Origin of the sequence: Cognatishimia sp. F0-27 (genome assembly GCF_020667845.1) — a bacterium.
In the GTDB taxonomy this organism is placed as follows: Bacteria; Pseudomonadota; Alphaproteobacteria; order Rhodobacterales; family Rhodobacteraceae; genus JAFMPQ01.
Window position 1 is genome coordinate 1 of the sequence record NZ_JAFMPQ010000003.1, and the last position, 115,343, is coordinate 115,343.

At 63.2% G+C, this 115,343-nt stretch carries 87 protein-coding genes, 1 pseudogene and 2 riboswitches (1 of these 90 running past the window's edge); of the genes and pseudogenes, 44 read left to right on the forward strand and 44 right to left on the reverse strand.

What is annotated here, in order from left to right; genetic code table 11:
* The 8 genes from J1C49_RS02380 to J1C49_RS02415 form a co-directional block, all read right to left on the reverse strand.
* The coding region (locus tag J1C49_RS02380) for a Hint domain-containing protein (RefSeq protein ID WP_227444199.1) at positions 1–824 on the reverse strand (824 nt) is incomplete at its 3' end.
* A 485-nt stretch (positions 825–1,309) separates the two neighbouring features.
* Entirely contained in the window at positions 1,310–4,384 is a 3,075-nt protein-coding gene (locus J1C49_RS02385) for a glycoside hydrolase family 38 C-terminal domain-containing protein (RefSeq protein WP_227444200.1), read from the reverse strand.
* Positions 4,381–6,138, reverse strand: a complete 1,758-nt coding sequence (locus J1C49_RS02390; protein WP_227444201.1) for an ABC transporter ATP-binding protein — start codon at positions 6,136–6,138, stop codon at positions 4,381–4,383. Before J1C49_RS02390 ends, J1C49_RS02385 begins: the two co-directional genes overlap by 4 nt.
* Positions 6,138–7,061: an ABC transporter permease gene (locus J1C49_RS02395; protein WP_227444202.1), complete on the reverse strand. Its 924-nt coding sequence runs from the start codon at positions 7,059–7,061 to the stop codon at positions 6,138–6,140. Before J1C49_RS02395 ends, J1C49_RS02390 begins: the two co-directional genes overlap by 1 nt.
* Positions 7,058–8,071, reverse strand: a complete 1,014-nt coding sequence (locus J1C49_RS02400; RefSeq protein ID WP_227444203.1) for an ABC transporter permease — start codon at positions 8,069–8,071, stop codon at positions 7,058–7,060. The genes J1C49_RS02395 and J1C49_RS02400 overlap by 4 nt, the downstream gene beginning before the upstream one ends.
* A 155-nt stretch (positions 8,072–8,226) precedes the next feature.
* Positions 8,227–9,954: an ABC transporter substrate-binding protein gene (locus J1C49_RS02405; protein WP_227444204.1), complete on the reverse strand. Its 1,728-nt coding sequence runs from the start codon at positions 9,952–9,954 to the stop codon at positions 8,227–8,229.
* Positions 9,955–9,999: 45 nt separating this feature from the next.
* A complete protein-coding gene (locus tag J1C49_RS02410; protein WP_227444205.1) occupies positions 10,000–10,680 on the reverse strand; it encodes an MBL fold metallo-hydrolase in 681 nt (226 codons plus the stop codon).
* On the reverse strand, positions 10,680–11,507 hold the full coding sequence (locus J1C49_RS02415) for a phytanoyl-CoA dioxygenase family protein (RefSeq protein WP_227444206.1): 828 nt from the start codon (positions 11,505–11,507) through the stop codon (positions 10,680–10,682). The genes J1C49_RS02410 and J1C49_RS02415 overlap by 1 nt, the downstream gene beginning before the upstream one ends.
* Before the next feature lie 146 nt (positions 11,508–11,653).
* Between J1C49_RS02415 and J1C49_RS02420 the strand changes: the two genes are divergently transcribed.
* On the forward strand, positions 11,654–12,496 hold the full coding sequence (locus J1C49_RS02420) for an AraC family transcriptional regulator (RefSeq protein ID WP_227444207.1): 843 nt from the start codon (positions 11,654–11,656) through the stop codon (positions 12,494–12,496).
* On the opposite strand, the gene J1C49_RS02425 is transcribed toward J1C49_RS02420, so the two are convergent.
* The 5 genes from J1C49_RS02425 to ppk2 all read right to left on the reverse strand — a co-directional run bounded on the left by J1C49_RS02425 (position 12,475) and on the right by ppk2 (position 16,699).
* Complete coding sequence (locus tag J1C49_RS02425) at positions 12,475–12,696, reverse strand: hypothetical protein (protein ID WP_227444208.1); 222 nt, start codon at positions 12,694–12,696, stop codon at positions 12,475–12,477. The genes J1C49_RS02420 and J1C49_RS02425 overlap by 22 nt on opposite strands.
* A gap of 239 nt (positions 12,697–12,935) precedes the next feature.
* Complete coding sequence (locus J1C49_RS02430) at positions 12,936–14,159, reverse strand: cation:proton antiporter (RefSeq protein ID WP_227444209.1); 1,224 nt, start codon at positions 14,157–14,159, stop codon at positions 12,936–12,938.
* A gap of 355 nt (positions 14,160–14,514) precedes the next feature.
* A complete protein-coding gene (locus J1C49_RS02435; RefSeq protein WP_227444210.1) occupies positions 14,515–15,072 on the reverse strand; it encodes a helix-hairpin-helix domain-containing protein in 558 nt (185 codons plus the stop codon).
* A gap of 207 nt (positions 15,073–15,279) precedes the next feature.
* Positions 15,280–15,492, reverse strand: a complete 213-nt coding sequence (locus J1C49_RS02440) for a hypothetical protein (protein ID WP_227444211.1) — start codon at positions 15,490–15,492, stop codon at positions 15,280–15,282.
* Positions 15,493–15,877: 385 nt separating this feature from the next.
* Entirely contained in the window at positions 15,878–16,699 is an 822-nt protein-coding gene (gene ppk2, locus J1C49_RS02445; RefSeq protein WP_227444212.1) for a polyphosphate kinase 2, read from the reverse strand.
* A gap of 690 nt (positions 16,700–17,389) precedes the next feature.
* On the opposite strand from ppk2, the gene J1C49_RS02450 reads away from it, so the two are divergent.
* A complete protein-coding gene (locus tag J1C49_RS02450) occupies positions 17,390–20,434 on the forward strand; it encodes a calcium-binding protein (protein ID WP_227444213.1) in 3,045 nt (1,014 codons plus the stop codon).
* 457 nt (positions 20,435–20,891) lie between these two features.
* Here J1C49_RS02450 and J1C49_RS02455 read toward each other — a convergent pair whose 3' ends face one another.
* The 3 genes from J1C49_RS02455 to J1C49_RS02465 form a co-directional block, all read right to left on the reverse strand.
* Complete coding sequence (locus J1C49_RS02455) at positions 20,892–23,927, reverse strand: nidogen-like domain-containing protein (protein WP_227444214.1); 3,036 nt, start codon at positions 23,925–23,927, stop codon at positions 20,892–20,894.
* A gap of 946 nt (positions 23,928–24,873) precedes the next feature.
* Positions 24,874–25,560 (reverse strand): DUF6629 family protein, encoded by a 687-nt coding sequence (locus J1C49_RS02460; protein WP_227444215.1) that lies wholly within the window; start codon positions 25,558–25,560, stop codon positions 24,874–24,876.
* 117 nt (positions 25,561–25,677) lie between these two features.
* Positions 25,678–26,055 (reverse strand): nuclear transport factor 2 family protein, encoded by a 378-nt coding sequence (locus J1C49_RS02465; protein ID WP_227444216.1) that lies wholly within the window; start codon positions 26,053–26,055, stop codon positions 25,678–25,680.
* Positions 26,056–26,967: 912 nt separating this feature from the next.
* Here J1C49_RS02465 and J1C49_RS02470 point away from each other — a divergent pair.
* From J1C49_RS02470 to J1C49_RS02480, 3 genes are read left to right on the forward strand one after another with little or no spacing between them, the layout of a single operon-like run.
* Positions 26,968–28,026 carry a permease gene (locus tag J1C49_RS02470; protein ID WP_227444217.1) on the forward strand — a complete coding sequence of 353 codons (1,059 nt, stop codon included), beginning with the start codon at positions 26,968–26,970 and terminating at the stop codon, positions 28,024–28,026.
* A gap of 12 nt (positions 28,027–28,038) precedes the next feature.
* The gene (locus J1C49_RS02475; protein ID WP_227444218.1) at positions 28,039–28,275 is read left to right on the forward strand and encodes a thioredoxin family protein; all 237 of its coding nucleotides are present in this window, start codon (positions 28,039–28,041) and stop codon (positions 28,273–28,275) included.
* Complete coding sequence (locus tag J1C49_RS02480; RefSeq protein ID WP_227444219.1) at positions 28,272–29,183, forward strand: MBL fold metallo-hydrolase; 912 nt, start codon at positions 28,272–28,274, stop codon at positions 29,181–29,183. The genes J1C49_RS02475 and J1C49_RS02480 overlap by 4 nt, the downstream gene beginning before the upstream one ends.
* A gap of 841 nt (positions 29,184–30,024) precedes the next feature.
* Here the strand turns inward: J1C49_RS02480 and J1C49_RS02485 are convergent.
* Positions 30,025–30,384: a hypothetical protein gene (locus J1C49_RS02485; protein ID WP_227444220.1), complete on the reverse strand. Its 360-nt coding sequence runs from the start codon at positions 30,382–30,384 to the stop codon at positions 30,025–30,027.
* A gap of 216 nt (positions 30,385–30,600) precedes the next feature.
* On the opposite strand from J1C49_RS02485, the gene J1C49_RS02490 reads away from it, so the two are divergent.
* On the forward strand, positions 30,601–36,021 hold the full coding sequence (locus J1C49_RS02490) for a pre-peptidase C-terminal domain-containing protein (protein ID WP_227444221.1): 5,421 nt from the start codon (positions 30,601–30,603) through the stop codon (positions 36,019–36,021).
* A gap of 358 nt (positions 36,022–36,379) precedes the next feature.
* On the opposite strand, the gene J1C49_RS02495 is transcribed toward J1C49_RS02490, so the two are convergent.
* From J1C49_RS02495 to J1C49_RS02505, 3 genes are all read right to left on the reverse strand, one after another.
* Complete coding sequence (locus J1C49_RS02495; protein WP_227444222.1) at positions 36,380–39,370, reverse strand: hypothetical protein; 2,991 nt, start codon at positions 39,368–39,370, stop codon at positions 36,380–36,382.
* A 620-nt stretch (positions 39,371–39,990) separates the two neighbouring features.
* Positions 39,991–40,668 carry a hypothetical protein gene (locus tag J1C49_RS02500; protein WP_227444223.1) on the reverse strand — a complete coding sequence of 226 codons (678 nt, stop codon included), beginning with the start codon at positions 40,666–40,668 and terminating at the stop codon, positions 39,991–39,993.
* A gap of 156 nt (positions 40,669–40,824) precedes the next feature.
* Positions 40,825–41,031 carry a cold-shock protein gene (locus J1C49_RS02505; protein WP_227444224.1) on the reverse strand — a complete coding sequence of 69 codons (207 nt, stop codon included), beginning with the start codon at positions 41,029–41,031 and terminating at the stop codon, positions 40,825–40,827.
* 255 nt (positions 41,032–41,286) lie between these two features.
* On the opposite strand from J1C49_RS02505, the gene J1C49_RS21675 reads away from it, so the two are divergent.
* Positions 41,287–41,421 (forward strand): hypothetical protein, encoded by a 135-nt coding sequence (locus tag J1C49_RS21675; protein WP_255670569.1) that lies wholly within the window; start codon positions 41,287–41,289, stop codon positions 41,419–41,421.
* A 69-nt stretch (positions 41,422–41,490) separates the two neighbouring features.
* Here the strand turns inward: J1C49_RS21675 and J1C49_RS02510 are convergent, their stop codons facing one another.
* Positions 41,491–41,727, reverse strand: coding sequence for a hypothetical protein (locus J1C49_RS02510; protein WP_227444225.1), 237 nt, complete (start codon positions 41,725–41,727; stop codon positions 41,491–41,493).
* 151 nt (positions 41,728–41,878) lie between these two features.
* Here J1C49_RS02510 and J1C49_RS02515 point away from each other — a divergent pair, with 151 nt between their 5' ends.
* Positions 41,879–42,613, forward strand: coding sequence for a Crp/Fnr family transcriptional regulator (locus J1C49_RS02515; RefSeq protein WP_370639365.1), 735 nt, complete (start codon positions 41,879–41,881; stop codon positions 42,611–42,613).
* Positions 42,614–42,668: 55 nt separating this feature from the next.
* Here the strand turns inward: J1C49_RS02515 and J1C49_RS02520 are convergent, their stop codons facing one another.
* Positions 42,669–42,869, reverse strand: a complete 201-nt coding sequence (locus J1C49_RS02520; protein WP_227444227.1) for a hypothetical protein — start codon at positions 42,867–42,869, stop codon at positions 42,669–42,671.
* A 170-nt stretch (positions 42,870–43,039) separates the two neighbouring features.
* Positions 43,040–43,456 carry a hypothetical protein gene (locus tag J1C49_RS02525; RefSeq protein WP_227444228.1) on the reverse strand — a complete coding sequence of 139 codons (417 nt, stop codon included), beginning with the start codon at positions 43,454–43,456 and terminating at the stop codon, positions 43,040–43,042.
* Between the two features lie 242 nt (positions 43,457–43,698).
* On the opposite strand from J1C49_RS02525, the gene J1C49_RS02530 reads away from it, so the two are divergent.
* The 12 genes from J1C49_RS02530 (at position 43,699) to J1C49_RS02585 (ending at position 55,730) form a co-directional block, all read left to right on the forward strand.
* Positions 43,699–43,974 carry a hypothetical protein gene (locus tag J1C49_RS02530; protein WP_227444229.1) on the forward strand — a complete coding sequence of 92 codons (276 nt, stop codon included), beginning with the start codon at positions 43,699–43,701 and terminating at the stop codon, positions 43,972–43,974.
* Positions 43,975–44,010: 36 nt separating this feature from the next.
* A complete protein-coding gene (locus tag J1C49_RS02535; protein ID WP_227444230.1) occupies positions 44,011–44,364 on the forward strand; it encodes a hypothetical protein in 354 nt (117 codons plus the stop codon).
* A 169-nt stretch (positions 44,365–44,533) separates the two neighbouring features.
* Complete coding sequence (locus J1C49_RS02540; RefSeq protein ID WP_227444231.1) at positions 44,534–45,214, forward strand: hypothetical protein; 681 nt, start codon at positions 44,534–44,536, stop codon at positions 45,212–45,214.
* A 194-nt stretch (positions 45,215–45,408) separates the two neighbouring features.
* Entirely contained in the window at positions 45,409–46,503 is a 1,095-nt protein-coding gene (locus J1C49_RS02545; RefSeq protein ID WP_227444232.1) for a DUF1611 domain-containing protein, read from the forward strand.
* Positions 46,500–47,621, forward strand: coding sequence for an alanine/ornithine racemase family PLP-dependent enzyme (locus J1C49_RS02550; RefSeq protein ID WP_227444233.1), 1,122 nt, complete (start codon positions 46,500–46,502; stop codon positions 47,619–47,621). The genes J1C49_RS02545 and J1C49_RS02550 overlap by 4 nt, the downstream gene beginning before the upstream one ends.
* 380 nt (positions 47,622–48,001) lie before the next feature.
* Positions 48,002–48,523: a hypothetical protein gene (locus J1C49_RS02555; protein ID WP_227444234.1), complete on the forward strand. Its 522-nt coding sequence runs from the start codon at positions 48,002–48,004 to the stop codon at positions 48,521–48,523.
* Between the two features lie 927 nt (positions 48,524–49,450).
* On the forward strand, positions 49,451–49,993 hold the full coding sequence (locus J1C49_RS02560) for a sigma-70 family RNA polymerase sigma factor (protein ID WP_227444235.1): 543 nt from the start codon (positions 49,451–49,453) through the stop codon (positions 49,991–49,993).
* Positions 49,990–50,676, forward strand: coding sequence for an anti-sigma factor domain-containing protein (locus tag J1C49_RS02565; protein WP_227444236.1), 687 nt, complete (start codon positions 49,990–49,992; stop codon positions 50,674–50,676). Before J1C49_RS02560 ends, J1C49_RS02565 begins: the two co-directional genes overlap by 4 nt.
* A 144-nt stretch (positions 50,677–50,820) precedes the next feature.
* Positions 50,821–53,112 (forward strand): calcium-binding protein, encoded by a 2,292-nt coding sequence (locus J1C49_RS02570; protein WP_227444237.1) that lies wholly within the window; start codon positions 50,821–50,823, stop codon positions 53,110–53,112.
* A gap of 117 nt (positions 53,113–53,229) precedes the next feature.
* On the forward strand, positions 53,230–53,646 hold the full coding sequence (locus J1C49_RS02575; protein ID WP_227444238.1) for a universal stress protein: 417 nt from the start codon (positions 53,230–53,232) through the stop codon (positions 53,644–53,646).
* Between the two features lie 357 nt (positions 53,647–54,003).
* A complete protein-coding gene (locus J1C49_RS02580; RefSeq protein ID WP_227444239.1) occupies positions 54,004–54,666 on the forward strand; it encodes a gamma-glutamylcyclotransferase in 663 nt (220 codons plus the stop codon).
* On the forward strand, positions 54,663–55,730 hold the full coding sequence (locus tag J1C49_RS02585; RefSeq protein WP_227444240.1) for a dipeptidase: 1,068 nt from the start codon (positions 54,663–54,665) through the stop codon (positions 55,728–55,730). The genes J1C49_RS02580 and J1C49_RS02585 overlap by 4 nt, the downstream gene beginning before the upstream one ends.
* 543 nt (positions 55,731–56,273) lie before the next feature.
* On the opposite strand, the gene J1C49_RS02590 is transcribed toward J1C49_RS02585, so the two are convergent.
* On the reverse strand, positions 56,274–59,306 hold the full coding sequence (locus J1C49_RS02590; protein WP_227444241.1) for a hypothetical protein: 3,033 nt from the start codon (positions 59,304–59,306) through the stop codon (positions 56,274–56,276).
* A 299-nt stretch (positions 59,307–59,605) separates the two neighbouring features.
* On the opposite strand from J1C49_RS02590, the gene J1C49_RS02595 reads away from it, so the two are divergent.
* From J1C49_RS02595 to bchJ, 4 genes are all read left to right on the forward strand, one after another.
* A complete protein-coding gene (locus J1C49_RS02595; RefSeq protein WP_227444242.1) occupies positions 59,606–61,408 on the forward strand; it encodes a methyl-accepting chemotaxis protein in 1,803 nt (600 codons plus the stop codon).
* A 380-nt stretch (positions 61,409–61,788) separates the two neighbouring features.
* Positions 61,789–63,306 carry an SGNH/GDSL hydrolase family protein gene (locus tag J1C49_RS02600; protein WP_227444243.1) on the forward strand — a complete coding sequence of 506 codons (1,518 nt, stop codon included), beginning with the start codon at positions 61,789–61,791 and terminating at the stop codon, positions 63,304–63,306.
* Between the two features lie 199 nt (positions 63,307–63,505).
* A complete protein-coding gene (gene bchE, locus J1C49_RS02605; protein ID WP_227444244.1) occupies positions 63,506–65,170 on the forward strand; it encodes a magnesium-protoporphyrin IX monomethyl ester anaerobic oxidative cyclase in 1,665 nt (554 codons plus the stop codon).
* On the forward strand, positions 65,163–65,756 hold the full coding sequence (gene bchJ, locus J1C49_RS02610) for a bacteriochlorophyll 4-vinyl reductase (protein ID WP_227444245.1): 594 nt from the start codon (positions 65,163–65,165) through the stop codon (positions 65,754–65,756). Before bchE ends, bchJ begins: the two co-directional genes overlap by 8 nt.
* 27 nt (positions 65,757–65,783) lie before the next feature.
* On the opposite strand, the gene J1C49_RS02615 is transcribed toward bchJ, so the two are convergent.
* The 7 genes from J1C49_RS02615 to acs form a co-directional block, all read right to left on the reverse strand.
* Positions 65,784–67,193, reverse strand: coding sequence for a 3'-5' exonuclease (locus J1C49_RS02615; RefSeq protein WP_227444246.1), 1,410 nt, complete (start codon positions 67,191–67,193; stop codon positions 65,784–65,786).
* A gap of 1 nt (position 67,194) precedes the next feature.
* Positions 67,195–67,713 (reverse strand): hypothetical protein, encoded by a 519-nt coding sequence (locus J1C49_RS02620; RefSeq protein WP_227444247.1) that lies wholly within the window; start codon positions 67,711–67,713, stop codon positions 67,195–67,197.
* Between the two features lie 3 nt (positions 67,714–67,716).
* Positions 67,717–69,537: a DUF294 nucleotidyltransferase-like domain-containing protein gene (locus tag J1C49_RS02625; protein ID WP_227444248.1), complete on the reverse strand. Its 1,821-nt coding sequence runs from the start codon at positions 69,535–69,537 to the stop codon at positions 67,717–67,719.
* 108 nt (positions 69,538–69,645) lie between these two features.
* Positions 69,646–71,433, reverse strand: a complete 1,788-nt coding sequence (locus J1C49_RS02630; protein ID WP_227444249.1) for a sodium:solute symporter family protein — start codon at positions 71,431–71,433, stop codon at positions 69,646–69,648.
* A 5-nt stretch (positions 71,434–71,438) separates the two neighbouring features.
* Positions 71,439–71,726 (reverse strand): DUF4212 domain-containing protein, encoded by a 288-nt coding sequence (locus J1C49_RS02635; protein WP_227444250.1) that lies wholly within the window; start codon positions 71,724–71,726, stop codon positions 71,439–71,441.
* An 86-nt stretch (positions 71,727–71,812) separates the two neighbouring features.
* Complete coding sequence (locus J1C49_RS02640) at positions 71,813–72,493, reverse strand: adenylate kinase (protein ID WP_227444401.1); 681 nt, start codon at positions 72,491–72,493, stop codon at positions 71,813–71,815.
* A gap of 6 nt (positions 72,494–72,499) precedes the next feature.
* On the reverse strand, positions 72,500–74,479 hold the full coding sequence (gene acs / locus J1C49_RS02645; RefSeq protein WP_227444251.1) for an acetate--CoA ligase: 1,980 nt from the start codon (positions 74,477–74,479) through the stop codon (positions 72,500–72,502).
* A gap of 714 nt (positions 74,480–75,193) precedes the next feature.
* Here acs and J1C49_RS02650 point away from each other — a divergent pair.
* Complete coding sequence (locus J1C49_RS02650; protein WP_227444252.1) at positions 75,194–76,096, forward strand: UTP--glucose-1-phosphate uridylyltransferase; 903 nt, start codon at positions 75,194–75,196, stop codon at positions 76,094–76,096.
* 298 nt (positions 76,097–76,394) lie between these two features.
* Here the strand turns inward: J1C49_RS02650 and J1C49_RS02655 are convergent, their stop codons facing one another.
* The 6 genes from J1C49_RS02655 to J1C49_RS02680 form a co-directional block, all read right to left on the reverse strand.
* Positions 76,395–77,903: a fumarate hydratase gene (locus tag J1C49_RS02655; RefSeq protein ID WP_227444253.1), complete on the reverse strand. Its 1,509-nt coding sequence runs from the start codon at positions 77,901–77,903 to the stop codon at positions 76,395–76,397.
* 393 nt (positions 77,904–78,296) lie between these two features.
* Positions 78,297–79,544 (reverse strand): D-amino acid dehydrogenase, encoded by a 1,248-nt coding sequence (locus J1C49_RS02660; RefSeq protein WP_227444254.1) that lies wholly within the window; start codon positions 79,542–79,544, stop codon positions 78,297–78,299.
* A gap of 145 nt (positions 79,545–79,689) precedes the next feature.
* Positions 79,690–79,777: riboswitch (glycine riboswitch) on the reverse strand.
* Between the two features lie 102 nt (positions 79,778–79,879).
* Positions 79,880–80,743: a metal ABC transporter permease gene (locus J1C49_RS02665; RefSeq protein ID WP_227444255.1), complete on the reverse strand. Its 864-nt coding sequence runs from the start codon at positions 80,741–80,743 to the stop codon at positions 79,880–79,882.
* A 49-nt stretch (positions 80,744–80,792) separates the two neighbouring features.
* On the reverse strand, positions 80,793–81,743 hold the full coding sequence (locus J1C49_RS02670) for a metal ABC transporter permease (protein WP_304522411.1): 951 nt from the start codon (positions 81,741–81,743) through the stop codon (positions 80,793–80,795).
* Entirely contained in the window at positions 81,740–82,714 is a 975-nt protein-coding gene (locus J1C49_RS02675; protein WP_227444256.1) for a manganese/iron ABC transporter ATP-binding protein, read from the reverse strand. Before J1C49_RS02675 ends, J1C49_RS02670 begins: the two co-directional genes overlap by 4 nt.
* Position 82,715: 1 nt before the next feature.
* On the reverse strand, positions 82,716–83,564 hold the full coding sequence (locus J1C49_RS02680; protein WP_227444402.1) for a metal ABC transporter substrate-binding protein: 849 nt from the start codon (positions 83,562–83,564) through the stop codon (positions 82,716–82,718).
* A gap of 433 nt (positions 83,565–83,997) precedes the next feature.
* Positions 83,998–84,214, forward strand: a riboswitch (cobalamin riboswitch).
* A 128-nt stretch (positions 84,215–84,342) separates the two neighbouring features.
* Between J1C49_RS02680 and J1C49_RS02685 the strand changes: the two genes are divergently transcribed.
* Complete coding sequence (locus J1C49_RS02685; RefSeq protein WP_227444257.1) at positions 84,343–84,642, forward strand: hypothetical protein; 300 nt, start codon at positions 84,343–84,345, stop codon at positions 84,640–84,642.
* Positions 84,643–84,932: 290 nt separating this feature from the next.
* Here J1C49_RS02685 and J1C49_RS02690 read toward each other — a convergent pair whose 3' ends face one another.
* The 5 genes from J1C49_RS02690 to J1C49_RS02710 all read right to left on the reverse strand — a co-directional run bounded on the left by J1C49_RS02690 (position 84,933) and on the right by J1C49_RS02710 (position 90,278).
* On the reverse strand, positions 84,933–86,219 hold the full coding sequence (locus J1C49_RS02690) for a TRAP transporter large permease (protein ID WP_227444258.1): 1,287 nt from the start codon (positions 86,217–86,219) through the stop codon (positions 84,933–84,935).
* A gap of 76 nt (positions 86,220–86,295) precedes the next feature.
* On the reverse strand, positions 86,296–86,853 hold the full coding sequence (locus tag J1C49_RS02695) for a TRAP transporter small permease subunit (protein ID WP_227444259.1): 558 nt from the start codon (positions 86,851–86,853) through the stop codon (positions 86,296–86,298).
* Positions 86,854–86,864: 11 nt separating this feature from the next.
* Positions 86,865–87,899: a TRAP transporter substrate-binding protein gene (locus J1C49_RS02700; RefSeq protein WP_227444260.1), complete on the reverse strand. Its 1,035-nt coding sequence runs from the start codon at positions 87,897–87,899 to the stop codon at positions 86,865–86,867.
* 51 nt (positions 87,900–87,950) lie between these two features.
* Positions 87,951–88,769, reverse strand: coding sequence for a putative hydro-lyase (locus tag J1C49_RS02705; protein WP_227444261.1), 819 nt, complete (start codon positions 88,767–88,769; stop codon positions 87,951–87,953).
* A 618-nt stretch (positions 88,770–89,387) separates the two neighbouring features.
* A complete protein-coding gene (locus tag J1C49_RS02710) occupies positions 89,388–90,278 on the reverse strand; it encodes a LysR family transcriptional regulator (RefSeq protein ID WP_227444262.1) in 891 nt (296 codons plus the stop codon).
* A gap of 203 nt (positions 90,279–90,481) precedes the next feature.
* Here J1C49_RS02710 and J1C49_RS02715 point away from each other — a divergent pair, with 203 nt between their 5' ends.
* The 17 genes and pseudogenes from J1C49_RS02715 (at position 90,482) to murD (ending at position 111,984) form a co-directional block, all read left to right on the forward strand.
* Complete coding sequence (locus J1C49_RS02715) at positions 90,482–91,546, forward strand: TRAP transporter substrate-binding protein (RefSeq protein WP_227444263.1); 1,065 nt, start codon at positions 90,482–90,484, stop codon at positions 91,544–91,546.
* A gap of 442 nt (positions 91,547–91,988) precedes the next feature.
* The gene (locus tag J1C49_RS02720) at positions 91,989–92,570 is read left to right on the forward strand and encodes a TRAP transporter small permease (RefSeq protein ID WP_227444264.1); all 582 of its coding nucleotides are present in this window, start codon (positions 91,989–91,991) and stop codon (positions 92,568–92,570) included.
* Positions 92,567–93,877, forward strand: coding sequence for a TRAP transporter large permease (locus J1C49_RS02725; RefSeq protein WP_227444265.1), 1,311 nt, complete (start codon positions 92,567–92,569; stop codon positions 93,875–93,877). The genes J1C49_RS02720 and J1C49_RS02725 overlap by 4 nt, the downstream gene beginning before the upstream one ends.
* 461 nt (positions 93,878–94,338) lie before the next feature.
* Entirely contained in the window at positions 94,339–95,100 is a 762-nt protein-coding gene (locus J1C49_RS02730; protein WP_227444266.1) for an SDR family NAD(P)-dependent oxidoreductase, read from the forward strand.
* Positions 95,101–95,366: 266 nt separating this feature from the next.
* Entirely contained in the window at positions 95,367–96,383 is a 1,017-nt protein-coding gene (gene dctP, locus J1C49_RS02735) for a TRAP transporter substrate-binding protein DctP (protein WP_227444267.1), read from the forward strand.
* A 74-nt stretch (positions 96,384–96,457) separates the two neighbouring features.
* Entirely contained in the window at positions 96,458–97,090 is a 633-nt protein-coding gene (locus J1C49_RS02740) for a TRAP transporter small permease subunit (protein WP_227444268.1), read from the forward strand.
* Positions 97,091–97,146: 56 nt separating this feature from the next.
* Positions 97,147–98,547: pseudogene (locus J1C49_RS02745) on the forward strand (TRAP transporter large permease).
* A 333-nt stretch (positions 98,548–98,880) separates the two neighbouring features.
* On the forward strand, positions 98,881–100,005 hold the full coding sequence (locus tag J1C49_RS02750; RefSeq protein ID WP_227444269.1) for a DUF1036 domain-containing protein: 1,125 nt from the start codon (positions 98,881–98,883) through the stop codon (positions 100,003–100,005).
* A gap of 1,048 nt (positions 100,006–101,053) precedes the next feature.
* A complete protein-coding gene (locus J1C49_RS21895; protein WP_370639361.1) occupies positions 101,054–101,506 on the forward strand; it encodes a division/cell wall cluster transcriptional repressor MraZ in 453 nt (150 codons plus the stop codon).
* A complete protein-coding gene (rsmH, locus tag J1C49_RS02760; protein WP_227444271.1) occupies positions 101,507–102,538 on the forward strand; it encodes a 16S rRNA (cytosine(1402)-N(4))-methyltransferase RsmH in 1,032 nt (343 codons plus the stop codon). It abuts the gene before it with no gap.
* A 5-nt stretch (positions 102,539–102,543) separates the two neighbouring features.
* Positions 102,544–102,903: a cell division protein FtsL gene (locus J1C49_RS02765; RefSeq protein WP_227444272.1), complete on the forward strand. Its 360-nt coding sequence runs from the start codon at positions 102,544–102,546 to the stop codon at positions 102,901–102,903.
* Complete coding sequence (locus J1C49_RS02770; RefSeq protein ID WP_227444273.1) at positions 102,900–104,687, forward strand: penicillin-binding protein 2; 1,788 nt, start codon at positions 102,900–102,902, stop codon at positions 104,685–104,687. The genes J1C49_RS02765 and J1C49_RS02770 overlap by 4 nt, the downstream gene beginning before the upstream one ends.
* A 203-nt stretch (positions 104,688–104,890) precedes the next feature.
* Positions 104,891–106,387: a UDP-N-acetylmuramoyl-L-alanyl-D-glutamate--2,6-diaminopimelate ligase gene (locus J1C49_RS02775; RefSeq protein WP_227444274.1), complete on the forward strand. Its 1,497-nt coding sequence runs from the start codon at positions 104,891–104,893 to the stop codon at positions 106,385–106,387.
* Between the two features lies 1 nt (position 106,388).
* Positions 106,389–107,831: a UDP-N-acetylmuramoyl-tripeptide--D-alanyl-D-alanine ligase gene (gene murF / locus J1C49_RS02780; protein ID WP_227444275.1), complete on the forward strand. Its 1,443-nt coding sequence runs from the start codon at positions 106,389–106,391 to the stop codon at positions 107,829–107,831.
* A gap of 12 nt (positions 107,832–107,843) precedes the next feature.
* Positions 107,844–108,926 (forward strand): phospho-N-acetylmuramoyl-pentapeptide-transferase, encoded by a 1,083-nt coding sequence (gene mraY / locus J1C49_RS02785; protein ID WP_227444276.1) that lies wholly within the window; start codon positions 107,844–107,846, stop codon positions 108,924–108,926.
* A gap of 349 nt (positions 108,927–109,275) precedes the next feature.
* Entirely contained in the window at positions 109,276–110,532 is a 1,257-nt protein-coding gene (locus J1C49_RS02790) for a Coenzyme F420 hydrogenase/dehydrogenase, beta subunit C-terminal domain (protein WP_370639362.1), read from the forward strand.
* A gap of 57 nt (positions 110,533–110,589) precedes the next feature.
* Complete coding sequence (gene murD / locus J1C49_RS02795) at positions 110,590–111,984, forward strand: UDP-N-acetylmuramoyl-L-alanine--D-glutamate ligase (protein ID WP_227444277.1); 1,395 nt, start codon at positions 110,590–110,592, stop codon at positions 111,982–111,984.
* Positions 111,985–112,157: 173 nt separating this feature from the next.
* Here the strand turns inward: murD and J1C49_RS02800 are convergent, their stop codons facing one another.
* Together J1C49_RS02800 and J1C49_RS02805 are read right to left on the reverse strand one after the other, a co-directional pair.
* Positions 112,158–112,844: a hypothetical protein gene (locus J1C49_RS02800; RefSeq protein WP_227444278.1), complete on the reverse strand. Its 687-nt coding sequence runs from the start codon at positions 112,842–112,844 to the stop codon at positions 112,158–112,160.
* A gap of 54 nt (positions 112,845–112,898) precedes the next feature.
* On the reverse strand, positions 112,899–114,080 hold the full coding sequence (locus tag J1C49_RS02805) for an NAD(P)/FAD-dependent oxidoreductase (protein WP_227444279.1): 1,182 nt from the start codon (positions 114,078–114,080) through the stop codon (positions 112,899–112,901).
* 224 nt (positions 114,081–114,304) lie between these two features.
* Here J1C49_RS02805 and J1C49_RS02810 point away from each other — a divergent pair, with 224 nt between their 5' ends.
* On the forward strand, positions 114,305–115,343 hold the 5' portion of the coding sequence (locus J1C49_RS02810; RefSeq protein WP_227444280.1) for a putative peptidoglycan glycosyltransferase FtsW. Its footprint extends 164 nt past the window's final position; the window shows 1,039 of its 1,203 coding nt (coding positions 1–1,039); its start codon is at positions 114,305–114,307; its stop codon lies off the right edge, out of view.

The window sequence follows — 115,343 nt, forward strand, 5'->3', positions numbered from 1 at the left end:
CTCATCTCCGCAATGGTCCGCTCCTCGCCATAAAGATCGACGTATTCCTGGTAGTTGTCGAAGACCCGGCGCTGGACATAGTCCACATAGGTCTCCGCCGGCGCGCCGTTCGCCAGGATCACGTCGTGGTCCTCGGTCTCGACGTGGTAGTAGGTCACCCGGTCCGGCAAGCTGTCCATAGGGTCGTAAGTGATGGTTGTACCATTAACGAGAGCCCCGGCGTTGATCGCCAGACCATCGATGATGAGCGCGTGGTCCGCCGTCAGCACAAGATCGGTGTGCGGCAGGCCGTCCCCGAGCGCGCCCTGCGTTACGCGGACAGGCACAAAACGATCGGCGGGCGTGAAGATCTTGTGCAAGGTCTGGCGGCCGATCCATCGGACAGGCACCGTCCGTCCATCGGTCGCAAGGATCGGGTCGCCGATGGCCAGCGTTTCGACCGCGCGTTCACCATCGGGCGCGGCGATCAGCGTGCCGGCGGCGAAGCAGACCGGGAAAGGATCTATATCGATGTCGGTCGAAAAAAAGCTTGGCGGCAGGATGCTCGCATCACTGCCGCTTATGTAGATCACGAGTTCGCCGCCGCCGGGGTTGACGACAGGATATTCTACGCCGCCGATGTTTATAGAGCCGAAGAAGTTGCCTACTCCCACAGGCGCTCCACCCACGTCAAAGAACAGTGGCTCGTTCTGTTCGAAGTTCGAACTCCCCCCATCCTGGTCGGTCAGTGTGGATGAAATACTAGTCTGACTTTGGAGTAAGTATTGGTTCGATCCTGTATCGAAAATGTAGTTTCCGCCTTCTCCGAAATCATAGTCAGCCATATTTCCCTCTCCTGGGTGATTAGCCACTTCTGCTTTTGTCCGTGTGCGAGCTTTAGCAGACATTCCCCAAGTGGCCTACCATCTGACGGGAACTGACGCGAAGATCGCCTGATAAGGCCTGCGGATCAAGTATCTCTTTCCTCTGAGGGCCTCTGGAGTTGCAGAAGCGCCTGAAGGCGGGTGCCTCATGCTTCGAAGCGATTCTGTGCTGGCCCGGAGGCGACGATTTTCAACGCGTTGGACAGAGATGTCCTGCCGCGTTTGTTGAGTTTGAGTTGAGAACGCAGTCACGCGCATAGTGGTGGCGCTCGCAGTCGGTGGATGGTGGCAAGGATGGCGCACACCATCGGGCCTGCCGGGGACGAAACACCGCGCGTGAGAGCAATGGCAAACCGCGATGCTGTTGAAAACCACCGTGTTCCTGAACATCTGGGCGCATTTCCGCGCGACGGGTTTGGTGGCCTCGGCCGGTCCAGCGTCTTCGACTACAGGTGCTGTACTCTGACGGATTTGATCTGAAACGGCCCGAATCCAACCTCCGCCGCATGATCCGAATGCGCGATGCGGCCGGTTTCGACCTCGAAGATATCAACTTCGGTAGCGGAGGCGATGGCGCGGTCGAACCGAAGGGTCGCTTGCGTGGCTTGCCCTGCGGCTTCGAACAGCCGGACGACAAATCCGCGCCCATCCTCTGAGGGCTTAACGGTTTGGACGATCACGTTCGTTGCGTCACTTGTCACGAGAGGGCCGGGTGAGGCTTGGCGGCCTGATCCATCGGCGATGATACGCAGCGGTGCGTTCAGGTCATAGGCTTCGTGGTGCAGGACGTCAAAATTTGCCCCTGCAATCGGCAGCAGGCTATAGGTGAAACAATGCGCACCCTGATCGGCCTGCGGATCGGGTGAGGTCGACGACTTTATCAACGTGATCCGCAGGGTGGCATCGCGCACATCATAGCCGTATTTGCAGTCGTTGAGCAGCGCCACGGCATAGCTTTCCTCGCGCAACTGCGCCCATTTTTGTGCCGGCACCTCGAAACGGGCGGCATCGAATGGCGTGTCGCGGGTCGTGGCCCGTTCGACCATGCCCCATTGGCTGTCGAATTGGGCGACCGGCGCGTGAACGGTGACCGGGAAGGCCGCTTTCAGCAGCGTATGCTGTTCGTGCCAATCCACCCGTGTGACAAAGTCGATGCGGGAAGAATGGGCCGCCAGACGGATGTCCTGAACGATGGTGCTGGATCGCCATACCGTGGTCACGCGCAGGCTGACCCGCAGGGGGCCGGTCTCGGTCACTTCGATCGTGGTGTCGCCCGCCACGGCGTCCTGCCGGTCTTCAAAAGACGGGTCGATGTCCCATGCGTCCCAGCAAATCGGACGATCCTCAAACGCCTGAAGCTGGTTCCCGACCGTGCCTTGCTGGATGACGTCCTTGTCGGCGCCCTTGTCATAGACGCGCGACAGCCGCCCTGCGCCATCGACAAAAACCTGCAGGGTTTGGTTTTCCAGAACGACTCCGCCGTCAGCGGTTTGACGGCAGCCCGCCGGTGTATGCGGCATTGTCGCGGTCCGAACAGGTGTGATCGCATAGGAGGGCAGGGTGTCCAGCAAGGCCAGAACACCGTCACTGACGGGTTGGCCATTGGGCACGTGCGCTCCTCCTTCAACGAGGGCCAGTCGCGGACCATTGGTCGGGCATGTATTGGCCACCACCGGTTCTGCTGTGGCCAAAACCTTCGCGGCGGCCTGAGACGCGGCCTCGGCCAAATCCATGATCCGGGCGTAGTCCTTGCGCGCGTCGGCAAAGACCTGAGCGACAGAGGTGCCCGTCACGATATCATGAAACTGGTTGAGGCAGAGCAATTGCCACGCCTCGGTGAGATCAGGGGTCAACCCGGCCATCGCGGACAGGGACTCGGCCTCGTGCAGCGCCCATTCCGCCTTGCGGTTGGCGCGTTTGATCCACCCTTGCGAGGTCAGGACGCCGCGGTGGCCTTCCATGTAGTGCTCGCCGCGATGAACCGGCAGATCGTCAGCCGTCGCCTCAATCGCCTCAAAGGTCGCGCGCACGGTGCTCATTTTGAACCGGGGCATGCCTGGCATTTCGGCGTAGATATGCGCCTTGGCCAAGAGCGTTTCCGTTGGCCCGCCGCCGCCATCGCCATAGCCATAGCAAATGGGGAGGTCATGCACATGCTCCTGCGCGGTGGAGCGATCCCATGTGCCCAGCACCTCGGGCGCGCTGAGATCGCTTTTGTAATTCGTCGGGAATGGCAGGTATTGCACGCTGCGCGGGGTGGTCAGCACATGGGCCAGAACGCGGCTGCCATCGAGCCCTTCCCACTGATGGCTGGAAGAGGCAACGGGGTTGATCTGGTTCCAGTTCAGCTTGTTGGTCGCGAACCACTTCAGCCCCGCAAGGCGCATCAGCTGCGGGATCTGCGCGGGGAAACCGAAAGTGTCGGGCAACCACAAGACGGGTGTTTCGACATCGCCGAACGCCTCTCTGAAATAGCTGCGACCAAGGGTCAGTTGCCGCACGAGGGCCTCCGGGCCGGGGATATTCAGGTCCGGTTCGACCCACATGCCGCCCATGACCTCCCATCGGCCCTCGGCCACACGGGTTTTGATTTGCTCAAACAGGGCAGGGTAGTCCGCCTGCATCATCGCATAAAGCTGGGGCTGGGAATGGGAGAACCGGTAGTCCGGGTCATCCTCCATCAAGCGCAGCACGTTCGAACAGGTGCGCGCGTTCTTCAGGCGTGTCTGGGCGATTGGCCAGAGGTAGGCGATGTCGATATGGGCGTGACCGATGCCGTGCAGGGTCACGTCCAGCGGATCGCCCGCATCGGCCTTGCCCTGCTCCAACGTGGCCAATGCGGCCGCCGCGCTGTCATACAGCGCATCCCCGAGGGGCGCACGCGTGTCGAGCACTTTGAACGCCGCATCCAGAGCCGCCAGCAGGTTCTGGTGCACCGGATCATCGGGGGGCAGCACCGAGGTCGTGTCCAGCATCGTGTGGGCGAGAGTGTAGAATGCAAGCAGCGTTTCATCGCGTTCAACAAGTGCCGGGGTGCCCATGAACAGTTTGGCCTTGCTCGCAGGGTCAGGCGGCCAATCCGTATGCCCCGTCCAGCCTTGGAGCGACAGTTCATGGGGCTTGCCATCGGCAAGGGCCGCGTCAAGGCGAATGGTGTGATGATAGCGGTCGGCAGAGGCGATGGGCCGGGCATCCACATGTACCAGCGCTTCGGGATGGTTGAAGATATCGCCCAAGACCCCAAGCGGCAGGTGCAGTGCGATGCGATCTGCATTCCAACCTTGCGGCACTTGAAAGCGGCTCTTCAGGATGAAATTCAGATCGGTTTTCCCCCAGTAGCTTTCGTGGGGGATTTCGTCCCATCCGCTGGGATCCGCGCAGATTGGCGCTTGCACGGACGCGGCGGGCAGGCAGAGCAGCCGGAAGGGGGGCAGCGGCTGACGGCGGCGCGCGACAAAGGGCGCAATCAGCGACAGGCGTTGCGCGATCTTTTCACGTATGAAAGGCCAGCGACCGCTCATCCGTGGGGGGCTTCTTCGATCAGATCGAACCCCGGCACCGTGCCACGATAGATGGCCTCGGCCCGCGCGGCCTCTGCCTCAAGTTTCGTGGGATCCCAATCGGTCCGCCCGTCGCCCCAACTGCGGTCCAGATCGGGCCAGGGGATGCTGTCGATCAGAAGCTTTGTATAGGGATGCCGCGGCGCGCCGATCACTTCCTTGGGCGGGCCTGCTTCGACAACGTGCCCCTTGAACAGGACCATCACGAAGTCACTGACATGATAGGCGGTGGCAAGGTCATGGGTGATGTAGAGGATCGAGATGCCGTACTTGTCCTTCAGGTCATAGATGTTGGACAGGATCGAGGCCCGCAGGGACGCATCGACCATCGACACGGGTTCATCGGCAATCAGCAGTTTGGGCGACAACATCAGCGCGCGCGCCACGATCAGGCGTTGCCGCTGGCCGCCTGACAATTGGTGCGGATAGCGCGGCAAGACAAGATCGGGGTCCAGCCCGACGGCTTCGCAGGCCGCTTCCATCGCGCGTTGGGTGGCGGCCTCTGAGGTGGCGAGGCCAAATTGCTTATAGGGGAACTTCAGCGCGTGATTGACGCGGTAGAAGGGGTTGAAGCAGGCGTAGGGGTCTTGGAACACGGCCTGCACGTTCTTGCGAAAGTCCAGCGATTGCGCGGCGTTCATCCCCGCCACGTCCCGCCCTTCGAACAACACGCGGCCCTGACTGGGCGGATTGAACCCAAGCATGATCGACCCCATCGTCGATTTGCCCGACCCCGATTGCCCGACGATGGAAATGATCTGTGGCGTGTCGCCTTGCAGGGTAAACGACATCGGATGCAGCGCCGTGACAGAGCCGTAGTCCTTGCGCACGTTTTCGAAACGCAAGAGCGGCTCGGAGGAGGCCCGTTTGGGGGCGTCGGCCCGCGCGTCGGGGTTGAGGAAGCTTTCGCCCCCCACCAGAGGCACCGATGAAATCAGATCCTTGGTGTAGGGGTGCGCGGGGGCCTCAAGGATTTGTTGCACGGTGCCATGTTCGACCAACGCGCCATCCTTCAACACGGCCAGTTCATCGACGGTTTGCGCCATCAATCCCATGTCATGCCCGATCAGCATCAGACCGGAGCCGATCTGTGTCTGGATCGCCTTGAGGGTCTGCATCACTTGCCGCTGTGTCACGACATCCAGCGCCGAGGTCGGCTCGTCGGCGATGATCAACTCCGGGTTCAGAATGATGCCCATCGCGATGCAAACGCGCTGTTTCATGCCGCCGGACAATTCGTGCGGATACAGGCCAGCGGTGTGCAGTGGCAGGCCGACGCTTTGCAGGGCGGCGTCGCTGCGCCGTTTGAGTTCACCGCGTTCAAGATGGCCTTCATGGGCGATAATGCCGTCCCACATCTGCGGCTCGACCCGCATCACGGGGTTCAGCGAGTTCATCGCACCCTGCGGAATATAGGCCACGCGGCTCAGGCGGGCGCTGCGCATCTCTTCCTCGCTCAGCGCAAGGATATTGGTGCCGCCAAGGTCGATTGTGCCCCCTGAAACGCGCCCCGGTTCGGCCAGCATCTGCATCACCGCAAGCGCCGTCGTGGTCTTGCCTGACCCGCTTTCCCCGATGAAACCGACGCGGCGCCCTTTGTGGATATCGAGGCTGAGCGCCTTGACCGCCTGCACGACACCTGCCGGTGTGGGAAACTCGATCGAAAGGTCCTTCAGCGTCAGGACGGGTTTGTCTGTCGTCACATCATCCAACATCAGCTCAACCTTCTCAGACGGGGGTTGGAGACCTCATCGAGGCCGAGATTGATCAGCAGAAGGCCGATGAAGATCACGCCCAGCAGGAGCGTCGGGATACCCCACCACCACCACAGGTTCTGTATCAGCGCGCCTGCATTGATCGCCTCATAGATGGTGCGGCCCAATGTCGGGATCCGCTGCGGCCCAAGGCCGAGGACTTCGAGGCCGACGGCGGTAACGATGGAGGTCGTGACCGAGGCGATGAAGGAGCCAAAGAGGTAGGGCACGAGGTTCGGCATCATCTCGCGGAACATGATGTGCGACGTGGATGCGCCGGACAGCTGGGCCATCTGCACGTAGCCCGATTGCTTCATCGACAGCACTTGCGCACGGATGAGACGGGTGGGCGATTGCCAGACGAAACCGGCGATCAGCAGCGCCATCATCGTCAAGGTCACATCGCCAAAGGCCGATTGGAACACCACCAGGATCAGCAGCGGCGGGATCGTGATCATCACGTCCGCCCCGACGCGGATCGTGTCGTCGATCCGCCCGCCCAGAAACCCGGCCGAGAAGCCCAGAAAAATGCCGATCGACATGCCGATCAGTGAGGCCAGAAGCCCGACAAACAACGTGTTGGGCGCGCCGATGATGATCATCGCAAGCATGTCGCGCCCGCCGCCATCCGTTCCGATCGGATGGGCCATGACGCCCGGCTGTCCGCGCAGGTTCTCGAACCCCAGGGGCGGCAGTTTCAGCGGCGAGGAACCGGTGAAGACCAGCTCGAGATCCCACAACACGCGGCCGACAATGCCGATGAAGATGATGCTCAGAAGCAGCCCCGCGCCCCAGATCAGCTTGGGGTTCAGCCAGGGGTTGTCAAATCGGCGGATACGGCGGGCCTGACGGCGTTCCGCGCGGGTCATGTGTGCGCCGCTCATGTCTGGGCCTCATGCCGGATGCGCGGATCGATGAAGGGATAAAGCAGATCGACGAGGAAGACCGAGAGTGCGGTGATCAGGATGATCACGTAGCTGACACCCTGGATGACGGGGAAATCCTGATTGAGGATCGCGTCATAAAGCAACTTGCCCATACCGTTATAGGCAAAGATGCGCTCGACGAGCACTTGCCCTGCGATAAGCAGTCCGATTTTGAGCGCAAAGGCCGTGATCTGCGGCAGGATCGCGTTTCGGATCATGTAGCGGTAGAGGATGTAGCGGGGTCGCAACCCTTTGGCTTCCGCCAATTTTACATAGTCCTCGCCCTGAACGGTGATCATCAGCCCGCGCATGCCCAGGGCCCAGAAGCCGAAGGTCACGACAACGATGGACAGGGCGGGGAGGAAGCCATGGTGCAGAACGGATCTGACGAAATCCCACGTCCAGCCCGGTTCCACGAAGATCGAATAGGCGCCCGTCAGGGGAAACCATTGCAACTTGGCCGCGAAAATCCACATCAGCAGCAGGCCCGACAGGATGGGCGGGATCGAGGTGAAGACCATCGCTGCGGGAATGGCGACCTTCACCAGCTTGGGCGAGCGCTCCCAGACCATCAGCGCACCCAGCAGGTTCCCGATGAAGAACGTGATCAGAAGCGACAGGATCATCAGCCCCATCGTCCAGGGCAAGGCATTGAGAATCAACGTAGAAACCGGCGTCGGGAAGGCTGCCGTCGACAGGCCGAAGTCAAACACCAAAGCGCCGGAGATGTATTTCAGATACTGAACGATCAGCGGCTGGTCGATGCCCATGTTGGCGCGCAGCTGGGCGAGGATCTCTTCGGAATTGGCAACCGAACCGGCCCCGGCCGCCATCCGCCCCAGCGCGATTTCGGCGGGGTCCACGGGGGACAGACGCGGGATGATCCAGATAATCGTCGCGGCGATCAGCACGGTCAGAACGAGCGTCACAAGCCGGTTGATAAGGTAGTCGCGCGGGATGCGTCCCATGAGTCGATCCTTCGAAATTGGCGATACGGTTCGGATAGGGTCTTGAAATGGGTCGGGTAAGGCCCCGAAGCGGCACCGGGCCTTACCCCTTTGTTTTCATTTCCAGAAGAAGCGATTGGCACCATGCAGCCCCAACCGCCCCTCCGACAGGGAGATCAGTTACCGGCCGGTTCCAGATTGTGGATGATCTGGTGGGTGTGGTTCCACCAGAAGAACGGATGGTTGTAGTAGTTGTCCGCCGTGGGCCAACCCGTCCAGTAGGTCTCGTTCATAGGCAGCAGCTTGGCGGCCTGAACCAGCGGGATGAAGGGCATACCGGCATCGAGATGGCCATAGGCTTCGGCCACAAGTGCGGGAACCTCCGGATCGCCAAGCGGCCGCGTGGCGATTTCATCGACAACGGCTGAGTAGGCCTCGGCATGGCCACCGTCCCAGCGGGCGGTGTTGTTGAAACCGGGAGAGCGTTCGCCCACAGGCACCACGTCTTTGACCGTGTAGCGACCCATCGACGCCCAAGGCTCGTTCACCGAGCCACAGCTCAGCCAGCTGTAGGACATCTCGTAGGCGCCGAACGGCAGCACTTCACCCCAGAACACACCGTTTTCGACCGGCACCGCCTTGGCGTCGATACCAGCGCGTTGCAGCTGTTCGACGATCACGTCGATGGTGCGGGTGTATTCGGTTGAGGCGGAGTTGACGTGGATATCCACCGACAGGGTTTCACCGTCCTTGGTGTAGTAGTCGCCGTCGCGGGTCCAGCCCGCGGCCTCGATCAGGGCCTGACCCGCTGCAACGTCGGCCGCCGCCGGAAGGCCATAACCGGCCTCCTTGACGGCGTCGATGAAGGGGGCCATCGAGCCATATTGCGCGAACATCGTTTCCGACGCGGTTGTCGTGCCTTCATAGGCGACATTCACGATCTGGTTGCGGTCGATGATATGAGCAACCGCTTTGCGCATGCTGGCATCATCCCAGGGCGCGATGGTGGTGTTGATTTCCAGCTGGCGCGCACAGGGGTCCGCGGCGGCGTAGGGGTAGTCGGCATGCCACGCGATGACGTTCGGGTTCTGGGCCTGAATGGCCTCGAAAGTGCCGATGGTCACGTTCTGCGCGGCGTCCAGCTGGTTGGAGGCCATCAGCTGCGCGCGGCTCTCTTCGCCGCCGGATTCAAGGAAGATCACGCGTTCCGGCGCAGGCAGGTCCATGAAGCCGGTTTTGGCGCCCCACCAATCGTCGTTGCGATCCCAGATCGCACGGTTGGAGGCCGCAGACGTGAACGTATAGGGGCCGGTGCCGATGGGCGGGTTGAACGCGAAGGTCGCGGCGTCCTCACCGTTCCAGATGTGCTCGGGCATGATCAGGAACGACCCGAAGATCCGCACACCGAAGTTTTCGACGATAAAGCGCGGGTTGGGATTTTGCAGGGTAAAGCGCACGGTCAGGTCATCGACCTTTTCCACGCTTGCGACCTGCGCCTTGATGGTGCTGGCCTCACGGCTGGAAATTTCCTCGTTTGTCATGGCCAGATTGACGGTAAAGACAACATCGTCCGCGTTGAACGCCTCGCCATCGGACCATTCCACGCCCTCGCGCAGGGTGATCGTGAATTCGGTGCTGTCCTCGTTCTGTTCAAACCCGGTGGCCAGCCATGGGTCTATGTTGCCGGTGCCGTAGTTCAGGATGAAGAGCGGCTCCCACATGGTCTGGTGCGCGCCGTGCATCCGCTTGGTGCCCGGTGTCATCCAGTTGAAGTTCTCGGGGTCCTGAATGGTGCGATCAAGGTCGAAGATCACCGTGTTTTCGCGCGCAACAGCCTGCGCCAGACCCGCCGTGGCCAGCAGCGCCAGCGCAGATGACGCCAAAAGCGTTTTCGTGAGTGTCATTGTTTTCCTCCCAGAAAATGATGGGCTTTGCGCCCGTTCGTCGCCCTAGCGGGCATAGTCCATGACCAGAACGCGGGTGCGCTCCGGCAAGGTTTCCTTGGTGATGTCGACCTCATGCCCGAAGGCGAAATCGACGTCTTTTTCCTCGTCGAGATGGCTCAGGAATGTCTCGATCCAGTGCAGGTTGCGCGGTTTGTAGGTGAGCGTGCGGAAGTGCATGGGGATCACCAGTTTCGGTTTGGCCGCGTCGATCAGGCGTTTGACCTCGTCCAGCCGCGTGGTGAAGACGCCACCGGCCAGCGTCAGCAGGATGTCCACGCCCTCGAAGAAGGCGACCTGACGGTCGTTGAGGTCGTTGCCCACATCGCCCATATGGCCGATTTGCATGCCGTCCAGTTCAAACCGGTACATGGCGTTGGCACCGGGTTCGTGAAGCGGGTGGTCTTCGATCTCCATGGCTTCGATGGCGTGGACGGTGAGGCCAGCGACGTCTGCCGCGCCGCCTGCGCGCACGGCATCGAGCGTGTTGAGCCAGGTGTGATCGCCCGGCACGAGGTCGTGGCGGCAGTGGGCGTCGTCGTCATCCGATGAGGTCAGCACGATATCCGCCTCGTCGCGCATGGGGGCGTAGCCGAGGTTTTCGGGCGTGTAAGGATCGGTCACCACGCGAGGACCGGTTTCGGGCGTCAGCAGGAAGGCAGCCTGTCCATACCATTTGATCCGCATCAGTTGTTTCCCACCACGTGGGGGCTGCTGGTTTTGGTGATGTCGTTGTTGTCGGGGCGGGGGTGGGTATTCCACGCGCCTGCCGTGCCGCGACACAGGATCGCCTCGACCCCGGTGGCCCATTTCGGGTCAGTGATCTGCACGCTTGGAGGACAGTAGCGCAGGGTGAGGCCGCAGCGGCGGCGGTCCGAGGTGTTGGCCTTTGAGCCGTGGACCAGCATATCCGCGTGCATCGACATTTGGCCCGCCTTCAGGGTGTTGGTAAAGGGTGCGCCCATGGACTCGGCGTTGGCGGTGCCTTTGTGAAAGACGTTTGTGTCGCCATCGGTTGCAGCAACCGGCAACGCGCCTTTGTCATGGGTGGCGGGGATGAAGCGCATGGCGGAATTGGTCGCGTCTGCGTCATCGATCGCCAGCCAGACGGTGACCGTGCGCGCAGGGCTGAGCGCCCAGAAAGAGGCATCCTGATGCCAAGGCACGGTCTTGGGGTCGTGCGGTTTCTTGGACAGGATCGCGCTGGCCCAGCACAGGATATCGGGGCCGATCAGATCCTCGACGTGATCGAGAATGCGGGCATCGGTGGCGATGTCGTAAAGCCCTGACAGGCGCGCCTGATAGCAGTTGATCCCATAGGCCCCGTCGGGACCGAGATCGGCCATGAGACCGTCGATGTAGCTGCGGATCTTGCGTGTTTCGGCGCTGTCGAAGATGTCGAAGGGCTGCACGAAACCGGCAGTATTGTAGTGGTCGATCTGCGCCAGCGTCAGCCGTTTGGGCGCGCTGTTGGCGACAGGCGCGAAGCGCAAGTCCTGTGTGTGTCCGAGCATGGTCATCCTCCCAAGTGGTGACAGTCTATCCCCCGGGCAGCAGGTGTCAGCGGCGTAGATTGACAGAATCTTACACTATTTTGATATCTGCGCTCCCCAATGGGCTGTTTATTTGCTAATCTTGCTGCATGGAAAAGGTCCGCTTCTTGATCGACAATTACGTTCGCCCAGACGAGGCATTCCATTTCGCCCGCAAATCACTGGAAACCCGCTATCCGGCCCGCGCCCATGATCACGATTACTTTGAGGTTTTCCTGATCGAGAACGGGCGCACCGAACATTGGGTGAATGGGGTCACGCAGATGCTTGAGCCCGGCCAGCTGGTGTTCATGCGCCCCGGCGACGTGCATGCCTTCAACGCCAATCGCAAGACCGGGTGCCAGATCATCAACGTCATGTTTCGCACCGAAACCGCAACGCATCTGGCCAGCCGCTATCACAGTGCGATCGGGGGTCGGTTCTTTGATGCCAGATCGGAGCTGCCCGAGATGCACACGTTGGGACCGGCGCGATTTGCGCGGGCGGTGAACGTCTCGCTGCAATTGCAGACGGCGCAACGGGACCTCGCGCGGATCGAGGAATTTCTGCTGGTGCTGACCAACAGGGTCGCCCATGCGACCAGCGGCGTGACCAAGGCGGCCCCAAAGTGGTTTTCCGAAGCCTGCAGCGCCGCGCAATCCGCCGAAGTCTTCCGGCTCGGCACCAAGGGGTTCATTCGGGCCGCAGGCCGGAGCCAGGAACATGTGTGCCGAACCTGCAAGACCGTCCTTGGGGTCACTCCGACCGAGTTCATCAATCGCATCCGGATCGAACATGCCGCTCAGTTGCTGCGAAGCGACGAGGCGCCGATCAATGATATCATCGCCAGCTGCGGCTTCGAGAACACCGGATATTTCTACCGCTTGTTTCGGCGTTACTACGACACGACACCAAAAGGCTTTCGCAGTCGCTACCAGCGGGACCCGTTTCAATCCCGGGTCCAGAGATAAGTGTCGCCCAAACTCGATTGGACTTCAACGAAGGTCATTCGGGTGCGGGCGTCGGACCGTTTTGCGCCAAGATACGCCTCCACGGCCTGGGCAACAGTCATCACCGCGCGGGTCTTGCGTTTCTCGGCCAAAGGGTCGCCGCCCAGCAGGGCCTTGCCGCGGTTCTTGAGCGTGAGGTTTCGAGGCATCGTGCGGGCCATCTGGCGGGTCCGCCCATCCAGAAACACGGCCCATTTGTCACCTTTTCGGGTTGGTGGCTGCGGGACCTGCCCCTTGCTGGTCCCTCGGTCACAAGGCGAGCCTGCGGGTTGGGCTTCGCGGCGGCAGCTCGGTCGGAATGCCTGGACGATCGGGGTCCGGACAAACACGCCGTTCGGGGGCTTTCGTGTCGAAAGGAGGTTTGCGGGACATTGGATGCACGCGATTGGCGTCAGACGTGTTAACGGGGCGAGCGAAGGAGGACGCGCATAACCAATGGCGCAAGCACCGTGTTGGCGAGGGCCATCACGATAAGCGCCGAGAACAGGTGTTGGGCAACCGGATCTTTTGTCGTGCTGTCGATCAACCCTGCTGCAAGCGCGACCGATATCACGACGATCATGATTTCTCCGCGCGGGGCGAGACCGACACCGATGATCGCCGCTTCCTGCCGGTCATATCCAACGGCGACGGCGGCAATCCCACCGCCCAGCACTTTCGTGATGAAGGCAACAACGATCAGAACGATGAGAAAACCGGGGATCTCGACGAGCGCTGTCAGATTGGCCTGTAACCCGATCCACGCAAAAAAGAGCGGTCCCAACACGCCCGCGGTAAGCGCGTTGAGCATAAGGCGCATACTCTTGTGTGGTCGCTTTCCAATTCGTGACCGCTCCATGAACAGACCGGCCATGAATGCCCCCACCGCCCAATGCAGCCCGAGGAGTTCCGCAAGAAATCCATAGCAGAGGGCCATAACCACCAAAGCGCCGAATTCGATCTCCGCGGCCTGTCGTCGGTGTATCTCCTTGCTGATGCGGGGATACACGTGAACGCCGAGCAGCCCAGTGACAACGAAAAACGAAATGACCTTCGCCAGCAATAATCCAAAGGCGATTGCGCTGGGCAGCGCGCCCGACGCGATGATCGAACTCAGCAAGGCGAGGAGAAACAATCCGAAAATATCATCGAACAAGGCCGCGGTGATCAGCACACGACCGGCCTCCGACCTGAGCAAACCGAACTCCTGTAGGATTTTGGCGGACGCGGCAATTGCTGTGATCGATAGCGCAACCCCGACGAGAAGCGCCTGCGCCGTCCGCTGGGGTCCGTCTTCGAGAAACGCAAAGCCCAAGGCAATACCGGCAACAAGCGGCAGTGCGACGCCGCCGAAGGCCACGACAAACGACTTGCGCGCGTCATGGACCGTGTCGGAGAGCTGCATTTCAACTCCCGCCATGAGCAGTAGGAAGAAGATGCCGAGGTCCGCGACGTGGGCCAATGTCTCGTTTTCGGGCAACCCTGCAAGGATGGTCTGCTGGGGACCGGCAAACTGCGCGACGGTAACCAGTATCATGCCCGCAAGCATTTCGCCAACTGCGGATGGCAACGAGATCCGTTCCACGAGTGCGCCAAGCGCTCTGGCGGCAAGCAACAGGATCAGCAGCGCGCCAATGGCTTCCATAGTCCCTCATTTCCACTTGGATCGGGTGCCGACCTTGTCGCCGCCATTCGGCGCGCCGTGCTGGCGATCCAAGACCTGTGGTTTGACCCCGACCGGGTAAAGCCTTACGGCGGATCGGGTTGCGTCTTGTGCGGCGCCTGAACTGAGTAAGGCGTGGCCAATCAGACGGTGATCGCGCGATGTCTCTGGCCGGTTCGAGCGACATCAAGCAGAGCCAGCGTTCCAACGTTTTGACCGGTGCAGCATCGACTGCCAGACAGATACCGCCGGCGTCCAAGCCTTCAACGATTGCCGGGCCAATACGTGGACGTTGCCCGACCCGGCATGCCTGCGATGGCTCAGATCGGAGACAGCTTTATTTCTTTTTTGGTTTTCGGGACTTCTTGGTTTTCTTTTTTGGTTTTTCCTTCTTGGCCGCGTCCTTCTTTGCCTTTTTGTCGGTCGCCTTCATGGTCTCTGCGGCCTTTGCCTCGGACTTTTTCTTCGACGCCTTTTTCTTGTCTTTCGCTTTCTTCTTGTCTTTTGGCTTCTTTTTGTCTTTCGGTTTTTTCCCGGTCTTCGCGTTTTTCGGGTCTTTTTCGTCCGAAGCGTTCTTCCCTTCGGCTTTTTTGCGCGCCTTCTTTTTTGGAGCCGGCACAGCAGCCTCTGCGGTATTTGTTTCGGGCTCCGCCGGAGATGCTGGCGCCGCATCCTGCGGCGGCGTTTCTGGCGCGACTGCGGGCTCTTTCGGCTGCGCTAAGGTTTGGGAAGCCGCCTCGAGGAGCGTTTCAACGCGCCGCGCTCCAAGACCGGGAATGTCGACCAAGGTTTCGAACGGGGTCGCCACGAACTGTTCGGCAGAAGAAATGCCCACTTCAGCCAGCTTCGAAGTCAGGCGCGGCCCGATGCCGGGTACGTTCAGAATGGATGTCATGTATGGCCGTCCTCCGCAAATGAGATGACAGGATCCAAATGGCATCTGCCATTTGGATCGCCGAGCCTGTCAATTGGTTGAACTGGTCAAGCCGCTTTCTTCAGGGCTTTCTTCGCAGCTTTCAGTTTCTTGTTTTGACGCTCCACCTTCGCCTTGCGTGCTTTGACTTCTTTCTTGAGCGCCTTGATTTTCGCTTTCTTGGCCATTTTACTTCTCCGTTTTCTTGAGGGTTGCAGTCTTTTTCGACTTGGTTTGATGATCGTTGATGAAGCCAAGGATGAAGCTGCGGATCTCCTTGGCTGCGCTTGTTTCGAGCGACTTGCACAATGATACGAACCGGTCCCGATCCGACGCGTTGATTCTGATGATCAGCTGGCTGTCCTTCGGGTTGTCCTTTTTGGTTTTCTTCTTGCTCGACACCTTGCAGTCCCTTGCCAATCCCGCTTCAGTCTCGCATTTCGGGTGGATTTTGTATATACATTTCTCGGAAGCCGCTTTGCTGCGGAGGAAAACGGATCCGTGCAGCCCCAAGGAACGGAAGCGGAAAGCGACCCCCACGCCGGAGGGAAGGGCGCGGAGCCATCGCCCCGGAAATCAACGACGCCGGCTGCACGCTGTCCTTGGGCTTTGTCTTCCCGGAGCGGTTCTGTTGCGGGGCCTGCGTGCGATCAAGGCTTGCGGCTTAGGTCAGGGAGCCGGTGTGCCGGGATGCCACGCGCCGATCCCTTGACGTCCATTCTGACCGGGCCAAGCGGAAGCCACGCGATCCATCCCGTGCTGAAGAGCTATGCCGGGCGCGTCCCGTTCACGTCTTGTCGTGCACTTCCGGCACGAAGGTCTGCTCTTCTAAGGGCGGGCGGGCGTATCCCGTCTGGTCGGGCCTCTCGTCCAGTTCGATCGGTTCGGGCGTCATGTCCTCGTACGGAACCAAAGACAACAGGTGGCTGATGCAGTTGAGCCGGGCGTGCTTTTTCACGTCCGAACCGACCACATACCAAGGGGCCTGCTTGATGTCGGTGTAAGCGAACATTTCGTCCTTGGCCCGGCTGTATTCGATCCAGCGCTTTCGGCTCTCGAGGTCCATGGGACTCAGCTTCCATCGTTTGGTCGGATCGGTAAGCCGTCGCTGGAACCGGCGCTCCTGTTCTTCATCGCTCACCGAGAACCAGTACTTGATCAGCTGAATCCCCGAACGGACGAGCATGCGCTCGAATTCGGGGCAACTGCGCAGGAACTCGCGATATTCCTCGTCGGTACAAAAGCCCATGACGCGCTCGACGCCGGCGCGGTTGTACCAAGAGCGATCGAAGATCACCATTTCCCCTGCCGCGGGCAGATGGGCAACGTAGCGCTGGAAATACCATTGGGTCTTCTCGCGTTCCGTTGGTGCCGGAAGTGCGACGACCTGCACGGTTCTGGGGTTCAGTGGTTCGGTAATCCGCTTGATCGTGCCACCCTTTCCCGCGGCGTCGCGACCCTCGAAGATGACGACAACACGGTGTCCGGTGGCCTTGATCCATTCCTGCATCTTCACGAGTTCGATCTGAAGCCGGCCGAGCCGCTTCTCGTATTTCGCTCTGGAGATTTTCTTGGTCGCCTGTTGCATCGTCCCGGCGTCCTTCTTCATCTTGACCCTCGTGCTTCGCACGCAAAAGGAAGAGAATAGTGAGATGTCCGGCTGGAGCAGCCTGCGAACTGACGACCCGTTTTGACCGGCGATTTTCAAAAACGCGACTACAATGACTGTCTTGCAGACCCTGTTGAAAGTCAAGCGATGGGCGTCCGACAGGGCGGGTGCGAAGGCACTCTGTCCCTGCCGTTCAGAGACGACGCGGCGCGTGTCGCCATGCCTGAGGTGTTCCAAAGCTGTCCCGAGGCAGGGCTCAAGGCACGGTAGAGTTGGCAGCCTGGTCGTAACAGCCCGGTGCCAGCGCAACAGCGCGGATGCTGCACGCCTTGCCGCGCAAGCGATGCCCCCACAAGAACGAGCCGGCGCAGGGCGCTTCGGTCCGGGACTTGCCCGGGAGGTCCTCGGCTGCCGATCTGTCGAATCGGGAGTCGCATGGAGCACTGACATGAACGCGTTTTTCAGCGGGGCAGGACGCTCTGTCCCGCGCGGGACACGGTCGGATATCCGTATCGATCGGTTTACCCTCTGTTCAAAAAGAAAAATCTGCCTCTATCGCGCGGGTGGCTTGGCGAGGCGGGGCGCTTCTATTCGAGCCTTCAACCCGACCGGCAGACTCTTGGGCCGATTTTGTGTAAAATAACCCAAAAAAGTCTTTGTTCGCCCTGTCCCCGTATAGGAGTTGGTTGAATGGCATTGATCGAAGGCAACGAGGGACCGAACCCACTCGTCGATACGCTGGGTGACGACGAAATCCTGGCGCGCGGTGGAAACGATACGATCACCGTAACGGCCGGCAACGATACCGTGGACGCGGGTGACGGTGTCGATTTGGTCATTGTTCAGTGGGACGATGTCTCCGGCGATATCTTCATGTCCAACGCGTCCGGGGCCACCTATGGCCAGGTCGACCCGACGGTGGATTTCGATGACGCGGTGCGCAGCGTCGACTTCGGTACAGCCTTCGAAAACAATGTCGAGCATGTGGACTTCCGGGCCGGATCCGGAAACGACTTTTTTGCCGGTGGGGCAGGGGCCTGGGACCGGTTTGATGGGGGCGCCGGGACCGACACATGGTCGGATTCCTTTGCGGGAGCCTCATCCCCGGTTTCGGTCGATATGGCGATGATCGCCAGTTCCGCAGGACAGCTGTTCGCCGATACCACGCTGGTCCAAAACGTCGAGGTGGCGCAGCTGATCCTTACGTCCGGCGACGACCGGTTTGCGGATTTTGGCAATTTCGATGACAGCATCTCGGCGGGTGGCGGCGACGACACTCTGACGACCTCCGGCGGGCGAGACACGCTGAGCGGGGGCGCGGGCGACGATGTGGCCATTGTCGACTGGAGCGACGCGACGCAGGACATTCTGGTGGATAATGGCTTGTCGAGCTACGGTCAGGTCAACACCGCGGTGGACTTCGATCAGGCGACGCGCCGTGTCGATTTCGGAACGCGGTTCTCGCAGGATATCGAGCATGTCGATCTGCGGGCAGGCTCTGGCAACGATCGGTTCAATGCGGGCAGCGGCTGGGACAAGTTTGACGGTGGCGCTGGTATCGACACTTGGAGTGACAGCTTTGCCGGGCTGACGGAGCCCGTCAACATCGACATGGCACTGGCGGCGTCGAACGCAGGGATGATGCTGGATGACGGCACCGAGATCCGCAACGTCGAGGTTGCGCTGCTGACTCTCACGTCCGGCGACGATCGGTTTGCGGATTTTGGAAATTTCGATGACAGCATCTCGGCGGGCGGCGGCAACGACACACTGACGACATCCGGCGGCCGCGACACGCTAAGCGGGGGCGCGGGCGACGATGTGGCGATTGTCGACTGGAGCGACGCGACGCAGGACATTCTGGTGGACAATGGCTTGTCGAGCTACGGACAGGTCAACACCGCGGTGGACTTCGATCAGGCGACGCGCCGTGTCGATTTCGGAACGCGGTTCTCGCGGGATATCGAGCATGTCGATCTGCGGGCGGGCTCTGGCAACGACCGGTTCAATGGCAGCGGTGGCTGGGACAGGTTTGACGGTGGCGCTGGCATCGACACCTGGAGTGACAGCTTTGCCGGGCTGACGGAGTCTGTCAGCGTAGACATGTCACTCATTGGATCGGAGGCCGGTCAGGGCTTTGCCGACGGCACCGTGGTCATGAATGTGGAGATCGTGACCCTGACCCTGACGGCTGGCGACGACCGTTTCACCGACTTCGGGGCGTTTAATGACACGGTCCGCGCGGGGGCCGGTGATGACACGATCCGCGTGTCGGACGGGCAAGACGAAATCGCGGGCGGGGCAGGCTCGGATACGCTGATCCTCGATTGGGCCGATACGTCCACTGATGCGGTGGTTTTCAACACCAGTTCGACCTATGCGCAAGCCGATGCAGGAATCGCCTTTGACGACAACACGCGATGGCTCGACCAGTCTCGGGACATCGAGAACATGGACGTGCGACTGGGATCGGGCGACGATCGCGTGGTATTTTCCTCGGGCCGGAACGTTGTTGCTGCGGGCGCTGGAGAGGATCGTCTCTCCGGTGGCAGCGGTGCTGACACGCTCGACGGGCAGGCGGGGGCGGATTCCATCAACGCCGGCGCCGGAGACGATTTGCTGATCGGTGGCGATGGCAACGATACGCTGGACGGCGGAGCGGGCGATGACATCGCCTTTTTCCGGGTCTCCTCCCGCAGTGTGACGGTGACCCAGACCGATGCGGGCGTCGTGATCAACTCCACGGAAGGGGAGGATCTGGTCACAAATGCCGAGCGCTTCACCTTTACCGATCTCACGGTGCGCGTGGACCAGTTGGCGGGGATTGGCCCCGTGGCCAGCGACGGTCCGGATACGCTGATCGGCGGTGGCGAGGGCGATGATCTGGTGGGGCGCGCGGGCAATGACCTGCTCGAAGGGCGCGGCGGGAATGACAGCCTGAGCGGTGGCGGCGGCAACGACACGCTCAACGGTGAAGGCGGCGATGACCTGCTCAACACGGGCATCGGCTTTGACCTGGCCCTTGGCGGTATCGGTGATGACACTCTGCAGGGGCTGAACGGGTTTGACACGCTCACCGGCGGCGAGGGCAACGATCTGCTTCAAGGCAATTTTGGCAATGACGTGCTGGATGGCGAAGATGGAAACGACACCTTGGAGGGCGGGCTTGGCGCCGACAGCCTTCAGGGCGGCGGTGGCAACGACTCGCTTCAGGCCCGGAACGGCTTCGACACGCTGAATGGTGGTGCCGGCAACGACACGCTGGAAGGCAACAACGGCAGTGACAGCCTCGACGGCGGCGAAGGCGCCGACAGCGTGATCGGCGGTCTCGGGTTTGACACCATGTCGGGCGGTGGCGGGAATGACACCCTTCAGGGCGCCGACGGGTTTGACCTTCTGGCGGGGGGCGCTGGCAATGACCTGCTGGAGGGCAACTCAGGCAATGATACGATGGATGGCGGACTTGGTGACGACACGATGCGTGGCGGGCTCGGGGCGGATACATTTGTCTTTGCGGCGGGGGCGGATGTCATCGTTGACATGCTTGCTGTGGACACGGTGACCATTGCATCGAGCCTTCTGGACGAAGCGAACCCGACGCGGGAGGATCTCTCGGGCTATGCCGGAACCAACGCCGCCGGTGATCTTGTGCTTGATTTCGGTGAGGGCAACACGTTGACATTCAACGGCATCGGCTCGCTTTCCCAGATCATTGAGGATGCCGTTTTGGTGTGAGATGCGCATCCTCAACCCCCGTTAATGCCTATGTCCATGTTGCACTTGGTCATATGCGGTTTGACGGCTGCCGGATCTGCTGTGGTCGTGGTGGAGGCTATGCATCTGACACGTCTGAAAAACCTGAGGTTTGGCATCGAAGGGATCGTCCCGACCAGTGTCGCCCAGATCTCCGGCGGAGGCGGCGGGAATGCCTGCAGCCTCCCCCGCCTTGGTGCCGACAATCCGATACCCCATGATGTCTTGACGATCACGCTTGCATTGCAAAGCCTTGCAATCATGCTCCGCACATACGGCAGTTCGGGCCAATCCGGCGCCTTCGGAATGGGTTGCGGTCCGGGACGTGGGGGCAAGCCGGAAGGATGCGGCTCCCCGGACGTGATGCTTTTGCGCGAAAAGGCTGCGGCGGTCGACGCCCGGGATGTCCCGGGCGCGACGCCTCTGCCAGAACCCCGCTCTACAAGGCGAAGACATCAACGATGATATCCGCAGCGCTGAGGGTTGGCGCTGCGTCGAGGATGGCGAACAGGACCGGCGCGCCGGCCCCGGTGCCATCGGCGTCGAAACTCAGATTTCCGCCGTCATAGAGCAGAACAGCACTGTCATCCACTGGCCCGTCCGGCGCGATGAGCAGGCGATCCTCTGGCAGCGCCCCGAGCGGGAGCCCATCGAAGCCGGCGCTGTCGAGCCGGATCTCGTCGTGGCCCGGCTCAAACACCACCCGGTCGGGGCCCTGCGCCGGATCCACGAACCAGAAGCTATCTGCCCCTGTCCCGCCATCCAGAACATCTGCCTGCGCTCCCCCGATCAGACTGTCATCGCCACCCTGCGCCCGGACCGTGACCGGACCGCGCGTAAAGGCCGACGCGTTGAAGAGATTGCTGCCGGCATAGCCCGTCAGCACCACCGCATCGATCTCCACAAGCGTATCCGTGCCTAGGCCTGTCAGCTGCGTGTCGGTCACAGCGAAATCCGCATCACCCGAGGCCCTGACCTCATCAAAGAACCCCGGGCGTCCAATCAGCATGTCATCGCCGCCGTGCCCCTCGAGCGTCAGCGCGGCGCCGGTAAAGGCCGAACCGTCCAGCACATTGTCACCGACACCGCCGGTGAGGCTCGCCCGCTCGATACCATCCAGAAGATCGGTGCCCAGCCCCGTGAGTTCGGTATCGGTGAGGGTCATGTCGCTATCGCCGAAGCTGTGGACCAGATCCGAGCCTGCCCCGCCAAAGAGCTGGTTGGTTCCGGGCCCGCCGATCAGGATGTCATTGCCGCTGCCGCCGCGCAGGACATCGTCCCCCTGACTGCCGACGAACTTGACGGTCCCGACTGTGAAGCCGGAGGCGTCGAAGGTGACACCGCGCCCCTCGGCCGACAGAACGACCTGATCGACATCCACAAGAGTGACGTTGCCATTGCCGCTGAGCAGCGTATCGGTGACCGTCATGTCCGCGTCGCCCCACTGGAAGACGCTGTCAAATCCATTGGCCCGGCCGATCACCGTATCGTCGCCGCCATTGGGGTGGGCCGCGGCGCTTGGGCCGGTGAAGGCGCTGAAATCAAAAACATTCGCGCTCTGCCCGCCGGACAGGTGGACGCTGTCGATATCGACCAGCGTGTCGGTGCCGCGCCCGGTCAGGCCGGTGTCGGTGAGGGTGAAGTCGACATCCCCGCGTTCGCGGACCATGTCGGAAAAGCCGCTCCGGCCGATGAAGGTATCATCGCCATCCAAGCCGCTGAGCGTGACGGACTGCAAGGTCGCCGCCGAGACATCGAAGGTATTGTCACCGGACCCGCCGGTCAGCCGCGCGGCGTCAATCCCGACAAGCGTGTCCACGCCATCGCCCTGCAATTGGGTGTCAGTCAGCACGAAATCGGCATCGGCGGTGGCTTCGACCCGGTCGAACGCCGTGCCGCCGATGAAGCGGTCATTGCCACCCTGACCGACCAGAAAGGTCCGGAGGCCGGTGAACCCGGAGACATCCAAGGCATTGTCGCCTGCGCCGCCGGTCAGCCGCGCCATCTCGATGCCACGAAAACTGTCCGTGCCATTGCCAGCCAGCGTCGCCGCGCCGAGCGTGAAGTCGGCATCAGCCTGCTCGAACAGCATGTCGAGCCCGGCCCCACCGGTCAGATCATCGTCGCCGGCGCCGCCGCTCAGCATGTTGACGGTCGCGCGACCCGGCGCCGCAAGACCGCTCACCGGTGCAATCAGCGTGTCGTTTCCGCCCCGGCCCTCCAGCGTCACAGTCCCGTCGGTGAACCCGCTCGCGTCGATGGTGTTGTCGCGGCTGTTGCCGGCCAGCTGAACCCGCTCGATACTGGACAGGATGTTTGTACCGGCCCCGATCAGCTGTGTGTTGGTCAGCGTATAGGCGTCCTGAGAATCCGATTTGACGGTGTCGATTCCCGGTCCGCCATAAAAGATGTCGTTTCCTTCATAGCCGCGCAGGACATCGTTGCCCGCGCCGGCAAGAAACAGGTCCCCGAACTGCGACCCTTGGATATGGTCTTCATTATCGGTGCCGATCCGTTCGCGCAGATCCAACAGGGCTATGGAGGTCACAGTGGTGTCGCTCAGTCCACCCTCATCGGTCACTGTGACGTCCAAGGTGAAGGCCGGTGTCGTCTCGTAATCCAAATCATCGGAATCAGCCACGGTGATCGCGCCGGTTGCTGCGTCGATGGCAAAGGCTGGGGTTCCGTCGCCATCCGGATCCGTATTGCCGCTGGTGATGGCAAAACGGATCGTTTCTCCCAACCCAAGATCGCTTGCATCGACCACACCGACCGGTGACAGGTCTGGCGTGCCTTCCGGCAATCGCCAGGCCGCAGAACGAATTTCGAAACGCCAAAGCCCTTCTTCACCGGTGTTGCCGGGAATATCCTCGAGCCGCAGCATCTCGGATTGGCTGCCTGACTGGGGCAACTCGAAAAATTCTTCGTTTCCCGACGAGAATCCCGCACGCGCCCGGTCGCCTCTGGTCCAATTGATTGCTTCGTAGCGGAACTCGATATTGAAATCGCCAAGGGTCCGCCCGACTTCGTAAGAAGCGTCCTCTATGACCAACTGGAACGCGTTCCGCACGGTGTCGGAGCCCTGATAGGCAGTAACATCGTCCCAAGTCACAACGAAACGGTCGTTCTCAACGTCAAGGTCGTAGTAAACGCGGTTTGTGCCCTGCGACGTCCCGCCCGGAGTGACGTCCACGATATCGCTGCGGGTTAACACGTCAGACCAGAATGGAAAAATCCCGGCCCTCGTGTCGTTGGCGATGGGTGACGGCGTCCACGTCCGGAAGGGCCCGGTAAACGTGACGTTCCCATTATTGTTCACCCACAGCGAGTCAAAAACGGTTCCATAGAAATCAAGACCATTTTCGAAAACCGCGGACAATTCGATTTCACCGGTTGAACCGTCGTCGTTGCGGGGCAATACGCCCTCTCCAAACCCGATCGTGCCGCCGAGATCCTGCAAAAGTGGTTGCGTCATGGTATATCTCCCTATTGATCCAAACAGCGACAGCCAGAACGATCTGAGCCATCATATGTCCGTTAAGAATGCGCGCGAGTCTCGGTGATCCTGCCGGGTCCGTATTCGCTAGGACGGTGAAAAGCGCGTGAGCAAAAACAATCGAGCGCAGTGGCCAATGAACTGTTGCAATTGTTAATCCGGAAAGCGGGCTTTTGGAGCGAAATAGCATCCACATCGGTCACGCGATTTGTGGAGTCCACGGTCACTGGATCCCGTGCGGTGAGCAGCATGGTCTAACACGCCCATATTGACCGCCATGGATGGACCTATAGGGGCCGAGGATCAGCGCGTCCTTTCCATCGCCATCGATATCGCCGGCCAAGGCGACAGAACTGCCCGAGCCGTCAATCCTTACAGGCCCAATAAACCGATTTCCGAGGTGAACGACCTCGCCGCGGCCACCCGCATCCTGCGCCGGGGCAACAGAAGCGGCTGCATGGTCATCTGCTTCAGTGCCCTAAAATCCATCTTCCATGACGTCGCCCCGATTCCGCGATTGTGCAGAAGCCAGATTAGGCGCTTCCAAAACATTCGCATTGACGCATATCAATCGCCCGCGGTTCGATCTTCTGGGGCGGACGGTTATTGCAGGGCATGACGTGCATGCGTGGATCCAAGTCAGGGGCGGGCCAAGCATGACCGGTCATGCTCATGCCTGTGCCCATGGAGCGGCGACGTCGCAGACATGGGCGGGAATTGCGCGGGTCGCCGTCGGTCGATGCAGAGGTCGGGATTGGTTCGGCGCGAAATCTGCTCCGGCCAGAATGGTCTAAGGGCAGTCGTCCCGACCGGCCCCGCGTATCGCAGGCACCACCCTGTTGCCGACGACCCGGAGACGGATCAGTGCCCTACGATCAGCAGCGGAGCGGCTCTCGATCCAGCGGTCTGCTTCGAAGCGGGTGGCTCAAACGGCTTGATATCCAGACCCTGTGTGACGCCTGCCGAGATCGCGCATCGCCAACAGAAGATAGCTGGAGACAATTGCCGCCATGAAACACCAGACCGACGTGAATGCATACTGCGCGAATATGAAGCCCGCGATGACAGACAGGGTGATGATGACGCCAAAGATCCGGATATGTTTTTCGGATGAAAGGAGCAGGGGCAGGCAAACAATACCGGCATAGATGATCCGAATGACCGTGTAGGGAACGATCCCCTCCCAGATCAGTCGGGAGTTGTAATCGATGGAGTGCTTCTCGATCCTCAGCGGCACCCAGTCCGGGTGGAACATCAAAGGCGCAAAAAGCGACAGCCCCAAGAGAAACCCGAAGGCACTCAAACCGAGAAAGATCCGCCGTCGGTTTTTGCGAGCTTCGACAAGCCATGTCGCAAAAGGCACGAGGAACGGCCAGACGAAATAGGCAAAAAACAGGAAACCCAAGGCAAAGAGGTGTAATCGTGCAGCATCGGGCTGGCCGATGGTCATCCAGATTCCGCCTTCGAGGAATTGCTGGAAACCGAAAAAGAGTGGGAAGACGGCGAAACCCAGATACCGGCGGTCCGCCATCCAGGCCGTCCTGATGGTGTAGGCGGCAACGGGCATCAGCAGTGTTGCCGTCGTGAAGCTGGCCGTTGCGGAAAAACACATGGTTCAACTCCCCCGAACGCGTCAGAAGCGCAAAGGTTGGTCCGCCGCCATATGCGGAGGCCGGATTTCCGAAATGACTGTCAGAAGGCAGATGGACGGTGCGCCTTGGCGCGTCGCCTATTTCGGCATCATGAAGAACTCTTCCCGAACGATTTTGCCGTCCTCGACCGAATAGATGGCGATTTCGCGCAGGGTCATCTGCCGACCGGTCGCCTTCTGCGTCACCTTGACTTCAAACCGCACAGCGAACCGGTTTGGTGGATGGATATAGGGCCCATCTGCGTCGAGTGCCTCGATTTCGTGAGCGGCCGCCCAGGTTTCGCGTTTGGCCTTGATCGCGCCGCTTCCCTTTGCAATCCGGAGATCGCGACCGGGAGGGACAACCGCCTCAACCGACTCCGCGCTCTCGGCATAGATGTCGTCGACATGCGCAATACCGCGGCGATCCCGCATCGCCTCGACGAACTCCCGTCCAATCTTGATCAGCTCTTCCATGGCACCCCTCCTCGCTACCGATGAATTATAACCCTTTTGTCGGGTGCATGACTTGACGAGGATCATGGTGCCTCGATGGGTCTCTCCTTCACGGGACCGGTCGCGCATCAACAGGTGAGCACTCTGAACGGTTGCACGCCCTCTCAAGCATAGAATATGGGATCGCCCCCTCGCGACGCAGCATGGACGATCACGGCAGCGCCGGGGCTGCCGCGATCGCTCCGCTGTTCTGGATCGGCCTGATCATCCAAAAGGCAGGCAGGCGGCGACCCGCTGTTCCACCAGAGCTTGATCGCAAATGTCTCTTCATCCCATTCACCCGCCGGTCTGGCGCTCTTGCTCACCATGCCCGCTTCGACCCTGCGACGGTGACCATGATTGGTTGGGTCGGTTTCTGGACGGGTGCTCCTGATTGCGGGGCCGACTCGTGAAGGCATTGGCCAGCAAGCGATGGTTCGGGTGCCGAAATATGGGCGACAGGTGTTGCATTGCGATCAACGGGTTTCGATGAGCGGAGGGGGTGTGGTGCCCGCTGCCCGCGGGTCGCGACATGCGATTGACCGGACATTACTTGATGTCAATCAATGTTCACATGCGGCACGGCGCATATAAGAGACCCATGCCAGTATGTCTGACCTGCAACCGTGATCCGATCCGGCCCGTTTTGACGCGGAAGGGACACGCGCGTCCGGCGTCGCTGCGCGCAGGGTGGGTCTGGGGGGATGGGGACACGTCATGGGCGTTGGAGCCGGATGGCGCGAGACAGACCTTGATGCGCGGGGCGGCCCGCATGTCTGAGCGAGGGGAAGCGCGTGTAACACGCGAGTGGCAAAACCCGATGCTTGCGCCATACCTGGCCGGAGCAATCGGCGCGATTTTTGGCGCGCCCTACAAAACCGAAAGTGTCGTCGCATGACCGCGGACAGCCATCACCCGCACCCCCCGAAGCGCCTTCCGGATTGGGCATGGCTGGCCGGTGTGCCCGTGGCGGCGGCGCTTTGGTGGTTGCTTTACTCGCAGTTGATCCCGTTCTCGGAATGGGCAACGGCGCAGATCCCCGTCGCGCGGGACAGCCACGCCGGTGAGGCCATTGCCTTTTTCATCTACGACGTGCCCAAGGTGCTGCTTTTGCTGAGCGGGATCGTCTTTGTCACGGGCGTGCTGCGCAGCTGGTTCAGCCCGGAAAAGACCCGCGCGATCCTCGCGGGCAAACACCAGATCTGGGGGTATCCGTTGGCCGCCGCCCTTGGCGTGCTGACGCCGTTTTGTTCCTGCTCGTCGGTGCCGCTTTTCATCGGCTTCGTTTCGGCGGGCATCCCGCTGGGCGTGACCTTCTCCTTCCTGATCGCAGGGCCGATGGTGGGGCCTGTGGGGCTTGGGCTGCTCTACGGGCTTGTCGGGTGGAAGATCGCCACGATCTACCTTGTGTTCGGCTTTGCCATCGCCACGGTCGCGGGTGTCGTTCTGGGTCGGATGGGGCTGGAACGGTATCTTCAGGACTGGGTGCGCGCGCTGAACGCGGGTCCTGCGGGCGATCTGCCTGAGGAGCGGCTGACGCTGGTGGACCGGCTCAGGATCGGTGTCGATCAGCTGCGCGAGATCCTCGGCAAGGTTTGGGTCTGGGTGCTGATCGGGATCGGTATTGGCGCGGTGATCCACGGCTATGTGCCGGAGGCGATGATGGTGCGGATCATGGGCGGCGAGGCCTGGTGGTCCGTGCCCGCCGCGGTGGCGGTGGGCGTGCCGATGTACACAAATGCCGCCGGGGTCATCCCGATTGTCGAAGCGCTTTTGGGCAAGGGCGCGGCTCTCGGCACGACATTGGCCTTCATGATGTCGGTGATCGCGCTGTCGCTGCCAGAGGTCATCATCCTCAAGCAGGTTCTGACCCTTCGGCTGATCGCGATCTTTCTCGCGGTGGTCGCCAGCGGGATCCTTGCAACCGGCTATCTGTTCAATGCGCTTCTGTGAAAGGACTCTTCCATGAAATCAATCAAGGTCTACGGCCCCGGCTGCGCGCGCTGCGAAACGACAAAAGACATGGTCAGGCAGGCCGCGTCTCGGCTCGGTATCGATGTCGCGGTCGAAAAGGTCACCGATCTCAAGGCCATCGCCATGGCGGGGGTGATGTCCACGCCGGGCCTTTCGATCGACGGCAGGCTTGTCCATGCCGGTGGCCTGCCGGATGCGGACAAGCTCGAAACCTGGCTGCGCGCATGATCCGCGCCATTCTCTTTGCCGCGATCATGAGCGCACCGAACCTCGCTGTGGCGGATGGTCTCGACGTGATGCCGGTGACGGAGGGCGTCTGGGCCATTGTCGGTGAGAAAGCGCAGCGCAGCCCCGAGAACCGCGCGAACAACGCGACCTTTGGCCTTGTGATCACGGATGCGGGCGCGGTTCTGATCGATCCGGGCGGCTCGTGGGAGGGGGCCCGGGCGCTGCACGACGCCATCCGCGGTGTCACGGAACTGCCCGTGACCCATGTTCTCAACACAGGCGGACAGGATCACCGCTGGCTTGGGAATGGCTACTGGCAGGCGCAGGGCGCGACGGTGATTGCCTCCGAGGCGGCGGTGACCGACCAGCAGGATCGCGCGTCGATGCAAATGACCATGCTTGCTCAACTCATCGGCGACGCATTGGAGGGCACGGCCCCCAGCGTCGCAGACGTGACGTTCCGCGATGCCCACAGCCTCGATGTCGGGGGCCTTCGCTTCGAGATCGTCCATCCCGGGCCTGCCCATACACCGGGTGACAGCTTTGTCTGGGTGCCGGCGCGGGACACCGTCTTCACCGGAGACATCGTCTATGTCGAGCGCATTCTTGGTGTGGGCGAACAAAGCTCCATCACGCACTGGCCGGACGCCTATCTTGCCGTGGAGGCAACCGGGGCGGCGCATGTCGTGCCGGGCCATGGCGGCCCGACAACGATGGCGCATGCCCGCGCGGACACGTTCGATTACCTGATGCACCTACGCGCACAGATCGGCGCCTTGCTGGACAGCGGCGGAGACATCATTGCGGCGCCGCAGATCGACCAGTCCGCTTTCGCGCGGCTGGAGCAGTTCGAAGCGTTGGCCGGTCGGAATGCGCAGACGGCGTTCCAGCAGATGGAATGGGAATGAGCCTTGGATCGTGCGGGCCCTGACCACGGAGGGCGCCTTCTGTCCGATGGGCTTCGTCTGTCTCCTGGGCCATGTTCAATGCTGCGATGGCGCTCTCTTTGGGTGTGGGGCTCTCGTGGGGGCTGTTGCCGGCGTTGCCTCCTCCGGATGACCGGCGCGCCAGCGCTTGCCGGTTACAAGAAGCGGATCCTCTGATCTCTGCGCCTCTGGGGCGGTGCGGTGCTGCGGATCGGCGCGCATCCGGCGCTTGCGGCATCTCCGATGGCGCAGCATCTGTTCGACGCTGCTTTCGTTTTTCACGCCGTGAAGGCCCCCGCGGTATTGTCGGTTGGGGGGACGGCCACGAACCCTTGGGCCGCAACTCATTTGCCGCGCGGCCGCGGCTCTTGCATGCGCTGCGAACGCCCCGGCTGCCGTCAAAACATGCGCCCTTGTCTCCGATGCCTTTGCCCCCCGCGACAAGGACGACGCGCAGCAAAACGCGAATCGGCGCCGACGATCCGACGTTTTGCAGCCATCGTCAGGGCCGTGACTTGCGGGTCCGAAAGGCTTGGTCCTAGCCGCACCGGGGGATGCCGTGCCGAAACGGGCGCTCCCGCATGGCGCGTGGACCATGCGGTTGGGATTTCGCAGGGCACTGTTTTCAACGTGTTGCAGCGAAGCGCAGCCGTGCGTTCATCGCTCCGTTGGCGCCGCCGCGCCTTTCGGTCTTTTCAAGCTGTCAGGCGGGCAGGGCGCGGAGCACCCGGGATACCGGGTCAGTCCCGCCCTGTTGGCGAGGCTCACCCAATGCGTCGGAGCTCTCCGAGAAGCGACCCTTTCCGTCGACCGCAACGATGGCTTATTCGATGCACCGGAAGATCAGGGCGCCGGTATCGTCGAGGATTTCGAGGCAGCCGAGCGTGGGAAGTATGGCAGAGCAGCTGCGACTTTGTGCAAGGCAGAGACCGGCGCAGTCCGAAGAGCGGCCACAGGATTGCCCGGCGTCGGGCGCAGGCACAAAGCAGATTTCATTGCCCAGAAGACCCGCGACGGCGAGCTCTCCGCCCTTGCTCTGGCACGCGTCCTGCGCTGACAACGGGGAGTCCACTGCCGGGGCAGGGATGGTGCCCGTGTTGTCGGCAGCGGGCGGCGTGTCCTCGGCGGGAAGGCAGGCCGCAAGACCGATTAGCAGCACTCCGAGAGACAGTTTCGTCCACATCTTTTGATCCTGAGTGAGCACATCGAATGCGATCACCATGCGCCAGAACCGCGTGAAAATCCACGGCATATTCTGGTCAAGCCCGCTCGGGCACCTGCGCGCCACCTGCGACCAATCGGCAGGATCACGCAGATTCTTGTTGGAGATTGGGCCTAAATGCGCGATAAATATATAAAAAAATGAATGTAATCGATACATTATTTATGGGGGGCCAAGATGCCGGACGACTTTTCTCAGGACATAACAACCACTGGCGTGATCGTGCCGGGCACCTCAACGACCGGAGAAATCGAGGACTTCGGGGATCAGGACTGGTTCGCCGCGCGATTGCAGGGTGGCGTGTCCTACGACATTTCCCTCGAAGGGCAGCCCACGGATGCGGGCACGTTGCCGGACACGGTTCTGGAGGGTGTTTATGGCCCCGACGGCTTCTTTATCCCGAACACGACCAACGATGATGGCGGCGAGGGCTTCAACAGCTTCTTGACGTTCACACCGGACGCGACCGGAACCTATTTCATCGCGGCGGGCGGGTTCGCCTTGAACACGGGGACCTATACCGTGTCGCTGAGCAACCCGGATGTCTCGGATGATTTCACCGAAGCGCCCTCTGGCGCGGGACAGGTTGCCGTCAATGGAAGCGCGCAAGGGGTTATCGATTTCGAGCAGGATCAGGACTGGTTCGCGGTCAGCGTTGTTGCGGGGGCGACCTACCGGATCGATCTGGAGGGCTCCGAGACAACGGCCAACACGCTTGTCGATCCACTGATCAACGGGATTTTCGATGCGGCAGGCACCGAATTGCCGGATACCCGCAATGACGACGGTGGCACGGGGTTCAATTCGCGGCTTGAATTCACGGCGAGCGTAACCGGCACGGTCTATGTTGCCGCCGGCTCCTTTGGCGCGGGCATGGGCAGCTACCGGATCAGCGTGGCCGATCTCGGGTCGACCGATGATTTCGCCAGCGATGTGTCGACCGCAGGGGCTGTGACCCCGGCAAGCCCGGCTATGGGCACCATCGAGGAGGCGGGCGATCAGGACTGGTTCGAACTCGCCGTGCAGGCCGGGCGCACCTACGTCATCGATCTTGAGGGCGCCGCAACGAATGGCGGCACCTTGCCGGACCCGTATATTCGCGGCGTGTTTGACGCGGCGGGCGCGGAAATTCCCGGCAATGTCAACGATGATGGTGGCGAAGGGCTGAACAGCCAGGTTTCATTCACGGCTTCTTCGAGCGGGTCGGTCTTTGTTTCTGCCGGCAGCTTCGGCGCTGCAACCGGCACCTACACGCTCTCCGTAAGCGATCAGGGCGAGACGGATGACTTTCCCGAAGATCGAGCCACTTCGGGCCGGGTTGCGCCGGGGGGATCGGCGCAAGGCGAAATCGAAGACGCTTCGGATGTTGACTGGTTCGCGATCGACCTTGTGGCAGGCACGTCCTACACCGTCTCGCTGGAAGGCAGCGCCACCTCACAGGGCACGCTCGATGATCCTTTCCTGCGCGGCCTGTTTGCGGCGGATGGATCGGAAACAGGCGCTGTCATTGATGACGACAGCGGTGAAGGGCGCAACAGCGAGGTCACGTTCGTCGCGGGCGGGACCGGCACGTTCTATATCGCGGCCGGCGCCTATGGCAGCGCGACCGGGACCTACACGCTGTCGGTTGTCGATAATGGCGGTGCGGACGATTTCGCGGGCGACACCTCCAGCAACGGGATGATCCCGGACAATGGCGTGGTCACGGGCGAGATCGAGACCGCGGGCGACGAGGATTGGTTCGCGTTCACCGCGCGGGCAGGCGGGGTCTACGAAATCTCGTTGCAGGGCAGCTTCTCCGGCGCGGGAAGCCTCAGCGACCCGGTTCTGAACGGCGTCTATGACGCCAGCGGCACCTTGTTGCCGGCCAGCGGCGACGACGATTCCGCCGGTGGGCTGGAAAGCTTTGTCGAGCTGACCATCCCGACCGCAGGGACCTATTTCATCAGCGCCGGGGCCTTTGCCACCGATACCGGGACCTACACGCTTGTGGTGGAGGAAAGCGGATCGTCTGACGATTTCAGTGCCGATACCGCAACAACCGGCGCTGCGCGCGTAAACGGCACCGTTGTCGGGAATATCGAGACCGCGGGAGACAATGACTGGTTCGAAGTGCCGCTTGCGGCGGGGCAGACCTATGTCATTGATCTCGAGGGCAACCCGACGGGCAGCGGGACCTTGCCGGACCCGTTCCTTCGGGGCATCCACGACAGCACAGGCGCCCTTGTTGCCGGAACGGCAAATGACGATGCCGGTATCGGGGCAAACAGCCAAGTGACCTTCTCGCCGACCAGTGGCGGGACATATTTCATCAATGCCGGCGCGTTCAGCACCAATACCGGCAGCTACACATTGCGCATCACGCAAGACACCACGGTCACGGATGATTTCAGCGCCAATACCGCCACAACAGGCGCGGTTGCGATCAACGCAAACACCACGGGCACCATAGAAGAGGCCGGCGATCAGGACTGGTTTGCCACCTCGGTTGTTGCCGGGCGGATCTACCGGATTGATCTGGAAGGCGCGGAGACATCGGGCGGCACGCTGCGCGATCCATATCTGCGCGGGGTTCACGATGCATCGGGCGCGTTGATCCCGGGTGCCGTGGACGACGATGGCGGCCAAGGTCTCAACAGCCAATACACCTTCGAGGCCGGCACGAGCGGCACCATCTATATCGCGGCGGGCGCGGCAGGCCCGAATACCGGCACCTACAAGGTGGCGATCACCGATCTTGGCGTCGAGGATGACTTCACCGCCACAGCGGGCACAAGCGGTCGTGTGGCCGTGGACGGGGCCGCGACGGGGAATATCGAAACAGTGGGCGATGAGGACTGGTTTGCCGTCTCCCTGACGGCGGGGACAACCTATGTCGTTGATCTTGAGGGCGCGCCGACGGCACAAGGCACGCTCGACGATCCGCTGTTCCGCGGGCTCTATGATTCCAGCGGCGCCCTGATTGCCGGAACCGGCGATGACGATACCGGGCAGGGCGAAAACGCCCGTGTCCAGTTCGTCGCAAACAGCTCCGGAACACATTATCTCGGGGCCGCCGCCAATGGCAGCAGTACAGGCACCTACAAGATCAGCCTGTCAGAGCTCGCCCCGACCGCGCCAACCGATGACTATCCCCAGACGGTGGCGACGACGGCGCAGGTTGCGGTGAACGGATCAACCACTGCGGCCATTGAAACCAGCGGAGACCAGGACTGGATCGCGGTGACGCTGACCGCCGGAACAACCTACACGATCGACGTGGAGGGGCAGCCCACCTCCGCCGGAAGTCTCTCTGATCCGTATCTGCGCGGCATGTTCGACAGCGCGGGCACGCAGATTCCCGGCGTGTTCGACGACGATTCCGGCCAGGGTCGCAACAGCCGCATCGAGTTTACCGCGCCCACGAATGGACGGTATTTCATCGCTGCCGGGTCACATGGCGCGGGCACGGGCACCTACAAGGTTTCGCTGACCGAACAGGCGGCACCACCGCCCGCACCGGGATCGGATTTCGACATCACGGTGAACTACACCGGCAATCCCGCCTATGCGTCGTTCTTCGAAACCGCGGCGGCGCGCTGGGAAACGATCATCACCGGCGACATCCCCGATTACTCCGACAACAGGCTCGGCGCGGTGGACGATCTGGTCATCTCTGCATCGGTTGTGGCCATTGACGGGCCGGGCCGAACGCTCGGGCAGGCGGGGCCGAATTACTTGCGTGTGGATTCCTCCCTGCCGATCTCGGGCACCATGCAATTCGATCAGGACGATCTTCAGGGCATGGTCGACAAGGGCATCCTGCAGGACGTGATCCTGCATGAGATGGGACACGTTCTGGGGATCGGCACCTTGTGGAGCAGGCTCAATCTGGTGAACGGGTTCTCCTATGTCGGATCGAACGCGGTCTCCGAGTATAGCGCCCTCATCACCGGAACGGCCACGGCGGTTCCGGTGGAGGAGGATGGCGGCCCCGGCACGGCGGGCGGCCATTGGGATGAAGACCTCTTTGACCGGGAGTTGATGACCGGGATCTCCGAGAACAGCCCGCCCATGCCGCTCAGCCGCATGACCATCGGGTCGCTGGAGGACATGGGCTATCAGGTGAACTACACCGCTGCCGATCCGTATAGCCTCCCGTCCGGGGTCGGGGCGCTTCTCGCGGATAACAGCGCAAGCCTTGTGGATGATGCTGCCATCGCGGGCTCCGGGGCCGGCGAAGGGGTTGCGGACGGGTCTCTGGTGCTGTCCGCCATCGCGCCTTCGTCTGCCGACCTGATCTTTGTCAGCTTCGAAGAAAAGCCGATGGAGATTGCCCAGACCGCTCCGGTGCTGAAGCTGGACGGACCGGTGACCCAGTTTGACGAGTTCCGCTTTACCTTCTTCGAGGACAGCACCGGCGACGACTACCTCGTGGAGGTGATCGGCACCTTCACCAAGAACGATCCGGCGACAGCGGGCGACGCAAAAGGGCTTGTGGAGACACTCTCGCTGTATGCCTACGGTCGGGTCGTGGCCACGTTTGATTATTCGAACAATCCCGTGGATGTCGAAGACCTGCTCAACGAGTGGCAGGGGCTTGATCTGACCGAGGACAATTACATCGAAAGCCGCGCACCCACGGCGGAGAACGACACGGTCGATGCCGGTAATGGCAATGACACCGTGATCGGGGCCGAAGGTGCGGACATGCTCTCTGGCGGGCAGGGCGCGGACCACCTCATGGGGGGGAACGGTGACGATACGTTGCTGGGCAGCAACGGTTTCGACAGTCTCGATGCCGGCTCCGGCGACGACCTTCTGCAGGGCAATTTCGGCAATGACACGCTGCGCGCCGGAGAGGGCAATGACACCGTGGAAGGCGGGCTCGGCTTTGACAGCATGGAAGGCGGCGATGGCGATGACTTCCTGCAGGCCCGCAACGGCTTCGACACGCTGGACGGTGGCGCGGGACAGGACACGCTGGAGGGCAACAACGGCAACGATGTGCTGTCCGGCGGGGCGGATGCCGATACGCTTGAAGGCGGCCTCGGGTTCGACTCGCTGTCGGGCGGTGACGGGGACGACTTCCTGCGCGCCCGCGACGGGTTCGACACGCTGTTGGGGGGTGCCGGGAACGACACGCTTCAGGGCAACAGCGGGAACGACTCGATGCAAGGGGAGGTCGGCAATGACAGCCTCGAAGGGGGCATCGGCTCCGATACCATGAGCGGCGGTGCCGGCAATGACACGCTTCTTGCGGGCAACGGGTTTGATCTCGTGACGGGCAATGGCGGAAACGATGTTCTTGAAGGCAATGCCGGAAATGACACGCTGAACGGCAACCTCGGGAATGATACTCTTGGGGGCGGTCTTGGGGCCGATACCTTCCAGTTCACCTCCGGCTCGGATGTGATCACCGATTTCCAGGGCATCGACAGGCTCGAGATCGCCGCGTCGCTGCTGTCGGAAGCGGTACCGGTGGCCAATGACCTGCGCGGGTATGCGTCTGTCGATGCGGCCGGGAACGTCGTGCTCGATTTCGGAGATGGCAACGCGCTGACATTCCTCGGGGTCGGCAATGTTGCGGTCCTGCTCGACGATGTGAGCTTTCTCTAGGCACCCAAAAGCCCGGCGGCGTTTTTGCTCCGCCGGGCGGCGTTTTGCTTGTGTCGATGATCGGCACCGAGGGGCGGTTGCGCCAAGTTCAGGGCAGCGACACGACGCTCGTGGACTGGCCGCATCGCGCTCCGCGCTTCGAAGGCGAGGCGCGATCGCAATGGCCGGTGACGCACCAAGTGCCCTTTGCATGCGGGGCTGCGCGGGTCGTTGCGGGATTGTCAGGCTACCGCCGGCCCCGTGCGGCTCCCCCCGGTTTCGGTGTGGCGCGTGGCATGTCGGTGCGCCGCCGCGCAAAGACCGCGTTGCGCATCCATCCCATGGTGGCGGGGCCATTGCGGCACGGGGAGCGTGTGGGTCACAGCAGGAAATCGTCCACGGACACGGTTCCGTGGATAAGGATCTGGGCGTCGGCCCGTGCGTTGCCGGTGACGTCCATCGAGGCAATCGTGACGGTCTGTGAATCCTTGACAAGTGTTGTCAGGATCATCTCCCCAGCCGCGCCGGTAAAGCTGTCGCCGGCGTAGCGGAACCCCTGATTGCCCACATGAAACAGGTTGGCATCGGCCAGCGACAGGCTGATCACATCGCCCTCCGATGCATCAAAATCGCGGATCTGGTCGCGCTGCCATTCGCCGTCAGGGGAATCCGCGATCTCGCGCAGAACAAACGTGTCCGGCCCGAGGCCGCCTTCGAGCAGATCGGGCCCCGGCCCGCCATCGAGGAAATCGTCCCCCGGCCCGCCATAAAGGTGATCCCCGTCCGCCCCGCCATAGAGCCGGTCGCCATCCGCGCCGCCCCACAAACGGTCGTGCCCGGCACCACCGAACAGCCTGTCGCGGCCCTCGAGTCCAAAGATCCAGTCGTCGCCCCCACCGCCCTCGATCAGGTTGCCATGCAGGCGCGTGCCGTAGATCCCGTCGCCGAAATCGGACCCGATGGCGTATTCGATGTGCCGCAGCGTGTCGGTCTCACCCGCAACCGCGCCTGTTCCGTGCTCGAGGTTCAGCAAAACCCGCGCGCTGGACGTTGCATAGGTCACCGTGTCGAAATTCTCGGCCCCGTCGAGCGTGTCGCGGCCCGCGCCGCCGTCCAGCGTATCGCGGTGATGGCCGCCAAAGAGGCTGTCATCGCCAGCGCCCCCGGAGAGCATGTCCGCGCCGTCCTCGCCGCCAATCGTGTCGCGCCCCGCGCCGCCCTCGAGCGTGTCGTCCCCTCCGCGCCCGTGCAGGACATCATCTCCACCAAGGCCGAACAGGCGATTGCCGTGCAGATCGGTGCCGCGCAAGTCGTCATGGGATTGCGAGCCGGTGAGATGCTCAAGGTTGCGCAACACGTCGGTGCCGCCGCCGCCGGTTGCGGTGCCGGCCATGAGGTCGGCCAAGACGCCGATGAACCCGCTGGCGTAAGACACGGTGTCAAAGCCCGTCTCGCCGTCGATCGTGTCGTTTCCCGCGCCACCGTCGAGCCAGTCATCGTTTGGCCCGCCCCAGAGCGTGTCGCGGCCATCATTGCCAAACAGGCTGTCGAAACCCTCGCCGCCCTCGACGCTGTCGTCACCGATGCTGCCGTAAAGCCGGTCGTCCCCACCGAACCCTTCGACGGTGTCATTGCCACCCAGACCGTTCAGCGTGTCATTGCCGATATCGCCTTGTAGGAGATCGCCAGCGGGCCCACCGTTCTCGAGAATATCGAAGACGCTCACGGTTTTTAAATCAATCACACCGTCCAATGTTCCATCAGCGGCGTCGGCCACGGCCAGTTCGGCTGCTGTGATCAGGTATAGCTCGCCACTGTTGTCGCCACCGCCATCAGCGCTGGATGCACCAATAATCAGATCGTCCAGTCCGTCGCCATCCACGTCGCCAGCCGAGGCGACTGAAGAACCGGCGTGGTCATAGTCTTCCCTCCCATTGAACTGGTAGGACGAGGATTGCGACGCGACGCTGTCCAGATAGATAACGCCATCCGTAGTTCCATCGGCGGCATCTGCGGCAGCCAGGTCAGCGGCGGCAAGGAGATAAGCAGTGCCCCTGTTTTCACCTCCGCCATCGGCGCCGACTGCGCCAATGATCAGATCGCTTCTGTCATCGCCATCCACATCGCCCGCCGACGCGACGGAGAGCCCTGCCGCGTCACCATCTTCCGCGCCGATGAATTGGTAGGAGGACGATTGCGGCGCAACATTGCGCCGATCAATCACGCCGTCGCGTGCGCCATCGCCAGCATCTGCAGCCGCCAGATCGGCGGCGATCACGAGATAGGCCTCGCCGCGATCGGTGCCGCCACCATCGGCCGCACGGGACCCGAGGATCAGGTCACCCTTGCCATCTCCATCGACATCGCCAGCCGGGGCAATAGCGAACCCACGGCCGTTGTCTTCAACTGACGGAATGAATTCATATGAGGTCGATTGCGATGCCGTATTGCTCAGATCGATGACCCCGTCCAAGGCTCCATCCGCTTGATCTGCTGCGGCCAGATCTTGCGAGGTCAACACATAGGCTTGATCGCGGCTGCGAAGAGCGATGAAGACATCGTCCTTTCCATCGCCGTCGATATCGCCGGCCGAGGCTACGATAAACCCCGACTCGTCACGTTCAGCACCATTGAATTGGTAGGAAGTCGGTTGTGCAGCGATCCTTTTCAGATCAACGACTCCATCCGTGGACCCATCCGCAGCATCGGCGGTCGCCAAATCTGCGATGGTGACCAAGTAGGTCTCACCGCTCGCTTCGCCGCCGCCATCGGCATACCATGCACCGATGATCAGGTCTTCCTTGCCATCGCCATCCACGTCGCCTGCCGATGCGACAGAATCCCCGGTAAAGGGCTCAACCGGAGCGTCGTCGGACATTGTGCCATTGAGTTGATACGAATTCGGCTGAGACGCAATGAGGTCCAAGCTGATCACACCGTCTGAAACGCCGTCCGCGGCATCTGCTGCAATGAGATCCGCGACTGCGACCAGATAGGCCTCGCCACCATATCGGTTGATGCCATCGGCAAAGGGCGCCCCTATGAGCAAATCTGCCCGACCATCGTCGTCCACGTCCCCTACTGAGGCGACCGAGGTGCCTACACCATCACCTACATTGCCGTTGAACCGATAAGACGCCGATAGTGCAGAAATGTTTCCCAGATCGATATTTCGATCTTCTATTCCATCGGCGACATCTGCGGCCGCCAGATCAGGGGCAGCAATCAGATAGACTGCGCCGTTGTAGGTCTGTCCCGCGTATTCTGCTCCGATGATCAGATCTTCACGGCCATCTCCGTCCACATCGCCTGCTGAAAAAGCGCTTCCGACGAAGTTCCACACCTCCTCACCGATAAACCGATAACCCATGGTATCCTCCCGATCCTGCTCGTGCGTCTGAGTGGAAGGCTATCACTTCTCAAAGATATTCTATTTGACGCATATCAATACACGACAGCACCGGCGGATGGCCGGATGGGGGCTGTCCGCGTGTTCATGGGCCTTGGGCCATGCCGGTTTTCAGTGATCCCACTTCCCGAGTCAGATCCCGGCACGCTGGCCCGAAGCCCGATGATCCCTCCGAGCAGGCGGGCGGAGCCTTGGGCGTGCGCGACGGTATCGCGCCTATCATCCATGATGAGACCCCGAGCTTGAAGCGCTGTCGGAGCATCACCCTGTGACCCGGTGTGGCGCCCCCATACCGGGCGATCATCGGATGCTCGGGACGTGCGCCCCCTGCGAGGCGACGCGATATGCCGAAAGGACCGGCGGTTGGCGGTGCCCGCAAACCGCCGGTATTATGACTATGGTCTGATTGCGCCTTCCCCGGCGCAGGGCAGCCGACGCCAGCCGCCGCGCAGCTGTGGACCCGAGGGGAGGGGGCGGGCGCTGGCTCGCCTGTCATCCGGGTGCGCGTGAAAATCGCCAAGCCCGGTTGCGCTGGCCGTCTCGTCGAAACGGCCAATCAAACCGATGGCCGGGCCATCGATTTACGTGACGATGCGCATGGCGTCGCAAAGCTCGGGGTGCATGATCCAGTTGCCGGGCTTCTGATCTTGGTCGGGATCGCCGCGATATCCGATCAGCGTGCCGCCATCCGATCCGGTCGACGGCGCGGCGGCTTCATCCTGCGACAGATAGCCGGCGATCATGCGGCCAGCGCTGGCGAGTGCTCTGTTGGCGGATGTCCGGGACTTGTAGCTGCCGGCTTCCGCAACCTTGAGCTCGGTCAACCCGTCCGTTTCGGCGAGCGACAAGGCCATCAACATGGCGCGTTGCGGTCGCGTCAGGTTTGCCGAATGGAGCGCTTCGACGTATTCGTCGGTGCTCGGCACAAGCGTCCCGGTGTGCGGATCCGTCTTGCGGTCTTCGGTCCTGCGGGCATCGCGCGCCTCGATGGCGGCATGCAATGCGGTGATCGCGGCCTCTTCGGTCTCGCCGGTTGCCTCGGCAATCAGACCGCGCGCCTGCGTCGGCGGCTTCGGGAACGCGCGGGCGATATATGTGCCTGCGAGACGTCCGGACTTGATCTGATAGCGGCCATACTCGCCGACCCGGATGGTCAGGGCGGCGTCTTTCTTGGTTTCCTTGGCCTTCGACTTCTTGGATGCTGACTTGAATATGTCGCGGCCAGCTTGCGTTCGGTGTGTTGCGATTTGCTGTGTCATCGGGCTCGTCTCCTGAGGGAACTGCGCATGGCTATTGCCTGAGCGGATAACGCTTCAGGCCAATCAGCCGCTACGGGCACAACGTTCAAACGCTGAAGAGCAGCCGGTTCCCTGGAGCAGAAGGGGGCGCTCATGACGAGCGCCCCCTTGCAAGGGTCAGGCGAGCGCGATGTTGGTTGCGCTTTCGCGGCCGTCGCGGCCAGCCTCGACATCGAAGGTGATCTTCTGGTCGTCGTTCAGGGATGTCATGCCCGCTCTCTCCAGTGCGGAGATATGCAAGAACACATCCTTCCCGCCCGTCTCCGGTGCGATGAAGCCGAACCCTTTGGAGGCGTTGAACCATTTCACTGTGCCATTGGCCATGTGAGTCTTCCTTGTCTGATCGCTGCCCGCAACATGCGGCAGCCCGGCTTCTCACAACAGTGACGAGCGCTGTGAGCCGGTGAAGGAAAACAGAAGGTCGAATGAAAGTCAGTAGCTTAATATACGTGGTGACTGCGTGGGGCTGTTACAAGGCGCACGTGTCTGATTGCCAATGTTTCCTTTGCCAAGGGGCGGTCGATCCACTAAGGCTAACAGGCTGCCGGGCTCCCCGATGGCGCGCAAAGGAAAGCTCAAATGTCGTTCAACGACTTGGCAAAGAAAGAGGCCGCCCAGAAAAAGGCCTCGCAGGAAAAACAACAAAAAGACGCGAAACCGCAGGTCGCACCCAAACAAACACCCGAAGCGGAGACAGGCTCCAGCGATCCCTAACCGGGTCGAGGTCGAGGGCCGTGGCCGGGCATTGCGGCCTCGCTTGTATCCGGCGCAAGATCTTTGGCGTCATGAACGTCTCGACAGGTTGCCGCCAAGGATGATCTCGTTGATCAGTTTGGCGGCGGCTGCATGTTTGATCCGTTCGCTTTCGGGGCCTTGGGCATTTTCATGGTGCGTTGCCGCGTCGCGCAAGATGCCCACGATCTCGCGTTCCGGAACCAGACCGCGATCGAGAAGGGCAAGGAGGAGGGCCTCGCAAACCGAGAAGGCAGCCATGCCTGCGGGGTCTCGTTGGTCTGGCATCGGCGGCAGTCCTTTTGCTTTGTCGCTTTGCGACGGGTGAGCGTATGATCGTCTCGACCACTCTCACACAAGGACCGGCGGTCCTGGCTGATCGAAAGCAGTCTGGACACGGATGAGCACCCCGAGGCGCGGTCTGGTTCGCGAGGAAGCCATGATGACCATCGAAGCCAGCCCGCTCACCCGGAAGCTTTCTGCATTTGTTGCCCTGTCCGAGACCGAGCTTGCGGTTCTCGAGCGTTTGCATCAGCGTAGAAAATCCTTCTGTGCCGGGCGCGATCTGGTCCATCAGGGCCAATCAGAGCAGGCCGCCTATATTCTGGCGGAAGGATGGGTTGTGTCCTACAAGATCCAGCCCGACGGCTCGCGGCAGATCGTGGACTTCCAGATACCGGGGGATTTTCTGGGGCTGCGCAGCGTGCTTTTGCATACGTCCGATCACGGGATCGAACCGATTGTCGATATCAAGGCTGTGGAAGTGCTGGTGAGCGATCTCCTTCAGGCCTTCGAAGAGACGCCGCGGCTGGCCACTGCCATTCTCTGGGCCGTGTCGCGCGATGAGGCGATGGTGGTTGAACATCTGGTTGGCCTGGGGCGGCGCGATGCGGATGCGCGCATGGCGCATTTCCTTCTGGAACTTGGCGTGAGGCTTTCGCTCGTGGGTATGGGAAGCCGGCAAGGTTATGCCTGTCCGCTGACGCAATATCATCTGGCTGATGCCCTGGGGTTGAGCGCCATTCACGTCAACCGCGTCCTTCGCAGACTCCGCGAAGCCGGTTTTGTCACGTTCCGGAGCGGGCAGGTTACGTTCGATGACTATGAAGGACTGGTGGCCTTGGCGCATTTCGATCCCGCCTACCTCGATCAGACACGACCTCTATTGCCGTGAGCCGGTCATGCGGGGGCAGACTGGGCGCTGTCCTCCTGCGGCACGTATAGCGGGATTACATCAGGGCGCGGCTTGCTCGCGTGAGTGCGTGATAGGCCTCTTCGTCGCGGTCGGCCTCATGGGCCCTTTCTGCGGCCTCGTAGTGTTTGAGCGCAGTGGCCTTCTTCGGCCCCTCGGGGGCCTTGTCCCAAGCAGCCTTGACCGATGCCATCTGTTTCACGGTCTGGTTTTCTTCGGTTTGGTCGTCTTCAGTCATGAAATTGCCCTTTCCTGGACGGTTCGAGAGCCACGAGATGCGAGAGGAATGACTGTCTTTTGACACGCTGCGCGGGCCGCATATCTCTCAGCGACCCGGCAGCAAGTCGGCGCCGCACGCGGCGGACCAGTGCCGCCAACCGGATCGATCGCTTTTTGTCTTGGCGTGGGTTAGCCCGTCTGCCCCAGATAAAGGATCAACGCGAGACCCACGACGGCAACGAAGGTGATCGTTGTCCAGGAGAGCGCCAGTTTTGGAGCCGTGCCGGTGCCTGTTTCGGATGATTTCAAACCGTGCCGCGCCACGCGCTTCGGCAACAGGGACACCAGCTTTGCCGCTTTGCTCTCGCTGGCCTGCGCAAGCGCGGGAATGTCGGTAATCGCTTCAAAATGCCTCGTCAGCCGTGCCTGCGCGTCCTTGCGGCTCAGATGAGACAATGCGCCGGCTTCGGTCCAGGGCTCGAGATCAAGGCGCGCAAGCGCTGACAGAACCGTAACGGGTGCGCCGTTTCTGTCTTCCCCGACTTCCGCGAAGAGAAAGGCGTCGAAGTCGCTGCCATCTGGGTGAAGGACGTCTAGGACAGACATGGGTTTCCTTTCGGCGTGAGACTGGGTCAGGGACTTGCAGGCGGGTGTCTGAAGCCACGGACCGGCGTTGTGCCTGATCCTGACAGCGTGCAAGCCGGCGGGCGCTAACCTCGATCAGCATTCAGCCCGGAATGTTCGGCTACTGTTCCCTCGACAGCCCTGCCGCGGCGCGGCTTTGCTTTCGGCGCCTGCCACGATGGCGGCCGCGAAAAGACCAGCCTTCTATTTGATGGAGAACCGGGATGCTCACGCGTTCGACCAGATCAATGGTGACGTTTCTCAACGCCTTCAAGATTGGAGACAGCGAGCGGGAGTTTCCGCCCGGCGCTTATGAAATCCTAGTCGAAGAAGAGCGTCTCACGGGGCTGAGCTTCGAGGCGTATCGACGTATCGCGACATACCTGTTGATCCGGGGACGCGGGGCGAATGCGGGTCAGACGATGATGCAAATGACCACACAGGAGGATCTGGAACGCGCACTTGCTCGCGATCGCGAGCCTCTCCGAGGTCACCAATGACAGCGAAGCGGCGCTTTCCCCGCTGGAGGACAAGACATGACAACACCTGAATGGCTGAAACCCGGTCTCTATGGCGCGCTCCTTGGTGCGGCCTTTGTCGGCATCGCGGGATTTTCCTGGGGCGGATGGATGACAGGCGGCAGCGCGGAGGACATGGCCAACAAAATGGCGCAGGAGGAAGTGATCGCGGCTCTCGTGCCGCTCTGCCTCGACATGTCCCGCGCCGATATTGACCGAATGGCCAAGCTGGCAACTATCCGCGAGGCCTCGTCGTTCAGGCGTCGCGACGCCGTCATGGAAACCGGCTGGGCAACGATGCCCGGATCGGATGGTCCGAACCGTGATCTGGCGCTGGCGTGCATCGACGGTCTCGATCTTGATGCTTCGTAATGCCCAGAACGCGCCGGCGGTTTCGGTCCGGGAGGGCATGCGCATGCTGGCGGTGCGGAGGTCCCCCGCTGCACTGTCCCGTGTGAAGAGGCTTGCGCTTCTCGTCGTCGCGCTTGTCGCGTTCGGCGCATTCGGATCACCGTCTGTCGCACAGTCTCGGGACGCTGAGATGCCGTCGAATGCGCAACCCAAAAGCTATGGCGATGGGTGGGAATGCGCGCGCGGCTACCGGCGTGAGCGCGATGCGTGCCTTGCGGTGATCGTTCCGGAAAACGCCTACGCAACGAACCGGAGCTACGGGTTGGGCTGGGAGTGCATGCATGGGTATCAGCCGGCCAATGGCTCGGCCTGTCTCGCAGTCGAGGTGCCCGAAGGCGGATATCTCGATCCGTCGGGGCAGAGATGGCAGTGCCTTCGTGGCTACAGGAAGGTTGACGACCTGTGCGTCGAGATCGACTTGCCCCAAAACGCCTATCTGGCCGACAACACCTATGGCTCCGACTGGCTGTGTGATCGGGGTTATGAGGTCACGGGCGACACATGCAGTGCCGTTGCGGTGCCCGAGAATGCCTTTCTGAACGACGACGGATACGGGATACCTTGGACATGTGAGCGCGGGTATTTCGCTCGCGGCGATAGCTGCGAGCCTGTTGCCGTTCCGGAGAACGCGTATTTCGACGATGCGAGCTATGGTCCCGGCTGGAAATGCAAACGTGGCTTTGCCGCGTCTGACATCGGCTGCACGGAGATCGACCTGCCCGACAATGCGCATCTCGACAGATCGGGCAACCGGTGGGTGTGCCACAAGAATTTCCAGCAATCACAGGGGCGTTGCGTCCTGAACCAGTGACGCGCGCAATCCGAATATGAACGCGGCTACCCTGTCCGAACGCGCCACTAGGTCGGAGCCGGACAAACCCGCATACCAGAGGAAAAGCCATGGATTCGAACAAATCAGAAGACCCGACGACACAGCTGTCGACAATGGGGCCGCAACCGCCCCCGCGCACATCCGCATCCCGTTGGTCTCGGACAAGGAAGGCTGTGACACGAGCCGTGCCCACGGCCATTGTCTATTGTGAGGGAAACTTCGGGCAGATCGATGGCAAGACAGCAAACGGGCTTGTTCGTCACAGTCAAGCCTACCGCATCGTCTCCGTCATAGACAGCCGCCTTGCAGGCTGTGACAGCGGTCAGGTGCTGGACACCGAAAGCAATGGGATCCCCATTGTTGAAGATCTCGAGGCTGCGGTCGCGCGTGACGTGCAAGCCCCCGATACGATGATCTATGGGATGGCACCCTCGACCGAGAAGATGTCACCGGCAGATCGGCAGGTTGTGTTGAAAGCAATCGCGCTTGGCATGAACGTTGTCAGCGGTCTGCACGAATATCTTGGCGACGATCCCGAGATCTCGGCCTGCGCCGCAAGCGCCAATGTAACGATCCGCGATATCCGAAAACCCCGGCCAATCAAGGACATGCGGCTGTTTGACGGAAGCGTATCCGAGGTAAACGCCATCCGTATTGCCGTGCTGGGAACGGATTGCGCCATCGGCAAGCGCACGACCGCGACCGTTCTGGCCAAGGCGTTGAACGCGCTTGGCATCAAGACGGTTCTTGTGGGCACAGGTCAGACCGGGCTGATGCAGGGCGCACAATATGGGGTCGCCTTGGATGCCGTCCCGCCGCAGTTTTGCTGCGGTGAACTCGAACGCGTGATTGTCGCGGCGTCGCGCGGCGATGACCCGGATGTCATCCTGATCGAAGGGCAAGGTGCGCTCAGCCATCCTGCCTTTTGCACATCGGCGTTCATTCTGCGCGGCAGCCAGCCGCATGCCGTCATTCTGCAACATGCGCCCAAGCGTGCCCATCGCTGTGACTTTCCCGATATGCGGATGCCTGAGCCGAAAAGCGAAATGACCCTCATCGAGGCGTTTTCCGACACGCGGGTGATTGGTATCACGATCAACCACGAGTCGATGACGGACGCCGAACTCGGGGATGCAATCGACAGTCTTTCGCGCGATCTCGGCGTTCCGGTGACGGACGCATTGTCCCGGCCAGAAATGCATTTGCTCGACATGGTGCTCGACGCCTTTCCGCAGTTGCGGCCCATGCCCGTGGTGGCCGCGGAGTGACTGCGCCGCGTGTGGAAATCGATCTGACAAAGATCGAGGAAAACGCCCGTTGTCTTGTCGATCGCCTTGGCGCTTACGGGATTTCGGTCACCGGCGTGACCAAGGGGGTTTGCGGCCATCCTGACGTCGCCGGGGCAATGGTGGACGGCGGCGTTGCCGGTCTGGCAGACGCACGTATCACTAACATCGTTCGGATGCGGATGGCGGGGATCACGTGCCCTGTTTCCATGCTTCGTGCGCCGATGGCGAGCGAGCTGGAGGCGGTCATCCGGCATTGTGACACGAGCTATAACACAGAGATGGACACGATCCTGAAGCTTGGTCTGGCAGCCGAGAAACGGGGCGCCTCGCAAGACATAATCCTGATTGTTGAAATGGGCGATGGGCGTGAAGGCATTTTGCCGGAGGCACTCAATGACTTCGCCACACTGGTCATCGCGACACCGTGGGTTGCTCTCAAAGGCATTGCAGCAAATTTTGCCTGCATGGGCAGCGTGGCACCAACGGCGGCTGACATGATCACGCTCTCGCGACTGGCCGACAGTGTCGAGGGAGGCTGCGGGCCTTTTGTTGATCTTGTGTCAGGAGGTGGCTCGGCCAATGTTCCGTGGGCTCTCGGCGAGCACACAGCATGGCGGGTCAACAACCTGCGATTGGGCGAGGCGATCCTGTTGGGGCTCGATCCGGTGACAGGCAGGCCGATCGACGGGCTACACACGGACGCGTTCGCCCTTTTTGCCGAGGTGATCGAGGCGAGGGGCAAACCCGGCACGATACCGCATGAAACAACGCCTCCCGACCTTGGACCTCTCAGGATCGTTGGGCAGGATAATCCCGGGACCCGCGTGGTCCTTGCGGTCGGGCAGCAGGATACCGATGCTGGCGACCTGACATTTCCCTCCGGATTTACGTTTGTCGGCGCGACAAGCGACCACACCGTTGTTGACACGGGCCAATCCGTCATGCCCGTCGGGTCCGAGATGAAAATGGGCATGCGCTACGGCGCTCTTATGCGCGCGATGAGCGCCCGGGATGTGGCCAAGGCCGTTCACGGCAAGCGAGACATGACCACACGTGCCAAGGATCACGACCCCCCTCCCTTTCTGACATTGGTGTAGCATTCACGATCACCGACCGGGGGCGGCTGCATGACATGTCTCGCGCATGTGATTGAAACCGGGCATGGCACCGGGTTTGGCGGCTGTCACACCCTGTCGAATTTGTCTGACACGCCACGCCCGATGGCGTCTCAGAAATTTTCGCGGAAAGCCCCTGAAGGATGAAGTGCAGGTCTTTGTGGGACCTGAAGATCCGGGCCTTTGGCACGCCTCCATCAAACCCTGCGGGACCGTCAAAAACAAAAACCGGGTGACACGGGATTGCGGACATATCCGCCGAAGCCGGGGCTCCGGCCGCGGAATGATCCTGCGGCATGCACCAAAAATGGCTGGCTTGGCTCCATGTCGGGGACAGCGGCTCAATTGAAAGGATTTCCCCCATGGGCGATCAAACAATGAAGACCATCGCGGTTTTTGACCGGTCGTTCAGGCTGCCCGGCTTCGATGAAACGCTTCCCGCCGGTGAATATGATATCGAGACGGAACTTGTCTCACCGCCGGATCATAGAGATCCGGACGCGTGGAAGGCGGCGGTTATCGTCAACCTGCATCCGCGCATGTCCCATCCCGGTTTGACGCGGAGCTTGTCCGTGTCGCTGGTCGATCTCGACCAAGCCCGGGCAAAAGACAAACTGTCCGGGAAGGACCTCTCCGGGATTTTCCTTGATGAAATGCTCGCAGACCCGATGGTGAAACTCGTTATGCAGGCAGATGGGGTGTCGGAGGCCCAATTGCGCCATCTCTACTCGGGATCACGCACGACAAGATCCGACATGGATGGTCGTGATGCCGGGATCACAAATGAACGGGCGCAGGCATCCTTGCGAGACGAACCGGAAAGCCGGGAGACCGGAGATGAACGGCCTCCGCGTCGACCGCGCAAGTCATCCGGTTCCGAATGATGTTGGAAACGCGGTGTCCGTGACCAGACGTGGGCAGGGTTTGGATGCACGCATCAAGCCGAGGGTATCCAGTCGGAAGAGCCCCGCCACGCGCGCGCCGGTGTCCGGGACCCACATGCCCGCCATCACAGTCGTTCGGTGCAGGCTCTCGGCCCGTGACTGGTGTCCGGCTATCGCCATGAGGTCTTGAGAATTGGCTTGGAACGGCCGGCAGGGCCGCCACGTCCGAACGGATCGATCTCTTCGTTGCCCGGGCAGGCTGGATCCCGTGTGAACCGACGCACAGAACCGGTGGATGGGACACGCTGTGACCAATGGCGGGTGCCCGAGGGATGGCTGATGCTGGCGTGTTCCCAAAGGCGCATGCGGGGAAAGCGGCGCGAGCAAATCGTTGAAAACCAATAGCCGCACGGTCCACATCCCTAAAGGCCATACCGTCCCGTTGGCATTCCGCAAGCCGCCGGTTCCCTTTGCCGGACCTGTGTCGTGATGCGCCGGGTTTGGGGCGTGAAACTTTTGCGAGACCGGACTCGTGACTTCCAGACCGGGCCGCAGAGGAGGCCGCAGGAGCAAAGGATGGATCATGCTTCCAAGACTGACACAAACGGCAGGGAGGGCGATGCCGCGCAGCCCGCGGTGCGTGGTTTGCCCTGATCAGGCGACCACATTGAGACCGGGCGGATCGCCTCGAGCGGTGAACGGAGCGCGCCCCGCGAACACGGCGCAGTCAGGCCGCATTGGCCCAGAAGCAGACGCGCGCGCCTTTGGTCGGAGCGGTGTTGCCGGCGTGCAGTGCAATGCAGCCCCGGTTTCGCCGCAGGTTTTCTCGCCGTACAATGGATTGTGTCCGGCGAACGCATTGCCGGGGCGCCTCCACTGTGTCACCACTTTGGTAAAGCGCCCTGACCCAACGAGTGATCTTGTCCCGTGCCCGACAGAGCCGAAATCGAAAACCTGATCGCGCGGGTGTCACTGGGGGACAGGGCGGCCTTTGCTGCGCTTTATGACGCAACCAGCGGCAAGCTTTTCGCGATCTGCCTGTCCGTCCTGAAAAACCGCCCGGAGGCGGAGGACGCATTGCAGGATGTCTACTTGCGCATCTGGCACAAGGCGGACCGCTACGCCGTGACCGGCCACAGCCCGATGACATGGCTCATCACGGTGGCGCGCAACCTGTGCATCGACCGGCTTCGGGCGCGCCGGTCCGGGCAGGTCGCACTGGACGATGCGGGACCGATCGCCGAGTCGCGGCCCGGTCCGGAAGCCGTGAGCGTGGCAGCGTCTGAAAGCCGCCGGATCGCGGCCTGCTTCGAACAATTGCCGCAGGATCGTGCGGCGGCGGTGCGCGCGGCCTATCTCGAAGGCGCAAGTTATCAGTCTCTCGCGGCTCGGTTTGACGTGCCGCTCAACACCATGCGCACATGGTTGCGCCGCAGTTTGATTTCTCTCAAGGAGTGTCTGTCGACATGAGCGCGCCGCAGGATATCCCGGAAGACGAGGCGCTGGCCGCCGAATATGTCTTGCGCCTGCTGGAGCCGGAGGCAGAGCGTGCCTTTGCCGCGCGGCTCGACCGGGAGCCGGCGCTGCTCGAACTGGTGCGGTTCTGGGAGGCGGAGTTTGCGCCGTTGGCGGACACACAGCCGGACGTGCCGCCGCCGCCTGCGCTGCGCAAGGCGGTGCTGGAGCAGGTGGCGGGCGAGCCGGCCCCGCGCAAGCGTATGTGGGTGTTCGGCTGGCTCGCCTTGCCATCGCTTCTTGCATTGGCGGTGGCCGCTTTCCTTGTGGTCGGACCAACCCTGCGCGAGCCTGTTTTTGATCCGGCGTTCCACGCATCGCTTGCATCGGAGGACGGTGCCGTGCGGATCGAAGCGGGATATGCGCCGGACGGGATGCTCTTCAAGGTCATCCGCGAGGCCGGGGCTCCGGCTACGGGGCGCGATTTCGAACTTTGGGTGATCGGACCCGAAGCGGCTGCGCCGGTGTCGCTCGGGCTTGTGCCGGAGGGTGAAGAGATCACTTTCGAAGTGGCTCCCGAGATCGCGGCCCTGATTGCGGGCGGCGTCCTCGCGCTTTCCGATGAACCGGCTGGCGGTTCGCCGACCGGCGCGCCAACAGGTGCCATCCTCGCGACAGGCGCGTTCGTTGACGTCTGAGCGCTGGGCGCCAATAGGCGGCCAAAGCGCTGAAATCATTAGAATTTGGTGAATTGGACACCCGCGTGTAGTCTGAAACCGGGGCCGTGTGACGTGTCTGACGGTGCGGTCCCGCGAGAAATGATTGCTTCGGGGGATTGCGTTATGGTTTGGATTGCTTCGGTCGCAGGAGCGACGGATCATATGTTCGATGGGGGCGTCGAGGGGTATTTCCAGCTCAACGGCCTTGGTCAGGCGGCGCAGACGCCGGTCAACGTGATCCCGTCGACGGGCGCCATTCCGGGGCTTGAATTCCTGTCGAGTGCGCTTCCCGGACGGGTCGCTTTCGGCGTTTCCAACAATTCCGGGCGCATCGTTTTTGAAGGCAACAACCTGACGATCGGCACGGCGACGCTGCCCAACGGCACGGCGCTGCCGGTGCTGACCGGGGGAACGCTCACCTCGTTCAGCTACTACGACAACAGCCTGTTGCGCAGTGTCCAGGAAAACGGCGGCGTGATTGATCCGGTGTTGTTCCTGCCACAGAACCTGAACCTGACCGTGCGGTTCGACGTGCCCAACATCCCGGCCGCGAGCCTGTCGAACGCGGTTGTGCAGAGCTATCAGGCGGGCAGCTTTGGCCCGCTCGCGCAGTTCTTTTCGCAAGATGCGGTGATCTTCAACGGCTCGGACGGGTCGAACCAGATCGGCGGGACGCTTGGCAACGACCTGATCCGGGGCAATGGCGGTCTGGACATCCTGTCGGGCGGGCCGGGCAACGATACGCTGGATGGCGGATTGGGCACTGATGGCATGGATGGCGGCGAGGGCAGCGACACCTATCTGCCTGGTCCGCGCGATCCGTCGTCACCGGTGGGCGACAGCGTGTCCGACAGCGGCACCAACCCCAACGATATCGATACGCTGAGCTATGAAAACGCCACCGGACCTGTGGTGGTCGACCTGAATTCGCTCGACGGCGACCAGAGCGCGGGCTGGGCGCGCGGCGTGATCGCCAGCGGGATCGAACGCGTGGTCGGCTCGGTCTTTGACGATGTGTTGATTGGCACGGACCTGCCGCAATCCATTCAGGACACGCCCGCCGACACGCTTGTGGGCAATGCCGGCGATGACACGCTGTTTGGCCTTTCGGGCAGCGATTTCCTGCAGGGCGGTCCCGGGTTTGACCAGCTGGTCGGGGGTCCGAACGGCGAGATCCGGGGGCCGGGGCCGGGCGATGTGGCAGTATTCAACGCGTCCAGCGCCGAGATTGACAAATACATCCTCGCGGATGGCTCGATCCTGATCCATGCGCCCGGCGGCGGCGTCGACCAGCTTTTCGAGATGGAGTTTCTCGGTCTGACGGATGGGATCTTCAACCTGTTCAACTTCCCGATCTCGCAGCAATTTCTGCGGTTTGGTGACAACCAGGACAATACGGTCCTCGGGTCTTTCGGCGACGATCTGTTGTTCGGGCGTGGCGGGAATGACGTTCTGTCAGGGGCCGAGGGCGACGACTCCATGGATGGTGGCGCCGGGAGCGATCAGCTCAATGCGGGCGACGGGCGCGATACGGTGATTGGCGGCACCGGGAACGACACGCTTCGCGGTCTCGAAGGGTTCGATACATTGCTGGGCGGGGCGGATAACGATCTGCTTCAGGGCAATGCGGGGAACGATCTTTTGCTCGGCGAGGACGGCGATGACGACCTTCAGGGCGGGATCGGCTTTGACACCATGAATGGCGGTGCCGGCAATGACAATCTGCTCGGACGGGACGGCTTTGACTCGATGCTCGGGGGGGCGGGCGCCGACGTTCTCGAAGGCAACAATGGCAATGACGTGATGCGCGGCGGCGACGGTAACGACAGGATCGAGGGCGGTCTGGGAGCGGATACCGGAGAAGGCGGCCCCGGTGCGGATACGATCATCGGGCTTGGCGGCGCCGACCGGCTTGTGGGCGGCACAGGGGATGACGCGCTCAACGGCAACAACGCCAACGATCTGCTTTTTGGCCAGGATGGCAACGATACCTTGCTCGGCGGGTTCGGTTTCGACAGCCTGAACGGCGGCGCGGGCAACGACCTGCTGCAGGCGGGCAACGGCTTTGATACGCTGCTCGGCTCTGACGGGAACGACGTGCTTGAGGGCAATTCCGGAAATGACCGGCTCTATGGCGGGCGCGACAACGACACGTTGCGTGGCGGGCAGGGGGCCGACACCTTTGTGTTGCTGGTGGGAGCCGACCACGACCGGATCAGCGATTGGGGCACGGCCGACCGGCTGGAACTCGATGCGGATCTGCTGAACGAGGCAAACCCCACACCGCAGGATCTGCGTGGATACGCCTCGCTCAATGGCAATGGTGATCTCGTTCTGACCTTTGGCACGGACTCTCTCACCTTCAACGGGATCGGCGGGCTCGGGCCGATCCTCGACGATGTCACATTCATCTGACAAGCGCCGGGTCGGGCAAGAACGGCGCGCGGAGGCAAATGCGCGCTCTTGATCGGGGTCAAGGCCGGTCTCCGGGTGGTGCGCTAGCGTCAGGGGATAGAAAAAGGGAGAGACGCCATGACATCAAGAATTCTCGTACCTGTTGACCTCGACCATGCCGAAAAGCTTGAAAAGGCTTTGGATCTGGCTGCGAAATTCGCCAAAGAGGACGGTGCCACCGTGATCTATACCGACGTCGTGGACGCCGTCCCGACAACGTCGCCGATCACCGAAGGGGAGCGCATGGCCGACCGTCTGAAGAGGTTTGTCGACGTCCAGCGCACCAAATACGGCATCGACGGCCAGGCGCATGTGGCGCTGCGCGGCGATCTCCATCTCAATGTGGGGGCGGATATCATCAAGGCAGCCAAGGACACCGATTGCACCCTGATCGTGATGGCCAGCCACGTGCCGGGCATCAAGGAGCACTTCCTGTCCTCCAACGCAGGCTATGTGGCGTCACACGCGCCGGTTTCTGTCTACGTGGTGCGGTGACGGGCAAGCCTTCGAGGGGCGCCGTGCCGGGGGGGCGGACGAACTGAGCGCGCTTTCGACCCCATGTTCGCGGCCATTGCCGCGGTTCGGTGCGCTGCTTGTGCGCGATGCACGAGCCACGCTTATGCTCTTGCAGCGATGCAATCCCCGGCCCGCGTGCAGGCGCGCGGCTGCGGGACATCGGCGCTTGGGCAAACTGGACTTGCTGTAAGGGATGTTGCACCGTGCGCCAACGGGGCAATTTACAACAAGGCGTATCAATCATTGGAAACGGACCCATTTGCGCATCACCCGGAGCTTCGGAGCAGGATAGCGGATCCCGAAAACTCTTTTTTTCGCACGTTCAGCGTCGACAGGATGATTGCGCAGTTCCCGCAGCTCGAAGAGCACCGCGATTGGGCTTTCAGCGACGCGAAACGAGAGGCGCTGCGTGCCGAGGCGCTCGACGGGCACAGCGGCGATCTTTGGGTATTTGGATATGGGTCGCTGATGTGGGATCCTGCGCTCCGGTTCACAACGGTGCGCCGGGCGCATCTGCGCGACCATGCACGGCGCATGATCCTCGTGGATTGGCGCGGTGCGCGCGGGACAGCGGACGCGCCCGGGCTGATGGCAGCGCTCGATCACGGGCCGGGATGCCACGGGCTGGTTTTCCGTATCGCGGAGGCGGATGTCGACCGTGAGACGGAGATCCTGTTCCGACGCGAGATGATTGCGCCGGGCTATCACGCGCGCTTTGTCACGGTGGATATTGACGAGGCTCCGGCCCGGGCACTGGCATTTGTGGCCGATCACACGGTGGATGATATCAAGCCCGAACTCAGCCGCGCGGAGCAGATCCGGTATATCGCGCATGGCGCGGGCTTTCTCGGGACCAGCCGGGACTATCTTCTCAACATCGTGGAACATTTCGAGACGCTCGGGATCCATGATCCGGAGTGTTCGGAGTTGTTGGGCGCGGTTGATGCCTATCTTGAAACGCAGGACCGGGCGGCCTCCGGCGCGGAGACCTTGCGATGACCGCTCCCATCGCGTTTTTCGACGGGCATAACGACTTCTTGCTGCGCTTGATGAAATCGCCTGCGCCGCGCGAGGAAACCTGGCTCGGGTCCGGACGGGCCGGGCATCTCGATCTGGCCCGCATGAAGGAGGCGGGGTTTGCCGGCGGGCTGTTTGCGATCTTCGTTCCGCCGGTCTCGGACGGACCGCCGCCCGATTTCAGGGCATTGATGGCCGAGCCGCCCTACGCGATACCGACGCCGCCGATGATGGATCACCCAACAGCCCAGCCCTACGCCCTGACCATGGCGGGATTGATGCACTGGATGGCCCGGGCGGCGCCGGATGACTTCCGGGTGTGCCGAACGGTTGACGAGATCCGCGCAGCGATGGCGCAGGACGTGATCGCAGGGGTCATGCATCTTGAAGGGGCGGAAGCCATCGGGCCGGACCTCGATGCGCTCTACCTGTTTCACGAAATGGGTCTGCGGTCGCTCGGTCCGGTCTGGAGCCGGGATACCGTGTTTGGCTACGGTGTGCCGATGGCCTTTCCCGGCGGCCCGGATACCGGTCCGGGATTGACCGAGGCGGGCAAGGATCTTGTGCGGCTCTGTGCCGACATGGGCATCATGATCGATCTGTCACATCTCAATGAAAAAGGGTTCGACGACGTCGCGGCGCTGACCGATGCGCCGCTTGTGGCGACCCATTCCAATGTGCACGCACTCTGTGACAGCCCGCGAAACCTCACCGACCGGCAGTTGCACATGATCCGAGAGCGCGGCGGGATGGTGGGGCTCAACTTCGCCACGTTTTATCTCAATGCCGACGGGCGCGCGGATACCGGAACCGGTTGGGACGTCATGCTGCGCCAGATCGATTATCTGATCGAAGAAGTGGGCGAGGCGCATATCGGGCTGGGATCGGATTTCGACGGCTGTGTCCTGCCGGATGTGATCGGGGATGTGACCGGCGTTCCGGCGCTTTTTGACGCCATGCGCCGGAACGGGATCGACGAGCCGATGCTCACGCGTTTTGCCCGCGAGAACTGGCTCGCCTGCCTGGAGCAATGTTTGGCGACCTGAGAGACCGTGCCGCTCCTCGCGCCGGGCAGGAGCCGGCGCGCGTCGCCTTGTCCCGCTCGGGCGACGCGCGCCGGCGCGCTTGTGAAGGCTGGGGCACCGGGAAGGCGCCCACGGAGTTTTCCAGCGCTTGCGCGCGGACCAGACCGTGGTGCGCCAGCCTCATGCCCTCGTTGCAGCGGCGGACCCGGTAGCCGCCTCAAGCCCTTGGACAGCAAGGACCGGCGATCGTGTTCAATCCCCGGCATCACGGGCGGGTTTTCCCTTTGGACCGCAGGGCCGCATGGAGCCGCCGCCCGGTCCGCGGCAATGGTCCAGCCCAATGTCGAGCGTGCGAAGCGCCGCTGCGGTCGGGTGTCAATCGTGGTCCGGCGGCGACGGCGCGCAATCGCGCATGCCGCTCGGCGGCGCGGGGAACAGGAGCGCGCGGTCGACGGCCCCGGTGAGCTCTGCGGATCCGGACGCGGGATCTGTGTCCAGCCTGGAGGAGCGCTTCTGCCGCCTGCGCGGGACGGGCGGGGGCAGACCCGACCGACCAGGTCGTTCTCAGGGCAGGCTGGCGGTATCGCCCTGGATCCTCAGCTTCCAGTTCTCGATCAAGGTGCCTTCGGTTTTCAGCCGGCTGGCGAGGTAATAGAGCCGCTGCGTTGCAGGGCCGTCCGGCGCGGTCTCGAAGCGTTGCTTCAGGTAGTAGGGAGGAATTGCCTGAGAGTAGAGCGTGGCTGTCACGGTCACCGTTTGCGGATCGGTGCCCGCAGGCAGGGTGACGCGATAGGTCAGGCTGTCCTTGCCCGCCATGATCCCTGCGTCCGCGGCCGCTCGCCCTTCGGGCATCGTGGCCTTCATGAATGCGGCGGTGACCGCGGAGGGGCCGAAGCGTTTGATGAAAGCGTCGCTGCCGGGTTCGGCCGCGCCCCATGGCAGGAGACGGTTGTCTTTCGGATGGTAGACACGGTGCACAAAGCTGGAGGTGAACTCCTTCTGGGCGTTCTGGGTGAGCTCTTCGTAAATCTGAACCTCGGTTTGCGCATCGATCAGGTCGTAATGCGGCTGGTAGAGCGCTTCCGTTGCGCCGGGGGGGACCACATCGAGGAATTCCGTGTCGAGCGGCGCACCATCCGGGCCAACGATGACGCCCGCAGCGTTAGTGCAGCCCGAGCACCAGATCTGTGCGCCACTGGCGTCCGTCACACGCAGTTCGAGAAAGGCGCGGCGGAAGCCGACACCCGAGGGCAACCGATGGCCCGTCTTGTTATCGACCGTGACCACCGCTTCGAGCACCTGACCATCCGGGTTCGTGACGCTTTCGATGGTGACATCGGCGGTTTCATCGCGCGCCTGCAGTGCCATGGTATCCAGTGAGAGCTGCGCGCCATTGGTTGCGTAGGTCATCGGGTCCTTGGCCCCGAGTCCCATTTCCTCGTCGAACTGCGACAACATCTCGACCATGAAAGCGTTGAGCCCGACAAAATTGTGCCGTTTGTAGCTGTCGCGCACGGGCACGTCGATCTCGTCATGGGGCAGGGAGTGGAACACTTCGGGAAGGTTGGCGTCCTGGATCGTGGCGATCTGGGTGGTTAGGCTGTCGATCTTGACCGTTCCGTCCGGCGTCTCGAAATTCCGCTTCATGTGGCAATCCTGGCAGGATTGCGCGGTGCCGGGATCGGCATATTGGCTGTTTTGCCATTCGAGGAAGGTCGCTTGCTCGATGGAGTGCTGGAACTTGACCAGCGGCTCGCGATAGGTGGCGCCAACCGTATCGGAAAGGAAGGTGACGGCGTTCTGTGCGGCCTCGTTCAGGATTGCCTGTTCGGCGGCGGTGAAGCCCGGAAGCGGCGTTCCGGGATCCGCATCCACATTGGGCAGGTTGATGGTGTGGCAGGCGCCGCACATCTCGCTGTCTGAGATGTAGTCGCTTTGCATGGGAGTGATCCCGAGCGCGTTTTGCATCGGTTTCTGCAGCACGTCGTCATAGGGCCCGACCAGCGTATCTGCGGGGGTCATGCGAAAAACCCCGGTGGTCCCGTTCATCAGATATGTGTCGAGCTTGTTGTAATCGGGCTGTCCCTCGGCGCGTTCGGGCGGCGCGATATGATGACAGACCGCGCAGGAGATGCCCTCGCGCGCAAGATTGCCGTATTCGTGATAGGGAAAGCTGCCATCCGCGATCTGACGGTCTTTTTCGTCCTGTGTAAGCGGGGTGTGCAGCAGGGTGTAGGACATCTTGAAATCATTGCCATCGAGGCCGAGGTCCGGCTTCGCGTGGGCGTCTATCTCAAGCTGACGCTGGCCCATCGCGCCGTGACAGGACAGACAGGTTGTGCCCAGATTGGCGGAGAGTTCCCCCGCACCCGCCGCCTCAAGCAAGGCAAATTCGGATTCGAGCTGGGCATAGAAGATCGGGTCGCGCCCCGCGAGCCCCATGGGCGACCAACGCCATTCGCCATATTCCGATATGTTGTAGCCCGCGCCATATTCTGCGCCGTCCTTGACGAACATCGTGACCCCGGATGGCGCGCCGCCCAAGCCGCCGTGACAGCCGACGCAATTGTCGGATGTCAGGAAGTGCTGGGTGTCGTCGGGGCGTGGAGGAACGGCGTCGAGCCATTCGCTTGGCAGGGTCTGCAGCTTGGAGCGGGGGATGTCGATGCCGCCAGTCGCCGGGAACATTGCCGCAAAGGTGGGGTTTACCGCGACCGGCGACGCCTTGGCCGCCGCGGCATGGGCCGCACGTTGCGTCGCAGGATCGTGCGCATCGCCGAGATAGCTTTTGATCATGTCCGGGAGCGTGGCGCCGAAGGCGGGCTTTTGGGCGTCGGGAAGGTCACGCCAGCTTTCGTCAATGCGAAAGACCAGAGGCTCGCCGGGATAGCCCTCGATATTGGCCAGCGCGGAAAAGATGAGCTCTTCGGCGGCAGAGGCGTGGCAGCGCATGCACATGCCGTCGCCCGCGGCTGCGAGCGGTGGGCTGAATGGCGGCTCGAACCTGTCGATAACCGGTTTGCGCGCCTGCATGTCGGTCTTGTTGGCGAAGTAGACGGAGGCAAAGAACCACCCCCCGTGAGACACGGCGCTGTCCTTGACCAGCACCGTCCAGTTCAGCCCGCCGCTCTCATAGGCATATTGCGCCATTTCGGCATCGATGCGCGCGGCATCACCCGGGAATTTGGAAACCAGTTCAGCGTGATAGGCGTTGTAGGGGCCCGATGGTGGGGTAACCATCTCCTTGATCACGATGGCGCCATCGGCGATCTCGCCTGTCCGGCCACCTTCGAGCCAGGCAATGATTTCGGGGGAGTAATACATGCGCACTGCGGGATGAATGCCGAAGCTCATGTTGAAAACAAACGGCCCCGTGTCGCGCCAGCTTTTGTCACGCTTCCAGCCGAGTTGCTCATAGCGGCGATTGGCGATCCACGGAAAGAGCAGGTCTTCGTAGTCGATCAGAGGCATGGTGCTGGGGAGCGGCAAGTCGGCGGGACGCGCCTGGCCGGATTGCGCTTGTGTAAGTGCGGGCAGGACCAAGAGCAGCAAAGGGGCAAGTGCCGGAAAAAGACGTGCAAGGAGCCGCATGATCATGTCCGATTCAATTTAGAGTGGTAAATTTGCGTTTACTATCGCTCAAAAAGAGATTCGTGTGAACCAAAACATCGTGGCCTTGCGGTCGGGCCCTGGGTGACGCTGGGTCTGGCCAAATTCAAACGGCGAGAGCTGTCACTTGTCGGTCTTGACTGGCGGTCATCGGCGTTTTCGGCGCCGTGGGCGGAAAACCGGGGCTTAACCAATGTTCGGGGGTTTTCTCTTTCGATCCATGTCTCGTAACGGATTTTTCAGGTTCATGCGGTTACCTGCGCGCAGGTTTCTGGTGCAGGTGGCTCATGAAAAACGCATTCAACAGATTGGATTTACAGATTGGACTTGGTGTCGGCATGCTCCTGTGCGGACTGGCGCTTGGATTGTTCGCTGTCCTGTTCAATCAATCGCGCAATGCCCTGATAGACGCGGCCGAAACGCGACAAACCATGTCGATCAAGATCCTTGTCAATGAAATGGCGCAAGTGCAGGATTTTGCGGTGGAAACGGATGTAAACGGTGACGTCGTCAAGCTGACTGCGCCGTCCATTGTCGAATTCGAGAGCCACGAATTGATCGATACCGTGGGGGCGATCTCCGGCGAGACGGCCACCGTGTTTGTCTGGGACCCGGCGCAGTCGGATTTTGTGCGTCGGACGACCAACATCATCAAGGACGATGGCCAGCGTGCGGTGGGGACGGTGCTGGGGCAGGCGAACCCTGTTTATGCGGCGATGCTCGACGGTGACGTGTTTCGTGGAGAGGCCGTTATTCTTGGCAAGGAATACTTCACAATCTATGTGCCGGTCTTCACGCCCGCGTCTGAGCCGTTGGGTATCTTCTATGTCGGCGTTGCCAAGGCGGATTTGACAGCCGCCATTTCCGGGATGCGGCTCAAGGGCTTGCTGACATCGGGTGCCGGGCTCATGCTGGCGCTTCTCCTGACCGTCATTGCCTTGCGTTTCATGCTCCGTCCGATCAAGGGGCTTGAGAATGCGGTCAATGCCATCGGGGATCAGAAATTCGAAACAGAGGTGCCGCATACCCATCGCCGGGATGGCGTCGGCGCGGTTGCGCGCAGTGTCGACCAGTTTCGTGAGAAACTTCGGCAGGCGGCTGAAGCCGAAAGCATGAGCAAGGAAAAGCGCGCACGACAGGATGCCGCCATTGCCCGGCTTCAAGAGGGAATGGAGTGTTTGGCGAGCCGAGACCTTTCCCATCGTATTGGCCCCGATGCCGGGTTTCCCGAAGAATACGAGGGCTTGCGCAGGGATTTCGATACGGTGGCCGAAAGCCTCTCCGAGGCAATGGGAGAGATTGCCAGCGTTTCGGAAAACTTGCGCGGCTCTGCGGGGCAGGTTGGGGCGATCTCGTCGGATTTGTCGCGCCGGGTCGAACAACAGGCCGCAACGCTCGAACAGACGGCAGCCGCTCTCGAAGAACTGAACCGCAGTGGGCAGAGCGTCTCCGAACGCGTGCGGGAAGCGGACAGTCTTGCGGCGCGCAGCACGGACGTATCGCGCCGCAGCGGCGAACAGCTTGACGAGGCCGTGGCGGCGATCGGTCAGATCGAAAAGGCCTCTGAGGAAATCGATACGATTGTCGACCTCATCGAGGATATCGCGTTTCAGACAAACTTGCTCGCCCTGAATGCCGGGGTCGAGGCCGCGCGCGCTGGCGAGGCCGGCAAAGGCTTTGCGGTGGTCGCCACCGAAGTCAGAAGCCTCGCTCAACGGGCATCGGACTCCGTTGGCGAAATCCGTGGCCTGACACAAGACAACATCAAGCAGGTTTCCGAAGGCTCGCGGCTTGTTGGGGTGACGGGTGACTCGATCCGGGCGGTATTGGCCCAGATCAACGATCTGGGCGGCTTGGTGTCCGATATCACATCCGAAGTGCAAAGCCAGATCCAGGGTCTGAGCGAGATAAACGCCGCCGTGCGCGAGTTGGACACGGCGACACAAAAGAGCGCCGCCGTCGCCAACACGGCGGATCGCGAAAGCGGCGGCCTGAAGGGCGAAGCCGAACGGCTTGCGCGTACGGTGGCCAATTTCAGGATTACCGGCTCGGATGCGCCGGACAACCGCTTGGCCATCGCGGCGGAATAAGCGGGTGCGTCACGTGATCGGGTTTGCATGCCAATCCGGCCATCTCTCGATTGGGCTTTTCCGCAACCGTTCATGCACTGCCTTACGGGGCGCGGTGGGAAGGATCGGCTGCGGGATACAGTGTCCCGCCGATTGAGAGGAGCGCCGCTTACGCGTAAGGTCAGTTGGTCGATTCTACCGCTTGCGCTGCATGCTGGTCCACAGCGGGTAGACCGGTGCCTCCAGGCGCTGGTTTTCCGTCATGGAGATGTTTGTAAGACAGGGAGAGCATGACGTCTTTCCGTCTGCCGATGCAAAGCGCCCCTGCGTAACGATTGACTTGAAGCCTCACTCCGCTCTTCTCTTTGGCTCCAGGACAGATATCGCTTTGAGAGGGCGCCATGAGCATTGAACTTGATTTCCAGAGGCTGGCCTATTTCGGGGACAGTTTGACCGATAGTGGCGCTTTTTTCGATGCGAGTTCCGCAGTGGCCGTGGTGGGCATTCCGCCTGCCGCCGCGGGCTATACCGGGCAGTTTTCGAATGGCGATGTCTATGCCGATTTTGTCCCTGACCTTCTCGGCGTGACCGGGGGGGCAGCGTTGAATTATGCGGTCGGTGGCGCGCGTGCCTTGCCCGAACGCAGTTTGGGCGACGTCTTGGCGGGCAGCGGGCTGCTGCGCCCGGATGCGGCTGACGAAGATCTGGGTTTTGTTGTTGACCTTTCGGGCCAGATTGACCGCTTCCTGGCGGATGAGGCGGGCGGGGATCTCGCTGATACCGCGGCGTCGATCCTCGTCGGTGTCAATGATTTCAATGATTTCGAGCCCTCGAGCGTTGCGACCGTTATCCCGGAGGCACTTGAATTCGCGGGCTCGATCGCGACGGCCATCATCGAAGACGCCGCCGCCCTTGTGACGGCGGGGGTCGGTACGATCGTGCTCAACACGCTGCCCGATATCAGCGTCTTCCCAACGTTCGACGATCTCGATCCCGGTGAGCAACAGCTCGCACCGCTGGTTGTTGCCACATTCAATGGCGGCCTTGGACTCGGGGCACAGGCGCTCGAAGCGCTGGGCGCAGATGTCGAGATCGTTGATTTCGGCGCCATGTTTGAAGAAATCATTGCCGATGCGCAAAGCTTCGGATTTCAGAACGTCACCGACCCGGTCGTGTTGGGGTCAAATGGCGCTGACGGGCTGAACCCCGCAATTGTCGGGCTGCCAATCGATCAGCTCGGCTTTTTCGATGACGTGCACCCGACCACGGAAATGCATGAGATTTTTGGCGTGTTCCAAGCCGAACATCTGAGCTCGGTTGTCGATGTGCTGGGCGGCGATGACGACAGGCATTTCAGCCTCGGAACCGACGATTTGGTGCTCGGACGCGCCGGTGCCGATACGATCACCACAAATCGCGGTGAAGACGTGTTGCTGGCGGGACTTGGCGATGACCGCCTGCGCGGCGGGTTCAACGACGATGTTCTCGCCGGTGGCGGCGGTGCGGACGTGCTGTTTGGTCAGGGCAGCAACGATATCCTGCATGATGGCGCGGGTGATGATACGGCGTTCGGCGGTCCGGGCGATGACCTCGTGATCGATGGACCGGGTCGGGACTTTTTGCTGGGTGGCCCGGGTGACGATGTGCTTGTTTTCACGCAGGAAAGCCTTCTTGGAGGCGTCAGCCGGGACGGCAATTTCTTTGCCGGCGGAGCGGGGGACGACACGATCGTCCTGCGTCTTGAGGATCCCGCGATGGCGCAAAACACGACGGAATTTGGCATGGTGACCCGCTACCACGATCTTGGCATCGTTACGGTCGGTATCGAAAACGTCCTGGTGGTCGAAGGCACCGGGTTGCCCGAGATCGACGATCGTGAAGAGGCGCTCAACATCGCGGAGCTCTGGAACTTTCTCTGACAGGGTTCACCGCGCCCACTCTCCGGGGCGCTGCGCCGTGCCCCGGATGTTCAAGGGAGACGACCGCGCCTCAAGCGCCGCGCGGTGTGACGTCAGGCGTCCCCAGAAACCTGCCGCGCTCACGGGCATGGATTTGATGTATGTCAATTAGATTAGACACTCTTTGTGTAATCTTTAGTTTACATGCGGAGGTCTATCCATGCGGATTCTATTTGTTCACCCAAACTACCGCTCGGGCGGTGCAGAGATTGCCGGCACCTGGCCGCCTGCCTGGGTTGCCTACCTGACGGGCCATTTGCGTCAGGCCGGGTTCGATGATGTGCACTTCATTGATGCCATGACCGACAACTTGTCGGATGAGGTTCTGGCACAGAAAATGCAAGCAGTGGCGCCCGATGTCGTCGGCGTCACGGCGATCACACCCTCCATTTATCGCGCCGAGGATGTCTTGAGGATCGCGCGGGACACTGTCCCGAATGCCGTGCGGGTCATGGGTGGCGTGCACGCGACCTTCATGTACAAACAGGTTCTGTCCGAGGCACCGTGGGTGGATGTGATCGTGCGCGGAGAGGGCGAAGAAATCTGCGCCGAACTCATGCGCAGCATCGAATCGGGACGCTTTCAGGAGGACCGCAAGACCATCAAGGGGCTGGCCTTTGTCGATGGCGATCAGATCGTTGCGACCCCGGCCGCGTCGACGGTCAAGGATCTCAGCAAGATCAAGCCGGATTGGTCGGTGTTGGAATGGTCGAAATACATCTACATCCCTTTGGGCACGCGCGTTGCGATCCCGAACCTCGCGCGGGGATGCCCCTTCACCTGCTCGTTCTGTTCGCAATGGAAATTCTGGCGTGACTACCGCGTCCGGGAGCCGAAGGACGTGGTCGACGAAATCGAGGATCTGGTGGAAAATCACGGGGTCGGATTTTTTATTCTCGCGGATGAAGAACCCACCATCAACAAGAAGAAATTTGTCGCCTTCTGCCAGGAACTGATCGATCGGGGGCTGCCGGACAAGGTCAAGTGGGGCATCAACACCCGGGTCACGGATATCTACCGCGACAGGGATCTGTTGAAATTCTACCGCAAGGCCGGGTTGGTGCATGTGAGCCTTGGCACTGAAGCCGCGGCGCAGATGAAGCTCGACATGTTCAACAAGGAAACCAAGGTCGAAGAAAACAAGCAGGCCATTCGCCTTCTGCGTGAGGCCGATATCCTGATCGAAGCTCAATTCATCGTCGGCCTCGACAATGAAACGCCCGAAACGCTGGAAGAGACCTACAAGATGGCGTGGGACTGGCAGCCGGATCTTGCGAATTGGTCCATGTATACGCCATGGCCTTTCACGCCGCTGTTTCAGGAACTCAAGGACCAGGTCGAGGTGTTCGATTTCAGCCGCTACAACTTCGTGACCCCGATCATGAAACCCGCCAAGATGGAGCGGGGCGAACTGCTCGATGGGGTGATGAACAATTATCGCCGCTTCTACATGAAAAAGGCGTTGTTCCATTACCCGTGGCGGGGCACCGGTTTCCGGCGGCGCTACCTTCTGGGGTGCCTTTATGCCTTCCTTAAGGCGGGTGTCGGACGGACCTTCTACGACCTTGGCAAGGTTGGCTATACCGGGCCGCAATCCAAGAACAAGCTCGACTTCCATTTTGACGAGACCCGCACCATTGCAGAGGCGCAGATGGAGGATTGGGAGGCTTCAGCCGACAAGGCGGCGCGTGCTGCAGAGCGGCGCGAGGCGCTGCGCGCGCAGGGCAAGGAGCGGGCTCAAGACCGCAAGGCCGCCTTCAAGATGCCAAACGGGGCAGAGGTGAAGGCTTGCGGTGGCGGCGACCAGCAGTTGGAAGATGCCTGATCCGTCGGCGGCAACCGGGCTGATTGGACCGAACGCGATCCTGCAGCTGCTCCCGGTTCTCGACCGATGGGGCGGACCCGAGCGGCGCGACGCGCTTCTGACGCAGGCGGGGATCATGGCGGTGCCGGATGGCTCTTGCATGATCCCCGAAGAGACAGCCGCGCGGTTGCATCATGCGCTGCGCGTGACCGATCCTGACAATGCGCCTGCGCTTGCACGGGACGCGGGGACCGGGACGGCGGATTATATCCTTGCGCATCGCATTCCCGGTCTGGCGCAGCGCGTGCTCAAACGCGCCCCCGCGCCCATCGCCGCGCGCCTGCTGGCCAAGGCGATCGCCAAACATGCCTGGACCTTCGCCGGGTCCGGGCGGTTCACCGTGCGCAGCCCGTGGTGTTTCGAAATCGAGGACAACCCCCTTGTGCGCGCGGAGCGCGGCGCGACCTGCCTCTGCCACTGGCACGCGGCGGTTTTTACGCGGCTCTATGCGACGCTCGTCGCCCCTGATGTGAGGTTCCGCGAAACCGATTGCGCCGCCCTCGGCCGCGGGCATCGCTGCCTGTTCGAAGCCACAAGGCGTGCGTAGCGCGGCCCGGTGGCACAATGCGAGGCGTCAGTTGAGATCCTCAAGCAGCCGACCGTGCTTCCGTGTCTCCGTGATGAGCGCGCCGAACGTCGTCAGCCCACGCCCTTCGAGCAGCGGAATGAGCTTGACGAGGGCTTCTGCCGTGGCGCGGGCATCGCCAAGCGCGGTATGGCGCAGAGCATCGGGAATGGTGATCCCCAACCGGTCGCACAGCGCATCGAGCGTATGGCTTTCCGTCGTGCCGAACACCACCGCAGAGAGCAGCACCGTATCCAGCACGGGGTGATCCCATTCAAGACCCAGCCGGTTTTCGTATCGGCGCAGGAAGGCGATATCGAACGGCGCATTATGGGCGACCAGAACCGCGTCCCGCGCAAAGGCATGGAACGCGCTGCAGGCCTTCGCGAAGTCGGGCGCGCCCGCCACATCGGCGTCGCAAATGCCGTGAATCCGGGTGGAGGCCGCTGGGATCGGCCGGCCCGGATCGACATAGGTATCAAGGGTTTCGCCGTCCACGATCCGGCCGTTCAGCACCCGCACCGCGCCAAGCTGCACCACGTCGTCCTTTTGCGGATCCAGCCCGGTCGTTTCGCTGTCGAAGGCCACAAAGCACAGGTCACGCAGGGCTGTTTCATGGATATCGCCGGTCTCGACCGCGTCCATCAGCGCAAAATCATAGACCAGCGGACGCGATTCGGCGGGGCGAAGCGCCATCGCGGCCGTGTCGATCACCAGAAGGTAGCCTTCGCCTTCCAACGGTTTGAGCTTGGCATCGAAGGTTTGTGCGCCGCTGCGGTCGCGCAGATCGAAGGCGACTTCCTTTCTGGTCTGGCGCAAGGTTTCACGCGCCTGAGCGATGTTGTCCGCGTCGAAATAGTCGCTCAAGGGGGCCTTGAGCCGGGGCGGGGCGATTTGCGCCAAGACTTCGGCGGCTTGCCCGTCATAGAGGACGATGCAATTGGAGGGGTTCACGAGGATCATGGCGACGGGGATCTCGGTCAGCAGGGCCGTAAGCCGGGCTGCTTCGCCCTGAAGCCTTTCGGTCTCCCGCGCGACCTGCGCCGCACTGTCGAGAACCGATGCGTTGAGCGAGGTGGTCACCGCTTCGGCGGCCGGGGCAAGATCGCCAAGGTATTTCGCCACGGACGTGTCCACTGCCCGGTCCACCCCTGCATGCGCCCGCAACCGCAGTTCCGAGGCGAGCCGTTCAATCGGTTTGGCAACGTTCTCGTCGAAGAGCAACCAGACCGCGAGCGCCAGACCCGTGTTGAGAAAGGCAAAGGCCGCAAAGGCCGTGATGAACCCGCTGGCCGGAACCGGCGGGTCGGTGCGCGACCAGCCAAACCAGAGCGCAAGCCCCGCCAGCGCTGCCCCACCCAGCGCCAGAAGGCAGAAGAACAGGAAAATGCGCAGGCGAAGGCTCAGGCTCGTCAACATGTCAGGTCTCGCAGACTAGGGTCAGGATCGGGTCATCCGGTGGCATGGTTTGCCACGCGGCATTGGCGACGGAGCCGTCATCGGCAAACTCGGCCCCATCGACGAGGATGGCAGAGCGCGTCTGGGCGCAATCAAAGAGCATCGGCACCTTGTTCACCGGCGACCAGCGGCCAAAGAAATAGAGATCGACCAGCCGTTGTTCCGGCAGGGCGGGGTTCCGGCGCGCGGTGCCGGTATCGGCGGCGGCAAACCGTTTAGTGTAAGGGGCCACCTTGGTCCATGGGCGCATCCAGCTTTGCTCTTCCACGGTCATGGCGATCTCGACGCCTTCGGGGAGGCGTTCCGCCGTGCGTCCGAACCAGGTGTATTCGTTGGAGATCGTCATGCCGATCATGCCCAGACCGGCGGCGACGGGCATCAGCCATTTCGGCAAACGCCGTCCGAGGATGATGTTCACCAGCATGACAATGCCGGCGCAGGCGATCCCTGCAAAAACGGTCGCGATCAATTCGATAAACATGGTCTAGCCCAACATCCCTTTGCCCGATCCCACAGAGGCTTGCATGGTTTTGACCACGACAAAAGCGTCGCGCAGGTGCGAGCGTTCAAAATCCGACAATCGGGACGGGTCGAGGAAGTTGTCGGGAGCCTTGCCGTCCTTGACCTGTTGTGCCTGATGTTCGAGCCGGGTGGTCGCAATCAGGTCATAGGCATCCAGCAAATCGGCCCCGCCGGTTGCGGACAGGACACCGGCGGCCCGGGCCGCTTCGAGCCGGGCGCGGGTGTTCGCGGCGGTCAACCGGCCCTGCAACGCATAAACGCGGCCAAGATCCACAATGGGCACCACGCCGTTATGTTTGAGATCGAGATGGTTGCGGTTCTCCCCGGATCGGATCGTTGCCAGTCCCCGCAACAGGCCAAGGGGAGGCTGGTGCTTGAGCGAGTTGGAAATCATATGCGCGGTGAAGATCGAGTTTTTGGCCGCATTGGCGAGGGTTTCGGCCTGCAGGTCGGCAAAGAGCGACTCCGTGCCGCCGATCGGGCGCAGGTCAAACATCACCGAGGCCAGCATCTGCGCTTCGGGGTCGGGTTTGGCGATCCACTTGGCGAAATAGCCTTTCCAGACCGAGATCGGCTGGCACCAGCGCGGATTGGTCGCCATCATGTCCCCTGGGCAGTAGAAATATCCGCAGGTGTCGAGCCCGTCGCAGACAAAGCGCGCCAAGGCTTCGAAATACGCCATGTCCGGCGGCGTCGCGTCATCGGAGAGGATCAGGCAGTTGTCCTGGTCTGAAACGCCGGTTTGCTCCTGTCGGCCCTGCGAGCCACAGGCCAGCCAGAGATAGGGAACGGGGGGCGCTCCGAGGGTTTCTTCGGCCAAAGCGAGAAGGCGGCGCGTTGCGGTATCCGCGATGTCGGTGATCAGGCGGGTGACAACCTCGTGGCGATTCCCGCTGCCCACAAGCTGCGCGAGCAATTGCGGGATGTCGGCGGTCACCTTGGCCATCGCCGCCGCGTCGCGTGCCCGGGCGATGCGCCCAACAAGGTCGGCGGAGGACATGGCCTGAAAGCGGGTGAGGTCGGTCTGGGTGACGATGCCGACAAGACGGCCCGCCTCGACGATGGGCACGTGGCCGATGCTGCGCTCCATCATCATGTGCAGCACATCGGTGCCAAGCGCATGCGGCGGCAGGGTCAGCGGATCGGCCGTCATGATGGTGGACACCGGTGCGGACGGGTCGGCGCCACGGGCCACCACCTTGCCGTTGATGTCGCGCACCGTGACGATGCCGCGGAACCCGGCAGGTTCGACAATGCAGATCGAGGAGATGTGGCGGGCATCCATCAGCTGCGCCGCGTCGCGGATTGACGCGTCGGGCAAACAGGTGACGGGACCGCGGGTCATGAGCTGATCGACGGGCAGGGTCGTGAGATCCTTGCGGTCGGGACGCGCGGCACCACCGCGGTCAAAGAACCGTGCAACGGGCGGGAAACGGTCGATCAGATCGAACAGAAGATCGGCCGGCAGCGCGATGAGGATCGCGTCGCCTATGGTGCGGGCCGTGCGGGTGGCGATACCGCCACGGGTGAGCGCGCGTTCGCCAAAGGAATTGCGCGATCCCAGAAGAGAGAGCTGTGCGCCGGTTTCGTCGGTGATCTCGATCTCGCCGGAAACGATGATGAAGAGTGTCTTGACCGTGTCGCCATGCTCGAACAGGGCGGTGCCGGTTGCGGCCTCCATGGGCGAGCACTGCGCGGCAATGGTTTCAAGCGTCTCCGTCGGCAACGCATCATAGGGGTGCAGGGATGCGAGAAACCGGGTGTGATCTTGCGAAAGGGCCATGAAACGGGGGCTTTCTTGTGAAAAAGACCTGCCCACCGGAGGGGCGGACAGGTCCGGATTTCAGGAATGGCGGCGCCGTGCGGAGGAGATGCCCGGCGCAACCTTGGATCAGTGATCGGCAGCCGCAGCGCCTGCTCCGCGCGGGATGCGGACGCTTTCGACAAGATCCTTGATCTCCTGCGGGGTCTCCTTTGTCATGCCGGCAACCGTGAAGGCGACGATGAAGTTCACCAGAGCGCCGATGGCACCGAAGGAGGTGGACTTGATCGGCCCGAGAAGCGGGTCGGCATCCGTGAAGAGGTTGGTGTCAGGAATGAAGAACCAGCCCTTGTGCAGGAAGATGTAGAGCAGCGTGACCACGAGGCCTGCGAGCATGCCGGCGACGGCGCCCACGTTGTTGATGCGGGTCGAGAAGATCCCCATCATCAGCGCCGGGAAGATCGAGGCCGCCGCGAGACCAAAGGCCAGTGCCACAGTCTGGGCCGCGAAGCCCGGCGGGTTGAGCCCGAGAATGACCGCCACCACGATCGCCGCAGCCATCGAGATCCGCGCTGCCATGAGCTCGGACTTCTCCGACATGTTCGGCGTCAGCTGACCCTTGAGAAGGTCGTGGCTTACCGCCGAGGAGATCGCCAGCAACAGACCCGCCGCCGTGGACAGAGCCGCCGCGAGACCACCCGCAGCCACAAGACCGATCACCCAGCCCGGAAGGGATGCGATTTCGGGGTTGGCCAGCACGAGGATGTCACGGTTGAACTTGGTCAGCTCGTTGCCGGTCCAGCCATTGGCTTCCGCCTTGGCCTGAAGATCGGCATTGGCATCGTTGTAGTACTGGATCATGCCGTCGCCGTTCTTGTCTTCCCAATCGAGAAGGCCGGTCTTCTGCCACGTGGCCATCCACGCGTATTCCGGGTCGTTTTCGATCTGTTCGACCGAAACCGCCGCGGCATCCGTGCCATTCGGCCACATCAGCTCGGAGATGTTCAGACGCGCCATGGCACCAACAGCCGGAGCCGTGAGGTAGAGCAGGGCGATGAACACGAGCGTCCAGCCAGCGGACCAACGGGCGTCGGACACTTTGGGCACGGTGAAGAAGCGCATGATGACGTGGGGCAGACCGGCGGTGCCGATCATCAGCGACAGGGTGAAGAGCACCATGTTGATGGTCGAGCCATGGGCCGCGGTGTATTCGGCAAAGCCGAGGTCGCGGACGATCTGGTCCAGCTTGGCCAGAAGCGGCTCGCCGGATGCAGTGTGCTCGCCAAAGAGGCCAAGCGCCGGGATCGGATTGCCCGTCAGTTGCAGCGAGATGAACACGGCCGGGATCGTGTAGGCCGTGATCAGAACGCAATACTGTGCGACCTGCGTGTAGGTCACGCCCTTCATGCCGCCGAACACGGCGTAGGCAAACACAACGCAGGAGCCGATGAGCAGACCCCATGTGGTGTCGATCTCGAGGAAGCGGCCAAAGGCGATGCCCACACCCTGCATCTGGCCGATCACGTAGGTGATGGAGGCCACAAGCAGACAGATCACGGCCACGAGGCGCGCGGTCTTGGAGTAGAAGCGATCCCCGATGAATTCGGAGACGGTGAACTTGCCGAACTTGCGCAGGTAGGGCGCGAGCAGCAGGGCAAGCAGGACGTAGCCGCCGGTCCAGCCCATCAGGAACGAGCTGTTGTCATAGCCGGTGAAGGCAATCAGGCCCGCCATGGAGATGAACGAGGCCGCCGACATCCAGTCAGCCGCCGTTGCCATCCCGTTGGTGACGGGGTGAACACCGCGCCCAGCGGCGTAGAATTCCGACGTGGAGCCCGCACGGGCCCAGACGGCGATGCCGATGTAGAGTGCGAAAGACGCGCCCACAAACAGCAGGTTGAGGGTAAACTGATCCATGTGTCTTATTCCTCCTCGACGCCGTATTCACGGTCGAGCTTGTTCATCCGCCAGGCGTAGAAGAAGATCAGCGCGAGAAAGACGATGATGGAACCTTGCTGCGCGAACCAGAAGCCGAGATCCGTTCCTCCGACGGAAATCCCCGACAGCAGCGGTCGCAGAACGATTCCGAAGCCAAAAGAAACCACGGCCCAGATCACGAGGCAGATGGTAATGATGCGAATATTGGTGCTCCAGTAGCCGGCGTCGTCATCTTTCGCCTTGGCTGGAGTCTGAGCTGACTGATCCACCATGTGGGTGTCCCTCCTCTTTGTTGTTCAGCATTTATGCGGGGTGCCGGCAGGCGTGGGAGCACACCTGCCAGCGGGTCTTTTCTTGATCAGGCGCCGCGCACGATTTGCGCGATATCCTGTCCAATCCGGTCGATGCTCCCCATCGCATCGACGCGACGCAGAGCAGCTTTCTGCTCGTAGTATTCGATAAGGGGTGCCGTTTTTACATGATATGCATCAAGGCGCGACATTGCGGTTTTCGCATTGTCATCGGCGCGGTGCGTCATGCTCGTTGACCCGCAAGCATCACAAACTCCAGGCTTTTTTGTCGGTTTGAAGTCTTCGTGATAGCCCTCACCGCAGTCGCCGCAGGTAAAGCGCCCTGCGACACGTCGTACCATCTTGACGTCGTCGACCTCCAACGAGATCGCCGCCGTGATGGTCTGACCGGAGCGGGCGAGCATCTCGTCGAGCGCTTCGGCCTGCGCGGTGGTGCGCGGGAAGCCGTCGAGCACGACGCCCTTGGCGCAGTCCGCATCTGCCAGCCGGTCGGTGAGCACGGCAATGACGATCTCGTCGCTGACCAGCCCACCGGCCTTCATCACCGCATCGGCGGCCTGGCCGGCCTCAGTGCCCGCCGCCACAGCGGAGCGCAAAAGGTCGCCCGTCGAAAGCTGCACCAGGCCAAACTGCTCTTCGAGCATCCGCGCCTGGGTGCCCTTGCCGGCGCCCGGAGGCCCCAGCAAGATCAGCACGGGTGCGGTAACGGGGGTTTGTGCACCATCCATCATCGCTCAGGCCTCCGTTGCCGCACGGTTCATGCGGTTCTCGATCAGATCGTCGACCACGGACGGATCGGCCAGCGTCGAGGTGTCGCCCAGAGCGCCGAAATCGTCTTCGGCGATCTTGCGCAGGATACGGCGCATGATCTTGCCGGAGCGGGTCTTGGGCAGGCCCGGCGCCCATTGGATCAGGTCGGGCTTCGCGATCGGACCGATTTCCGTGCGGACCCAGACCTCAAGCTCCTTGCGCAATTCGGGGCTTGGCTCTTCGCCGTTCATCAATGTCACGTAGGCATAGATGCCCTGACCCTTGACCTCATGGGGGTAGCCCACCACGGCGGCCTCGGCGACCTTGGCGTGCGCAACAAGCGCGGATTCGACCTCTGCGGTGCCCATCCGGTGGCCCGAGACGTTGATCACGTCATCCACCCGTCCGGTGATCCAGTAGTCGCCATCCGCATCGCGGCGGCAGCCGTCGCCGGAGAAGTAATACCCTTTGTAGTCGCCAAAATAGGTCTTCTCGAACCGCTCGTGATCGCCCCAGACAGTGCGCATCTGGCCCGGCCAGCTGTCCTTGATGCACAAGACGCCCTCGACGCCATTGCCTTCGATTTCAACGCCGCTTTGCGGGTCGAGCACGACGGGCTGCACACCAAAGAACGGCTGTTGCGCCGAGCCGGGTTTGAGCGCGGTTGCGCCGGGGAGGGGGGTCAGCATGTGGCCGCCTGTCTCGGTCTGCCAGAAGGTATCGACAATGGGGCAATTGCCCTTGCCGACCACGTTGTAATACCAGTTCCAGGCTTCGGGGTTGATCGGCTCGCCAACCGAGCCAAGCAGGCGCAGCGAGGACAGGTCGTGCTTTTCGACCCAATCGTTGCCTGCGGCCATCAGGGCGCGGATCGCGGTGGGCGCGGTATAGAACTGCGTGACCTTGTGCTTGGCGCAGACTTCCCAGAAGCGGCCGGCATCGGGGTAGGTGGGAACCCCTTCGAACATGATGGTCGTCGCGCCGTTGGCGAGCGGACCATAGACAATGTAGCTGTGTCCCGTGACCCAGCCGACATCGGCCGTGCACCAGAAGATATCGCCATCGTGATAATCGAAGGAATACTGATGCGTCATCGACGCATAGACCAGATAGCCTCCGGTTGAGTGAACCACACCCTTGGGCTGCCCGGTCGAACCCGATGTGTAGAGGATGAAGAGCGGGTCTTCGGCGTTCATCTCGGCCGGGGCGCAGTAATCAGATGCCTCCAGAACCATCTCGTTGTAGTCGTAGTCGCGGTCCGTCCATGTGGTCTGGCCGCCGGTGCGTTTTACAACGAGGCATTTGACGTCGTCCTTGCAGTGCAGCAGGGCGGCATCGGTGTTGGATTTGAGCGGCGTCGAGCGGCCGCCACGGGGGGCATGGTCGGCGGTGATGACCACCTTGGCATCCGAGCCGTTGATCCGCGCGCCAAGCGCGTCGGGGGAGAAGCCGGCAAAGACGATGGAATGGATCGCGCCGATCCGGGCGCAGGCCAGCATCGCATAGGCCGCTTCGGGGATCATCGGCAGGTAGATCACCACGCGGTCGCCTTTGCGCACGCCGAGCGTTTCGAGAATATTGGCCATCTTGCAGACCGATGCGTGCAGATCGCGATAGGTGATGTGCAGTGTTGGCGTGGTATTGGGATCGTCCGGTTCCCAGATGATCGCGGTCTGATCGCCCCGGGTTTCGAGATGCCGGTCGATGCAGTTGGCCGCCACATTGAGCGTGCCGTCCTCGAACCAACGGATGTCAATCGCGCCGGGTTCAAAGGACGTGTTCTTGACCTTGGTGTAGGGCTTGATCCAGTCGAGCCGCTTGCCTTGCTCGCCCCAGAACGCGTCGGGATCTGCAACGGAAGCCGCGTACATGTCAGCATAACCTGACGCGTCCAAATGGGCGCGTGCCACGGTGTCGTCGGATGGCGGATACACGGTCTGGGTCGGGTTGGCTTGGATATTCATGCGGTTCCTCCTCGCTGAAGCGCTTGAGCCTCACTGTGCAATGACGGGTCCGGATGGCCCAATCTTGCCGATGGAGTCAGCATAAGTGGGTATGTAAACAATGGAATACGGCCATGGTATTAAACAGATTTTTTGTAAACAATTTTTCTGGTCACGCTGTTAAGCAGTCAAGAATTTTGCTGGATCGCATTTTTCCCAAGGTTTATGGGGTGCTGCAACATCGCTTTTGAGATGCACCTTTTCGGGCCGGGCCGATGTTAGCGCCAAGACCCGTGACCTTGCGGCATGTGACATATCGTCAACATTGCCTGACAGAGTGCAAATCCTGCCGATCACGCCGCTGTGAGCATGTGTGAAGACCGTGTGTCAGGGGCTCCCCGATTCGCCTCTGGGGCGAGGTGCCGTGGCGGCGCGCATGGAATCTGACCGCGGGAATCGCTGTCCGCATGAGTCCGCGAGTCCGACCCTCCACAAGGGCGTGAAGGCCGTTGGCCGGTGGACTTGGCGCGCTGAAGCCATATGTGCTGAGGTGCGGTCGGCGCGGCGGCGCCTCAAACCGTTTCCATTGTGCCACAATATGATGCGAATTGATGATTTTTAGGCATCTATTTGCGTGATGCGGCAAAAACCACAGGCATTTTTGCTGGGTTTTGATATTCCGAGACATAGTTGTTATGCTGCACTGCAGCAAAGTATTGAAAGGAAAGTCACACGATGTCTGCCCCTGTTCGCACTGCCATTTTTCCGGTTGCCGGTCTCGGAACGCGCTTCCTTCCAGCCACCAAGGCCACGCCCAAAGAGTTGCTGCCGGTTGTGGATACGCCGCTGATCCAATTTGCGATCAACGAAGCGCGGGAGGCCGGTGTCGAGCGGATGATCTTTGTGAGTCACCCGTCGAAAGCCGCGATCGAGCGCCACGTGATGGACGACGCCGATCTGCGCGCGACGCTGACCGCACGCGGCAAGACAGACATCGCGCAGGCGCTTCACGAGACCGCGCTTTGCCCGGTGGGCGATGACGTGGTGTTCACGATGCAGCACGAACCGCTCGGTCTCGGTCATGCAGTTCTGTGTGCGCGGGAGCACGCGCTGCCCGGACCGATCGCGGTTCTGCTGCCCGACGATCTGATTCTCGGAAAAAGCTGTCTCGCGGAGATGGTCGACGCCTATGCGCAGGCGCCGCAGGGCCATATGGTTGCCGCGATGCATGTGTCGCAGGAAGAAACCCGGAAATACGGCATCCTTTCGGTCACCGGCCGCGACGGGCGTGTGGTGCATGCCGATGGCATGGTCGAAAAGCCAAAGCCGCAAAACGCGCCCTCGCGCGAAGCCGTGGTCGGCCGTTACGTGCTTGACGGTTCGATCTTTGACGATCTGGCAAACCAACCGCCCGGCGCCGGTGGTGAAATTCAGCTGACCGACGCGATCTCGCGCGGGACGGAGCGGCTTGGCCTTGCCGGTTTCCGGTTCAGCGGCACCCGCTACGATTGTGGCTCCAAGGGGGGCATGCTGCGCGCGACCCTCGATCTGGCCGCGCAAGACCCCGAATGCGCGGAGGTTCTCGAAGAGGTGCTGTCATCGGGCAAGATCGCGTTCCGCACGTCCAGCGCGGCATAGGGGGCGACCTCTGGTGGCAAGGTCCATCGGCGCGCCGCTCCGGCGGACCTGACGGACGATCGGCCACCGCCGCCACGCAAGCGCATCGCCAGCAACGACAAGCGCCGGTGTCTCGAAAGAGCGCCGGCGTTTTTGTGCCTGCGCACGGCGCGACACCGCTGACCCGCCGCTTTTGACATGCCAGCGCTCTGCGGGGCGGGGCTGGTCAAGGCTCCCGTCACAACAGAAAACCGGCGACCGCTTCTGCGACCGCCGGTTGAGTTGGTTCATGCCACGCGCCACAGGATGTGGCGGGCGCTTATTCCGCAGGGGCCATGGCCCGCCGCCATTGCTTCGGTCCGGTCTGATGGATCGAGTTGCCTTCGGTGTCGACAGCCACGGTCACGGGCATGTCTTCGACCTGAAGCTCGTAGATCGCTTCCATCCCGAGATCCTGGAAGGCGATGGGTTTGGCTTTCTTGATGGCTTTCGACACAAGATAGGCGGCGCCGCCAACGGCAATCAGATACGCGGCCTTGTGTTTGGCAATGGCTTCGAGCGCCACCGGGCCGCGCTCGGCCTTGCCGATCATCACCTTGAGCCCGGTTTCTCCGAGGATCTGATCGGTGAACTTATCCATCCGCGTGGAGGTGGTTGGACCTGCGGGGCCGATGGCTTCGTCTCCGACCGCGTCCACGGGGCCAACGTAATAGATCGCGCGGCCCTTGAGGTCGACAGGCAGCGGCTCGCCTGAGTCCAGCATTGAAACCATGCGCTTATGCGCCGCGTCGCGCCCCGTGTAGAGCGTGCCATTGAGCAGCAGCGTCTGCCCCGGTTCCAGCGAGGCAACGACCTCATCGTTGAGATCGTCAAGGTCGATCCGCCGCGCATGGGCGCTGGCCTGATCGAGCAGGATCTCCGGCCAATCGGCCAGATCCGGCGGCATGAATTCCGCAGGGCCGGAGCCGTCGAGCGTGAAGGTCACGTGGCGCGTGGCCGCGCAGTTCGGGATCAGCCCAACCGGCAGAGAGGCGGCATGGGTCGGGAAGCTCTTGACCTTGACATCGAGGACAGTGGTGACGCCGCCCAACCCTTGGGCTCCGATGCCAAGCGCGTTCACGCGATCGGCAATTTCGAGCCGCAGTTCTTCGGCCTTGTTGGACGGGCCACGGCGGATCAGGTCTGCCATGTCGATCGGCTCGTTGAGCGCGGCTTTTGCAAGCTTCATCGCCTTGTCGGCGGATCCGCCGACGCCCACCCCGAGAATGCCGGGCGGGCACCAACCCGCGCCGAGCGTTTCTACGGTGTTCACCACCCAATCGGCCACGGAGGCCGACGGGTTTAGAATGGTGAATTTCGACTTGTTTTCGGACCCGCCACCCTTGGCGCTGACCGTTACCTTTACCTTGTCGCCGGCGACGATTTCCGTTGTGACCATGGCCGGTGTGTTGTCGCCGGAATTCTTGCGCTCGCCGAACGGGTCCACAACGATGGAAGCGCGCAACGGGTTGGTATCGAGCTTGTAGGCCTGGCGCGTGGCCTCGTCCGCGATCTCCTGCATGGAGCGTTTCGAGGCGATGCGCGCTTCGATGCCGACCTCGACAATCACGTTGGCGGTGCCGGTGTCCTGACAGATCGGGCGACGGCCAATGGCGCACATGCGCGAATTGACAAGAATCTGGGCCATGGCCTGCTTGGCACCGGGGTTTTCCTCGCGCTCATACGCAGCGGCCATCGCCCGGATGAAATCCGGCGGATGGTAGTAGGAGATATACTGCAGCGCTTCGGCGATCGAGGCGATCAGGTCGTCTTCACGGATGACTGTCATGGCTGTCCTCACTCGGGCATTGTATGCTTTGGCGCACAATCGCGGGATTGGCGCTCGTCTGCAACAGTGGATAATGCCGCGCCCCGGGACGTTCTGACACGGGTTTGCGCTATCGGCGCAGGGCTTGCGCTTTGCTGCACCGACATGTGCGGATTTCGACTCCGTGCGGGGGGCAGACGCCCGGAAGGGCGCGCCTCACGACAGCGGGCGGTCGGTGATTTTTCTGGCCCCGTGCATCGGAGCGAGAGACCGCGCGCGCCCGAATACCCTGCGCGCGGCCCGGATGATGGGCCTTGGAGACCTTCGCCGGGCCGCGTGCGGTCAGAGACCTGCGGCGGATCGCAGGCCCTTTGAGCGCGCGGGCCTGACCGGCGCACACAGGCCCGAAGGACGTCAGGCCGCCTTTGCCATCCCGCCAACCGCCAGAGGCGCGGGTTTCACGCTTTCCGCCACGGACGCGGCGACAAGCCGTGCGGTCGCGGCGGAGAGCGTCCAGCCCAGATGCCCATGACCGGTGTTGTAAAACACCCCCGGTTGGCGTCCGGCGCCCACACGCGGGAGCATGGACGGCATCATCGGGCGCAGACCGGCCCAGGGCGTGACGGTTTCTGTCGATACGCCGGGGAAGTAGCGCTCGCACCACGCCACAAGCGGCTGGATGCGGTCCGCGCGGATGTCCTTGTTGGCGCCGTTGAACTCTGCCGTGCCGGCGATGCGAAAACGGTTTTCGCCAAAGCGCGACGCGACGATCTTGGCACGGTCATCGAGAAGGGAAATCCAGGGCGCGGCGGCGCGGCTTTCGGCATCGTCGAGCGACACGGTGATCGAGTAGCCCTTGACCGGGTAGATGTTCACGCGGTCACCCAGCTGCCGGGCGAAGTCGCGGCTGCGGATGCCCGCGCTGACCACGACGGCATCAAACCGTTCGGTGCCGTTTGCGGTCACTTCAACCGCGCCGTCGCGCGCCTTGAGGCTGTGCACATCGGTGCCAAACCGCAACGCCGCACCGCGACGGGCGCAGGCGCGGGCCAGACCCATGGTGAATTTGTGGATGTCGCCGGAGCTGTCGGACGGGGTGACAAAGCCGCCGACGAAATCGCCGCTCAGGGCCGGTTCGATCTCGCGCATCTCCTCGGGGGATACCTCGCGCCGATCAAGACCGCCCTCGGCCAGCAGCGCATTCACGCGCCGCGCATGGGCCAGATCCTTCGCGTGTCCGTAGAAATGCAGGATGCCGCGCCGTTCAAGGTCGAAATCGATGCCCTCGCGCTCGGCCATCTCGAAGAGCACGGCGCGCGCGGCGATCGCCATGCGCACGGTTTCGACCGTGTTGCGCTTGTAGTTGGGAATATTCGACAGGAATTCCGCCATCCACCGCATCTTGTGCAGGGTAGGGGCCGGGTTCACCAGCAGCGGCGCATCCGCCGACAGCATCCACTTGAGCCCTTTCAGGATCGTGCTCCACTGGGTCCATACTTCGGCATTGGACGCCGAGAGCTGGCCGCCATTGGCAAAGCTCGTCTCCATCGCGGCGTAGCGGTTGCGGTCGAAGACGGTCACTTCGAAGCCGCGGTCGAGCAGCTCGTAAGCGGTGGTCAGGCCGGTCACGCCGGCGCCGATAACGGCAACATGTTTGGTCATCGTTTCAGTCCTTGCACGGGGCGGCATTCCTGAGCCGCGTGCCCCCTCCGTGCCTGGAACCTGAGAGCTTCACCCATTCTCACAAAATGCGAGAGCGGGTTTTCTCCTACGGTGGACGTGTTGCCACGCCGCTTTCCGGAGTGTTGCAGCCATACCGGTCCTTGGACCTGAGAGTTTCCGGGGCGGTTGCTCCTTCGGCGACGGTGTAAGCCGTCTTCTCCCGGTATCGCTGTCGTGAGGCTCGCCTAGTGCAAAGCGGTGATTCGATCAAGCGCCGTTCGCAACACAGCGCGCAGCCCTTGGCAGGGCGTGGCCGCGCTGGATCAGGCCGGGCGCTATTCGGCGGGGGACACGCTTTCGGCGACCCGGATACGCGAGGCGCGCCGGTTCAGGATCTGCTTGCGGATAAAGGCGGCGATGAACATGGCCGTGAGGATCAGGATGATCGTTGGCGCTGGCGCGCTGTCGATCCAGAAACTGGCGTAAATGCCGGTCATCATCGCGGTCACGTTGACGAGCACGGCCACCCACAGCATCGTCGAAAAGCGGCGCACCAGAAGGAAAGCGATGGCACCGGGCGCGATGAGCAGACCGATTGCAAGGATCAACCCCGCCGCGGTGAGCGTCGCCACAACGCAGAGCGAAAGCGCCGCGAGCAAACCGTAATGCAACCAGCCGACCGACAGCCCGGCCGCCCGGGCCTGTGCCGGGTCGAAGCTGTGCAGCAACAGGTCTTTCCATTTCAGCGCCAGCCCGGTGGCCACAACAAACGAGATGAGGCCGGACGTCCAGAGATCGGCCGCGCCGACGCCGAGGATATTGCCGAACAGGATATGATCGAGATGGGCGTTGGTCTCGACCGAGACATAGAGCACGATGCCAAGCCCGAACATGCCGGAAAACACGACGCCCATGATCGTGTCCTGCTTGACCCGGCTGTTGCCTGCAAGAAAGCCGGTCGCGACGGCGCAGACCATGCCCGACACAAACGCACCCAGGATCAGCGGCAGCCCGACGATATAGGCCAGAACGATCCCCGGCAGCACCGCATGGCTTACCGCGTCTCCCATGAGGGCCCATCCCTTGAGCACCAGAAAGCAGCTCAGGAGCGCGGTCGGCACCGCGACGATGGCGGCAATCAGGAACGCGTTCTGCATGAAAGCGAACTGGAGCGGCAACAAGAGGGTCTGAAGGTCCATCACAGAACCGCCCCCCGCCGGATGGGCATGCGCGTCTCAAGCCGGCCGGTCATCCCCGTGTCTCCGGCTCGAAGGCCGCGGCACGGGCGCGCGCAGCACCCATGGCGCTGGTCTGGGCCGCCGTTGCCTCCGGTGCATCCCCGGCGGGTGCGGAAAGCGCGGCACGGGCCTTGGCACGGCTGGCCAGCATCCCGTGCTTGGGGGCAAAGACAAAGGCCAGAAGAAAGATCAGGGTTTGCAGCACCACGATGATCCCGCCCGTGGCCCCGTCGAGGAAATAGCTCGCGTAGGCCCCGACAAAGCTCGTGGTGGCGCCAATCGCCACAGAGGTCGCGATCAGCCGCGGGAACCGGTCGCAGAGCAGGTAGGCCGTGGCCCCCGGCGTCACGACCATGGCGATGACCAGAAACGCGCCCACGGTCTGCATCGCCGCAACCACCGAAGCCGACAGCAGCACGAAGAACACCGCCTTGAGCACGCCGGGCCGCAGACCGATGGTGCGCGCGTGGGTTTCGTCAAAGAACGTGACCATGAGGTCTTTCCACTTCGCCAGCAGGATCGCCAGCGACACCGTTCCGATCAGCACAAGCTGGAGCGTGTCTTCGGGCGTTATGGCAAGGATGTTGCCCATGGTGATGGTTTGCACCGAGATCGAGACCGGGTTCACCGACACCATGAACAGCCCGAGTCCAAAGAAAGAGGTGAAGATCAGCCCGATGATCACGTCCACCTTGAGCCCGGACCGTTCCGACAGAAACAGCATCGCGCCCGCGGCCAGCCCCCCGGCGATAAACGCGCCCAGTGCAAATGGCAGCCCGAGCATATAGGCGCCGGCCACACCGGGCACCACGGAATGGGCCAGTGCGTCGCCGATCAGCGACCAGCCCTTGAGCATCAGGTAGGCGGAAAGAAACGCACAGACCGCACCGACGAGCGAAGAGACCCACATCGCGTTGGTCATGTAGCTGTAGGTGAAGGGTTCGAGCAGCGTTTCGATCATTCCGGGGTGACCTCTCCCGCGGCCTTGTCGGTTTCGGGCGCCGCGCTCTCGGCGTCGCGCGCCTCGGCGTCCTTGCGCTTGCGCCGTTCGCTTTGGGTTTCGCCGGCATATTGCACAAAGGGGCGCTCGTCATCGGTCAGGATGGTGACTTCGCGCGCGTCCTCGTCATCATGCAGGGTGTCACCGCCCAGCGTGAAATGCCGCAGAACCCCGCCAAATGCCATTTCGAGGTTGCTGCGCGTGAAGACGTCCTCTGTCAGCCCATGCGCCAGAACCGTCCCCTTGACCAACACCGTTCGGTCGCAGAATTCCGGCACCGACCCGAGATTATGTGTCGAGACCAGCATCACACGCCCCTCGCGCCGCAGGGCGCGCATAAGCGTCACGATCTGTTCTTCGGTCTTGACGTCAACGCCCGTGAACGGCTCGTCCAGCAAGATCACCTGGCTGTCCTGCGCCAATGCGCGGGCGAGGAACACCCGCTTGCGTTGCCCGCCGGAAAGCTCGCCGATCTGGCGCTTGCGGAAGTCCAGCATGTCGACCCGTTCCAGCGCTTCGCGAACGGCTGCGCGGTCGCGCGGGGCGGGCCGGCGCAGGAAGCCCATATGCCCGTAGCGCCCCATCATCACCACGTCTTCGACGAGGACGGGAAAGGCCCAGTCCACGTCCTCGGATTGCGGAACATAGGCCACGAGGTTGCGCTTGAGGGCGTCGCGCACCGGCATTCCAAAGAGGCTGATCTCGCCCTGCGCCACCGGGACAAAACCCATGATCGCCTTGAAGAGCGTGGATTTTCCGGCGCCATTGACCCCGACAAGTGCCGTGACGGTGCCGCGCGGGATCGCAAAGCTCGCGTTCCACAGGGCCGTGTGGCCGTTGCGGTATGTCACCGTCACGTCGCGCGCGGAAAGCCCGTCGTCGGACGGTGGCGCTGCGGCGTGTGACGCCGGTCGGGATGAGAGTTCGAGCATGTCAGTTCATGGCCTCGGTAAGCCCTTTTGCGATGGTGGAGGCTGTCACCTCCAGAAGATCAAGATAGGTCGGCACCGGGCCACCGTCATCCGACAGCGAATCCACGTAGAGGACACCGCCATAGGCAACGCCGGTCTCGCGCGCGACCTGCTCGGCAGGGGCGGTGTTGACAGTGCTTTCGCAGAACACGACAGGGATATCATTGTCGCGCACCCCGTCGATCACGGCACGCACCTGCTGCGGCGTGCCAACCTGATCGGCGTTCATCGGCCAGAGATAGAGCTCCTGCATGCCAAAATCCCGGGCCAGATAGGAAAAGGCGCCTTCGCAGGTCACGAGCCAGCGCTGATCGGCGGGAATTTCGGCCACCGCGGCGCGCAGCGGCTCGATCGTGTCGCGCAGGCGCTGGGCGTAGTCTGCGGCGTTTGCGGTATAGATGTCCGCGTTCTCGGGATCGGCCTCGACAAAGGCATCGCGAATGTTGTCGATATAGATCAGAGCGTTGTCCAGACCCATCCAGGCATGCGGGTTGGGCATGCCCTCGTATGAACCCGAGCGGATCGGGATCGGGTCGATGCCCTCGCTCACGGTCACAGATGGCACATCGCCAAGGTTGGCGAGGAATTGCTCGAACCACAATTCGAGGTTCATGCCGTTCCACAGGATCAGGTCGGCATCCGAGGCGCGCACGATGTCGCGCGGGGTGGGCGAATAGCCGTGGATCTCTGCACCCGGACGGGTGACGGACACCACGTCGGCTGCGTCGCCGGCGACCTGTGCGGCCATGTCGGCAATCACCGTGAAGGTGGTGACCACCTTCAGTTTCTCATCGTCGGCCGAAGCTGGCATGGCCGCATTCAGGGCCAGCAAGCTGGTCAATGCGCCCACGGCAAACAGTCTGGTCGATCGGGTCGTCATGAAGTCCTCCCACGCTCGCGCATATTGCGCAATTGCAACTCACTCGCAAGAACTAGGGCAATGCCCTGTGCCTTTCAATGGGCATGGAGCCGCGACCGACAGATGGCGCGTGCTTTTCTCTCGGAGCAGGTGGGAACGCGGCCCGGACCTCTACCGGACAGGGCGTCGGTGAGGGCTTTGAACTGTCGACGCGCTTGCCGCCTGATGGCGCATTGTGCCTCCTGACAGCCGAAGGCGGGGCATCGCCGCGCGCCCGGTCTGGCCGCTGCCCGAGACCCCGCAACGCGCCGATCCGCCCCTCCGGTCCCGTCGCCGCAAATCGAGGACATGAGACAATTTGGGTATTGAACCGTCCCGATGCTGCGTGCACGCTAAACGCGATGGTGACCGCTGCGGCGGTCTGAAAATGGGAACGGGGTGCGTGCCGAAACACGGGATCGGCGCAATTCCCCGACTGCCCCCGCAACTGTAGGCGGAGAGCCTGTTTCGCAATCGTCCACTGGGCCGCCAAGAGCCCGGGAAGGCGCGATACAGGCAATGACCCGCAAGTCAGGAGACCTGCCATCGCGCCGATGTGCCATCCCGGCCTCGGCAAGTTTCAACCCGGGCGGGGTGCCCCGGCAGAGGAATGGTATCGGTCCCGTTGTTTGACAGCGACCGTTGTGTTGCCTTTGTCAGTGTATCACGAGCCTCTTGCGCGGAGGGCGCAATGCAATTTGACAAGACCCTGAACCAGATGCTGGTCGGTTTCTGCTCGCCGCGGCGCGCGGAGGAGATCGGCCAACTTGCCTACATGCAGTGGCTCGGCGCCTTGCCGGGCGCGGCATCCTATGAAGAAGAAGCGGTGCTCGCCTACCTGTCTGCGGTCAATTACCGGATGACCGACCCGCCGGTTGCGGTGTTCTGCCGTCTTATCGAGGCATCCCTGCGCAACCCGCTGAAACCGCTGGACTTGAGCCTGCCGACCCCGCGCAGACGCGGTGGCGCGGCGAAACGCCGGGCCTACTGATGGGAGCGCGGCCTTGAGACGGCGAAGTCGGGCCATGGAGCGGCGCGGCACAGACGACAGCCAACGCGCGACCGGGGGCTGGCTCCTGTCGCCGCTCCACCGCGTAGCGGAAGCGGGGCGGCCACATGGACCACGGGATCGTCGGAGGTTGGCCCCAATCCGCCGCGCTTTGGCGGTGATACCCTGCGGGCGCGCCTCCTGTGCATTGCGGTGTCAGACCGGACGCCGGGCCTATGCTCAGACGGACAAGGGACGTGGCTCGAAGCGGTGGGCCAGCGCGCGCGGCGTGGTCAGCCGGACAGAGTCGCGGGAAGCCAGAGCGCCAGGCCGGGGATCGCAATCAGCGCGGCAACCATCACCAGCATGGCAATCACGTAAGGAATGGCGCCGACCATGACGTCTGACATCGACCCGCTGGAGCGCGCGCCCTGCACCACGTAGAGGTTCAGGCCTACCGGTGGGGTGATCAGCGCCATTTCGATCAGCACGATCATCAGAATGCCGAACCAGATCGGGTCATAGCCCAGTTCGATCACAACCGGAACGATGATGGGAATCGTCACCACCATGAGCGAGAGCGTCTCGATGAAGAAGCCCAGCACGATGTAGATCATCACGATGACCATCAGCGTCCAGAAGGGTGTCAGGCCAAGCCCGGCCAGGAAATCCTCCAGCTCACGGCCCAGACCCGCTGACGCCAGCGTGAAGTTCAGGAAGGACGCGCCGATGACCACGAGCATGATCATGGCCGTCACCTTGACCGTGCCAAGCAGGGCGTCGCGGATCATCTCCCACCGAATGCCGGAGGTGAGCGCGGCGATCAGAAGCGCGCCGGCCACACCGACGGCGGCAGCTTCGGTGGGCGTCGCCCAACCGCGGTAAATCGTGCCGATGATGATGGTGAACAGCGCGACGATCGGCAGCAGTTCGGCCAGCGCGCGGATCATGTCGCCCAAGGGGAAGAGCCGCCGTTCACCACCAAGCTCGGGGCGCAGCGTGCAGATCAAGGCCGTCATCATGAGAAACCCGAGTGCCAGCAGCAGACCGGGAAGAAGGCCCGCAAGAAAAAGCTGTGGGATCGAGGTCTGGGTCAGGAAACCATAGACGATCAGGTTGATCGAGGGTGGGATCATGATCCCCAGCGTGCCCCCCGCGGCGATAGCACCGGAAAAAAGCCTCTGGTCATAACCCAGCCGTTCGGCCTGCGGCATCGCAACCGTTGCCACAGTCGCGGCCGTGGCCACGGAGGAGCCGGAGGTCGCCGAGAACATCGTCGCCGTCGCAACATTGGCGTGGATCAGGCCGCCGGGTAGCCAGGAAAACCAACGGTCCAGCGCCGAATAGGTGCGCCTAGCGATGCCCGAGCGGACGAGGATTTCACCCAGCAGGACAAAGAAGGGAATGGCGATCAGGGTTGCCGAATTGGAGGCGGACCAGACCATCTGTCCCAAACCACGGATCAGGGGAAAGGGGGAGAAGAACTGATCGACGCCGAAACCGAGCAGGAAGAGCACGATGCCCACCGGGATCGACAGGGACAGCAGACCAAGCAGCGCGACGGAGACATAGGTGATCATGCGCGCGGCTCCAGCGTGTGAGGAGGGTCAGACATGGCAGGTGGGGCAATCGGGGCCCTGTGCGGTGCGGGCAGTCTCATTCGTGCACCTCGGCCATTTCCGCTTCGCCAAAGGCGCCGATGTGGCGCTCGGCGGACTCGTATTCCCGCCGCCATACAAGAAGCAGCGCGGCCAGGAACGTCACCCAGGCCATCAGTGCAAACCAGATCCAGCCCGCCATCCACGGCATCTGCACCCACCACAGGGGCGTCTCCAGCGGTGTGTTGGCACGGCTGCTGTTGGAGAGCGATTTCTCCAGCACTGGCCAGCACTTGACCGCGATCAGCGTGATCGAGGCCGAGAGTACCAGCAGCGAGAACAGGTCGAACAGCACGCGCCCGCCCTGGGCCAGCCGCGCGCGTAGAATATCGATGCGCACATGGCCCAGCTCGAGCATGGCATAGGCCATGCCCCAGCTGGATGCGATGGCCATGGCATAGCCCGAAATCTCATCCGTCCCACCGAAGCTCGACCCGACCTGCCGCAGCAGAATGTCGGCAAGCACAAACAGGGCGGTGCCCAGAAGGCCGAGACCCACGATCAGCGCGACAGCGCGATTGATCGTCTTGAGACGGGTGAGGATTTGCTCTGCCATGGCCGCTGACATCAGTTGGTCATGCCGATCTTGACGCCCACCGCTTCGCCCACGGAGGCATTCCAGCGTTCGGCCCAGTCACCGCCGGCGCGTTCGGCCCAGTCGGGCAGCACCAGACCGACCAGCACGTCCCGCGCTTTGGCCATGTCCGCGTCGGAGGCTTCGACCAGTGTCATGGAGCGGGCATCACCCGACGGGCAGTCCCCGTTGCCGGTCAGACAGGCGATGTCATTGACCAGCGCGCCCTGTGCCGTGGCCCATGCGGGCTCTTCGAAATCGGACTTGATCGTGGCTTCGATGGTGGCCTTGGTCGCGTCGTCGAGGCTCATCCACTTGTCCATGTTCACGGCCGTGACCACCGGGTCCCATCCGCCCAGCGGGATCGGCAGCAGGTGGGTGGAGACTTCCCACCACCCGGCGGAGTAACCTGAGCCTGCGCCCGTAACTGCGCAGTCTACAACGCCTTTTTGCAAGGCGCCGGGAACCTCGGAAAAGGCGACGTTGACGCCTTCGGCGCCGAGCGCTTCGAGGAATTTTGCGGTCATGCGGCCGGAGGCGCGAACCTTGAGACCGGCGAGATCGTCCAGACCCGAGATCTCGGCGTTGCAGAACACGACCTGCGGCGGATAGGGCGCGATGGCCAGCACGTGGCTGTTGAACCGGTCGCGGTAGATGTCGGAGACCATGGGCCGCGCGGCGTCGACCATCATGCGGGCCTTGTCCGCGTCAACGGCGATCATCGGCACGTCGAGCCCTTCGAGCTCGGGCGCATCGGCCACAGCGTAGTCGGACACGGTCATCGCGACGTCATAGACGCCATCGCCGAGCAAGCGGAAGACGTCGCCGACACCCAGACCCATCTGGTTATGCGTGGTCAGCGCCACATTGACGTCGGCGGCGGCCGGGAGTTTCTCGGACCAGTAGGGGGCCTCGTATTCCTTGTGCAGCGGCAGGCCGGACCAGCTTCCGACAACCGCGAGGTCTTCGGCGAGGGCCGGTGCCGCGATCAGGGCAGATGTGGCGAGAAGGGCAGAAAAGCGTTTCATATCAGTCTCCTTGTTGGCGTTTTTCATTGATCTTTTGCGGTCGGAGCAGGCTCAGTCGACCGGGGTGAGGATGGGAACCTCGGCTTCTTCAGGCACGTCCGAAATCAGCATGTGACCGGGGGCGTGGGTGATCGCCAGCGGCAGTTTCGCGCGCATGACTGCGGATTGCGGGGTGACTCCACAGGCCCAGAACACCGGCACATGTCCGGACGGAACCGGAGCGGGATCCCCCCATTCGGGCTGTGATATGTCACGGATCCCAATGGCTTGCGGATCGCCGCTGTGGACGGGTGCGCCATGGGCGAGCGGGTAGCGGGCGGAAATCTCCGCCACGCGGGCAACATCGGCCTCGGGCACGGCGCGCATGGAGACAACCATGTGGCCGCCAAAGGGGCCCGCCGGGGTGAGCGGGATCGTGGTCTGAAACATCGGAACGGTGCTGTCATTGTCGATGTGCCAGACGGGTATCCCGTTGGATTGCAATGCTTTTTCAAAGGTGAACGAGCAGCCGAGCGCAAAGCCCACCATGTCGTCGCGCCAATGGTCGGTGATATCGGCGACGGTTTCGCTGCGATGGCCGTCGCGGTAGATGTTGTAAGCGGGTATATCGCTGCGCACATCCACGTCCTGCCCCATGGTGCGAAACACCGGGTCCCCGGTCTCGGTCACGCCGACGAGTGGGCAGGGCTTTGGGTTTCTTTGGCAAAACCGCATGAAATCCAGCGCATAGGACTCCGGCAGGATTACGATATTGGCCTGAAGACAGCCCGCGGCGAGACCGGCAGTGTGCCGGGCATAGGCCCCTTCGCGGATCGCCTTGCGCGCGTCGGGCGCGCTCAGCTTGCGCATCGCAGCAAAATCCATCGTCATTGAACCCCCGTGGTTGGGTGCAGCGTGGCCGGGGACGGCTATAAAGGCAAATCAAAAGAATTGAGCCATGGGCATAGAAATCCGTTATGACTGGTTGCGCTTCAGGCTGTGCATGTTTGTCAGGATTTGAGTGGCTGCCCGGCTTTATGCGCAAAATTGCGGATGCACATCCCATGCACAACCCATGCGCATGCGATGTGGAGGGCGATGAAAGGCGGGTTGCGCGCGCGGTGCATCGCTTTGGCGTGGTCCGGGGATTGCGACGCGCAGCCGGGAGACCGCGCGGAGAGGCACCGCAGCAGCCGAGACCGCACCGGCCATCGCACCGCCCATCTGTCGGCGCGCGCGAAGAGACCCGCGCGCCGCAACCGTTCCGGCGCGCGGGGCCGGCGTCAACGGGGCGGCATGGGCGCTTGGCACGGTCTGCCGGGGTGCGGTGGGGGCGCATGACAGAAGCTGCCGGTGCGGCGAAGATGTGGGGCGCATGGCTGGGGCGGCCGTTCGGGCGAGAGTGGCATGCGACAAGCGCGGTCGGGGGGCGGGGGCATCCCGTTGGGGGCATCCCTGCGCGCGGCGAGGCGCGACCGCGCGCCACCGCAGGGCAGACGGCGAAATCACTCAGCTGGGATCGGCGCCCTCGGCGGTGTCGGCGGTGGCGCGGGCCAGCTCCGCGGCCTGAACCACGATGGGGCTGGGCGGATCGGCCACGTAGGAGGCGGTGAAGCTGAGCGGCGTCGGGCGCCAGCCGGGATCGAAGAGGTCGAGCCGGCCCGAAGACAGGAATGGCCGCGCCAGTGTCAGCGGCAGGGCCGCCACGCCGAGACCGCTTTCCACCAGCCGGAACGCCGCCGAAAGCGACGAGGAGGGAAAGATCGGCACGTCCGGGCCGACCCGCGTGGCCACCGCGTCGCGAATCTCGCGGAAGGGCCGCGTGCCGCGCGCATAAGTAATGACGGGCTTGTCGAAGAGTCGCTCCGGCGCGCCCCCGGTGCCGGTTGCCACGACCCAGGCCAGATCGAAGGCGGGCAGGGCGAGGTTGTCCACCGATTGCTCCGAGACCGGGCCGAGCAGGAAGGCGAGGTCGATCTCGCGGTTGAGCAGCCCGTCGCGCAGATTGGTGGAGACATCGACATTCAGCTCGATCTGGACGCGCGGGTGGCGTGCATGCAGGGCGGAGACAAAATCCGGCAACCAGCTTTGGGCCACGGTTTCGGACGCGCCGATGCGGATATGGCCCTCGATGCCGGACGGGTCGACGATGTCGCGTTCGATGGCCTGCGTCAGCCGCTCCAGCCGTCCGGCATATTGCAGCAGCATCTCGCCGCGCTTGGTCAGGCGCATGGCGCCGCCCTCGCGGTCGAAGAGCTGGGCGCCGAGCGTTTCCTCGAGATTGCGGATGCGCGCGGAGATGGCCGGCTGGGTCACGTGCAGCGCCTGCGCGGCCTTGGCCACGCCGCCGGAGCGCACCACCATCAGGAAACTGCGCAGCTGATCGAGATTGAGTCGCATCCTGCCCCCTTGTCCGGGCTTGATGAAGGCCCGGACCGGCGGCGCTTTGCAAGGCGGAATACGGCTGCGGCCTGCGGGATCAGGTCTGGACAAGCCCGATGGTTTGCGGTCCGATGCCGCATGGAACGCCCCGCGGCAAGACGGGGCGGCTGAGATGATGCGGGGCCGTCCGAGACGGTGCCGTGATCCAAAGGGAGAGACACATGACTTTTGAGAACACCACGCGGCGGCGCGTTCTGGGCTCTGTCGCGGCGGCGGCGATGGCGGTTGCCGGGCTGGGCCTGAGCCCGAAGGCGGCCGAGGCGCAGGAGGTGACGCTGACCCTGCACCAGTTCCTGCCGGCGCAGGCCAACGTGCCGAAGCTGATCCTTGACGTCTGGGCGGACAATATCGAGGAAGCCTCGGACGGTCGGATCGCGATCCAGCGCTTCCCGGCGATGCAGCTTGGCGGCACGCCGCCGGAGCTGATCGATCAGGCGATCGACGGGGTGGCCGATATCGTCTGGGCGGTGAACGGCTTCACGCCGGGGCGCTTCCCACACACGGAAGTGTTTGAACTGCCGTTCATGACGGAGAATGCGCGGGCGACGTCCTACGCGTTCTGGAAAATGTATGAAGAGCATATGGCGGATGCCGATTATGCGGATGTGAAGGTTCTGGGCACATGGGTCCACGGGCCGGGCATGCTGCACACCAAGGAGCCGGTGGCTTCGCCGGAGGATCTGCAGGGGATGAAGATCCGCGGCGGCTCGCGGATGGTCAACCAGTTGCTGGAGCGGGTCGGGGCGGAGCCGATCGGCCTGCCGGTGACGGCGATCCCGGAGGCGCTTTCGAAAGGCGTGATCGACGGCACGACGATCCCGTGGGAGGTGACGCCCGCGCTCAAGGTGCCGGAGCTGGTGTCGAACCACACCGAGTTCGACGGCCCGCCGCTGTACAACCTGACCTTCGTTCTGGCGATGAACAAGGACAAGTGGGAGAGCCTTCCGGAGGACCTTCAGGCGATCATCGACGCCAATTCCGGGCTGGAGTTCTCGGTTTTTGCGGGCGGCACGCAGGCGGATGCGGACGGGCCCGCGCGACAGATCGCGGTGGATATGGGCAACACCATCATCACCGTGTCCGAGGAAGACGCGGCTAAGTGGGAAGAGATGGCCGCCCCGGTCTATGACGCGTGGATTGCGGATGTGGCGGACAAGGGCATGGACGGTCAGGCGCTGATCGACCAGGCCAAGGCGCTCATGGCGGAGTATGACGCGGCGAACTGAGCGTTGGCGTGACAGGCCGGGCACCGCTTCCCACGCGCTTGGGGGGCGGTGCTTTCATGTCCGGAACGTGTGCACGGGGCGACGGGCGGGGGGCGCTGCCCCCCCGCACCCCCCGGAGTATTTCGGGACAGAAGAAACAGGGCGCGCGCGGGGGGCGGACCTGGTGCGGGGTGCGGGAGACGCGAGGCGTATGGGCGCCCGGCCTCCTGGCGCCTTAATGGGGGATCGGGGAGCGGTTGTGCCGCCAAGCGGGTTCCCGGCGCGGTGTGGATATGCCACAGAGCCTGCCGAACGGTCATGCAGCCGGGCAAGCGGCGTGGCGGCGAGAGCGCGGGGGCGGGCCAGCCCCGGCACGGATGACGGCGGGGTGCGGCGGGCATCGCCTGTTCCCCCGCACGGGGTGGGATGAAAGGGCAGGGAATTGCAGAAGGTGCATGGGTGGATGATCCGGCTGACGCGCGGATTTGCCGGACTTGGCGGCGTGGTTCTGTTGGGGCTGATCGTGCTGGTCTGTCTGTCGGTGGCGGGGCGGGCGATCAACACGTGGTTGCATGGCGACTGGATCACCGCCGTGGCGCCGGGCTTTGCGGAATGGGTTCTGGCCAGCGGCGTGGGGGCGATCCGGGGCGATTTCGAGCTGGTCGAGGCGGGGATCGCGTTTTGCATCTTTGCCTTCATTCCCTATTGCCAGGTCACCGCGGGGCATGCGTCGGTCGATATCCTGACCAATGCGTTCGCGCCGGTTGTCCAGCGGCTGGTGGTGTTTGCGGCGGAGGCGCTTTTTGCCGTCGCGCTTGTGGTGATCGCGGTGCAGCTTGAGAGCGGGATGGCGTCGAAGATCCGCTCGGGCCAGCAGACGATGCTGTTGCAGCTGCCGATCTGGTGGGGCTATGCGGCGAGCCTTGTGGGGGCGAGCCTTGCGGCTGCGGCGGGCGTCTACATGGCCGGGATCCGGTTCTACGAGCTGTTGAGCGGGCGCGACGTGGTCGGCAGCGGCTTGACTGCGGCGGAGGATGTGGCGTGAGCACTCTCGAGATCGGGCTGTATTCCTTTCCGGCGCTGCTGGTGATGATTTTCCTGCGCGTGCCGATTGGCCTGGCGATGTTTGTGACCGGGTTTGCGGGGCTATATCTTGTGACCGGGTCGCCGAACATGGCGCTGGCGCGGCTCAAGACGGAGGCCTACACCACGTTTTCGAGCTATTCGCTGTCCATTGTGCCGATGTTCCTGCTGATGGGCTATTTCGCGACGCTGGGCGGGATGAGCCAGGCGTTGTTCCGGGCCGCGGAGAGCTTCCTCGGGCATCGCAAGGGCGGGGTTGCCATGGCGGCGATCGGGGCCTGTGCGGGGTTTGGCGCAATCTGTGGCTCGTCGCTGGCCACGGCGGCGACCATGAGCCGGGTCGCGCTTCCGGAGCTCAAGGCCTATGGCTACAAGGGCGGGTTCTCCACCGCCACGCTGGCGGCGGGGGGCACTTTGGGCATCCTCATTCCGCCCTCGGTCGTTCTGGTGATCTACGCGATCCTGACCGAGCAGAACATTGCCAAGCTGTTTCTGGCCGCGTTCATCCCGGGCATCATGGCGGCCATCGGCTACATGATCGCGGTGTCGGTCTATGTGCGGCTCAACCCCGGATCGGCGGGGGTGCGGGAGGCGGTGCCGATGCGCGACCGTTTCCGGGCGCTGTGGTCGGTCTGGCCGGTTCTGGTGGTCTTCGTTGCGGTGGTCGGCGGGATTTATGGCGGGGTTTTCACCCCCACCGAAGGGGCTGCGGTGGGCGCGCTCGGCACGGGGCTCATCGCGCTGATGAATGGCGGTTTGACGCGGGCCACGCTTTTTGCGGCCTTTGCCGATACCGGGCGCTCCACGGCGATGATCTTTTTCATCGTGCTGGGGGCGGCGTTCTATAACGGGTTCCTGGCGTTGACGCAGGTGCCGCAATCGCTCAGCCAGATGGTTGTCGAGCAGGGGTTTGCGCCGATCACGGTGCTCTGCGTCATCCTGCTGCTTTATCTCGTGTTCGGCTGTTTCATGGACAGCCTGTCGATGATCCTTCTGACGGTACCGATCTTCTTTCCGGTGATCTCGGCGCTGGATTTCGGGATGAGCGCGGAGCATGTGGCGATCTGGTTCGGGATTCTTGTCCTGATCGTCGTGGAGGTTGGATTGATCACGCCGCCTGTGGGCATGAACCTCTTTGTGATCAACGCGATGGATCGGGCGACGCCCATGGTCGAGACCTACCGCGCGGTGCTCTATTACGTCGCGTCCGATCTGGTTCGGGTGGTGATCCTTGTGGCCTTCCCGTCGATCACGCTGTTCCTGTTGTAGCCGGGGCGCGGTCATGGTCACACCCATGGCAGGGGCCCTGTGCGGCAGGGCGACAGGTCTGGACGGGACGGAAATGCTGTGCGGCGGGGGCGCTGCCCCCGGACCCCCGGAGTATTTTGCGACAGAAGAAGCGGGGGGCGGTGCTGTGTGCTGCCCGGTGGAAAGGTCGGGATGGGGCGTCGAGGTGGGCGTTGTGCGGCGGGGCGGCGCATGGCCGGTTGGGGCGCGGTGGACTGAAGGCCGGTGCGGCGGGGGCGCTGCCCCCGGACCCCCGGAGTATTTTGCGACAGAAGAAGCGGGGGGCGGTGCTGGGTGCTGCCCGGTGGAAAGGTCGGGATGGGGCGTCGGGGTGGGCGTCTCTCGCGCGCGACAGGGCGCGGGTTTGCGAACAGAAGACGCATCGGCCAGATTGGCCATGCGAGACGGATCATGGGTTGATTTGACCAGAGAGGGAGAGCGACATGCAGTGTGACGGATTGGTGGCCGTGGTGACCGGCGCGGCCAGCGGGCTTGGAGCGGCAACGGCGCGGCGTTTGGCGCGTGAGGGCGCGCGGGTTGCGATCCTCGATTACGACGCTGAGGGGGCCGCACGGGTCGCCGGTGAGATCGGTGGGATCGGGATCGGCTGTGACGTGGGCGATGCCGCGCAGGTTGCCGCAGCGTTTGAGCGGATCGGTTCCGAGCTTGGCGCGGTGCGGGTTGCGGTCAACTGCGCCGGGATCGGGCTTGCGGCGCGGGTTGTGGGCCGGGACGGGACCCTGTCGACGGACCTGTTCGAGCGCACGATCCGGGTCAACCTGATCGGGTCCTTCCATGTCATGGCGCATGCCTCGCGGATGATGATGGCCGAGGCGCCCCTCGAGACCGGCGAGCGGGGCGTCGTGATCAACACCGCCTCCATCGCCTATCAGGACGGCCAGGTCGGGCAGACCGCCTATGCCGCGTCCAAGGGGGGCATCGCGGCCATGTGCCTTCCGGCGGCGCGCGAGATGGCCAAGCAGGGCGTGCGCGTGATGGCGATTGCGCCGGGGCTGTTCCACACGCCGATGATGGAGGGGCTGCCGGAAGAAACCACTGCGGGAATCGTCGCGAACATTCCCTTCCCGCACCGGCTCGGTGATCCGGATGAATACGCTCTGATGGTCAGCCAGATCGTCGCCAACCCCTATCTCAACGGAGAGGTCATCCGGCTGGATGCGGCTGTGCGGCTGCCGCAGCGGTAACCGGTGCGCGCCGCGGGATATGCCGGATCGGGCCGCGCTCCGGCGCGGCGCCGTGTGGTGTGCGTTGCATCGGCGGGGCGCGTCAGGAGGGGAGCACCGTCTTGGCGGTTGAAGCGGGGCCTTCGGACAATCGCGGTGCGTGCAAGTGCCCGTCGCCTGTTCCGCGGGAGGCGGAGAGGGGTTGCGCCGGGCGACAGGCGCGCTAGGCTCTGCGCCCAAGGCGGGACAAACCGCCGCACAAGAACGACATATCAAGGGAGGGGCCCATGCCCAGTATGACAGCAAAACTGCTGACCACGGCGATTGCCATGACTTTTGCCACCGAAGCGCTCGCGACCGAGTGGAACGTCTCCGTCTGGGGCAAGCGCCGCGCCTTTACCGAGCATATCCACAAGCTTGCCGAGCTGGTCGAGGAAAAGACCGATGGCGCGTTCACCATGAACATCTCCTACGGGGGCCTGTCGAACAACCGCGAGAACCTTGACGGGATTTCCATCGGGGCCTTCGAGATGGCGCAGTTCTGTGCCGGATACCACCCCGACAAGAACCGCGCGATCACGGTGCTGGAACTGCCGTTCCTCGGTGTGGCCAATCTCGAGGAAGAAGTGGCGGTGAGCCATGCGGTCTATGACCATCCGGCCGTCGCCGAGGAGATGGCGCAGTGGAACGCCAAGATGCTGATGACCTCGCCGATGCCGCAATACAACATCGTGGGGACCGGTGACGCGCGTGATGAGCTGTCCGAGTTCGACGGGATGCGGGTGCGCGCGACAGGCGGGCTTGGCCGTGCCTTCGAGGCGGTGGGCGGCGTGCCGACCTCGGTGACCGCAACGGAAGCCTATCAGGCGATGGAGTCGGGCGTTGTGGACACGGTGGCCTTTGCCCAGCACGCGCATCTGTCCTTCGGCACGATCAACCAGGCCGATTGGTGGACCGCGAACCTCAACCCCGGCACGGTGAACTGCCCGGTGGTTGTCAATATCGACGCCTACGAGATGCTGAGCGATGCGGAACGCACCGCGCTGGATGAAAGCGTTGATGAGGCGATCGCGCATTACCTCACCAATTACGCCGAGCTGCTTGAGCGCTGGGACAGCGTCCTGGCCGAGAAGGGCGTCCAGAAGGTCGAGATCTCCGAGGACGAGCTGGCCAAGTTCCGCGAAGTGGCGGGCAAGCCGATCCATGATGCATGGCTCGAAGAGATGGCCGCGCAGGGCATGCCGGCGCAGGAGCTCTACGATCTTGTGATGGGCACGCTCGAAAAGGCGCGCATGTCCAACTGATCTTGGACAGGCGGCCCCGGCGCGTGCAGTGCGCCGGGGCCGGTTTGACTTTCTGACAGGGTGGGGAGGCCGCGATGGCCGGATCGGCATCGGTTCTGAGCGACGACAGCACGCTCAGTCGTCTGGATCGAGCGTTGCGCCGGGTGGAATGGGGCATGGCCTTCGTTTCCGGGATCGGGGCCTTCATGCTCATGGTGCTTGCGGTGGTCTCGGTCACCGGGCGCGAGTTCTTCGAGGAGCCGCTGCGCGGCTACGTGGACTGGATCGAGGCGGCGATGCCGCTGATCGCGATTTTCGGCATTTCCTACGTCATGCGCGAGGGCGGGCACATCCGGATGGATATCGTGGTGGGCCAGCTCAAGGGGCGCTGGCTCTGGGCGGCGGAATTCATCACCACCTGCGCAATCCTGATGCTGATGGTGCTATTGGTCTGGGGGTCCTGGGCGCATTTCGACCGGTCCTTTGACTTCAGCGCGCCGAACTGGTCACGAGACAGCTCGATCGATATCGGCCTGCCGATCTGGCCGGCAAAACTTGTCGTGCCGGTCGCGTTCTCGGTGATCTCGCTGCGGCTCGTGCTGCAGCTCTGGGGATACGGGCGGGCTTTCCTGCGCGGTGAGGAGCGCCCCGTGGCGGTGCCGCTGGTGCAGACCGCAGCGGAAATGGCGGCCGCCGAGGCGGCTCAGGTGAAAGGGCACGATCTATGACCCGGCGCGAGATGCGGGTCCGTGCGGCCCGGACGGAGAAGCGAGGGGCGCTCTAAATGGACAGCGTCGAGATTGGCCTTTGGGTCACGGGCGGCATGCTCGTGATGGTGGTTTTGGGGATGCGGGTGGCCTTTGCCGCCGGGCTTGCGGGGCTTGTCGGCCTGATCTGGATCTTCTGGGCGCGCTCGGATTACGATCCGGAGCGGTTTTCCTGGGCTCTGGGGGTGGCGGTGAAAACCGCCGGGCAGGTGCCGCATTCCAAGGTGTCGAACCAGGCACTGAGCCTGATCCCGACCTTTATCCTGATCGGCTATCTGGCCTATTACGCGGGGCTGACACGGGCGCTCTTCGAAGCGGCCAAGCGCTGGATCGCCTGGGTGCCCGGCGGGCTTGCGGTCTCGACCGTGTTCGCCACCGCCGGATTTGCGGCCGTCTCCGGCGCGTCGGTGGCCACGGCGGCGGTGTTTGCGCGGATCGCGATCCCGGAGATGCTCAAGATTGGCTATGACAAACGCTTCGCGGCAGGCGTCGTGGCGGCAGGCGGCACGCTGGCCTCGCTGATCCCGCCAAGCGCCATCCTCGTCATCTAGGCGATCATCGTCGAGCAGGATGTCGGCAAGCTGCTGCTCGCAGGCTTTATCCCGGGCGTGTTTTCCGCGCTGGTCTATGCGGCGCTGATCATCGGCATGGCGCTCACGATCAAGGGGTTCGGCCCGCCGGTGGGCGGCTTTACGTGGAAACAGCGCTTCGCGTCGCTGCCGCCGGCGCTGCCCATCGTGGCGGTGGTCGTGATCATCATCTTCTTTGTCTACAACCCCTTCGGCGGCGACGCCTGGGGCACGCCGACCGAGGGCGGAGCGGTTGGCGCGTTCATCGTGTTCTGCATGGCGCTCTATCAAGGTATGCGCCTGCCGGAGCTGCGCGACGCGTTGGTGGAGACGGCAAAGCTCTCGATCATGATCTTCTCGATCATCTGGGGCGTGCTGATCTATGTGCGGTTCCTCGGGTTCGCCGATCTGCCGAGCGCGTTTTCCGACTGGATCACCGCGCTGCCCTATTCGCCGATGCTGATCCTCGTGTGTATCCTTCTCGCCTATGCGGTTCTGGGCATGTTCATGGACGCCATCGGCATGTTGCTCCTGACGCTGCCAGTGGTCTATCCGGCGGTCATGGCGCTGAACGGGGGCGAGTTCGTCGCCGCAGAAGACAGTGCCTTTGGCATGTCCGGCCCGATGTGCGCCATCTGGTTCGGGATCCTGGTGGTGAAGATGGCGGAGTTCTGCCTGATCACACCACCCATCGGGTTGAACTGCTTCGTAGTGGCGGGCGTCCGGCCCGAAGTGTCGGTGCAGGACGTGTTCCGCGGCGTGACCCCGTTCTTTGTGGCCGATGGCGTGACCATCGCGCTGCTCGTCGCCTTCCCGTGGATCGTGCTGTGGCTGCCATCGCTGGCGTGACGCCGGTTTGTCAGGGGGCGTGATCCGCCTGCAAGCGCCCCGCGGCGCCGGGGCATCTTTTGCGCGCCTTTGGCCCGCAAACCCGCCCGGCGGCATCTGCGCCGCCGGCCTATGCTGTGACGGGAGCGCCCTCCGCATGATCGGTCCTATTGGCGCGCCGCGCCACCACGCGCGCCCGTCCTGTTTCTTTGGGCTTGAAATATCCCGGGGGGTCCGGGGGGCTGGCCCCCCGGCCATGGTGCCTTTCGGCAAAACGGCATCCGGCGGGCGTGCCGTCCCGGTTTCCGCGGTCCCGCAGCGCCTGCCCGGTCGCGAGGCGCAGGGACTGATCCGATGCGCGCCGGTGCCGCACGCCCCGAGGGGCGGTTTTCGGCCAACGCCATTCCGGTTCCCGGCAGGCCCGTGCTAGGATCCCGCGCGGCCTGCCGCCTCAACGTCCCAGACCGGTTTGACCCGATGATCCGACCCGCCTTGTGTCTTGCCCTCGCTGTATCAGCCCTGCTGCTGGCCCGTCCGGCCATGGCAGAGCTGGAAGTCTGTAACGAGACGGACCTGGCTGCCTCGGTGGCAATCGGGTATTCCGACGCGGGAACGTGGACCTCCGAGGGTTGGTGGCGCATCGCGCCGGGCGCATGCCTGCCCGTCGTGACCGACCCGCTGGCGCAGCGCTACTACTACTGGCGGGCCACAAATGCCCATGGCACGTTCCGCACGGGGGATTACTTTTTCTGCACCTCCGAGCAGGTCTTTACCATCGCCGGGGACGACGCATGCCAGGAGCGCGGGTTCGACCGCCTGCCGTTTGCCGAGGTGGACACAGGCACGGCGCGCCGCTTTACCGTGACCCTGGATCCTGCGGATGCGCCCGAACTGCCGGTCCAGCCGGATGCCCTTGTTGCCGACGGCGCGACCGCGCCCGGCGTGCTCGAGGAGGCGGGCCAATCGCGCATCGAGGGGCAGGGGGTGTTCAGCCATTGCGACGCGGGTGACTGCATGATCGTGGCTGAGGGGCGGCGCGTTCTGGTCGGGTCCGGTCGGGCGCAGCTTCTCAGGCTGGCCCGCAACACGCCGATCCGCTTTGTGGGCCGCGTGCATTCCCGCGAGGGCAGCACCGACCGCATTGCCCTTGCCAGTTTCGAGGAGCTGCCGCGCGACCGGTTCGGCCCGGTGCGCGACGCGCTGCAGGGGCGCTGGCAGGCCCTGCGGTCGCCGGGGGCGGTGTTCGAGATCACCGGTGGATTGCGGCAGGACATGATCCTTGGCACGCCGGTCTTCGAAGCAACGCTGGATGTGGTGGCGCGCTGCGATGGCGGCGTGGTGGGTCCCGCGCTGTCTTTCGTCTATTTCTCGGGCGGCAATGACCGGCTGTGCTGGGAAGTGACCTTGCTGGAACCCGACACGCTGATCGTGCTGGAGCCGGGCAAGATCGAGGAAACCGTCTTCCTACGCATGAACTGACACACGCGAGACGCCGCGGCCCGTCGTGGGGGGCGTCCCGCGCGGTATGGCGTTCAGGCCGCAGTGCGGACGCGTGGTGCGGTGTATGCCCGCGCCTTCGGGACGGGCAGGACGACTGATGGGGCCGACAAACGACGCGTACGGGAACCGGTGGCACCACGCATGGGATCTTGTGACACCACGCATGGGATCCTGTGGCACCACGCTTGGGATCCCATGGCACCACGTATGGGATCCTGTGGCACCGCGCTTGGGATCCCATGGCACACGCATGGGCTCTTTTTGGCACCACGCTTGGGATCCCATGGCGCCACGTATGGGATCTTGTGGCACCGCAGTTGGAAACCCGCGCACTGGCTATGGGAATTCATGGCCCCGCTATTTCGCAATTCCGGACTCCGGGGCCGGAAAGGCCTGAAATTCCGATTCGGCGTCGAATCTCGGCCTGAATCGGCCCGGATTCGGCGCAGACAGACCTTGCAGGCCGGCTGAAACTCAAGCAAAACGCCAAATACCGGCCAGGGTGGGGGATTTTGTGGGAGATTATGTCCTCCATCCGGACTCTACAACATTTTGTGCTCCTGATGGCGTGGCCTACCTGATCTGCGCAAAATTCGCTCAAGAGGGCACATCATCTTGTTTTGAGTGGGGGTCGAAAACAGGATCTTGTGTCAAATTCCCCTAAAAAACTATTGCGTCCCATGCTTTCCCATGGCATCCATAGTTCACACGATGAGGAACGGACGCGGGGCACCACCAAAACGACCCCACACCGATTACCAAAAACAAAAAACTGAGCAGGTATCATACAGGCACCGCTCTTCATCGTGACAAAGAATCCGGCGCGCGGGCGAGCAGACATCCCCCCAGGTGGCGCGCGCAGTCGGAGATACCCGCAAACGCGGGTCACGCGGCGGGTTGATCAGTGGCAGCAGATCAACCCGCCGTTTTTCCGTTTCAGGGGGCAAGGCAAGGGCAGTCAGGGACAGTGGGCCGCAAGCTAAGGTTCAGAGGCGAATTTCGGCTTAAGGTCGACGCGAAGGGGCGGATGTCCATCCCTTCGAGATTTCGCGGTGTCCTTGGCGCGGGCGACCCGGACTGGGATCCCGCCAGCAAGGAAAACGCCAATCCCCAATTTGTGATGGTCTATGGCAACCACAAGGTGCCTTATCTGGAGTGCTTTACCGTCGCCGAGATGGAGCGCATCGAAAACCGCATCGACGCGATGCCGGCCGGTGAGCGCAAGCGGAAGTTGCAGAAAGTCTATTCCTCCGGATCGGTCGATGCGTCTCTCGACGACACCGGGCGGATCGTGATCCCGGCGAAGCTGCGCAAGCGCTACGGGATTGAGAGCGAGGCCTATGCGGTGGCGAGCCTGAATACCTTTCAGATCTGGGCGGCGGAACGCTACGTGCCGACCGATGCGGTCGATGAGGACATGCTGTCCGAAGACCTACCGGAAGATCCGATGGAGTGGCTCAACGACGCTGAGGCGCTCTGAATGTCCGGTCCGGCGGTCCATACCGGCGGCGCGCCCCATGTTCCGGTTCTTCTGGGGCCGCTGCTTGAGGCCGTGGCGCCGGTTGACGGCGTGTGGATCGACGGCACGCTCGGGGCGGGCGGCTATACGCGCGGCCTTCTGGAGGCGGGCGCGGCGCGCGTGATCGGGATCGACCGAGACCCGCTCGCGCTGGAGCTTGCGGCGAACTGGGCCACGCCTTACGGCGACCGGGTTGCGCTGGTTCAGGCCAATTTTGCAGAGATGGACGCGCATGGCGCGGAGGTGGACGGGGTTGTGCTCGATCTCGGGGTTTCCTCGATGCAGCTTGACCGCGCGGAGCGGGGCTTTTCGTTCATGCGCGACGGGCCGCTCGACATGCGCATGGGGCAGGCGGGCCGGACGGCGGCGGATCTCGTGGCCGAGGCCAGCGAAACCGAACTGGCCGACATCCTCTATATCTATGGCGAGGAACGCGCCTCTCGCCGGATTGCCAAGGCGATCGTCAAGGCCCGCGAGGTCGCGCCGATCACCACCACCTTGCAGCTTGTGGACATCCTCGAACGCTGCCTGCCGAGGCAGAAACCGGGGCAGAGCCACCCGGCCACCCGCAGCTTTCAGGCGTTGAGGATCGCGGTGAACGGCGAATATGACGCGCTGTGGCAAGGGCTGATGGCCGCGGAGCGCGCGTTGAAGCCCGGCGGGCGGCTCGCGGTGGTGACCTTCCATTCGGTCGAGGATCGCATGGTCAAACGGTTCTTTCAGGCCCATGGCGCGCCCAAGGTGAAGGTGAACCGCTACAGCGATGCGCCGCCGCCCGAACCCGACGCGCCGTTTGAAATCCTGACCCGCAAGGCGGTGGGGCCGGACAAGGACGAGCTGGCGGCAAACCCGCGGGCGCGGTCCGCAAAACTGCGGGTGGCGCGGCGCACAAGCCAGCCGGCGCAGGCCATCGCAGCCGACGCCATCGCCATGCCGGACGTCCCGGACCGGCGGGCATCACAGTCGAAATCGAGCAGACCACGGAGGCGCTAGGGACAATGCGCAGTTTTCTCTATCTTCTGACAGCGTTGGCGGTGATCGGCACCGGTTTCTGGGCCTATCGCGAGAATTACACCACGAAAGAAGCGCTCGATCGTGTCGATGCGCTCAACCGCGACATTCGCGAAGCGCGCGAGCGGCTGGCCATCCTGAACGCGGAATGGGCCTATCTCAATCGCCCTGACCGGCTGCGCGATCTGGCGGAGCTCAATTTCGACCGGCTGGGGCTGTTGCCGCTGCGCTCGGATCAGTTCGGCATCGCCGAGCAGGTGATCTTTCCGACGCCGGAGCCGGTGGATTTTGACGGGGCCATCGACGTGACCAGCCTTGGCGCGGCACAAGGGAGGGCAGAGCCATGATCCGGACACCGCTGCGCCCGTTGGCGCGAATCCTCGAGGCCCGTGAAAAGGGCGAAAATCCGGACGCCATCGAGCGCGAGAACCTGCGCCTGCGCCACGAGGAAATGCGCGACCGCGCGCGGCATCGTGCGGAGGGCCGTTTGCTTGTGCTGGGCGTAATGTTTGTCTGTGCCTTCTCGGTTGTCGGCGCGCGTATGGGCGTGCTGGCCGCATCCGACCCGGTGGAGCCGCGCGCACAGGCCACGGGCTCGTCGATCATCGCGAGCCGGGCGGATATCACCGACCGGCACGGGCGCATCCTTGCGACCAACATGACGACCCATTCGCTCTATGCCCATCCGCAGCAGATGATCGAGCCGATCCGCACCGCCAAGGCGCTGGCGGAGATCTTTCCCGATCTCGACGAGGAGCGGCTGATCGAAGATTTCACCGGCAAGCGCAAATTCCTCTGGGTCAAGCGCAAGCTTAGCCCCGAGCAGCGTCAGGCGGTGCATGACATCGGCGAGCCGGGTCTGTTGTTCGGGCCGCGCGAGATGCGGCTCTATCCCAATGGCGCGTTGGCGGCACATGTTCTTGGCGGCGCCAGTTTCGGCCGCGAAGGGGTGCATTCGGCCGAGGTCATCGGCACGGCGGGGATCGAGAAATACCTCGATGCGGAGCTGCGTGACCCCGCGCGGGAAGGCGCGCCTCTGGCGCTGTCCATCGACCTGACGGTGCAGGCCGCCGCGGAACGGGTGCTCGATGCGGGAATGAAGCTGATGAACGCCAAGGGCGCGGCATCCGTGCTCATGGATGTGAAGACCGGCGAGGTGATCTCCATCGTGTCGCTGCCGGATTTCGACCCCAACGATCGCCCGCGCCCGCCAACCGAGGGCGAGCCGGGCGACAGCCCGCTGTTCAACCGCGCGGTGCAGGGCGTTTACGAGCTTGGATCGGTCTACAAGATCTTCACCGCCGCGCAGGCGGTCGATCTTGGCCTCGTGAGCAGCGACACGGTGATCGACACCAAACCGCCCATGGTGGTGAACGGGCACCGGATCGGCGAGTTCCGCAACAAGAACTACGGCGCGCTCAGCGTGTCCGACATCATCGTGAAAAGCTCCAACCGCGGGACCGGCAAGCTGGCCCTGTCCATCGGCAAGGCGCGCCAGAAGCAGTTTCTCGCGGATCTCGGCATGTTCGAGCCGACTCCGCTTGAAATCGTCGAGGCGCGGGGCGGCGCGCCGCTCTTTCCCAAGCAGTGGAGCGACATTCACGCGGTGACGATCTCTTATGGTCACGGTTTGTCGACCTCGCCGCTGCATCTTGCGGCGGGCTACACGGCGATTGCCAATGGCGGGCGGATGTTGCAACCGACGCTGCTACGCCAGGACGGGCCGGTAGAGGGTGCGCGCGTGATGTCCGAGCAGGCCGCGAAGGCCGCGCGGTCCATGTTGCGCAAGGTTGTGACCGAAGGCACGGCGAGCTTTGCGCGTGTGCCCGGCTACAAGGTGGGCGGCAAGACGGGGACCGCGGACAAGCCGCGCCCGCGCGGCGGTGGCTATTACGACGACAAGGTGATCGCGACCTTTGCCTCCATGTTCCCGGCGGATGATCCCAAATACGTGCTGGTCGTCACGCTCGACGAGCCGGTGGAGACATCGGGCAGCAAGCCGCGCCGCACGGCGGGCTGGACGGCGGTGCCGGTGGCGCATGAGATGATCGCGCGTATCGCGCCGCTGCTTGGGCTGACGCCGGAATATCCGCCCATGTCGCTTGAGCGCCTCATCGAAGTCTCACGCTGAGCACCGGATGCAAGGCGCATCTGGTGCGTGGCGCCAGATTTGCGTATGCCCGACACGGGAGTTGCCCGGTCCGACGCCCTGTGCGCCAAAAGAGATTCGGCGTGGCGGCTCCGGATTTGGGGAACACGCATGATCGGCGCGCATGATCCGGGGCTTTGCCCGCCGCGCGCTGCCTGTGCGGATGACAGCGGATTGGGGAAAGCATGGTGGAGACGGCGACGAAATCCTTGAGCGAACTGGGGCTGACGGCGCGCGGCGGGCGCGATGTGCGCATCACCGGGCTGACCGTGGACAGCCGCGAGGTCAAGGACGGGTTTCTCTTTGCGGCGCTTCCCGGCACACGGGTGCATGGCGCAACCTTCATCCAATACGCCTTGCGGATGGGGGCGGCGGCGATCCTGACGGATGCGGCGGGCGCGCGGATCGCGCAGGCGGAGATCGACGCTTCTGATGCGGCGCTTGTGATTGCCGCCGATCCGCGGCAGGCGCTGGCCTTTACCGCGGCATTGTGGTTCGGGGTGCAGCCCGAGACGGTGGTCGCGGTCACCGGCACCAATGGCAAGACGTCGGTGGCGACCTTCACCCGCCAACTCTGGCAGGAGCTTGGCGTGCGCGCGATCAATCTCGGCACCACCGGCATCGAGGGCGACTGGCAGGCGCCACTGGCCCATACCACACCCGAACCCGTGACCTTGCATGGCGCGCTGGCGGAGGCCGCCCGCGCCGGGGTGAGCCACGTGGCGATGGAGGCGTCCTCGCACGGGTTGGACCAGCGTCGGCTGGACGGGGTGACGCTCAAGGCGGCGGCGTTCACGAATTTCACCCAGGACCATCTCGATTACCACGCCAGTTTCGAGGATTACTTCGCCGCCAAGGCGGGGCTTTTTGTGCGCGTGCTGTCCGAGGATGGCACCGTGGTGGTCAATATAGACGACCCGCGCGGGGTCGATATTCTGGCGATGGCCAAGGCGCGCGGTCAGGATGTCATCACGGTCGGGCGGGAGGCGGCGGATCTCTGTCTTGAGCGTCAGCGCTTCGATGCGACGGGCCAGGATCTGAGGCTGAGTTACCGCGGAACGGTGCGTCAGGAGCGGCTCAACCTCATCGGCGGGTTCCAGGCGGAAAACGTGCTGATCGCGGCGGGGCTCGTGATCGCCTGCGGGGCCGATGCCGATGACGTGTTCGACATGATTCCGTTGCTGGAAACGGTGCGCGGGCGCATGCAGCTGGCCGCGACACGGGAAAACGGCGCGGCGGTGTTCGTGGATTACGCCCATACGCCGGACGCGGTGGCGACGGCCGCACAGGCGCTGCGCCCGCATGTGATGGGCCGGCTCGTTGTCATCGTCGGGGCGGGCGGAGATCGGGACGCGGGCAAACGGCCGCTGATGGGCCGCGCGGCGGCACAGGCGGCGGATATGGTCATCGTGACCGACGACAATCCGCGCTCCGAGGATCCGGCGGCGATCCGCGCCGCGGTCATGGCCGGTGCACGCGAGGCCAGCGAGACGGTGACCGAGGTGGGCGACCGGGCCGAAGCGATCCTGCGCGGGGTCGATGCGCTGGGGCCGGGGGATGCGCTGCTGATCTGTGGCAAGGGGCATGAAACCGGACAGATCGTCGGCGACACGGTCTATCCGTTTGACGATGCCGAGCAGGCCAGCGTCGCGGTGGCGGCTCTTGACGGGAAGGGGCTCTGAGATGGCGTTGTGGACCTCGCAGGAGGCAGAGGCGGCGACCGGCGGACGGGCGCTCGCGCCCTTTGCGGTGAGCGGTGTCAGCATCGACACGCGCACGCTCGGGCGCGGGGAGATGTTCGTGGCGCTCAAGGCGGCGCGTGACGGGCATGATTTTGTCGCGCAGGCGCTGGAGGCGGGCGCGGGGGCGGCCTTAGTGTCGCGCATTCCCGAGGGCGTGCCGGAGACCGCGCCGCTGCTGCTCGTGGACGATGTGCAGAGCGCGCTGGAGGCTTTGGGTGTTGCCGCGCGCGCGCGTTTCGAAGGCCGAGTTGTCGCGGTGACGGGTTCGGTCGGCAAGACCTCCACCAAGGAGATGCTGCGCACGGTTCTGGGCGCGCATGGCCGGGTGCATGCGGCCGAAAAGAGCTACAACAACCATTGGGGTGTGCCGCTCACGCTCGCGCGGATGCCGCGCGACGCGGATTTTGCGGTGATCGAGATTGGCATGAACGCGCCGGGCGAGATCGCGCCGCTGTCGCGCATGGCGCGCCCGCATGTGGCCATGGTGACGATTGTCGCCCCGGCGCATCTGGCCGCGTTCGAAAGCCTTGAGGGGATCGCGCGCGAAAAGGGCGCCATCTTCGAGGGGCTTGAGCCGGAGGGGATCGCGGTTCTGAACGGTGATCTGGACGTCTCGGCGATCCTGCATGACTGCGCGGCGGGGGCGGCGCGGGTTCTGGCCTTTGGCGAGGCGCCCGGGCACGCCTTTCGCGTGGCGTCTGTCACGGTGGGCGATCAGCAGACCGTGGTGCAGGCGGAGATCGCGGGCGCGCCGGTGCTTTACAAGGTGCCCGTGCCGGGGCGGCATTTCGCGGTCAACGCCATGGCGGTTCTGGCCACTGGCGAGGCGCTCGACCTTGACCGCGCGATCAGCGTTGCGGCTCTGGGGCGCTGGTCGCCCGGCGCGGGGCGCGGGGCGCGCGAGGTGATCGAGCTTGATGCGGTCGATGACCGGCTGACGGTGGAGCTGATCGACGACGCCTATAATGCCAATCCAGCCTCGCTCGGCGCGGCATTGGAGGTGCTGGCTGCGGCGGAGCCCCGTCACGATGTCGGGCGGGTCTCGCGCGGGCGCCGGATCGCCTATCTCGGCGACATGAAGGAGCTTGGCCGCACCGAGGAGGCGCTGCATCGCGCGATTGCCGCGCTGCCCGCGATGGCGCAGATCGATGCGGTGCATTGCGCCGGTCCGTTGATGCGCGTGCTCTGGGAGGCGCTGCCGGAGGAGAAACGCGGCCGCTGGACCGAAGATGCGGAGGGGCTGGCGGAGGGCGTGCATCATGATCTCGACGCCGGGGACGTGGTGCTCGTCAAGGGGTCTTTGTCGATGGGGTTGGCACGGGTTGTTGACGCCATCCGCAAAATGGGCCAAGCCGCAGGCTCACGAACAAGGCCGCAGGGCTGACGGGGGACGCAGATGTTATTCTGGCTGACAGAGCTGAGCGATGGCGGTGATTTCTTCAACCTTTTCAGGTATATCACCTTTCGGGCCGGTGGGGCTTTCCTGACTGCGCTCTTGTTTGGCTTTCTGTTTGGCCCGCCATTGATCAACGTGCTGCGCCGCACGCAGGGCAAGGGTCAGCCGATCCGTTCCGACGGGCCGGAGGGGCATTTCGCCAAGGCGGGCACGCCGACCATGGGCGGGTTGCTCATTGTCGGCGCGCTTCTGACCTCGACCTTGCTATGGGCGCGGCTCGACAACCCCTTTGTCTGGATGGTTCTGTTTGTGACCATGGGCTATGCGGCGATCGGCTTCGCGGATGATTATGCCAAGGTCTCCAAGCAGAACACTGCCGGTGTGTCGGGCCGGGTCCGGCTCGGGCTTGGCTTTCTGATCGCGGGGATTGCGGGCTATTGGGCCGCGCAGTATCACCCCGAGCCGCTGGCGGGGCATCTGGCGTTCCCGGTGTTCAAGGACACGTTGCTGTATCTCGGGTTCCTGTTCGTGCCCTTTGCGATGATCGTCATCGTGGGCGCGGCCAATGCGGTGAACCTCACCGATGGTCTGGACGGGTTGGCGATCATGCCGGTGATGATCGCCACCTCGACGCTTGGGGTGATTGCCTATGCGGTGGGTCGGGTCGATTTCACCGAATATCTGGATGTGCATTACGTGCCCGGAACCGGAGAGATCCTGATCTTTGCGGCCGGTGTTGTCGGCGGCGGGCTTGGCTTCTTGTGGTATAATGCGCCGCCCGCGGCGGTGTTCATGGGAGATACCGGCTCGCTCGCCCTGGGTGGCGCGCTGGGTGCGATCGCGGTGGCGACCAAGCACGAGCTGGTGCTGGCGATCGTGGGCGGGTTGTTTGTGGTCGAGGCGCTGTCGGTGATCGTGCAGGTGCTCTACTTCAAGCGCACCGGCAAGCGGGTGTTCCTGATGGCGCCGATCCATCACCACTACGAGAAGAAGGGCTGGGCGGAGCCACAGATCGTGATCCGGTTCTGGATCATATCCCTGATCCTCGCGATTATCGGGCTTGCCACGCTGAAGGTGCGCTGACGCGTCCGGAGCGCCGGGCGCGGTTTGTGTCCCGTGTCGCATGCGGATTTGTCTTGGGTGCGGGTGTGTGCGGTTTGTCGGTGAGCACGGATAGCGGGCGCGCGCCGTTGGGCGTTGGGCGCCGGTCTATGCGGCTTGTCGATGCGCGGGTTGGGGCCTTGAGGCCGGCTTTTCGGGTCTCTTGGGCGCAGGTTTGATTGCGGTGGCCGTTCTGGGCGAAGGGGGGCGCTGCCCCCGTCACAGCAAGCTGTGACTCCCCCGGAGTATTTCAGGACAGAAGAAACCGGGGCTGCGGCAACGGAAACCGGGCGGGGCGCGAAGGCTCTGGCTCTGCGGTCATGTGTCAGCTATGGTTGACACTATTGAAGTTGACACGGAGGCGGGCATGGACGGGTCTGGACGGGGCATTCTGGTGCCGGAGATCGGCGGCGCGCCGCGCGCGGGGCTGTGCACCGATTGCGGGATCAGCCGGATCGGCGACGGCCGGGCCTGTGGCCGGGCCTGCCAGTTTATCCAGCCGGATTACCCCGGTCTCGAGGCACGCGTGCACGGGCGGGCCGCGCAGGACGGCGGCGAGGAGGCGTTCTTCGGGGTCACGCAGGCGATGCATCGGGCGCGACGGGTTCCGGCGGCGCCGGGCGCGCAGTGGACCGGATTGACCACCGGTCTTGCCGAGGCGTTGTTGCGCGCGGGCGCGGTGGATGGCGTTCTGGCCACAGCGCCGGACCCGGAGGATCGCTGGAAGCCGATGCCGGTGATCGTGACCGACCCCGAGGAATTGGCCGGATGCCGCGGCATGCGCATGGGGTTCGGGCCGCTTCTGGCACTGCTGGAGCCGGCGCGGGAGATGGGGCTCAGGCGACTTGCGGTGATCGGGGTACCCTGTCAGGTACACGCGCTGCGGGCGCTGGAGGCGGAGCTTGGGTTCGAGCAGCTCCTGGTGATCGGCACGCCCTGTTCCGACAACACCACCACGGCGCGGTTTCATGACTTTCTCGCGCGGCTCGATCCGAAGCCGGAGACGATTTCCTATCTCGAGTTCCGGGCCGATTACCGGGTTGAACTGCGTTTTGAGGATGGGCGGCCCGCGCGGTTCATCCCGTTCCTGAAGCTGCCGCTCAGCGATCTGCCGGCGGATTTCTTTCCGATGACCTGCAAGACCTGCGTGGATTACACCAACCGTCTCGCGGATATCACGGTGGGCTATATGGGAGGGGACGGCGATCAGTGGCTGATCGTGCGCAACGCGCGCGGTGCCGCGATGCTGGAGCGCCTTGGCGAGAGCGTGGAGCTCCGCCCCTTGACCGACAAGGGCAAGCGCAAGGCGGCCGTTGCCGGCTTCATGGCCAATACCGCGCGCGCCGCGGGCGGGTTGCCGTTGCGCCGGATGCCGGATTGGGTGCGGCCCATCGTGGCGTGGCTGCAGCCGCGCACCGGGCCGCGGGGCCTTGAATTTGCCCGCGCGCGCGTCGAGATGAAGGCGATCGAGACCGTGCTGCATTTGCGTCGGGCGCATCCGGCGAAGATGAAGAACATGATCCCGGAGCATGTCTGGCGTCTTGCGGCGCGCTACGGCCTTGTCGCGGAGGAGGGCGAGCGGCGCTGACCCCTTCCGCCCCGGGGCGCTTTGCGGTAGCGCTGGGGCAAATTGCGGGAGGTCGGCATGATCGAGGTTGTGGGATATCGGGGCGCGCGTGTCGGGGTGCTCGGGCTGGGGCGCTCGGGCCTCGCTGCGGCGCGGGCGCTGGTGGCGAGTGGCGCGGATGTGACCGTCTGGGACGATACGCCGGGCGCCCGGGCGGCGGCGGAGGCCGAGGGTTTGCAGGTTGCGCCCCTGAGCGGCGATCTCATGGCGGCGCTGGCCGTGCTCGTGGTGTCGCCGGGTATCCCGCATCTCTACCCGCAGCCCAACCCGGTGATTGCGGAGGCTTTGCGCAAGGGGGTGCCGGTCGACAACGATATCGGGCTCTTCTTTGGCTCCATGGGGGCCGGGTGGGATCGGTTCGACCGTGTCCCTCGGGTGATTGCCGTGACCGGGAGCAACGGCAAATCCACCACCTCCGCGCTCATCCACCACGTGCTGACCGCCTCGGGGCGCGACAGCCAGCTGGCGGGCAATATCGGGCGTGGGGTGCTGGACATCGATCCGCCGGGAGATGGCGCGCTGGTGGTGCTGGAGCTGTCGAGCTATCAGACCGAGCTTGCGCGCGCGCTGACACCGGATGTGGCGGTGTTCACCAACCTTTCGCCGGACCACCTTGATCGTCACGCCGGGCATGGCGGCTATTTTGCCGCCAAACGCCGATTGTTCGCCGAGGGCGGGCCGGATCGTGCGGTGATCGGGGTGGATGAGGTCGAGGGCCAGTTCATCGCCAACCAGCTTTCCATGGGCCGGGACGATGACCGGGTGATCCGTGTGGCCAGCGGCGGCAAGGCGCCGGATGTGGGCTGGCATGTGCTGGCCAAGAAGGGGTTCCTCAGCGAGTGGCGCAAGGGGCGGCAGGTCGCGTCCATTGACCTGCGCGAGATCGCGGGGCTTCCGGGAGCGCATAATCACCAGAACGCCTGCGCCGCCTATGCCGCCGCGCGGGCGGTGGGACTGGCCCCGCGCGAGATCGAGGCGGCGCTGCGGTCCTTTGAGGGCCTGCCGCATCGCAGCCAGCATGTGGGCGACATCAACGGCGTGCGCTATGTCAATGATTCCAAGGCGACAAATGTCGATGCAGCCCTGCAGGCGTTGCGCGCGTTCCCGCGGGTTCGCTGGGTTTGCGGCGGCTTGATGAAGGAGGGCGGGCTGGACGCGCTGCACCCGGCGCTGGATCATGTGGTCAAGGCCTATGTGATCGGGCGGGAGGCGCAGGCCTTTGCGCTTCAGATCCAGGATGTGGAGGCGGAGATCTGCACCACGATGGAGGTTGCCGTGGCGCGGGCGACGGCGGAGGCGGAACCCGGCGACGTGGTCTTGCTTGCGCCGGCAGCGGCGAGTTTCGACCAATACGACAATTTCGAGAAGCGGGGCGAGGATTTCAGCGCGCAGGTGGCGAAGCTGATGCGCTAGGGCGCGCGGCGTTCCGTCGACGTCACCGTGACCGGGCGACGCGGCCGGCAACGCGGTGTGCCACGCGCGTGCTGCCTCGCCGGGCGCGACGGATCCCTAGCGGATCCCTGAGCCCGATCCGTTGCGACAGTCCGGTGGCGCGCGGCGCGGCGCTGTCCGGAGCGCGGGCGGAATCACGTCAGGCGGGATTTGCGCAGGGCGATGAGCGGGTTTTCGGCCATCGCCAGGGCATGCACCACGCCGAGCTGCGCGGGCATTTCGGTCAGTTCCAGAATACGGGCAATGGCGAAGCGATGTGCGCCGCCACCTGCGCGCAGCAAGGTTCCGTCGCGGCCGATATGGATCAGCACGCCACCGGCCTCACGCCGGAACATGTCGGGCAGCTCGTGCTGCGCCAGAAGCCGGCCGCGTGCGCGGGTCTCTTCGAAGATGGCATCCAGCGCCGCGGCGCGCGCGTCCAGATCATCGAGGCTGCGCATGCCGTCGGGAGCCTTGCCGGCGGCGATTTCGGCACGGTGGCGGGCATGGATCGGCGTGTCTTCCCACTTGGCGCCCTGTTGCCAGCGCATCCGGCAGGATTGCAGCTTCATGTTGGCTTCGATATCGCCGCGCGCCTTGTCCCAATCACCCGCCAGCACCCGTCCGCTGGCTTGCCGGCCCAGATCGAACCGGGATGCCTTGCCCAGAAACTGGTGATGGACGCGACAGGGGTCCACGTAGATGCATTCATCCGATTGCGGGGCATCGGGACCGAAGCGCAGCCTGTTGAGCCAGTCGCGCGCCGCCTTGCGCGGCACATGGGCCTCGATGGCGCGGCGCCAGTTGCGCGGATGCAGGGTGGGGTGTCGGGAGAGGGTCATGTCGCGCTGCCGGATGACGGGTGCCGCACCGGTGTACGACAGTTTCGCGACAGGTCAACCGGTTCCCGCGATATGCCGCCCGGCGGCGACTCCGGAGGCCCAGGCCCACTGGAAGTTGTAGCCGCCGAGCCAGCCGGTCACATCGAGCGCCTCGCCAATGGCATAGAGGCCGGGATGCGTCTTGGACATCATGGACTTGGAGGAGAACCCGGCGGTGTCGATCCCGCCCAGCGTGACCTCTGCGGTGCGGTAGCCCTCGGTGCCGGTGGGCTTGAGATGCCAATTCTGGAGCGCATCGGTGATGGCGGCGATCCGTTTGTCCGACAGATCGGCGAGATTGCCGGAGAGGTCGGTCTGTTCAGCCATGTGATCGACCAGCCGGGCGGGCAACAGATGCGCCATTTCGGTTCGGAGCGTGCGGCGCCCGTCGCTGCTGCGCACGGATTTCAGGTGGGCGGCGAGATCGGTGCCGGGCAGAAGGTTGACGTGAACGGGTTCTCCCTCGCGCCAGTAGCTGGAGATTTGCAGCACCGCCGGACCGGACAGGCCGCGATGCGTGAACAGGAGGCCCTCGTCGAACTGGATGCGCGCGTTGGATACCACCGTGGGGCAGGACACCCCCGCGAGCGCGCCGAACCGGTCCTTTTCGAAGGTGAAGGGCACGAGGGCGGGCCGCGTTTCGGTGACCGCATGGCCAAACTGGCGCGCCAGATCATAGGCCAGCCCGGTGGCCCCCATCTTGGGAATCGACTTGCCGCCGGTGGCCAGCACGAGGTTTTGCGAGGTCACGGTGACGTCGTGACCGTCGCGATCGAGCGTGGTTACAAAGCGGCCATCGGCCCGGCGGACAGCCTTGACGGATGTGCGCAGCCACAGATCCGCGCCGGACTGCGCCATTTCTTCCAGCAGCATGGCGATGATCTGGGTGGCTTTCCCGTCGCAGAACAGCTGACCAAGGGTCTTCTCATGCCATGCGATGCCATGCCGGTCGACGAGGTCGATGAAATCCCACTGGGTGTAGCGGGCGAGCGCCGACTTGTGGAAATGCGGGTTTTCCCCCAGAAACTGGCTGGAATCGCAGTAGAGATTGGTGAAATTGCACCGCCCGCCGCCGGAGATGCGGATCTTTTCGCCGGGGTTCTTGGCGTGGTCGATGACCAGCACGCCGGGGCCGGCATGCGCGGCGGCCATGAGCCCGGCGGCGCCGGCGCCAAGGATGAGGGTGCGGATTTCCATGCGCGTTTCTTGCGTTTTGCGCGCCCCGGCGCAAGGGGCCGTCGCCCATGCCGGCCATGGCGCATCCCGGCGTGCTGGCCGGATGCGCGCAGCATGTCCGCGGCGGGCCGGCGTGGTTTGCGACGGCGTGCGTGAATTAAACTGGTTTTGAGCGAATTTCCGCGCTAGAGTGCGTCTCAGACCCGGAAAACGGGCGTTTTGAGGCAGTGTCGAGCGGTGGTCCCATGACAGAGATGGTGTATGGCACGGTTCCCGTGCGCGATGTCGAACCTGTGTTGCCGAAATGGTGGCGCACGGTGGATCGGTGGTCGCTTTCCTGTGTGCTGATGTTGTTCGGCACGGGGATCCTGCTGGGGCTGGCTGCATCGCCGCCCCTTGCGGAGCGGAACGGATTTGGCGCCTTCCACTACGTCCAGAAGCAGGCGGTCTTTGGCGGTCTGGCGTTGATCGCGCTGTTTTTCACATCCCTCATGTCGCCGGTTCTGGTGCGGCGGTTGGCGGTGATCGGCTTCTTTTTCTCTTTTGTGGCGCTGGCGCTGCTGCCGTTTTTCGGCACCGATTTCGGCAAGGGGGCGACCCGGTGGTATTCGCTGGGGTTTGCGAGCATCCAGCCTTCGGAATTCCTCAAGCCGACCTTCATCATTGCCGCCGCATGGATGATGGCCGCAGCGCAGCATCTGGGCGGGCCGCCGGGGCGGCTCTACTCGTTCCTGCTGACGGTGGCGATTGTGCTGATGCTGGCGTTGCAGCCGGATTTCGGCCAGGCCTGTCTGGTTCTGTTCGGCTGGGGCGTGATGTGGTTTGTGGGTGGCGCGCCTATGATCCTGCTGTTGTGCCTTGCGGCTCTTGTGGTCGTGGGCGGGGTGATCGCCTATGACGCCTCGGAGCATTTCGCCCGCCGGATCGACGGGTTCCTGAGTGCCGATGTGGCCCCGACCACGCAGCTTGGCTATGCCACCAACGCGATCCGCGAGGGCGGGTTCTTTGGCGTTGGGGTCGGCGAGGGGCAGGTGAAATGGAGCCTGCCGGATGCGCATACGGATTTCATCATCGCGGTGGCCGCGGAGGAATACGGGCTGGTGCTCGTGCTGTTCATCATCGCGCTCTATGCCACGGTTGTTGTGCGCTCGCTGATCCGGCTGATGCGGGAGCGTGACCCCTTTATCCGGCTTGCGGGCACCGGGCTGGCGGCGATGTTCGGCGTGCAGGCGATGATCAACATGGGGGTCGCGGTGCGGCTCTTGCCGGCCAAGGGCATGACCT

Bases quoted from the DNA above. Each gene is read 5' to 3' on its own strand.
- J1C49_RS02385 (WP_227444200.1), bottom strand. From the start codon at position 4,384: ATGAGCGGTCGCTGGCCTTTCATACGTGAAAAGATCGCGCAACGCCTG.
- J1C49_RS02390 (WP_227444201.1), bottom strand. From the start codon at position 6,138: ATGTTGGATGATGTGACGACAGACAAACCCGTCCTGACGCTGAAGGAC.
- J1C49_RS02395 (WP_227444202.1), bottom strand. From the start codon at position 7,061: ATGAGCGGCGCACACATGACCCGCGCGGAACGCCGTCAGGCCCGCCGT.
- J1C49_RS02400 (WP_227444203.1), bottom strand. From the start codon at position 8,071: ATGGGACGCATCCCGCGCGACTACCTTATCAACCGGCTTGTGACGCTC.
- J1C49_RS02405 (WP_227444204.1), bottom strand. From the start codon at position 9,954: ATGACACTCACGAAAACGCTTTTGGCGTCATCTGCGCTGGCGCTGCTG.
- J1C49_RS02410 (WP_227444205.1), bottom strand. From the start codon at position 10,680: ATGCGGATCAAATGGTATGGACAGGCTGCCTTCCTGCTGACGCCCGAA.
- J1C49_RS02415 (WP_227444206.1), bottom strand. From the start codon at position 11,507: ATGCTCGGACACACACAGGACTTGCGCTTCGCGCCTGTCGCCAACAGC.
- J1C49_RS02425 (WP_227444208.1), bottom strand. From the start codon at position 12,696: ATGGCCCGCACGATGCCTCGAAACCTCACGCTCAAGAACCGCGGCAAG.
- J1C49_RS02430 (WP_227444209.1), bottom strand. From the start codon at position 14,159: ATGGAAGCCATTGGCGCGCTGCTGATCCTGTTGCTTGCCGCCAGAGCG.
- J1C49_RS02435 (WP_227444210.1), bottom strand. From the start codon at position 15,072: ATGACATCCATTCTGAACGTACCCGGCATCGGGCCGCGCCTGACTTCG.
- ppk2 (WP_227444212.1), bottom strand. From the start codon at position 16,699: ATGAAGAAGGACGCCGGGACGATGCAACAGGCGACCAAGAAAATCTCC.
- J1C49_RS02450 (WP_227444213.1), top strand. From the start codon at position 17,390: ATGGCATTGATCGAAGGCAACGAGGGACCGAACCCACTCGTCGATACG.
- J1C49_RS02455 (WP_227444214.1), bottom strand. From the start codon at position 23,927: ATGACGCAACCACTTTTGCAGGATCTCGGCGGCACGATCGGGTTTGGA.
- J1C49_RS02460 (WP_227444215.1), bottom strand. From the start codon at position 25,560: ATGTGTTTTTCCGCAACGGCCAGCTTCACGACGGCAACACTGCTGATG.
- J1C49_RS02465 (WP_227444216.1), bottom strand. From the start codon at position 26,055: ATGGAAGAGCTGATCAAGATTGGACGGGAGTTCGTCGAGGCGATGCGG.
- J1C49_RS02470 (WP_227444217.1), top strand. From the start codon at position 26,968: ATGACCGCGGACAGCCATCACCCGCACCCCCCGAAGCGCCTTCCGGAT.
- J1C49_RS02475 (WP_227444218.1), top strand. From the start codon at position 28,039: ATGAAATCAATCAAGGTCTACGGCCCCGGCTGCGCGCGCTGCGAAACG.
- J1C49_RS02480 (WP_227444219.1), top strand. From the start codon at position 28,272: ATGATCCGCGCCATTCTCTTTGCCGCGATCATGAGCGCACCGAACCTC.
- J1C49_RS02485 (WP_227444220.1), bottom strand. From the start codon at position 30,384: ATGTGGACGAAACTGTCTCTCGGAGTGCTGCTAATCGGTCTTGCGGCC.
- J1C49_RS02490 (WP_227444221.1), top strand. From the start codon at position 30,601: ATGCCGGACGACTTTTCTCAGGACATAACAACCACTGGCGTGATCGTG.
- J1C49_RS02495 (WP_227444222.1), bottom strand. From the start codon at position 39,370: ATGGGTTATCGGTTTATCGGTGAGGAGGTGTGGAACTTCGTCGGAAGC.
- J1C49_RS02500 (WP_227444223.1), bottom strand. From the start codon at position 40,668: ATGACACAGCAAATCGCAACACACCGAACGCAAGCTGGCCGCGACATA.
- J1C49_RS02505 (WP_227444224.1), bottom strand. From the start codon at position 41,031: ATGGCCAATGGCACAGTGAAATGGTTCAACGCCTCCAAAGGGTTCGGC.
- J1C49_RS21675 (WP_255670569.1), top strand. From the start codon at position 41,287: ATGTCGTTCAACGACTTGGCAAAGAAAGAGGCCGCCCAGAAAAAGGCC.
- J1C49_RS02510 (WP_227444225.1), bottom strand. From the start codon at position 41,727: ATGCCAGACCAACGAGACCCCGCAGGCATGGCTGCCTTCTCGGTTTGC.
- J1C49_RS02515 (WP_370639365.1), top strand. From the start codon at position 41,879: ATGATGACCATCGAAGCCAGCCCGCTCACCCGGAAGCTTTCTGCATTT.
- J1C49_RS02520 (WP_227444227.1), bottom strand. From the start codon at position 42,869: ATGACTGAAGACGACCAAACCGAAGAAAACCAGACCGTGAAACAGATG.
- J1C49_RS02525 (WP_227444228.1), bottom strand. From the start codon at position 43,456: ATGTCTGTCCTAGACGTCCTTCACCCAGATGGCAGCGACTTCGACGCC.
- J1C49_RS02530 (WP_227444229.1), top strand. From the start codon at position 43,699: ATGCTCACGCGTTCGACCAGATCAATGGTGACGTTTCTCAACGCCTTC.
- J1C49_RS02535 (WP_227444230.1), top strand. From the start codon at position 44,011: ATGACAACACCTGAATGGCTGAAACCCGGTCTCTATGGCGCGCTCCTT.
- J1C49_RS02540 (WP_227444231.1), top strand. From the start codon at position 44,534: ATGCCGTCGAATGCGCAACCCAAAAGCTATGGCGATGGGTGGGAATGC.
- J1C49_RS02555 (WP_227444234.1), top strand. From the start codon at position 48,002: ATGGGCGATCAAACAATGAAGACCATCGCGGTTTTTGACCGGTCGTTC.
- J1C49_RS02565 (WP_227444236.1), top strand. From the start codon at position 49,990: ATGAGCGCGCCGCAGGATATCCCGGAAGACGAGGCGCTGGCCGCCGAA.
- J1C49_RS02570 (WP_227444237.1), top strand. From the start codon at position 50,821: ATGGTTTGGATTGCTTCGGTCGCAGGAGCGACGGATCATATGTTCGAT.
- J1C49_RS02575 (WP_227444238.1), top strand. From the start codon at position 53,230: ATGACATCAAGAATTCTCGTACCTGTTGACCTCGACCATGCCGAAAAG.
- J1C49_RS02580 (WP_227444239.1), top strand. From the start codon at position 54,004: ATGATTGCGCAGTTCCCGCAGCTCGAAGAGCACCGCGATTGGGCTTTC.
- J1C49_RS02585 (WP_227444240.1), top strand. From the start codon at position 54,663: ATGACCGCTCCCATCGCGTTTTTCGACGGGCATAACGACTTCTTGCTG.
- J1C49_RS02590 (WP_227444241.1), bottom strand. From the start codon at position 59,306: ATGATCATGCGGCTCCTTGCACGTCTTTTTCCGGCACTTGCCCCTTTG.
- J1C49_RS02595 (WP_227444242.1), top strand. From the start codon at position 59,606: ATGAAAAACGCATTCAACAGATTGGATTTACAGATTGGACTTGGTGTC.
- J1C49_RS02600 (WP_227444243.1), top strand. From the start codon at position 61,789: ATGAGCATTGAACTTGATTTCCAGAGGCTGGCCTATTTCGGGGACAGT.
- bchE (WP_227444244.1), top strand. From the start codon at position 63,506: ATGCGGATTCTATTTGTTCACCCAAACTACCGCTCGGGCGGTGCAGAG.
- bchJ (WP_227444245.1), top strand. From the start codon at position 65,163: ATGCCTGATCCGTCGGCGGCAACCGGGCTGATTGGACCGAACGCGATC.
- J1C49_RS02615 (WP_227444246.1), bottom strand. From the start codon at position 67,193: ATGTTGACGAGCCTGAGCCTTCGCCTGCGCATTTTCCTGTTCTTCTGC.
- J1C49_RS02620 (WP_227444247.1), bottom strand. From the start codon at position 67,713: ATGTTTATCGAATTGATCGCGACCGTTTTTGCAGGGATCGCCTGCGCC.
- J1C49_RS02625 (WP_227444248.1), bottom strand. From the start codon at position 69,537: ATGGCCCTTTCGCAAGATCACACCCGGTTTCTCGCATCCCTGCACCCC.
- J1C49_RS02630 (WP_227444249.1), bottom strand. From the start codon at position 71,433: ATGGATCAGTTTACCCTCAACCTGCTGTTTGTGGGCGCGTCTTTCGCA.
- J1C49_RS02635 (WP_227444250.1), bottom strand. From the start codon at position 71,726: ATGGTGGATCAGTCAGCTCAGACTCCAGCCAAGGCGAAAGATGACGAC.
- J1C49_RS02640 (WP_227444401.1), bottom strand. From the start codon at position 72,493: ATGGATGGTGCACAAACCCCCGTTACCGCACCCGTGCTGATCTTGCTG.
- acs (WP_227444251.1), bottom strand. From the start codon at position 74,479: ATGAATATCCAAGCCAACCCGACCCAGACCGTGTATCCGCCATCCGAC.
- J1C49_RS02650 (WP_227444252.1), top strand. From the start codon at position 75,194: ATGTCTGCCCCTGTTCGCACTGCCATTTTTCCGGTTGCCGGTCTCGGA.
- J1C49_RS02655 (WP_227444253.1), bottom strand. From the start codon at position 77,903: ATGACAGTCATCCGTGAAGACGACCTGATCGCCTCGATCGCCGAAGCG.
- J1C49_RS02660 (WP_227444254.1), bottom strand. From the start codon at position 79,544: ATGACCAAACATGTTGCCGTTATCGGCGCCGGCGTGACCGGCCTGACC.
- J1C49_RS02665 (WP_227444255.1), bottom strand. From the start codon at position 80,743: ATGGACCTTCAGACCCTCTTGTTGCCGCTCCAGTTCGCTTTCATGCAG.
- J1C49_RS02670 (WP_304522411.1), bottom strand. From the start codon at position 81,743: ATGATCGAAACGCTGCTCGAACCCTTCACCTACAGCTACATGACCAAC.
- J1C49_RS02675 (WP_227444256.1), bottom strand. From the start codon at position 82,714: ATGCTCGAACTCTCATCCCGACCGGCGTCACACGCCGCAGCGCCACCG.
- J1C49_RS02680 (WP_227444402.1), bottom strand. From the start codon at position 83,564: ATGCCAGCTTCGGCCGACGATGAGAAACTGAAGGTGGTCACCACCTTC.
- J1C49_RS02685 (WP_227444257.1), top strand. From the start codon at position 84,343: ATGCAATTTGACAAGACCCTGAACCAGATGCTGGTCGGTTTCTGCTCG.
- J1C49_RS02690 (WP_227444258.1), bottom strand. From the start codon at position 86,219: ATGATCACCTATGTCTCCGTCGCGCTGCTTGGTCTGCTGTCCCTGTCG.
- J1C49_RS02695 (WP_227444259.1), bottom strand. From the start codon at position 86,853: ATGGCAGAGCAAATCCTCACCCGTCTCAAGACGATCAATCGCGCTGTC.
- J1C49_RS02700 (WP_227444260.1), bottom strand. From the start codon at position 87,899: ATGAAACGCTTTTCTGCCCTTCTCGCCACATCTGCCCTGATCGCGGCA.
- J1C49_RS02705 (WP_227444261.1), bottom strand. From the start codon at position 88,769: ATGACGATGGATTTTGCTGCGATGCGCAAGCTGAGCGCGCCCGACGCG.
- J1C49_RS02710 (WP_227444262.1), bottom strand. From the start codon at position 90,278: ATGCGACTCAATCTCGATCAGCTGCGCAGTTTCCTGATGGTGGTGCGC.
- J1C49_RS02715 (WP_227444263.1), top strand. From the start codon at position 90,482: ATGACTTTTGAGAACACCACGCGGCGGCGCGTTCTGGGCTCTGTCGCG.
- J1C49_RS02720 (WP_227444264.1), top strand. From the start codon at position 91,989: ATGATCCGGCTGACGCGCGGATTTGCCGGACTTGGCGGCGTGGTTCTG.
- J1C49_RS02730 (WP_227444266.1), top strand. From the start codon at position 94,339: ATGCAGTGTGACGGATTGGTGGCCGTGGTGACCGGCGCGGCCAGCGGG.
- dctP (WP_227444267.1), top strand. From the start codon at position 95,367: ATGCCCAGTATGACAGCAAAACTGCTGACCACGGCGATTGCCATGACT.
- J1C49_RS02740 (WP_227444268.1), top strand. From the start codon at position 96,458: ATGGCCGGATCGGCATCGGTTCTGAGCGACGACAGCACGCTCAGTCGT.
- J1C49_RS02750 (WP_227444269.1), top strand. From the start codon at position 98,881: ATGCGCGCCGGTGCCGCACGCCCCGAGGGGCGGTTTTCGGCCAACGCC.
- J1C49_RS21895 (WP_370639361.1), top strand. From the start codon at position 101,054: ATGTCCATCCCTTCGAGATTTCGCGGTGTCCTTGGCGCGGGCGACCCG.
- rsmH (WP_227444271.1), top strand. From the start codon at position 101,507: ATGTCCGGTCCGGCGGTCCATACCGGCGGCGCGCCCCATGTTCCGGTT.
- J1C49_RS02765 (WP_227444272.1), top strand. From the start codon at position 102,544: ATGCGCAGTTTTCTCTATCTTCTGACAGCGTTGGCGGTGATCGGCACC.
- J1C49_RS02770 (WP_227444273.1), top strand. From the start codon at position 102,900: ATGATCCGGACACCGCTGCGCCCGTTGGCGCGAATCCTCGAGGCCCGT.
- J1C49_RS02775 (WP_227444274.1), top strand. From the start codon at position 104,891: ATGGTGGAGACGGCGACGAAATCCTTGAGCGAACTGGGGCTGACGGCG.
- murF (WP_227444275.1), top strand. From the start codon at position 106,389: ATGGCGTTGTGGACCTCGCAGGAGGCAGAGGCGGCGACCGGCGGACGG.
- mraY (WP_227444276.1), top strand. From the start codon at position 107,844: ATGTTATTCTGGCTGACAGAGCTGAGCGATGGCGGTGATTTCTTCAAC.
- J1C49_RS02790 (WP_370639362.1), top strand. From the start codon at position 109,276: ATGGTTGACACTATTGAAGTTGACACGGAGGCGGGCATGGACGGGTCT.
- murD (WP_227444277.1), top strand. From the start codon at position 110,590: ATGATCGAGGTTGTGGGATATCGGGGCGCGCGTGTCGGGGTGCTCGGG.
- J1C49_RS02800 (WP_227444278.1), bottom strand. From the start codon at position 112,844: ATGACCCTCTCCCGACACCCCACCCTGCATCCGCGCAACTGGCGCCGC.
- J1C49_RS02805 (WP_227444279.1), bottom strand. From the start codon at position 114,080: ATGGAAATCCGCACCCTCATCCTTGGCGCCGGCGCCGCCGGGCTCATG.